General features: G+C 60.4%; 96 protein-coding genes, 3 tRNA genes, 1 other RNA gene and 2 pseudogenes (2 of these 102 running past the window's edge). 40 read left to right on the forward strand and 62 right to left on the reverse strand.

Features of this window, described 5'->3' with window-relative positions; genetic code table 11:
- From AC0Z5Z_RS20845 to AC0Z5Z_RS20870, 6 genes are all read left to right on the forward strand, one after another.
- Positions 1-296, forward strand: partial view of an OprD family porin gene (locus tag AC0Z5Z_RS20845; protein ID WP_056782911.1) — the 3' portion only. 1,141 nt of this gene lie to the left of the window's left edge; the window shows 296 of its 1,437 coding nt (coding positions 1,142-1,437); its start codon lies off the left edge, out of view; it ends in the stop codon at positions 294-296.
- Between the two features lie 77 nt (positions 297-373).
- The gene (locus tag AC0Z5Z_RS20850; protein WP_024011590.1) at positions 374-1,969 is read left to right on the forward strand and encodes an ABC transporter substrate-binding protein; all 1,596 of its coding nucleotides are present in this window, start codon (positions 374-376) and stop codon (positions 1,967-1,969) included.
- 73 nt (positions 1,970-2,042) lie between these two features.
- Positions 2,043-3,053, forward strand: a complete 1,011-nt coding sequence (locus AC0Z5Z_RS20855) for an ABC transporter permease subunit (RefSeq protein WP_016771720.1) — start codon at positions 2,043-2,045, stop codon at positions 3,051-3,053.
- Between the two features lie 11 nt (positions 3,054-3,064).
- On the forward strand, positions 3,065-3,991 hold the full coding sequence (locus AC0Z5Z_RS20860) for an ABC transporter permease subunit (protein WP_016771721.1): 927 nt from the start codon (positions 3,065-3,067) through the stop codon (positions 3,989-3,991).
- Between the two features lie 10 nt (positions 3,992-4,001).
- A complete protein-coding gene (locus tag AC0Z5Z_RS20865) occupies positions 4,002-4,970 on the forward strand; it encodes an ABC transporter ATP-binding protein (RefSeq protein WP_016771722.1) in 969 nt (322 codons plus the stop codon).
- Positions 4,970-5,950, forward strand: coding sequence for a peptide ABC transporter ATP-binding protein (locus AC0Z5Z_RS20870; RefSeq protein WP_095180366.1), 981 nt, complete (start codon positions 4,970-4,972; stop codon positions 5,948-5,950). Before AC0Z5Z_RS20865 ends, AC0Z5Z_RS20870 begins: the two co-directional genes overlap by 1 nt.
- 207 nt (positions 5,951-6,157) lie before the next feature.
- Here AC0Z5Z_RS20870 and AC0Z5Z_RS20875 read toward each other — a convergent pair whose 3' ends face one another.
- From AC0Z5Z_RS20875 to AC0Z5Z_RS20885, 3 genes are all read right to left on the reverse strand, one after another.
- The gene (locus AC0Z5Z_RS20875) at positions 6,158-6,421 is read right to left on the reverse strand and encodes a hypothetical protein (protein WP_056782908.1); all 264 of its coding nucleotides are present in this window, start codon (positions 6,419-6,421) and stop codon (positions 6,158-6,160) included.
- Between the two features lie 159 nt (positions 6,422-6,580).
- A complete protein-coding gene (locus tag AC0Z5Z_RS20880) occupies positions 6,581-7,762 on the reverse strand; it encodes an MFS transporter (RefSeq protein WP_485611582.1) in 1,182 nt (393 codons plus the stop codon).
- A gap of 822 nt (positions 7,763-8,584) precedes the next feature.
- Positions 8,585-10,168 carry a peptide chain release factor 3 gene (locus AC0Z5Z_RS20885; RefSeq protein ID WP_039759481.1) on the reverse strand — a complete coding sequence of 528 codons (1,584 nt, stop codon included), beginning with the start codon at positions 10,166-10,168 and terminating at the stop codon, positions 8,585-8,587.
- A gap of 450 nt (positions 10,169-10,618) precedes the next feature.
- Here AC0Z5Z_RS20885 and AC0Z5Z_RS20890 point away from each other — a divergent pair, with 450 nt between their 5' ends.
- The 5 genes from AC0Z5Z_RS20890 (at position 10,619) to AC0Z5Z_RS20910 (ending at position 15,861) form a co-directional block, all read left to right on the forward strand.
- Positions 10,619-11,308 (forward strand): ABC transporter permease, encoded by a 690-nt coding sequence (locus tag AC0Z5Z_RS20890; RefSeq protein ID WP_172667905.1) that lies wholly within the window; start codon positions 10,619-10,621, stop codon positions 11,306-11,308.
- A gap of 20 nt (positions 11,309-11,328) precedes the next feature.
- Entirely contained in the window at positions 11,329-12,222 is an 894-nt protein-coding gene (locus AC0Z5Z_RS20895; protein WP_150636083.1) for a glycine betaine ABC transporter substrate-binding protein, read from the forward strand.
- A gap of 13 nt (positions 12,223-12,235) precedes the next feature.
- A complete protein-coding gene (locus AC0Z5Z_RS20900; RefSeq protein ID WP_024011588.1) occupies positions 12,236-12,889 on the forward strand; it encodes an ABC transporter permease in 654 nt (217 codons plus the stop codon).
- Complete coding sequence (locus AC0Z5Z_RS20905; RefSeq protein ID WP_485611583.1) at positions 12,886-14,043, forward strand: osmoprotectant ABC transporter ATP-binding protein OsmV; 1,158 nt, start codon at positions 12,886-12,888, stop codon at positions 14,041-14,043. The genes AC0Z5Z_RS20900 and AC0Z5Z_RS20905 overlap by 4 nt, the downstream gene beginning before the upstream one ends.
- A gap of 654 nt (positions 14,044-14,697) precedes the next feature.
- Entirely contained in the window at positions 14,698-15,861 is a 1,164-nt protein-coding gene (locus tag AC0Z5Z_RS20910) for a type III PLP-dependent enzyme (protein ID WP_016771733.1), read from the forward strand.
- Positions 15,862-16,161: 300 nt separating this feature from the next.
- Here AC0Z5Z_RS20910 and AC0Z5Z_RS20915 read toward each other — a convergent pair whose 3' ends face one another.
- Both AC0Z5Z_RS20915 and AC0Z5Z_RS20920 read right to left on the reverse strand, forming a co-directional pair.
- Positions 16,162-16,917 carry a tetratricopeptide repeat protein gene (locus tag AC0Z5Z_RS20915; protein WP_485611584.1) on the reverse strand — a complete coding sequence of 252 codons (756 nt, stop codon included), beginning with the start codon at positions 16,915-16,917 and terminating at the stop codon, positions 16,162-16,164.
- On the reverse strand, positions 16,914-17,594 hold the full coding sequence (locus AC0Z5Z_RS20920) for a Fe2+-dependent dioxygenase (RefSeq protein WP_024011586.1): 681 nt from the start codon (positions 17,592-17,594) through the stop codon (positions 16,914-16,916). Before AC0Z5Z_RS20920 ends, AC0Z5Z_RS20915 begins: the two co-directional genes overlap by 4 nt.
- A 207-nt stretch (positions 17,595-17,801) precedes the next feature.
- Between AC0Z5Z_RS20920 and AC0Z5Z_RS20925 the strand changes: the two genes are divergently transcribed.
- The 3 genes from AC0Z5Z_RS20925 to AC0Z5Z_RS20935 all read left to right on the forward strand — a co-directional run bounded on the left by AC0Z5Z_RS20925 (position 17,802) and on the right by AC0Z5Z_RS20935 (position 23,482).
- A complete protein-coding gene (locus AC0Z5Z_RS20925) occupies positions 17,802-20,123 on the forward strand; it encodes a TonB-dependent receptor (protein WP_252887312.1) in 2,322 nt (773 codons plus the stop codon).
- Between the two features lie 236 nt (positions 20,124-20,359).
- Positions 20,360-22,888: a PepSY domain-containing protein gene (locus tag AC0Z5Z_RS20930; protein ID WP_485611602.1), complete on the forward strand. Its 2,529-nt coding sequence runs from the start codon at positions 20,360-20,362 to the stop codon at positions 22,886-22,888.
- Positions 22,889-23,113: 225 nt separating this feature from the next.
- On the forward strand, positions 23,114-23,482 hold the full coding sequence (locus tag AC0Z5Z_RS20935) for an endonuclease domain-containing protein (RefSeq protein ID WP_485611585.1): 369 nt from the start codon (positions 23,114-23,116) through the stop codon (positions 23,480-23,482).
- A 466-nt stretch (positions 23,483-23,948) separates the two neighbouring features.
- Here AC0Z5Z_RS20935 and AC0Z5Z_RS20940 read toward each other — a convergent pair whose 3' ends face one another.
- From AC0Z5Z_RS20940 to ptsP, 4 genes are all read right to left on the reverse strand, one after another.
- The gene (locus tag AC0Z5Z_RS20940) at positions 23,949-25,490 is read right to left on the reverse strand and encodes an alkaline phosphatase D family protein (RefSeq protein ID WP_460066395.1); all 1,542 of its coding nucleotides are present in this window, start codon (positions 25,488-25,490) and stop codon (positions 23,949-23,951) included.
- A gap of 90 nt (positions 25,491-25,580) precedes the next feature.
- Positions 25,581-27,314: a PTS fructose-like transporter subunit IIB gene (locus tag AC0Z5Z_RS20945; RefSeq protein ID WP_252883172.1), complete on the reverse strand. Its 1,734-nt coding sequence runs from the start codon at positions 27,312-27,314 to the stop codon at positions 25,581-25,583.
- 11 nt (positions 27,315-27,325) lie between these two features.
- Positions 27,326-28,267: a 1-phosphofructokinase gene (pfkB, locus tag AC0Z5Z_RS20950; RefSeq protein ID WP_485611586.1), complete on the reverse strand. Its 942-nt coding sequence runs from the start codon at positions 28,265-28,267 to the stop codon at positions 27,326-27,328.
- Positions 28,267-31,128, reverse strand: a complete 2,862-nt coding sequence (ptsP, locus tag AC0Z5Z_RS20955; RefSeq protein ID WP_150743381.1) for a phosphoenolpyruvate--protein phosphotransferase — start codon at positions 31,126-31,128, stop codon at positions 28,267-28,269. Before ptsP ends, pfkB begins: the two co-directional genes overlap by 1 nt.
- A gap of 305 nt (positions 31,129-31,433) precedes the next feature.
- Here ptsP and cra point away from each other — a divergent pair, with 305 nt between their 5' ends.
- Positions 31,434-32,429: a catabolite repressor/activator gene (gene cra, locus AC0Z5Z_RS20960; RefSeq protein ID WP_485611587.1), complete on the forward strand. Its 996-nt coding sequence runs from the start codon at positions 31,434-31,436 to the stop codon at positions 32,427-32,429.
- Positions 32,430-32,432: 3 nt separating this feature from the next.
- A complete protein-coding gene (locus tag AC0Z5Z_RS20965; protein WP_406228236.1) occupies positions 32,433-33,209 on the forward strand; it encodes a TatD family hydrolase in 777 nt (258 codons plus the stop codon).
- Between the two features lie 122 nt (positions 33,210-33,331).
- Here AC0Z5Z_RS20965 and AC0Z5Z_RS20970 read toward each other — a convergent pair whose 3' ends face one another.
- The 5 genes and pseudogenes from AC0Z5Z_RS20970 to AC0Z5Z_RS20990 form a co-directional block, all read right to left on the reverse strand.
- Positions 33,332-34,261 carry a methyl-accepting chemotaxis protein gene (locus tag AC0Z5Z_RS20970; RefSeq protein WP_371915159.1) on the reverse strand — a complete coding sequence of 310 codons (930 nt, stop codon included), beginning with the start codon at positions 34,259-34,261 and terminating at the stop codon, positions 33,332-33,334.
- Positions 34,238-35,329: pseudogene (locus AC0Z5Z_RS20975) on the reverse strand (methyl-accepting chemotaxis protein); the annotation flags it as partial. The gene AC0Z5Z_RS20970 and the pseudogene AC0Z5Z_RS20975, both read right to left, overlap by 24 nt.
- A gap of 284 nt (positions 35,330-35,613) precedes the next feature.
- Positions 35,614-36,453, reverse strand: a complete 840-nt coding sequence (gene ampE / locus AC0Z5Z_RS20980) for a regulatory signaling modulator protein AmpE (protein ID WP_485611588.1) — start codon at positions 36,451-36,453, stop codon at positions 35,614-35,616.
- Positions 36,450-37,010, reverse strand: coding sequence for a 1,6-anhydro-N-acetylmuramyl-L-alanine amidase AmpD (gene ampD, locus AC0Z5Z_RS20985; protein ID WP_122747368.1), 561 nt, complete (start codon positions 37,008-37,010; stop codon positions 36,450-36,452). The genes ampE and ampD overlap by 4 nt, the downstream gene beginning before the upstream one ends.
- Positions 37,011-37,074: 64 nt before the next feature.
- Positions 37,075-39,252 carry a DUF1631 domain-containing protein gene (locus AC0Z5Z_RS20990; RefSeq protein ID WP_485611589.1) on the reverse strand — a complete coding sequence of 726 codons (2,178 nt, stop codon included), beginning with the start codon at positions 39,250-39,252 and terminating at the stop codon, positions 37,075-37,077.
- 266 nt (positions 39,253-39,518) lie between these two features.
- On the opposite strand from AC0Z5Z_RS20990, the gene nadC reads away from it, so the two are divergent.
- The gene (nadC, locus tag AC0Z5Z_RS20995) at positions 39,519-40,367 is read left to right on the forward strand and encodes a carboxylating nicotinate-nucleotide diphosphorylase (protein ID WP_016771747.1); all 849 of its coding nucleotides are present in this window, start codon (positions 39,519-39,521) and stop codon (positions 40,365-40,367) included.
- 80 nt (positions 40,368-40,447) lie between these two features.
- Here the strand turns inward: nadC and AC0Z5Z_RS21000 are convergent, their stop codons facing one another.
- The 17 genes from AC0Z5Z_RS21000 to rlmE form a co-directional block, all read right to left on the reverse strand.
- A complete protein-coding gene (locus AC0Z5Z_RS21000) occupies positions 40,448-40,747 on the reverse strand; it encodes a DUF6388 family protein (protein ID WP_076565788.1) in 300 nt (99 codons plus the stop codon).
- A gap of 229 nt (positions 40,748-40,976) precedes the next feature.
- Positions 40,977-41,052 (reverse strand) — tRNA-Thr (locus AC0Z5Z_RS21005).
- A gap of 189 nt (positions 41,053-41,241) precedes the next feature.
- On the reverse strand, positions 41,242-43,347 hold the full coding sequence (gene pnp, locus AC0Z5Z_RS21010) for a polyribonucleotide nucleotidyltransferase (protein ID WP_024011572.1): 2,106 nt from the start codon (positions 43,345-43,347) through the stop codon (positions 41,242-41,244).
- Between the two features lie 204 nt (positions 43,348-43,551).
- Positions 43,552-43,821 (reverse strand): 30S ribosomal protein S15, encoded by a 270-nt coding sequence (gene rpsO, locus AC0Z5Z_RS21015; protein ID WP_016771751.1) that lies wholly within the window; start codon positions 43,819-43,821, stop codon positions 43,552-43,554.
- A gap of 142 nt (positions 43,822-43,963) precedes the next feature.
- Complete coding sequence (gene truB, locus AC0Z5Z_RS21020) at positions 43,964-44,881, reverse strand: tRNA pseudouridine(55) synthase TruB (RefSeq protein WP_024011571.1); 918 nt, start codon at positions 44,879-44,881, stop codon at positions 43,964-43,966.
- A gap of 4 nt (positions 44,882-44,885) precedes the next feature.
- Entirely contained in the window at positions 44,886-45,287 is a 402-nt protein-coding gene (rbfA, locus tag AC0Z5Z_RS21025; RefSeq protein ID WP_016771753.1) for a 30S ribosome-binding factor RbfA, read from the reverse strand.
- 159 nt (positions 45,288-45,446) lie between these two features.
- Positions 45,447-47,972, reverse strand: coding sequence for a translation initiation factor IF-2 (gene infB / locus AC0Z5Z_RS21030; protein WP_041477933.1), 2,526 nt, complete (start codon positions 47,970-47,972; stop codon positions 45,447-45,449).
- Positions 47,973-47,999: 27 nt separating this feature from the next.
- Positions 48,000-49,481 carry a transcription termination factor NusA gene (gene nusA, locus AC0Z5Z_RS21035; protein ID WP_024011569.1) on the reverse strand — a complete coding sequence of 494 codons (1,482 nt, stop codon included), beginning with the start codon at positions 49,479-49,481 and terminating at the stop codon, positions 48,000-48,002.
- Between the two features lie 47 nt (positions 49,482-49,528).
- Complete coding sequence (gene rimP / locus AC0Z5Z_RS21040; RefSeq protein ID WP_007973115.1) at positions 49,529-49,987, reverse strand: ribosome maturation factor RimP; 459 nt, start codon at positions 49,985-49,987, stop codon at positions 49,529-49,531.
- A gap of 139 nt (positions 49,988-50,126) precedes the next feature.
- A tRNA-Met gene (locus tag AC0Z5Z_RS21045) sits at positions 50,127-50,203 on the reverse strand.
- Positions 50,204-50,300: 97 nt separating this feature from the next.
- Positions 50,301-50,386 (reverse strand) — tRNA-Leu (locus AC0Z5Z_RS21050).
- A 22-nt stretch (positions 50,387-50,408) separates the two neighbouring features.
- A complete protein-coding gene (gene secG / locus AC0Z5Z_RS21055; protein WP_016771756.1) occupies positions 50,409-50,792 on the reverse strand; it encodes a preprotein translocase subunit SecG in 384 nt (127 codons plus the stop codon).
- Between the two features lie 4 nt (positions 50,793-50,796).
- On the reverse strand, positions 50,797-51,552 hold the full coding sequence (gene tpiA, locus AC0Z5Z_RS21060; protein ID WP_056782873.1) for a triose-phosphate isomerase: 756 nt from the start codon (positions 51,550-51,552) through the stop codon (positions 50,797-50,799).
- A gap of 65 nt (positions 51,553-51,617) precedes the next feature.
- On the reverse strand, positions 51,618-52,955 hold the full coding sequence (glmM, locus tag AC0Z5Z_RS21065) for a phosphoglucosamine mutase (RefSeq protein WP_041477931.1): 1,338 nt from the start codon (positions 52,953-52,955) through the stop codon (positions 51,618-51,620).
- Between the two features lie 16 nt (positions 52,956-52,971).
- Entirely contained in the window at positions 52,972-53,823 is an 852-nt protein-coding gene (folP, locus tag AC0Z5Z_RS21070) for a dihydropteroate synthase (protein ID WP_150743386.1), read from the reverse strand.
- An 8-nt stretch (positions 53,824-53,831) separates the two neighbouring features.
- Positions 53,832-55,739, reverse strand: a complete 1,908-nt coding sequence (ftsH, locus tag AC0Z5Z_RS21075) for an ATP-dependent zinc metalloprotease FtsH (RefSeq protein WP_016771759.1) — start codon at positions 55,737-55,739, stop codon at positions 53,832-53,834.
- A 202-nt stretch (positions 55,740-55,941) separates the two neighbouring features.
- A complete protein-coding gene (gene rlmE / locus AC0Z5Z_RS21080; protein ID WP_056782866.1) occupies positions 55,942-56,571 on the reverse strand; it encodes a 23S rRNA (uridine(2552)-2'-O)-methyltransferase RlmE in 630 nt (209 codons plus the stop codon).
- A 101-nt stretch (positions 56,572-56,672) separates the two neighbouring features.
- On the opposite strand from rlmE, the gene AC0Z5Z_RS21085 reads away from it, so the two are divergent.
- A complete protein-coding gene (locus AC0Z5Z_RS21085; RefSeq protein WP_003221534.1) occupies positions 56,673-56,981 on the forward strand; it encodes a YhbY family RNA-binding protein in 309 nt (102 codons plus the stop codon).
- A gap of 9 nt (positions 56,982-56,990) precedes the next feature.
- Here AC0Z5Z_RS21085 and AC0Z5Z_RS21090 read toward each other — a convergent pair whose 3' ends face one another.
- The 8 genes from AC0Z5Z_RS21090 to grpE form a co-directional block, all read right to left on the reverse strand.
- Positions 56,991-57,395, reverse strand: a complete 405-nt coding sequence (locus AC0Z5Z_RS21090) for an MFS transporter (RefSeq protein WP_150636055.1) — start codon at positions 57,393-57,395, stop codon at positions 56,991-56,993.
- A 28-nt stretch (positions 57,396-57,423) separates the two neighbouring features.
- Positions 57,424-57,900, reverse strand: coding sequence for a transcription elongation factor GreA (gene greA, locus AC0Z5Z_RS21095; protein WP_038861135.1), 477 nt, complete (start codon positions 57,898-57,900; stop codon positions 57,424-57,426).
- Positions 57,901-57,902: 2 nt separating this feature from the next.
- The gene (gene carB / locus AC0Z5Z_RS21100) at positions 57,903-61,124 is read right to left on the reverse strand and encodes a carbamoyl-phosphate synthase large subunit (protein ID WP_016771764.1); all 3,222 of its coding nucleotides are present in this window, start codon (positions 61,122-61,124) and stop codon (positions 57,903-57,905) included.
- A gap of 124 nt (positions 61,125-61,248) precedes the next feature.
- Positions 61,249-62,385, reverse strand: a complete 1,137-nt coding sequence (carA, locus tag AC0Z5Z_RS21105; protein WP_016771765.1) for a glutamine-hydrolyzing carbamoyl-phosphate synthase small subunit — start codon at positions 62,383-62,385, stop codon at positions 61,249-61,251.
- 258 nt (positions 62,386-62,643) lie between these two features.
- Positions 62,644-63,447: a 4-hydroxy-tetrahydrodipicolinate reductase gene (gene dapB, locus AC0Z5Z_RS21110; protein WP_041477928.1), complete on the reverse strand. Its 804-nt coding sequence runs from the start codon at positions 63,445-63,447 to the stop codon at positions 62,644-62,646.
- Between the two features lie 9 nt (positions 63,448-63,456).
- A complete protein-coding gene (gene dnaJ / locus AC0Z5Z_RS21115) occupies positions 63,457-64,581 on the reverse strand; it encodes a molecular chaperone DnaJ (protein WP_016771767.1) in 1,125 nt (374 codons plus the stop codon).
- Positions 64,582-64,878: 297 nt separating this feature from the next.
- Positions 64,879-66,795, reverse strand: a complete 1,917-nt coding sequence (gene dnaK / locus AC0Z5Z_RS21120; RefSeq protein ID WP_042608859.1) for a molecular chaperone DnaK — start codon at positions 66,793-66,795, stop codon at positions 64,879-64,881.
- 102 nt (positions 66,796-66,897) lie between these two features.
- On the reverse strand, positions 66,898-67,464 hold the full coding sequence (gene grpE / locus AC0Z5Z_RS21125; protein ID WP_039759570.1) for a nucleotide exchange factor GrpE: 567 nt from the start codon (positions 67,462-67,464) through the stop codon (positions 66,898-66,900).
- Between the two features lie 240 nt (positions 67,465-67,704).
- Between grpE and recN the strand changes: the two genes are divergently transcribed.
- Entirely contained in the window at positions 67,705-69,378 is a 1,674-nt protein-coding gene (recN, locus tag AC0Z5Z_RS21130; RefSeq protein ID WP_016771769.1) for a DNA repair protein RecN, read from the forward strand.
- 76 nt (positions 69,379-69,454) lie between these two features.
- Here the strand turns inward: recN and fur are convergent, their stop codons facing one another.
- Positions 69,455-69,859: a ferric iron uptake transcriptional regulator gene (fur, locus tag AC0Z5Z_RS21135; protein WP_016771770.1), complete on the reverse strand. Its 405-nt coding sequence runs from the start codon at positions 69,857-69,859 to the stop codon at positions 69,455-69,457.
- A gap of 97 nt (positions 69,860-69,956) precedes the next feature.
- Here fur and AC0Z5Z_RS21140 point away from each other — a divergent pair, with 97 nt between their 5' ends.
- Complete coding sequence (locus AC0Z5Z_RS21140) at positions 69,957-70,484, forward strand: outer membrane protein assembly factor BamE (RefSeq protein WP_016771771.1); 528 nt, start codon at positions 69,957-69,959, stop codon at positions 70,482-70,484.
- Between the two features lie 61 nt (positions 70,485-70,545).
- Here AC0Z5Z_RS21140 and AC0Z5Z_RS21145 read toward each other — a convergent pair whose 3' ends face one another.
- From AC0Z5Z_RS21145 to AC0Z5Z_RS21155, 3 genes are read right to left on the reverse strand one after another with little or no spacing between them, the layout of a single operon-like run.
- Positions 70,546-70,860 (reverse strand): RnfH family protein, encoded by a 315-nt coding sequence (locus AC0Z5Z_RS21145; RefSeq protein ID WP_150636053.1) that lies wholly within the window; start codon positions 70,858-70,860, stop codon positions 70,546-70,548.
- Positions 70,853-71,287, reverse strand: a complete 435-nt coding sequence (locus AC0Z5Z_RS21150) for a type II toxin-antitoxin system RatA family toxin (protein ID WP_016771773.1) — start codon at positions 71,285-71,287, stop codon at positions 70,853-70,855. Before AC0Z5Z_RS21150 ends, AC0Z5Z_RS21145 begins: the two co-directional genes overlap by 8 nt.
- Before the next feature lie 7 nt (positions 71,288-71,294).
- A complete protein-coding gene (locus AC0Z5Z_RS21155; RefSeq protein WP_016771774.1) occupies positions 71,295-72,698 on the reverse strand; it encodes a sodium-dependent transporter in 1,404 nt (467 codons plus the stop codon).
- A gap of 119 nt (positions 72,699-72,817) precedes the next feature.
- Between AC0Z5Z_RS21155 and smpB the strand changes: the two genes are divergently transcribed.
- Positions 72,818-73,300 (forward strand): SsrA-binding protein SmpB, encoded by a 483-nt coding sequence (smpB, locus tag AC0Z5Z_RS21160; RefSeq protein ID WP_007953781.1) that lies wholly within the window; start codon positions 72,818-72,820, stop codon positions 73,298-73,300.
- A 117-nt stretch (positions 73,301-73,417) separates the two neighbouring features.
- Here the strand turns inward: smpB and AC0Z5Z_RS21165 are convergent, their stop codons facing one another.
- Positions 73,418-74,185 carry an FCD domain-containing protein gene (locus tag AC0Z5Z_RS21165; RefSeq protein WP_016771775.1) on the reverse strand — a complete coding sequence of 256 codons (768 nt, stop codon included), beginning with the start codon at positions 74,183-74,185 and terminating at the stop codon, positions 73,418-73,420.
- Positions 74,186-74,448: 263 nt separating this feature from the next.
- On the opposite strand from AC0Z5Z_RS21165, the gene AC0Z5Z_RS21170 reads away from it, so the two are divergent.
- The 13 genes and pseudogenes from AC0Z5Z_RS21170 (at position 74,449) to AC0Z5Z_RS21230 (ending at position 87,716) form a co-directional block, all read left to right on the forward strand.
- A complete protein-coding gene (locus AC0Z5Z_RS21170) occupies positions 74,449-76,143 on the forward strand; it encodes a lactate permease LctP family transporter (protein ID WP_016771776.1) in 1,695 nt (564 codons plus the stop codon).
- A gap of 149 nt (positions 76,144-76,292) precedes the next feature.
- A complete protein-coding gene (locus AC0Z5Z_RS21175; protein WP_041477925.1) occupies positions 76,293-77,117 on the forward strand; it encodes a (Fe-S)-binding protein in 825 nt (274 codons plus the stop codon).
- Positions 77,114-78,571: a LutB/LldF family L-lactate oxidation iron-sulfur protein gene (locus tag AC0Z5Z_RS21180; RefSeq protein WP_041477924.1), complete on the forward strand. Its 1,458-nt coding sequence runs from the start codon at positions 77,114-77,116 to the stop codon at positions 78,569-78,571. The genes AC0Z5Z_RS21175 and AC0Z5Z_RS21180 overlap by 4 nt, the downstream gene beginning before the upstream one ends.
- Complete coding sequence (locus tag AC0Z5Z_RS21185) at positions 78,568-79,239, forward strand: LutC/YkgG family protein (RefSeq protein WP_485611590.1); 672 nt, start codon at positions 78,568-78,570, stop codon at positions 79,237-79,239. The genes AC0Z5Z_RS21180 and AC0Z5Z_RS21185 overlap by 4 nt, the downstream gene beginning before the upstream one ends.
- On the forward strand, positions 79,236-82,046 hold the full coding sequence (locus AC0Z5Z_RS21190; protein ID WP_485611591.1) for an FAD-binding and (Fe-S)-binding domain-containing protein: 2,811 nt from the start codon (positions 79,236-79,238) through the stop codon (positions 82,044-82,046). Before AC0Z5Z_RS21185 ends, AC0Z5Z_RS21190 begins: the two co-directional genes overlap by 4 nt.
- Before the next feature lie 112 nt (positions 82,047-82,158).
- Positions 82,159-82,440 (forward strand): hypothetical protein, encoded by a 282-nt coding sequence (locus AC0Z5Z_RS21195; RefSeq protein ID WP_056782851.1) that lies wholly within the window; start codon positions 82,159-82,161, stop codon positions 82,438-82,440.
- A 207-nt stretch (positions 82,441-82,647) separates the two neighbouring features.
- Positions 82,648-82,923 (forward strand): hypothetical protein, encoded by a 276-nt coding sequence (locus AC0Z5Z_RS21200; protein ID WP_016771781.1) that lies wholly within the window; start codon positions 82,648-82,650, stop codon positions 82,921-82,923.
- Between the two features lie 95 nt (positions 82,924-83,018).
- Positions 83,019-83,407: a transfer-messenger RNA gene (gene ssrA, locus AC0Z5Z_RS21205) on the forward strand.
- Positions 83,408-83,765: 358 nt separating this feature from the next.
- A complete protein-coding gene (locus AC0Z5Z_RS21210; RefSeq protein WP_156388155.1) occupies positions 83,766-83,978 on the forward strand; it encodes a hypothetical protein in 213 nt (70 codons plus the stop codon).
- Positions 83,975-84,823 carry a hypothetical protein gene (locus AC0Z5Z_RS21215; RefSeq protein ID WP_056782848.1) on the forward strand — a complete coding sequence of 283 codons (849 nt, stop codon included), beginning with the start codon at positions 83,975-83,977 and terminating at the stop codon, positions 84,821-84,823. The genes AC0Z5Z_RS21210 and AC0Z5Z_RS21215 overlap by 4 nt, the downstream gene beginning before the upstream one ends.
- Before the next feature lie 238 nt (positions 84,824-85,061).
- Positions 85,062-85,649, forward strand: a complete 588-nt coding sequence (locus AC0Z5Z_RS21220) for a GNAT family N-acetyltransferase (protein ID WP_056782846.1) — start codon at positions 85,062-85,064, stop codon at positions 85,647-85,649.
- Between the two features lie 282 nt (positions 85,650-85,931).
- Positions 85,932-86,810: pseudogene (locus AC0Z5Z_RS21225) on the forward strand (methyl-accepting chemotaxis protein); the annotation flags it as partial.
- Positions 86,811-87,011: 201 nt separating this feature from the next.
- On the forward strand, positions 87,012-87,716 hold the full coding sequence (locus AC0Z5Z_RS21230; RefSeq protein ID WP_370593651.1) for a methyl-accepting chemotaxis protein: 705 nt from the start codon (positions 87,012-87,014) through the stop codon (positions 87,714-87,716).
- Positions 87,717-88,328: 612 nt separating this feature from the next.
- Here AC0Z5Z_RS21230 and AC0Z5Z_RS21235 read toward each other — a convergent pair.
- Genes AC0Z5Z_RS21235 through AC0Z5Z_RS21245 form a run of 3 tightly spaced genes read right to left on the reverse strand, consistent with a single transcriptional unit; the run spans position 88,329 to position 93,072 of the window.
- Complete coding sequence (locus AC0Z5Z_RS21235) at positions 88,329-89,879, reverse strand: FGGY-family carbohydrate kinase (RefSeq protein ID WP_485611592.1); 1,551 nt, start codon at positions 89,877-89,879, stop codon at positions 88,329-88,331.
- Positions 89,876-91,471: a glycerol-3-phosphate dehydrogenase/oxidase gene (locus AC0Z5Z_RS21240; RefSeq protein ID WP_485611593.1), complete on the reverse strand. Its 1,596-nt coding sequence runs from the start codon at positions 91,469-91,471 to the stop codon at positions 89,876-89,878. Before AC0Z5Z_RS21240 ends, AC0Z5Z_RS21235 begins: the two co-directional genes overlap by 4 nt.
- Positions 91,468-93,072 (reverse strand): FAD-binding oxidoreductase, encoded by a 1,605-nt coding sequence (locus tag AC0Z5Z_RS21245; protein WP_485611594.1) that lies wholly within the window; start codon positions 93,070-93,072, stop codon positions 91,468-91,470. Before AC0Z5Z_RS21245 ends, AC0Z5Z_RS21240 begins: the two co-directional genes overlap by 4 nt.
- Positions 93,073-93,260: 188 nt before the next feature.
- On the opposite strand from AC0Z5Z_RS21245, the gene gliR reads away from it, so the two are divergent.
- Both gliR and AC0Z5Z_RS21255 read left to right on the forward strand, forming a co-directional pair.
- Positions 93,261-94,277 carry an AraC family transcriptional regulator GliR gene (gene gliR / locus AC0Z5Z_RS21250; protein WP_310220351.1) on the forward strand — a complete coding sequence of 339 codons (1,017 nt, stop codon included), beginning with the start codon at positions 93,261-93,263 and terminating at the stop codon, positions 94,275-94,277.
- A gap of 479 nt (positions 94,278-94,756) precedes the next feature.
- Positions 94,757-95,122 carry a DUF6124 family protein gene (locus tag AC0Z5Z_RS21255; protein ID WP_122699388.1) on the forward strand — a complete coding sequence of 122 codons (366 nt, stop codon included), beginning with the start codon at positions 94,757-94,759 and terminating at the stop codon, positions 95,120-95,122.
- A gap of 252 nt (positions 95,123-95,374) precedes the next feature.
- Here AC0Z5Z_RS21255 and AC0Z5Z_RS21260 read toward each other — a convergent pair whose 3' ends face one another.
- The 7 genes from AC0Z5Z_RS21260 to mdaB form a co-directional block, all read right to left on the reverse strand.
- On the reverse strand, positions 95,375-95,743 hold the full coding sequence (locus AC0Z5Z_RS21260; protein ID WP_016771789.1) for a glyoxalase superfamily protein: 369 nt from the start codon (positions 95,741-95,743) through the stop codon (positions 95,375-95,377).
- Between the two features lie 76 nt (positions 95,744-95,819).
- Positions 95,820-97,376: an amidohydrolase family protein gene (locus tag AC0Z5Z_RS21265; RefSeq protein ID WP_476248836.1), complete on the reverse strand. Its 1,557-nt coding sequence runs from the start codon at positions 97,374-97,376 to the stop codon at positions 95,820-95,822.
- A 1-nt stretch (position 97,377) separates the two neighbouring features.
- On the reverse strand, positions 97,378-98,238 hold the full coding sequence (locus AC0Z5Z_RS21270) for a MurR/RpiR family transcriptional regulator (RefSeq protein ID WP_024011492.1): 861 nt from the start codon (positions 98,236-98,238) through the stop codon (positions 97,378-97,380).
- 16 nt (positions 98,239-98,254) lie between these two features.
- Complete coding sequence (locus AC0Z5Z_RS21275; protein WP_485611595.1) at positions 98,255-99,604, reverse strand: GntP family permease; 1,350 nt, start codon at positions 99,602-99,604, stop codon at positions 98,255-98,257.
- Positions 99,605-99,969: 365 nt separating this feature from the next.
- Entirely contained in the window at positions 99,970-100,863 is an 894-nt protein-coding gene (locus AC0Z5Z_RS21280) for an NAD-dependent epimerase/dehydratase family protein (RefSeq protein WP_252868773.1), read from the reverse strand.
- 103 nt (positions 100,864-100,966) lie between these two features.
- Positions 100,967-101,878, reverse strand: coding sequence for a LysR family transcriptional regulator (locus AC0Z5Z_RS21285; protein ID WP_252868772.1), 912 nt, complete (start codon positions 101,876-101,878; stop codon positions 100,967-100,969).
- 109 nt (positions 101,879-101,987) lie between these two features.
- On the reverse strand, positions 101,988-102,578 hold the full coding sequence (gene mdaB / locus AC0Z5Z_RS21290) for an NADPH:quinone oxidoreductase MdaB (protein ID WP_252868771.1): 591 nt from the start codon (positions 102,576-102,578) through the stop codon (positions 101,988-101,990).
- A gap of 181 nt (positions 102,579-102,759) precedes the next feature.
- Between mdaB and AC0Z5Z_RS21295 the strand changes: the two genes are divergently transcribed.
- Complete coding sequence (locus AC0Z5Z_RS21295; RefSeq protein ID WP_485611596.1) at positions 102,760-103,074, forward strand: putative quinol monooxygenase; 315 nt, start codon at positions 102,760-102,762, stop codon at positions 103,072-103,074.
- On the opposite strand, the gene AC0Z5Z_RS21300 is transcribed toward AC0Z5Z_RS21295, so the two are convergent.
- Positions 103,064-103,828 (reverse strand): sulfite exporter TauE/SafE family protein, encoded by a 765-nt coding sequence (locus tag AC0Z5Z_RS21300; RefSeq protein ID WP_485611597.1) that lies wholly within the window; start codon positions 103,826-103,828, stop codon positions 103,064-103,066. The two genes, AC0Z5Z_RS21295 and AC0Z5Z_RS21300, sit on opposite strands and share 11 nt — an antisense overlap.
- Positions 103,829-104,044: 216 nt before the next feature.
- Between AC0Z5Z_RS21300 and AC0Z5Z_RS21305 the strand changes: the two genes are divergently transcribed.
- Both AC0Z5Z_RS21305 and AC0Z5Z_RS21310 read left to right on the forward strand, forming a co-directional pair.
- Complete coding sequence (locus tag AC0Z5Z_RS21305) at positions 104,045-104,983, forward strand: LysR substrate-binding domain-containing protein (RefSeq protein WP_485611598.1); 939 nt, start codon at positions 104,045-104,047, stop codon at positions 104,981-104,983.
- A 41-nt stretch (positions 104,984-105,024) separates the two neighbouring features.
- Complete coding sequence (locus tag AC0Z5Z_RS21310; RefSeq protein WP_016770579.1) at positions 105,025-105,375, forward strand: cupin domain-containing protein; 351 nt, start codon at positions 105,025-105,027, stop codon at positions 105,373-105,375.
- Between the two features lie 200 nt (positions 105,376-105,575).
- Here AC0Z5Z_RS21310 and mmsB read toward each other — a convergent pair whose 3' ends face one another.
- On the reverse strand, positions 105,576-106,463 hold the full coding sequence (gene mmsB, locus AC0Z5Z_RS21315) for a 3-hydroxyisobutyrate dehydrogenase (RefSeq protein WP_016770578.1): 888 nt from the start codon (positions 106,461-106,463) through the stop codon (positions 105,576-105,578).
- A 10-nt stretch (positions 106,464-106,473) separates the two neighbouring features.
- On the reverse strand, positions 106,474-108,000 hold the full coding sequence (locus tag AC0Z5Z_RS21320) for a CoA-acylating methylmalonate-semialdehyde dehydrogenase (RefSeq protein WP_024011486.1): 1,527 nt from the start codon (positions 107,998-108,000) through the stop codon (positions 106,474-106,476).
- Positions 108,001-108,149: 149 nt separating this feature from the next.
- On the opposite strand from AC0Z5Z_RS21320, the gene AC0Z5Z_RS21325 reads away from it, so the two are divergent.
- Positions 108,150-109,097 (forward strand): LysR family transcriptional regulator, encoded by a 948-nt coding sequence (locus AC0Z5Z_RS21325; protein ID WP_485611603.1) that lies wholly within the window; start codon positions 108,150-108,152, stop codon positions 109,095-109,097.
- Here AC0Z5Z_RS21325 and yfiB read toward each other — a convergent pair.
- The 5 genes from yfiB to recB form a co-directional block, all read right to left on the reverse strand.
- Entirely contained in the window at positions 109,094-109,594 is a 501-nt protein-coding gene (gene yfiB / locus AC0Z5Z_RS21330) for an outer membrane lipoprotein YfiB (protein WP_191622424.1), read from the reverse strand. The genes AC0Z5Z_RS21325 and yfiB overlap by 4 nt on opposite strands.
- Positions 109,594-110,862, reverse strand: coding sequence for a diguanylate cyclase DgcN/YfiN (dgcN, locus tag AC0Z5Z_RS21335; RefSeq protein ID WP_236169248.1), 1,269 nt, complete (start codon positions 110,860-110,862; stop codon positions 109,594-109,596). The genes yfiB and dgcN overlap by 1 nt, the downstream gene beginning before the upstream one ends.
- The gene (gene yfiR / locus AC0Z5Z_RS21340; protein ID WP_041477864.1) at positions 110,859-111,428 is read right to left on the reverse strand and encodes a regulatory sequestration protein YfiR; all 570 of its coding nucleotides are present in this window, start codon (positions 111,426-111,428) and stop codon (positions 110,859-110,861) included. The genes dgcN and yfiR overlap by 4 nt, the downstream gene beginning before the upstream one ends.
- Before the next feature lie 119 nt (positions 111,429-111,547).
- Positions 111,548-113,656, reverse strand: coding sequence for an exodeoxyribonuclease V subunit alpha (recD, locus tag AC0Z5Z_RS21345; RefSeq protein ID WP_485611599.1), 2,109 nt, complete (start codon positions 113,654-113,656; stop codon positions 111,548-111,550).
- Positions 113,653-115,343, reverse strand: the 3' portion of a protein-coding gene (gene recB, locus AC0Z5Z_RS21350; RefSeq protein WP_485611600.1) for an exodeoxyribonuclease V subunit beta. 1,996 nt of this gene lie beyond the right edge of the window; only the last 1,691 of its 3,687 coding nucleotides appear in the window; the start codon falls outside the window, past its right edge — the gene reads right to left on this strand; it ends in the stop codon at positions 113,653-113,655. Before recB ends, recD begins: the two co-directional genes overlap by 4 nt.

Here is a 115,343-nt window from a genome sequence, read left to right on the forward strand (position 1 = left end):
ACGGTGTGCCGGGCCTGAAATTCAACATCTATCAAGCTCGCGGCTGGGGAATCGATGGCACGCACTACAACGGCAACAAAGGCGTTGAAGGCAAAGGCTACGACGGCATCCAGGAACAGGATGGCGAGCACCACTATGAATACGGCATCGGTGCGACCTATGCGGTACAAAGCGGTCCTCTGAAAGCCACCACGATTCGCGGCACCTACACAGCCCACCGTGCGAGCGAGTTCCAATCGGACGGCAGCATCAACGAGTTCCGTCTCGTAACCACCATCCCGTTCAACATTCTGTAAAAACGCCAACCGACGGCTGACTCATGATGAGTCGGCCGTTCGGTTTTCTGTCTTCAACCGATTGCAGAGGGTTATCGATGAAAATGCTTCCCCTACGTGCGGCCATCGCGGCTGCGTTGCTGAGTGTCGCTGTCGGCGCCTCGGCCAAACCCTTGGTGGTCTGCACCGAAGCCAGCCCGGAAGGCTTCGATATGGTCCAGTACACAACTGCAGTCACGGCGGACGCTGTGGCCGAAACCATCTTCAATCGCCTGGCCGATTTCAAGCCCGGCACCACCGAAGTGATCCCGGCGCTCGCCGAGTCCTGGGACATCAGCGAAGATGGCCTGACCTACACCTTCCACCTGCGCAAAGGCGTCAAGTTTCACACCACCGAATATTTCAAGCCGACCCGCGACATGAATGCCGACGACGTGGTCTGGAGCTTCCAGCGTCAGCTGGACCCGAATCACCCGTGGCACAAACTGTCGAGCGTAGGCTTCCCGTACTTTGAAAGCATGGGCTTCAAGGAACTGCTCAAAAGCGTAGAAAAAGTCGACGACAACACGGTCAAGTTCACCCTGACCCGTCGCGAAGCGCCGTTCCTGGCCGACATCGCCATGGCCTTCTCGTCGATCTACCCGGCCGAGTACGCCGACCAGTTGCTCAAGGCCAACAAGACCGGCGATCTTAACAACAAGCCGATCGGCACCGGCCCGTTTATCTTCCAGCGCTACGCCAAGGATGCGCAGGTGCGCTTCAAGGCCAACCCGGATTATTTCCGTGGCAAGCCACCGGCCGACGCGTTGATCCTGGCGATCGCCACCGACAACAACGTGCGCCTGCAAAAGCTCAAGGCCAACGAGTGCCAGGTCGCGCTGTATCCGAAACCGGATGACATCCCGAGCATCAAGAAAGACAGCAAGCTGAAAGTCGACGAGCTGGACGCGATGACCGTTTCGTACATCGCCATGAACACCCAGCACAAGTACATGAGCGACGTACGCGTGCGCAAAGCCATCGACATCGCGTTCGACAAGGAAGCCTACGTCAACGCGCTGTTCGGCAAGGGCAACGCGTCGGTGGCGGTCAACCCGTACCCGCCGACCCTGCTCGGCTACAACCATGATCTGAAAAACCCGCCACGCGACCTCGACAAGGCACGCGCCCTGCTCAAGGAAGCCGGGGTTCCGGAAGGCACCACCTTCACCCTGTTCACCCGCAACGGCGGCGGTCCGACCAACCCCAACCCGATGCTCGGTGCGCAGATGATGCAGGCTGACCTGGCGAAAGTCGGGATCAAGATCGACATCCGCGTGATGGAATGGGGCGAAATGCTCAAGCGCGCCAAGGCCGGCGAGCACGACATGGTCTCGGCCGGATGGGCGGGCGACAACGGCGACCCGGATAACTTCCTGACGCCTATGCTCAGTTGCGAGGCCGCCAAGAACGGCGAAAACTACGCACGCTGGTGCAACGAGAAATTCCAGGCACTGCTGGATGAAGCGCGGGCTAAAGTAGATCCGGCCGAACGCGCCGCGCTCTACGAACAGGCTCAAGTGCTGTTTAATCAGGACCAGCCATGGATCAGCATGGCCCATACTCGGATGTTCACTGCAATGCGCAACAATGTAGAGGGCTACCACATCAGCCCTCTCACCACTAATAACTTCGCCACCACCCAGGTGAAGTAGATAAGAAACGCCCGGCGTCCCTTACCTGAGGGACACCGGACACGCCTAACCGGCTGATGAGGTACCACACAAGATGTTTAGTTTTATTGCCCGCCGACTGGGGTTGTTGATCCCCACGTTTTTCGGCATCACCTTGCTGACTTTCGCGTTGATTCGCATGATTCCGGGCGACCCCGTGGAAGTGATGATGGGCGAACGTCGGGTCGACCCCGAAATGCACGCTCAGGCAATGGAACGCCTGGGGCTGAACAAGCCGCTGTATGCCCAGTATCTGGACTACATCGGCAAACTGGCTCAGGGCGATCTCGGTGAGTCGTTGCGTACCCGTGAAAGCGTGTGGACCGAGTTCACCTCTCTTTTCCCGGCGACCCTGGAACTGTCCATGGCCGCCCTGCTGTTCGCTGGCATCCTCGGGCTTCTGGCCGGGGTGATCGCGGCACTCAAACGAGGATCGCTGTTCGACCACGGGGTGATGGGCATCTCCCTCGCGGGCTATTCGATGCCGATCTTCTGGTGGGGCCTGATCCTGATCATGTTCTTCTCGGTGAGCCTGGGCTGGACCCCGGTGTCCGGGCGCATCGACCTGCTGTATGACATCGAGCCGAAAACCGGCTTCATGCTGATCGACACGCTGCTGGCCGATGACGTCGGCGCGTTCTTCGACGCCCTGCACCACCTGATCCTGCCGGCCATCGTGCTCGGTACCATTCCGCTGGCGGTAATCGCGCGGATGACCCGTTCGTCGATGCTCGAAGTGCTGCGCGAAGACTACATCCGCACCGCCAAGGCCAAAGGCCTGTCGCCGTCGCGCGTGGTGTTCGTGCACGGTCTGCGCAATGCGCTGATTCCGGTGCTGACCGTGGTCGGCCTGCAGGTCGGCACGCTGCTGGCCGGTGCGGTCCTGACCGAAACCATCTTCTCCTGGCCCGGCATCGGTAAATGGCTGATCGAAGCCATCGGCGCCCGAGACTACCCGGTGGTGCAAAACGGCATCCTGTTAATCGCCTGCCTGGTGATTCTGGTCAACTTCGTGGTGGACATCCTCTACGGCTTTGCCAACCCACGCATCCGTCATCAGCGCTGAGGTCAATACCCATGAGCACTCCAACATCCTCAGTAGCCACCGCCACGTCCGCCGTGGATCAAAGCCTGCTGTACCCGTCGCCGTACAAAGAATTCTGGCAAGCGTTCTCGAAGAACAAGGGCGCCGTTGCCGGCCTGCTGTTCATGCTGCTGATCATCTTCTGCGCGATCTTCGCGCCGTGGGTCGCGCCGCATAACCCGAGCGAGCAATACCGTGACTTCCTGCTGACGCCGCCGGCGTGGCTCGAAGGCGGGCAGATGCAGTTCCTGCTCGGCACCGACGAACTCGGCCGTGACCTGCTGTCGCGTCTGATCCAGGGCTCGCGCCTGTCGCTGCTGATCGGCTTGTCGTCGGTGGTGATGTCGCTGATTCCGGGGATCCTGCTGGGTCTGTTTGCCGGTTTCTTCCCGAAAGTGGTCGGCCCGACCATCATGCGTCTGATGGACATCATGCTGGCCCTGCCGTCGCTGCTGCTGGCCGTGGCAATCGTCGCCATCCTCGGCCCTGGTCTGATCAACACCGTGATCGCGATTGCCGTGGTTTCCCTGCCGTCCTACGTGCGTCTGACCCGTGCCGCCGTCATGGGCGAACTGAACCGCGACTACGTCACCGCCGCGCGTCTGGCCGGTGCCGGTCTGCCGCGTCTGATGTTCATCACCGTGCTGCCCAACTGCATGGCGCCGCTGATCGTGCAGGCAACCCTGAGCTTCTCCTCGGCGATTCTCGATGCCGCCGCACTGGGCTTCCTCGGCCTCGGCGTACAACCGCCAACCCCTGAGTGGGGCACCATGCTGGCCTCGGCCCGCGACTACATCGAACGCGCCTGGTGGGTGGTGAGCCTGCCTGGTCTGACCATTTTGCTCAGCGTGCTGGCAATCAACTTGATGGGCGACGGCCTGCGCGATGCGCTGGACCCGAAACTCAAGAACGCCGCCTGAGGAGATTCAAATGTCACTGCTAGAAATCAAGAATCTCAACGTCCGCTTCGGCGACAAGACCGCGACCCCGGTGGTCGACGGCCTCGACCTGAAAGTCGACAAAGGCGAAGTGCTGGCCATCGTTGGCGAGTCGGGTTCGGGTAAATCCGTGACCATGATGGCGCTGATGGGCCTGATCGAGCACCCCGGCATCGTCACCGCCGACTCGCTCAGCTTCGACGGCAAGGACATGCTCAAGCTGAGCAATCGTCAGCGTCGGCAGATCGTCGGCAAAGACCTGTCGATGGTCTTCCAGGACCCGATGACCGCACTGAACCCGAGCTACACCGTCGGTTTCCAGATCGAAGAAGTGCTGCGCCTGCACCTGAAAATGTCCGGCAAGCAAGCGCGCAAGCGTGCCATCGAACTGCTGGAAAAGGTCGAGATCCCGGGCGCCGCCAGCCGTATGGACGCCTACCCGCATCAACTGTCTGGCGGTATGAGCCAGCGTGTCGCGATCGCCATGGCGATTGCCGGCGAGCCGAAACTGTTGATCGCCGACGAACCGACCACCGCGCTGGACGTAACGATTCAGGCGCAGATCATGGATCTGCTGCTGGCGTTGCAGAAAGAACAGAACATGGGCCTGGTGCTGATCACTCACGACCTCGCGGTCGTGGCGGAAACTGCCCAGCGCGTCTGCGTGATGTACGCCGGTCAAGCCGTGGAAGTCGGTCAGGTGCCGCAACTGTTCGACATCCCGGCGCACCCGTACAGCGAAGCGCTGCTCAAGGCGATTCCCGAGCACAGCCTCGGCGCCTCACGCCTGTCGACCCTGCCGGGCATCGTTCCGGGCCGTTACGACCGACCGCAGGGTTGCCTGCTGTCGCCGCGCTGCCCGTATGTGCAGGACAACTGCCGCACCCAGCGTCCGGGCCTTGATCCGAAAGCCAACAGCCTCGCCCGCTGCTTCTACCCGCTGAACCAGGAGGTGGCGTAATGGCCGTCGTACTTACCGCCCGCGACCTGACCCGTCACTACGAAGTCTCCCGTGGCCTGTTCAAGGGCCACGCCACCGTGCGCGCGCTCAACGGCGTGTCGTTCGAACTGGAAGCCGGCAAGACCCTCGCCGTAGTGGGTGAGTCGGGCTGCGGCAAATCCACCCTCGCCCGCGCCCTGACGCTGATCGAAGAGCCGTCGTCGGGTTCGCTGCAGATCGCCGGCCAGGAAGTCGCCGGCGCCGACAAGGCCGAGCGCAAGCAACTGCGCAAAGACGTGCAGATGGTGTTTCAGAGCCCGTATGCGTCGTTGAACCCACGGCAGAAAATCGGTGATCAATTGGCCGAGCCGTTGCTGATCAACACCAAGCTGTCGGCCAGCGAACGTCGCGAGAAAGTCCAGGCGATGATGAAGCAGGTCGGCTTGCGGCCCGAGCATTACCAGCGCTATCCGCACATGTTCTCCGGCGGTCAGCGCCAGCGTATCGCTCTGGCGCGGGCAATGATGCTGCAACCGAAAGTGCTGGTCGCGGACGAACCGACTTCGGCACTGGACGTATCGATTCAGGCCCAAGTGCTGAACCTGTTCATGGATTTGCAGCAGGAGTTCAACACCGCCTACGTGTTCATCTCGCACAACCTCGCGGTGGTGCAGCACGTGGCCGATGACGTGATGGTGATGTACCTCGGCCGCCCGGTGGAATTGGGTCCGAAGAACGACATCTACGAACGCCCGCTGCACCCGTACACCCAGGCGCTGCTGTCGGCGACCCCGACCATCCACCCGGACCCGAACAAGCCGAAAATCAAGATCGTCGGCGAACTGCCCAACCCTTTGAACCCGCCACCGGGCTGCGCTTTCCACAAGCGCTGCCCGTACGCGACCGAGCGTTGCACCACGGAAGAACCGCTGTTGCGTGAGCTGGATAATCGGCAGGTGGCCTGCCACTACGCCGAGCAGTTTCTCGACGGCGCGGCGTAGGCCCACGAAATATCTCATGTGGGAGCGAGCCTGCTCGCGAAGGCGTCATTTCGGTCAACATCATCGGTGACTGATTAACCGCTTTCGCGAGCAGGCTCGCTCCCACAGGGAATTCGTGTTGATTCAAGAGTTCACGCGATAACAAAACCCCTTCCACCTCCATTGCGCATCAGTCGAGGCAGAAGGGGTTTTTCTTTGGCCGGCGATCTATGTCTGGCTATCGCCTTCGTCACCCGGATCATCGGTGTCCGGCTCGTCGGTCGTCGAGTCATCATCTTCGGCGCTGCCACCCTGATTCATATCTCCCGGCTCCGACTCGGATTTGGCCAGCATCAGCCCGCTATGCCCGACCTGCCCATTGAACGCCTGAGATTCGTGATCCTCGCATTCGGCCCAGGCCGTTGCAGTGCCGAGGGACAGCATCACCATCACTTTCAACAACATCAAAACCCGTAGCAATCTGCTTTTCATGGCCGACTCCATCCTGTTGCGCTAAGACATGCTTGCCGGACTGGCTCCGTGTGAAATCTAGTTGCGATCCGACCGGCTCACCACTTAGGACGCGACCGCGCAGGCAGAAATGCCATCGACCGCCAGATTGCTTTCGAATAACCCCGATAACCGAATCAGCTAAGCGCCGCGCGTGGCCTGCCAGGTCAGTGGAATGGAAATCAGCACCAGCAGCGCGCTCATCAACCAGACACTGTGCCCGCCAAACTGGCCATACAGCTGACCGCTGAGCACCGGCGACAACAGCGCGCTGGCACTCCAGCTCATGAAGAACAGCCCGAAGTACTGACCGCTCTTGCCGCTCTGCGCAAAGTGCATCGCCAGCACATTCAGTGGAGGCATGAACAGCGCCTCGCCCAGCGTCCAGATCAGCGTCGACAGACAGACAAAAGCCAAGCCGGAACCGAACGGCAACATGCCCAGCCCACAGGCCAACAGGACACTGCCAACGAGCATCTGCCAACGCGAGCCCCAACGCTCGACCGCGTGCGATAGCGGGATTTGTAAAGCGATCACCAACAGCGCATTGAGCCCGAACTGCCAGCCGATCGCCTCTGTGCTCAGGTGGTAGTAATCACGCAGATAATTGCCCAGCGTGCTGTAGACCGTGTCGAACGCGATGCCGAGCACGGCCGTCGCCGCCAGCAACCAGAGGAACGGCTTGTCGCGAAGCGGCACGCTCGAGCCATCGGCGGATTCGTCTCCAACCACCAGCACCGGCCGCCGCCACGTTGTGCGCAGGAACCACAGCAACGCCAGCATCGTCATCGCTGCACTGGCAAAAAACACCCAACGAAAATCCGCTTGCGCCAACACCCCACCCGCCACCCCGGCAGCGGCCATGCCCAGATTACGCGCGACCCGACTCAGGGCCTGCGCACGCGAGCGTTGCGCGACTTCGCAATACTCCATGATCAGCCGCTGATGCAACGTCCGAATCGCCCCATCGATGACACCGCTAAGCAATAGCAAACCGGCGAGCCAAGGCACCTGCGTCACCAGCCCCAACAGCATCAACACCCACACCGAAACGAAAAACAACGCCGCCGTCAGCCGCGCCGTGCGCACGTGATCACTGAGCCAGCCACCGAGCATCGAACCGACCAACAACCCCCCGCCATAGGCCGACAGCAACCAGCCGACGGTTTCAATCGCCAGCCCCAGTTCCTGACGCAAGTACAACGCCATGAAGAGCTTGACCATGGCGCTGAGGCGGTTGATGAACAATAGAGCCGCGAGGACCCAGGCCATGGGGGTGAAATAGCCGTTGGGGCGCAGGAGTTGGGTCAGTCCTTTGAGCATGTAACGTCCGATGGGCGCGAGGGTTTGATGAACAGTAGACGGCTTGGATTGGAATGTCGTGGGGGTGAGGTCAGCGGAAGTAAAAGCAGAGCATGGCTACGACGTAGAGGGAAAACGCCTTACGGAAAAATCGCCGCGCCCGGATTCAACTTGATTTTTCACGCGGCGTTAAAGATCAAAAGCCCCTCACCCTAACCCTCTCCCGGAGGGAGAGGGGACTGACCGGGTCGCTTGGGCAAGGTACGCCGACCTGAAATACCGAGCCGAACTCGGGATTTGAACAGATCATCAATCGGCCCCCTCTCCCTCGGGAGAGGGCTGGGCGGGCGGCGTTCCGATGAGGGGCGAATCCAACACAGATCCAAAGCAGACCACACGCTTCTCACCACTCAAAACAATGAGCGCAAGCTCGAGTGCCTTTGATCTTGCTTTTGATCCACGGGCGACGTCGGAAGGCTGAGTGGAGGGATTGATCCGGGCGTGGGAGCGCAGCGACCGTTCGACGAAGTCGAACACAGCGGAAGGAGGTGCAGCGAAGCAAACCGGAGCCGCTGCGCCCGGATCGATCCCGGAGCGAAGGAACCCGAGCCTGCGAGGGCCGAACGCAGGAGCAAGCGTTTTTTGCTTACTTTTTTAGGCGCTTGTAAAAAAGTAAGTCGCCGTAAGGGCGAAACCGCCAGCCGCAGCCCCCGCAGCAACGGATATTCACCCAAAACCCCAACAGCCTGGTCGGCCCAACGGCCGCCAAGACCAAAAGCGGCAGCCCATAAAAAAGCCCCCAAGGCCTACACCTCAGGGGCTTTCAGAAAAACACCTCAAACCTTAATGATGCTCCCGCGTCGCGCGGAATTTCACATCCGGCCAGCGCTCTTCCATCAACGCCAGATTCACCCGCGTCGGCGCCAGGTAAGTCAGGTGACCACCGCCATCGAGCGCGAGATTCTCCACCGCCTTGTTGGAAAACTCCTCAAGCTTCTTCTTGTCGTCGCACTCGATCCAGCGCGCCGAATACACAGTGATCGGCTCATACGAACACTCGACCTTGTATTCCTCTTTCAAGCGGCTGGCGACCACATCGAACTGCAGCACACCGACGGCGCCAAGAATGATGTCGTTGCTGCGCTCCGGGAAGAACACCTGCGTCGCGCCCTCTTCCGCCAACTGCTGCAGGCCCTGACGCAACTGCTTGGACTTCAGCGGATCACGCAGACGCACGCGACGGAACAGTTCCGGGGCGAAGTGCGGAATACCGGTGAAACCAAGGACTTCGCCTTCGCTGAAGGTGTCGCCGATCTGGATCGTACCGTGGTTGTGCAGACCGATGATGTCGCCAGCGTAGGCTTCTTCGAGCTGTTCACGCTCGGAGGAGAAGAACGTCAGGGCGTCGCCGATGCGCACGTCCTTGCCGGTGCGCACGTGGCGCATCTTCATGCCTTTCTCGTACTTGCCGGAGCAGATACGCATGAAGGCGATGCGGTCGCGGTGTTTCGGGTCCATGTTCGCCTGGATCTTGAAGATGAAGCCCGAGAACTTCTCTTCCACCGGCTCGACGGTACGCTCATTGGCCACACGGGCCAGCGGACGCGGCGCCCAATCGACGACAGCATCGAGCACGTGGTCGACACCGAAGTTGCCCAATGCGGTACCGAAGAACACCGGGGTCAGTTGGCCGTCGAGGAATTCCTGCTGGTTGAATTCGTGACAGGCGCCCTGCACCAGTTCCAGCTGCTCGATGAAACGATCGTACTCATCGCCCAGGTGCGCGCGCGCCTCGTCGGAGTCGAGTTTTTCGATGATCTTGGTTTCGGTGCGTTCGTGACCGTGACCGGCGGTGTAGACAATGATGTAGTCGTCGGCCAGGTGATACACGCCCTTGAAATCGCGGTAGCAACCGATCGGCCAGGTGATGGGCGCAGCCTTGATCTTCAGAACGGCTTCGATCTCGTCGAGCAGTTCGATCGGGTCGCGGATGTCACGGTCGAGTTTGTTGATGAAGCTGACGATCGGCGTGTCACGCAGACGGCAGACGTCCATCAGCGCAATGGTCCGTGGCTCTACACCCTTACCGCCGTCGAGCACCATCAAGGCCGAGTCCACCGCTGTCAGGGTGCGGTAGGTGTCTTCGGAGAAGTCTTCGTGGCCCGGGGTGTCGAGCAGGTTGATCATGTGTTCGCGATAGGGGAACTGCATGACCGACGTGGTAATGGAAATACCCCGCTGCTTCTCCATCTCCATCCAGTCGGATGTCGCATGGCGATCGGATTTGCGGGATTTCACCGTACCGGCCACTGCAATCGCCTTGCCCATCAACAGGAGCTTTTCGGTGATTGTGGTTTTACCGGCATCGGGGTGGGAAATAATGGCGAAAGTGCGGCGTTTCGCGACTTCGGCGGCCTGTTGGGTCATGGGAAATCGCCTGGCGGTGATTCAAAAAAGGGCGGCGAGTATAGCTTAAAAAGTGATCGCCGAACCACCGTCCCTCGGCCGCGCAAAACCCCGTAGGAGCTGCCGAAGGCTGCGATCTTTTGATCTTGTTTTCAGCAGCAAAGTCAAAAGATCGCAGCCTTCGGCAGCTCCAACAGGGTGGCCAAATAGTGTCTAACGTGGGAACCTTTTAAAGCACGGAGACGTCCATCCCCTGTTACGAACTTTCGTCAGGGGCTGAAAAATCAGCAAGTTAGCCTGACGAGGCTGCGCTCATGGCTCGCTTTCAGACCGCTTTGCCGGCTCTGAAAAACGGCTACTTTTCGCGAACGACGCTCCCGGCAGCCAAGGCTTGGCATGCCACACGGGACTGCGCTCGCCGACTACAAAAAAAGGAGTCCGCCTGTGGCTATCCGCTATGGCAAAGGGCTGATGGGAGGTGCGGTGGTGATCGCGCTCCTGGCCCTGCTGGTCCACTGGATCGGCATCAACACGATCGAACACTACCGCGACGATTTGTTGTTTTACCTGCAAGCTCATCTGATTCTCGTCCTCGCTTCCATGCTGGCCGCCCTTGTCGTGGGCATTCCCGCCGGTATCTTCCTCAGCCGCCCGACCATGGTCGGCCGCGCCGAACGCTTCATGCAAATCTTCAATATCGGCAATACCGTGCCACCGCTGGCCGTGCTCGCGATTGCGCTGGGCATCCTCGGCATCGGCAGTGGTCCGGCAATCTTCGCGCTGTTCCTCGCCTCGCTGTTGCCGATTGTGCGCAACACCTATGAAGGCCTGAAAAATGTTCAGGGCTCGCTGAAAGAAGCCGCTGTCGGCATCGGCATGACGCCGCGCCAAGTGCTGTGGAAAGTCGAATTGCCCAACGCCGTGCCGATCATCGTCGGTGGCGTGCGTGTCGCACTGGCGATCAACGTCGGCACCGCGCCGCTGGCGTTCCTGATCGGCGCCAACAGCCTCGGCAGCCTGATCTTCCCCGGCATCGCCCTGAACAATCAGCCGCAACTGCTGCTCGGCGCCGCGTGCACCGCGCTGTTGGCGCTGTTGCTCGATGGCGTGGTCACCCTCGCCAGCCGCCTATGGCTCGAACGCGGTTTGCGCCCGTCTTAAGGCTTTGCGAAGGAATATTTATGAAACGACTTAGCTTGATCTTAGGCTGCGTCCTGCTGTTCGCAGGAGTCGCGCAAGCCGCTGAAAAACCGGTCATCCGCCTCGGCGCCCGGGTCTTCACCGAGCAGACCCTGCTCGCCGAAATCACCGCGCAATACCTGCGCAGCAAAGGCTACGACGCGCAAATCACCGGCGGTCTGGGCAGCAACCTCGCGCGCAGCGCCCACGAAAGTGGCCAATTGGACCTGCTCTGGGAATACACCGGCGTGTCGCTGGTGGCCTATAACCACGTCACTGAAAAACTCGACAGCGCGCAGTCCTACGCCCGGGTCAGAGAGCTCGACGCGAAGAAAGGCCTGATCTGGCTGACGCCGTCGAAATTCAGCAACACCTACGCCCTCGCTCTGCCGAAAAAAATCGCCGAGCAATATCCGCAGATCGGCAACATCAGCCAGCTCAACGAAGTGCTGCGCGCCGAGGCCAAGACCAACCACTTGGTGGCGCTGGACACCGAGTTCGCCAACCGCTCCGACGGTCTCGACGGCATGGTCAAGCTCTACGACATGAACCTGACCCGCAAGAACATCCGGCAGATGGACGCCGGCCTGGTCTACACCGCGCTGCGTAACGGTCAGGTGTTTGCCGGTCTGGTCTACACCACCGATGGCCGCCTCAACGCCTTCGGCCTGAAATTGCTGGAGGACGACAAGCATTACTTCCCCGACTACACCGCCGCTCCCGTGGTGCGTCAGGCCACGCTGGACGCCAACCCGAAACTGGCCGAACAACTCAAGCCGCTGGCCGAACTGTTCGACGACGAAACCATGCGCCAACTCAACGCGCGGGTCGATGTCGATCATGAAAGCCCATCGTCCGTTGCCGCCGATTTCCTGCGCCAGCATCCACTGAATTAAGAGAGGAGAAGTCATGGAATTTCTGAACGCCTTTTCCCATCTCGACTGGCAGCAGGTGATGCACCTGACCTGGCAGCACATCACTCTGGTCGGCATCGCCGTGACCCTGGCGATCGTCATCGGCGTGCCGCTGGGCATCCTGATGACACGCTTTCCCACCCTCGCCGGCCCGCTGCAAGCCAGTGCCACGGTGCTGCTGACCGTGCCGTCGATCGCCCTGTTCGGTCTGCTGCTGCCGTTCTATTCCAAGTTCGGCCAGGGCCTGGGGCCGCTGCCGGCGATCACCGCCGTGTTCCTTTATTCGCTGCTGCCGATCATGCGCAACACCTACCTCGCCCTGACCGGCGTTGAACCGGGCATCCGCGAAGCCGCGCGCGGCATCGGCATGACCTTCGGCCAGCGCCTGCGCATGGTCGAACTGCCGATTGCGGTGCCAGTGATCCTCGCTGGCGTGCGCACCGCCGTGGTGATGAACATCGGCGTGATGACCATCGCCGCGACCATCGGCGCCGGCGGCCTCGGTGTGTTGATCCTCGCCTCCATCAGCCGCAGTGACATGTCGATGCTTATCGTCGGCGCGCTGCTGGTCAGTCTTCTGGCGATTTTCGCCGATCTCGTTTTGCAGTGGCTGCAACGCTCGCTGACTCCAAAAGGACTCCTGAAATGATCGAACTTCAAAACCTCAGCAAAACTTTCCAAAGCAACGGCAAAGATGTCAAAGCCGTGGACTCGGTACGCCTGACCGTCAATGAAGGCGAGATCTGCGTGTTCCTCGGGCCATCGGGTTGCGGCAAAAGCACCACGCTGAAAATGATCAACCGCCTGATCAAACCGACCTCGGGCAAGATCCTCATCAACGGTGAAGACACCACCGATCTCGACGAGGTGACCCTGCGCCGCAACATCGGCTATGTGATCCAGCAGATCGGTCTGTTCCCGAACATGACCATTGAAGAGAACATCGTCGTGGTGCCGAAACTGCTCGGCTGGGACAAACAGAAATGCCACGACCGCGCCCGCGAACTGATGAGCATGATCAAGCTTGAGCCCAAGCAGTATCTGCATCGCTACCCGCGTGAATTGTCCGGTGGTCAGCAACAGCGTATCGGCGTGATCCGCGCCTTGGCCGCTGATGCCCCACTGCTGTTGATGGACGAGCCGTTCGGCGCGGTCGACCCGATCAACCGCGAGATGATCCAGAACGAATTCTTCGAGATGCAACGCGCGCTGAACAAGACCGTAATCATGGTCAGCCACGACATCGACGAAGCGATCAAACTGGGCGACAAGATCGCCATTTTCCGCGCCGGCAAACTGCTGCAGATCGACCACCCGGACACCCTGCTCGCGCATCCGGCGGATGATTTCGTCAGCAATTTCGTCGGTCAGGACAGCACGCTCAAACGCCTGCTGTTGGTGAAAGCCGAAGACGCGGCGGACAACGCGCCGTCGGTCAGCCCGGAAACGCCAGTGGCCGATGCGCTGGAATTGATGGACGAGCACGACCGTCGCTACGTGGTGGTCACCTGCGCCGAGAACAAGGCGCTGGGGTACGTGCGCCGTCGCGACCTGCATCGCCAGACCGGCACCTGCGCGCAATTCCTGCGCGAGTTCAACGCCACCGCAGCGTACGACGAGCACCTGCGCATCCTGTTGTCGCGCATGTACGAGTTCAACCGCGCCTGGCTGCCGGTGATGGATGCCGAGCGGGTATTCCTCGGTGAAGTGACGCAGGAGTCGATTGCGGCTTATCTGAGTTCGGGGCGTTCGCGGGGGATGAAGACCAGTATCGTCTCGCCGGCTGAGACCGTGGTCGCATAATCCGTCTGCGTGGTTGAAACCCGATCCCTGTGGGAGCGAGCCTGCTCGCGAAAGCGCAATATCAGTCGACGCTGATGGCGGCTGTGAAAATGCCTTCGCGAGCAGGCTCGCTCCCACAGGATCTACTTAATTTTGTTGATCTTCACTGGGTGACAAAGAATCTCAACAGCCTCTCCTGCAAGAGCGTCGTCAATTCAGCTTCTTCAAGGTTCAAATCCCCCTTCAAAAGACTCTCTCGCTGCCAACGTCGCCGATGTTGCCGCCATCACACTTACCAACGATCTAGCCGACAAAAGCCACGAACGTGCAGGTATTTTTAACACTCGAAAATTCGCCGGGAACATCTGCCCGTCATCTCGGTCGGGTAGAAGGAGTGATGAACGCGACGCACGTCAGAAGCGTGCAAAAACGCGACATTTTTAGTTGATCTCGCGCCCCTCACGCCCTAAAGTTCGCGCCGAACGTCCATGCTGGAAACGATCCATCCGGCTCAAGTACTGACGACGAGACAGCAAGGCCAAGGGATAACCGCACATCTCTGGGCCTTTTTGCTTTCGGCGGCAATGCCTTGGGAAGTAGGCGAACCAAAGTGGGGATACGGAGGGCGTTCATGCACCCATTGTTTTTACGAGTTTGCCCATAGGAGCACCCAGCATGTCGATCCAGGTCGAAGACTATTTCGCGCGCGCTACATTCGACAAAATGAAGGCGTTCGCCGACAAACAGGAAACCCCGTTCGTGGTGATCGACACCGCGATGATCGCCCAGGCCTACGATGACCTGCGCGCCGGTTTCGAATTCGCCAAGGTCTACTACGCGGTCAAGGCCAACCCGGCCGTCGAGATCATCGACCTGCTCAAAGACAAGGGTTCGAGCTTCGATATCGCCTCGATCTACGAGCTGGACAAAGTCATGGATCGCGGCGTCAGCCCGGACCGTATCAGCTACGGCAACACCATCAAGAAATCCAAGGACATCCGCTACTTCTACGAGAAAGGCGTGCGTCTGTTCTCCACCGACTCGGAAGCCGACCTGCGCAACATCGCCAAGGCTGCACCGGGTTCGAAAGTCTATGTGCGCATCCTCACTGAAGGCTCGACCACTGCTGACTGGCCGCTGTCGCGCAAGTTCGGCTGCCAGACCGACATGGCCATGGACTTGCTGATCCTCGCTCGCGACCTCGGTCTGGTGCCGTACGGCATCTCGTTCCACGTCGGCTCGCAACAGCGCGACATCAGCGTCTGGGACGCGGCGATCGCCAAGGTCAAAGTAATCTTCGAGCGTCTGAAAGAAGAAGACGGCATTCACCTGAAGCTGATCAACATGGGCGGCGGCTTCCCGGCCAACTACATCACCCGTACCAACAGCCTGGAAACCTACGCCGAAGAGATTATTCGCTTCCTCAAGGAAGATTTCGGTGACGACCTGCCGGAAATCATCCTCGAGCCGGGCCGTTCGCTGATTGCCAACGCCGGTATTCTGGTCAGCGAAGTGGTGTTGGTTGCGCGCAAGTCGCGCACTGCTGTCGAGCGTTGGGTTTACACGGATGTGGGCAAGTTCTCCGGGCTGATCGAAACCATGGACGAAGCGATCAAGTTCCCGATCTGGACCGAGAAGAAAGGCGAGATGGAAGAAGTCGTGATCGCCGGCCCGACCTGCGACAGCGCCGACATCATGTACGAGAACTACAAATATGGCCTGCCGCTGAACCTGGCGATTGGTGATCGTCTTTACTGGCTGTCGACCGGTGCGTACACCACCAGTTACAGCGCGGTCGAGTTCAATGGCTTCCCGCCGCTGAAGTCGTTTTACGTTTAAGAGGCAGCGGCAAGTTTCTAGCTGCTAGCTGCAAGTGAAAAGCCCATGACGTGTCATGGGCTTTTTTGTGTCTGTGCGTTCGACTTGAAGTTTTGCGGGGTACTTGAAACCGAGGCCCCTCACCCCAGCCCTCTCCCAAGGGAGAGGGAGCCAACCGAGGTGTAGCGCATCATGCACCGACCAGAAGGATCGAGTCGATTATGGATTCGGCAAAGCACTTTCAGGTCGGCGTACCTCTTAAACATCCCCCAATCAGTCCCCTCTCCCTCCGGGAGAGGGTTAGGGTGAGGGCTTGCGAATTCAGACGCGCTGCAATTCTGCATAGCGAAGCGAGAACCGAGCAGCCATCCCCTGGATTTTTGGATCTGTAGCACTTAACAGCGTTTCACTCGCCACCCGCAGGAAATTCAGATTGCCCCCGGCCAAGGCTTTCTCAAGCCAAACAACCGCTTCATCAACCCGCCCCTCAGCCGCCAACACCGCCGCATAACTGAACTGCCCACGAAAATCCCCTCCCTCAGCCGAACGCCGATACCAGTCACGCGCCGCCAGCGGATCCGCCTGACACACCTGCCCTTCCTCCAGATAGCGCCCCAGCAGGTTCATCGATTTCGCATGACCCAACTCAGCTGCACGCCGGTACAACGCCAGCGCCTGCTGATGATCAACCGTCACCCCGCGCCCGGTGGCCAGTAGATTGGCCAGGTTGTACATCGCCCAGTCCAGCCCCGCCTCGGCAGCGATCCGATAATGCTGCGCCGCGACCGAGGCATCCGCCGCACAACCCCAACCATGCTCATGACAACGCCCGAGCATGTTGCGCGCCATCAGATGCCCGCGCCCGGCGGCGATGCCGAACCAGCGCAATGCAAGCGGTTGATCCTGCGCGATGCCCTGACCGTCCAGCAGGATCTGCCCAAGCAACGCCTGCGCTTCAACCTCGCCCTCGCCCGCCGCCAGCAAAATCGCCTGCGCAGCGCGGGCCGGGCTTTCTTCAAGCATTGCCGCCAACCCGGCCGCATCGAGAACTTCCTCGCGGCGCAACTGGAAACTCATACCTCGACCCAGCGCCGCAGCAAGTTGTGATAAGTGCCAGTGAGGCGGATCAGCGAAGGGTGATCGGGAACGTCCTGGGTCAGCTGCTGAATCGCCCCGTCCATTTCGAACAGCAACGCGCGCTGGCTGTCTTCGCGCACCAGGCTTTGCGTCCAGAAAAACGAGGCATAACGCGCACCACGTGTGACCGCATTGACCTTGTGCAAACTGGTGCCCGGATACAACACCATGTCGCCGGCCGGCAGCTTCACGCGCTGGGTGCCGTAGGTGTCCTGAATCTCCAGTTCGCCGCCGTCGTAATCTTCCGGCTCGCTGAAAAACAGCGTAGCCGACAAATCGGTGCGCACCCGCTCGATGCTGCCCTTGGGCTGGCGCACGGCGTTGTCGATGTGAAAATCGAAACTGCCGCCGGCCGTGTAGCAGTTCACTAGCGGTGGGAAGACTTTGTGCGGCAGTGCGGCAGACATGAACAGCGGATTCTTCCACAGCCGCTCGAGCATCGCCGCGCCGATTTCCTTGGCCAGCGGGTGGCCTTCGGGCAGTTGCAGATTGTGCTTGGCCTTGGCCGACTGGAAGCCGGCGGTGATCTTGCCGTCGGCCCAATCCGCTTGCTCAAGGGCCTGGCGGATGCGCTGCACTTCATCTTTTGCGAACAGCCCGGGAATGTGCAGCAGCATGGCGATGTCACCTGATGGCAAGAAGGCGGCAATGGTATTGATTCTTATTGACTGTGTAAAACCCCCAAGACGGATGAACAAGCAGAAACCGTAAGGGCAAATTGTAAAGAATGTAAATTCAATGCGAATAACAATGTTTCGCAATTGATACGAATACCTGTTTACCCTATATTCCGCCGCCTCAAATCCTTGGGGAGGGGAATAAAAATGGCACGTCAACACGCACAATTACCGGTCAGTTCACCACGTCTGCTCGCCTCGGCAATCGGTGTCGCAATCACCGCCGGCTCGGCTGGGCAGATGGTCTTCGCGGCGGAAAAAACCGAGAGCAAAACTTCCGGCAACGCCATTGCCCTGGACGCCACCGCCATCACCGGCGAAGCCCAGGACTCGACGTCCTACCAGGTCGAAAAAGCCTCCTCGCCCAAGTACACCGCACCGCTGGTCGACACCCCGCGCTCGGTCACCGTCATCCCGCAGCAAGTGCTCAAGGACACCGGCGCGCTGAATATGCAGGACGCCTTGCGTACCGTGCCGGGCATTACATTCGGTGCTGGTGAAGGCGGCAACCCGCAGGGTGACCGTCCATTCATTCGCGGCTTCGATGCTCAGGGTGACACTTACCTGGACGGCGTGCGCGACACCGGTTCGCAGAGCCGCGAAATCTTCGCCGTGGAAAACATCGAAGTCAGCAAAGGCCCGAACTCGGCGATTGGCGGTCGCGGCGCCGCCGGCGGCAGCATCAACCTGGTGAGCAAGAAAGCGCACCTGGGCAACTCGTTCGACGGCGGCTTCACCTACGGCTCCGACCAGACCCAGCGCTACACCCTCGACGGCAACTATCAGTTCAGCGACAGCGCTGCCGGCCGTCTCAACCTGATGAGCCACGAGAGCAACGTCGCCGGTCGCGACAAGGTCGATTACGACCGTTGGGGCATCGCGCCGTCGCTGGCCTTCGGCCTGGGCACCGATACCCGTGTAAACCTCGACTACTACCATCTGGAAAGCAACGACACCCCGGACTCGGGCATCCCGTACACCATCCCAACCGGTGGTTCGGCCGCACGCACCAAGTCCAATCCGGACAAGCCGTACGCCGGTGGCGATCACGACAATTTCTATGGTCTGGATCGTGACTTCCGCAAGGGCCGCACCGACACCGCGACCTTTGCCATCGAGCACGACCTCAATGATGCGCTGACCATCAAGAACACCCTGCGCCACGGCAGCAGCATGCAGGATTACATCCTCACCCAGCCGGACGACAGCAAGGGCAACGTCAACAACGGCAGCGTCTGGCGTCGGGCCAACACGCGGGTGAGCAACACCGAAACCACCACCAACCAGACCGACCTGTTCGGCACCTTCTACGTGGGCGGTTTCAAGAACAGCTTCTCCACCGGTGTCGAATACACCCGTGAGCAGAGCGAGAAATCCTCGTACAACGTCAACACCGACACCACGCCGCGTACGACCAATGTGCCTTCCAGCAGCAACTGCACACCGGCGATGATTGGCGCTTCGAGCGGTTACAACTGCACCTCGCTGTCGACCCCGAACCCGAACGATCCGTGGAACGGCGCGATCTCGCGTAACTACGCCGGTACCGACACCCAGGCCGACACCTACGCGCTGTACGTGTTCGACACGCTGGAGTTGTCCGAGCAGTGGCTGGTGAACATGGGCCTGCGCTACGACCACTTCGACACCGACTACAAGACCTACAACGCCGCAGGGACCACCACATCCAAGGGTGATGACACCAGCGAATTCGTCACCGGTCAGTTCGGCGTGGTCTACAAGCCGGCGGAAAACGGCAGCATCTACGCCTCTTATGCGACCTCGGCGACACCGCCGGGCAACACCTTGGGCGAAGGTCAGGAAGGCAACCCGCTGGGCGGCACACCGGATCGCAGCGGCAACCTGCTGAGCAGCGACATGGAGCCGGAAACCACCAAGAACTACGAAATCGGCACCAAGTGGGATCTGCTCAATGATCGCCTGTCGCTGACCGCCGACATCTTCCGCACCGAGAAGGAAAACGCTCGCGTGCAAGTCGATACCAGTTCCTACGAGAACGCCGGCAAGACCCGCGTACAAGGCTTCGAACTGTCGGCCAGCGGCAAGATCACCGACAAGTGGCAGGTGTTCGCCGGTTACGCCTTCATGGACAGCGAACAGGTTGATGGTGGCCCGCTGGGTCGCGCCAACGACGGCAACGATCTGCCGAACACACCGAAAAACAGCGCCAGCCTGTGGACCACTTATCAGGTCACGCCGAAGCTGACGATCGGTGGTGGCGCGTTCTACGTCGACGACGTCTACGGCAGTGTCGCCAACACGACGATGGTCGATTCGTACGTGCGTTACGACGCGATGGCGGCCTACAAGCTGACCAAGAACGTCGACCTGCAACTCAACGTGCAGAACCTGACCGACGAAACCTATTACGACAAAGCCTTCTCGACCCACTTCGCCAACCAGGCGGCGGGACGCACGGCGCTGTTGAGCACCAATTTCCACTTCTGACCGATGTGAATACCTGCGGGAGCGAGCCTGCTCGCGAAGGCAATCTTTCAGCAACATCGATGCTGACTGACACACCGCTTTCGCGAGCAGGCTCGCTCCCACAGAGAATGTGCCGCGAGGCTCGGCCCCGTTCATTCAGTTGAACGGGGCTTTTCGTGTGTTACGCAAAACGCTTCTTGATAACCCACGGCATAATGCGCGCCGTGATGACAATTTCCGAACGGACGGCGAGTGACGTGTTGAAGAAAACCCTGTTCCAGTTGCACTGGTTTTTTGGCATCACCGCAGGGCTGGTGCTGGCTCTGATGGGCATCACCGGCGCGGCCTATTCGTTTCAGGACGAGATCCTGCGCGCGCTCAATCCGTCCGTTCTGCAGGTGGAAAAACAGGTCGCCGGCGTGCTGCCGCCAGTGGAACTGGTGGAGCGCATCGAAGCCGCGTCCGGCAAGAAAGTCGCGATGCTCTGGGTCGAGACCGACAGCGGTCACGCCGCACGCGTTTACTTCACCCCACCCAAAGGCGAACGGCGTGGCGAGATGCGCTACTTCGATCCGTACACCGCCGAGTTCAAGGGCGACGCCACCGGTCAGGATTTCTTCGGCCTGATGCTGCAACTGCACCGCTTCCTCGCCATGGGCGATACCGGGCGCAACATCACCGGCGCCTGCACCTTGATGCTGTTGTTCTTCTGTCTCTCTGGCCTGTATTTGCGTTGGCCACGCCAGTGGAACAGCTGGCGCGTGTGGTTGACCCTGGACTGGAAAAAGAAGGGCCGCGCGTTCAATTGGGACCTGCACTCGGTGGCCGGCACCTGGTGCCTTTTGGTGTATCTGCTGCTGGCGTTGACCGGCTTGTCATGGTCGTACGAGTGGTACAACAAGGGCCTGACCCGACTGCTTTCCGACGCGCCGCAAAACGAACGCGTGCGCGGCGGTCGCGGCCCGGCGCCGGAAGGCCCGGCACCGACCGCCGACTACGCAGCGATGTGGAGCAGCATCTACAGCGCTGCCGGCCCGGGTCTGGCCGCGTACAACATTCGCATGCCGGCGGTTGCCGGCCAGCCGGCGACGGTGTTCTACCTGCTCGACAGCTCACCCCATGACCGCGCGCTGAACCAGATCACCCTCGACCCGGCCACCGGCGTGGTCAAACGCGTCGACCGCTATGCCGACAAAAGCTTCAAGGCCCAACTGCTGACCAGCATTTATGCGCTGCACGTGGGCAGCTATTTCGGCCTTGTCGGGCGCATCATCGTGACGATCGCGGCGGTGTGCATGCCGCTGTTTTTCATCACTGGCTGGCTGCTGTATCTGGACCGTCGGCGCAAGAAAAAGCAGATCAAGGATGCCCGCCAGGGCCTCGCACAACCCTCCGCCGATGCTTCGGCATGGCTGATCGGTTTCGCCAGCCAGAGCGGTTTCGCCGAACAATTGGCGTGGCAGACCGCCGGACAATTGCAGGCCGCCGGGTTGCCGGTCAACGTGCAGCCGCTGGCCAATCTCAGCGAACAGGATCTGCGGGATTCGAACAACGCCTTGTTCGTGGTCAGCACCTTCGGCGACGGCGAAGCGCCGGACAGCGCCCGTGGTTTCGAACGCAAAGTGCTGGCCAAAGCCTCGACACTCGACAGCCTCAACTACGCCGTGCTCGGCCTCGGCGATCGGCAGTACGCGCACTTCTGTGGCTTCGCCAAACGCTTGCATCAATGGCTCGGCGAGCACGGCGGCAAGACGCTGTTCGCCCCGGTGGAGGTCGATAGCGGCGATCCCTACGCGCTGCGTCACTGGCAAACGCAACTCGGCCAGCTCACCGGACAGGCGCCGAGCGAAACCTGGCAAGCACCCAGCTACGACAACTGGACGCTGGTGCGGCGCGAACTGATGAACCCCGACAGCAGCGGCGCGCCGGTCTATCTGCTCGGCCTCAAAGCCCCGGACACCCGCAGCTGGCTGGCCGGTGACCTGGTCGAAGTGCTGCCACGCAATTGCCCTTGGGCGATCGAACATTTCCTCGACGGCCTCGGCATCCGTGGCGAAACACCGGTGAAGGTCAACGGCATCGACGAACCACTGGAAGTGGCCCTCGCCTCACGGCAACTGCCCGAGCACCGCGCGCATCTGGTCGGCCTGCATGCGCAGTCGCTGGTCGACGCGATGGTGCCGCTGGCCATGCGCGAATACTCCATCGCCTCGATTGCCGCTGACGGCGTGCTGGAGCTGATCGTGCGTCAGGAACAGCACAACGACGGCAGCCTCGGCATAGGCTCCGGCTGGCTCACCGAGCATGCGCCTGTGGGCGGCAGCATCAGCCTGCGCGTGCGGCGCAATAGCGGTTTCCACCTGCCGAACGAACCCGTGCCGATGATCCTGCTGGGCAACGGCACAGGCCTCGCCGGCCTGCGTAGCCTGCTCAAGGCACGCATTGCCGATGGTCAGCAACGGCAGTGGCTGCTGTTCGGCGAGCGCAACCGCGAGCACGACTTCCTCTGCCGCGCCGAGCTGGAGGAATGGCTGGTCAATGGCGATCTGGCGCGGCTGGATCTGGCGTTTTCGCGGGATCAGGCTGAGAAGGTTTATGTGCAGGATCGCTTGCGTGAGTCGGCGGATGAACTGAAGAAGTGGTTGGCTGGTGGTGCCGTCATTTATATCTGCGGCAGCCTTCAAGGGATGGCCTCAGGCGTAGACCAGGCGCTCAACGATATCCTCGGCAGCGCCGAAGTCGAACGCCTGATCGAACAGGGCCGCTACCGCCGGGATGTTTACTAACGCCTGCGAAAACCCCCTCACCCTAGCCCTCTCCCAATGGGAGAGGGGACCGACTGGGGGATGCTCGAGATCGACGCCGACCTGAGCGTTCTTCACTGAATCCATAGCCATAATTACCTCGGTCGGCTCCCTCTCCCTCTGGGAGAGCGCTGGGCGGGCGGCGTTCCGATGAGGGAAATGGGCTACTGTTAAATCTCCACTCAACTTCACAAGGACCGTGAAGCCATGCCAAGCCGCCCTACCCTCGCCCAATTCGCCCGCCACTTGCGCACCAACCAGACAGATTGCGAACACCTGCTCTGGCAGCGCCTGCGTTCCCGGCAGATAGCCAACCTGAAATTTCGCCGACAGTTTCCATGTCCGCCGTTTGTGCTGGATTTCTATTGTGTGGAGTTGAGATTGGCGATTGAGCTGGATGGTGGCCAGCATTATGAGACGGCCGGGGTGGTTCACGATCGGCGCCGGTCGAACTTCCTGTCTCAACAAGGCATCGACGTCGTGCGATTCAGCAATCTTGAGGTGCTTCAGCAGATGGATGATGTATTAGAGCAGATCATCAGAGTTGCGGCAGAGCGGAAAATGCCCTCACCCTAGCCCTCTCCCAGAGGGAGAGGGGACTGATTGGGGGATGCTCGAGATCGACGCCGACCTGAGCGTTCTTCACTGAATCCAAAGCCATAATCACCTAGGTCTTCCAGGTCGATGCATGACGCAAGACACCTCGGTCGGCCCTCTCCCTCCCAGAGGGCGAGGTGACTGATTGGGTGATGCTTGAAATCGACGCCGACCTGAGCGTTCTTCACTGAATCCAAAGCCACAATCACCTCGGTCTTCCAGGTCGATGCATGACGCAAGACACTTCGGTCGGCCCTCTCCCTCCCAGAGGGCGAGGTGACTGATTGGGTGATGCTTGAAATCGACGCCGACCTGAGCGTTCTTCACTGAATCCAAAGCCACAATCACCTCGGTCTTCCAGGTCGATGCTTAACGCGAGACACCTCGGTCGGCTCCCTCTCCCTCCGGGAGAGGGCTGGGGTGAGGGGCTTTTGATCCAGCTTGATTAAACAGGCTGCAACTTCTGCTCAAACACTGCTACACCATCGAGATCCCGCAACACCACGCTCATCTCGCCGCTCTGCCCTTCGATATTCACCTCACCAAAAAACTGAAACCCGGCAAACGGCGAGGTGTTCTGTGCGGGCGGTGCTTTCTCGAACACCACCTCTGGGCCAAACGTCTTGTCCAGTGGATTCGGCCCGAAACTGCCGGCGTTCAACGGTCCGGCAACAAATTCCCAGAACGGTTCGAAATCCTGAAACGCCGCGCGGTCCGGATGATAGTGATGCGCCGCGCAGTAGTGCACGTCCGCCGTCAGAAACACGAAATTGCGCACCTGCTGCGCGCGCAGGAATCCGAGCAGCTCGGCGATTTCCAGCTCTCGCCCCTGCGCCGGGCCGGGGTCGCCGTTGGCCACGGCTTCCCAACGCGCAACGCCCGGACTGACCTCGCCGTCCGGCACGCCAAGGCCGATGGGCATGTCGGCGGCGATGACTTTCCACTGCGCCTTCGACGCCTGCAATTCACGCTTGAGCCAGTCCAGCTGCTCGCGGCCGAGAAACGGTTTTGCCGCGCCCAGGTTGTCGTCGTTGGCTTCGCGATAGCTGCGCATATCCAGCACGAATACGTCGAGCATCGGCCCGTAACTGAGCTTGCGATAAATGCGCCCGCCGCCGTCCGCCGCTTGCAAACGCATCGGCGCATATTCCAGCCACGCCTGCCGCGCGCGGCCGACCAGCTTGTGGATATCTTTCTCCTGATAACGCTCATCCAGCTGCTTGCCCGGTGACCAGTTGTTGACCACTTCGTGATCGTCCCACTGCCAGATCTGCGGCACTTCGGCGTTGAAGCGGCGGATGTTTTCGTCCATCAGGTTGTAGCGATAGTTGCCGCGATAATCGTCGAGGGTCTGCGCGACTTTGCTTTTGGCTTCAGTGGTGACATTGCGCCAGATGCGCCCACTCTCGGTGGTCAGTTGCGCGGGCACCGGGCCGTCGGCGTAGATGGTGTCGCCGCTGTGAATAAAGAAGTCCGGCAGGCGCAGGCGCATGGCTTCGTAGATGCGCATGCCGCCGATGTCCGGGTTGATCCCGAAGCCTTGGCCTACGGTGTCACCGCTCCAGACAAAACGGATGTCGCGTTTTGTCGTTGGCACGCTGCGCAGATGGCCGAACCACGGTTCGCTGGCGACGCCGCTCTGGGCGTCTTCGAAGTGCACGCGATAGAAAATTGCCTGGTTGGCCGGCAGGCCGGTGAGTTCGACGCGGGCGGTGAAATCGCTGCGCGCATCGGCCAGTGGCGAGACGAATTTGCGCGGGTTGCCGAACAGGCTGCCGGTGTCCCACTCCACCACCATGCGCGCCGGGCGATCGCTGCGGCTCCAGATCATCGCGCGGTCGCCGAGCAGGTCGCCGGACTGCACGCCGTCGGTGAGCTGCGGACGATCCTTGACCGAGGCAATCACCGCCGGCGCCAGCCCCGGCAGCAACAGCCCGGCACCGACCGCTTGCATGACGCGACGCCGACCGAGATTGAAATCGCTCATGGTGTTCTCCCTGCAAAAGGGAAAACTTAAGCACGGGTGTATGAATCCGCTATGACAATGCAGACTCCCACAGGGATTTGGTGTTGTCGGTCAGGCCTTGGCGGGCTCCAGCGGTAGCTCGACAGCCTCAGGCCGTTTGAGCAGCGCATACACCACCGCCGTGACCAGGCTCCCCGCGACAATCGCCAGCAGATACAGCAGCGCATGGTTGATCGCATTGGGGATCGCCAGCACGAACAAGCCACCGTGCGGCGCCATCAGTTTGCAGCCGAAGTACATCGACAAGGCACCGGTCAGCGCGCCGCCAGCGATGCTCGCCGGGATCACCCGCAGCGGATCTTTCGCAGCAAACGGAATCGCCCCTTCCGAGATAAAGCACAGGCCCAGCACGAACGCTGCTTTGCCGGCCTCGCGCTCGGTCTGCGCGAACTTGCGCCGGGCAATGAACGTGGCGATACCCAGGCCAATCGGCGGCACCATGCCGGCGGCCATGGTCGCGGCCATCGGTGCGTAACTCTGCGAGGCCAGCAGCCCCACCGAAAACGCATAGGCAGCCTTGTTGATCGGCCCGCCGAGGTCGACGCACATCATGCCGCCGAGCAATACGCCGAGCAGAATCGCGTTGGTGGTGCCCATGCTGTCGAGAAACTGGGTAAGCGCGGCGAGCATGCCGGCGACCGGTTTGCCGACCACGTAAATCATCACCAGGCCGGTCACCAGACTGGCCAGCAACGGGATGATCAGAATCGGCTTCAGCGCTTCCAGGCTCTGCGGCAATTTCACATAGCGGGCGATGGCTTTGGCGGCGTAACCGGCAATGAAACCGGCAATGATCCCGCCGATGAATCCGGCGCCCAGAGTGCCTGCGAGCAAACCGCCGATCATCCCCGGCGCAAGGCCCGGGCGATCGGCGATCGAGTAGGCGATGTACCCGGCGAGTAACGGCACCATCAGCTTGAACGCGGTGTCGCCGCCGATCTGCATCAGCGCCGCCGCCAGCGTGCCTTCTTCCTTGTACGCGGTGATGCCGAACACGAACGACAATGCGATCAGCAAACCACCCGCCACCACCATTGGCAGCATGTACGACACACCCGTGAGCAGGTGCTTGTAGACGCCGGTTTTCTCGGACTTGGCCGGGGCCTTGCCGTCGCTTGCCGCACTTTCGACAGCGCCTTCGGCCAAGGCTTTTTTCAAAGTCGCTTCAGACTGCTTCAGCGCAACGCCCGTGCCGCAGCGATAGATTTTCTTGCCAGCGAAACGCTCGGTAGCGACGTCGATATCCGCCGCCAGCAGTACCACGTCAGCCTCGGCGATGGCCGTTGCGCTGAGCGGGGTTTTCGCGCCGACCGAGCCTTGGGTTTCGACCTGCAATTCATAGCCCAGACGCTTGGCGGTCTGCTGCAACGCTTCGGCGGCCATGAAGGTGTGGGCGACGCCGGTCGGGCAGGCCGTGATGGCGACGATGCGCGGCGCACGTGGCGCATCAATGGCCGGTTCGACTGCGCAGGCCACGTAGACTTCGGCTTCTTCAGCACCGCGACGCAGTACCGCTTCGACATCCTGCAGCGCCTGCGCCGGAGCGATCTGGAACACGCGCTTGCCGACGAAGCGACTCATGTCCACCGCGCCAGTGGTGACCAGCAAGACCCACTCGGCGGCTTCGATGGTCGCCGCCGACAACTCGCGTTCCGGGTGTGCCGGATCGACCACTTCAACGCTGGTGCTCCAGCCCTGACGCTGCGCCGCTGCATCGAGCAGACGCGCGCACAGCACACTGGTGACCATGCCGTTCGGGCAAGCCGTAACAATGGCTAACTTCATCACAAACCCTCTTATTGTTCTGTCAGGGGACGCACGCGTACGCCCTGTTCGAGCTGCGCCAGTTGCGCAGCGTCGTTGATGCCAAAACCGATCTGGGTCACCGCCATTGCCGCAATCGCGGTGGCGGTGCGCAGGGTTTGCTCGGGGGTGTCGGCGCTAAGCAGACCGTGGAGCATGCCGGCCAGCAAGGAGTCGCCGGCACCGACCGTGCTGGCCACGCTGACCTTCGGCGGCGAGGCATGCAGGGACGAGCCGACACTGAACCAGTTCACGCCGTCGGCGCCGTGGGAAATCACCACGTGCTCGATGCCTTGCCCGTGCAAGCGTGCAGCGGCTTGTGCTTCGGCGATCGGCGAGACCACTTCGCAGCCGAGTGCGTGGGCCAGTTCTTCGGTGTTCGGTTTGATCAACCAGGGGCTGGCCTGCAACGCCACGCGCAAGGCTTCGCCGCTGGAGTCGAGGGCGACTTTCAAGCCGAGCGCATTCAGCCTTTCAATCAGCTCGCGCAACCATTGCGCAGTGACGCCACGCGGCAGACTGCCGGCGACCACCACCGCATCGTGCCCCGGTGCGATCTGCAGCAAGCGATCAAGCAAAGCTTGCTGCGCCGTTGCATCGACCATTGGCCCCGGACCGTTGATGTCGGTAATGCGCCCGTCCTGTTCGGCGACCTTGATGTTGCTGCGCGTCTCGCCCGGCACGCGGATGAACGCGTCGATAAAACCACGCTTGGCGAACAGGGTTTCGAACGCTTGCAGATTGTCTTCGCCGAGAAAGCCGCTGACGGTGACCTGATGGCCGAGGTCCGCCAGCACCTGGGCGACGTTGACGCCTTTGCCCGCAGCGTGGGTGTGCATCTCCTCGCTGCGATTGACCTGACCAGCGTCCAGCCGTGACAGCTCGACGGTGAGGTCGAGTGCCGGGTTGAGGGTCAGGGTGAGAATCTTGGCCATTACAGGGCCTCCACTAATGCGCGCACTTCATTCGCGCTGCCCACGGCCAGGGCCTGTTGAGCGAGGGTTTGCGCCTGGGGCAGGCTGAGTTCACGGATGCGCGCCTTGACTTCGGCAATGCTGCGCCCGGACACGCTGAGCTCGTCGACACCGAGGCCAACCAGCACCGGCACCGCCAGCGGGTCCGCCGCCAGCTCGCCGCAGACACCCACCCATTTGCCATGGGCATGGGCGGCACGCACGGTGATGTCGATCAGTTGCAGGACCGCCGGGTGCAAGCCGTCCGCTTGTGCAGACAGCGTCGGATGACCACGGTCGATGGCCAGGGTGTATTGGGTCAGGTCGTTGGTGCCGACGCTGAAGAAATCCACTTCCTTGGCCAGCACTGGCGCAAGCAACGCGGCGGACGGCACCTCGATCATGATCCCCAGTTGCAGGTCGGCGACTGGAATTTCCAAACGCAAGCGTTCGGTCATGTCGCGGGCCTGGCGCCACTCTTCGACGCTGCCGACCATCGGGAACATGATCCGCAGCGGACGGTTGTCGGCCGAGCGCAGCAAGGCGCGCAGTTGCGCTTCCATGATCTGCGGCCGCTGCAGGGTCAGGCGAATGCCGCGCACGCCGAGGAACGGGTTTTCTTCCTTGGCGATCGGCCAATACGGCAGCGGTTTGTCGCCGCCGACGTCGAGCGTGCGCACCACCAGCGGCCGTCCGGCCAGACCATCGAGGACGCGACGGTATTCGGCTTCCTGGGTCGCCTCATCCGGCGCCTGTGGGTGGGCCATGAAAATCAGTTCGGTGCGCAGCAGGCCAATGCCTTCGGCGCCCTGCTCCACCGCGCTGGTCACCCCAGCGCTTTCGCCGATGTTGGCGAACACTTCGACGGCGTGGCCGTCAGTGGTGTGCGCTGGTTGATGGCGCTGTTCGGCGGCGATCTTCAGGCGTTGCTCGCGGGTGTCTCGTTCTTCGGCGGCACGCTTGAGGGTCGCGGCATCGGCGTCGACATGCAGACGGCCACGCTGGCCGTCGAGCAACAGCGGCGTGCCCGGCTCGAGCAACAGCACCGCCGCACCCGCGCCGACCAGTGCTGGAATACCGAGGGCACGGGCGACGATGGCGCTGTGCGCGGTAGCGCCGCCGCGCGCGGTGAGAATCCCCGCAACCCGCGCAGGATCCAGACGCGCGACATCGGACGGGCCGACTTCGTCCATCACCAGAATGTACGGTTGCTCAGGTTCGTTCGCGGTCTGCACGCCACACAGCTGCGCCAGCACCCGGCGACCGATGTCGCGCAGATCGGCGGCACGCTCGGCGAGCAAAGCGTCCTGCAGCGATTCCTGCTGTTTGGCCGCCGCTTCGATCACCGCCATCCACGCCGCTTCGGCGCTTTCGCCTTGCTTGAGGCGGGTGTCGACTTCGTCGGTCAGATCCGGGTCGTCGAGCATTTCCTGATGGGTGATGAAAATCTCGCGGATGGCTTTGGCCTTGCTGCGTTCGATCAAGCCTTGGATGTCGCGGCGCACGTCGCTCAGGGCTTGCTTGAGGCGCTCGCGCTCGATGGCCGCCGACTCGCCGCGCAACGGGTAATCGATGGCTTGCAGCACCTGAATGTGCGCAGGGCCGATGGCGATGCCCGGTGCGGCAGGAATCGCCTGCAACAGGCTGCCGGAGGCCGGGGCGATCAGCACTTCGGCGATGTCGGCGATCACTTCGCGCTGCTGACTCACGGCCGGCAACGGCTCGACTTCCTCACCGAGGCCTTCTTCAATCGCCGCGAGCAGGGCCGGCAAGGCATCGGCGGCGATGCTCGGTTCGGCAATCAGCTCCAGCACCTGACCGCGCCGGGCGCCGAGGCTGAGCAGTTTGCTCAGGCTCTTCACCGATACGGCGCTGTCCTGGCTGTCGACGATGCGCACGCGAATTTCGCCGTCAAAACTCTTCGCCAGTTGCGCAAGAATCTTCGCTGGTCGTGCGTGCAGACCATGGGCGTTGGCCAGGGCAATACGCGCACTCGGCCAATCGGCCGGCAGCTCACCGCCGAGCACTTCGAGGACTTTGCGGCTGCTGGTGGCGCGGCCCAGTTCGTGGCCACGACCTTCGATCAGCAACGCGCACAAACGCTCGAGCAGCGCCTGATGCGCTTCGCCCAGACTCGCCAGGCAGAAGAGACCGCTAAGCGGCTGGCCGAGATAACGCATTGGCTTGTCGGGAGTGACGAACGCCAGCCCCGGACGCTTCACGGTCTGCTCGCTGTGCAACCACCACAGGCCATCACCCAATGGCAGCGCTTCGACTTGCTGCAACACGCCGGCAAAGCCATTGCTCACACATTCGGCCTGACGCAGCAGACGTGCGCCGCGCCAGACCAGTTCTTCGAAATCGTCGGCCGACACGCCGAGGCCGATCATCTGCGCGTCCAGCGCCAGTTCCTGCGGCGCGCCTTGCAGCAGCTTCAGCAGCGCTTCGGGCGAGCTGGCGCGACGCAGGGCCTGGCCCAGATCGGTCTCGCCGAGGGCGCGGGTCAGCAGTTGCAGCAGGCGCAGGTGTTCATCGGATTTCGCCGCGATGCCGATCGCCAGATAAACGATCTGGCCATCGCCCCAATCGACGCCGTCGGGAAACTGCATCAGGCGCACGCCGGTGGCGAATACCTGATCGCGGGTTTCCGGCGTACCGTGGGGAATAGCGATGCCTTGACCGAGAAAGGTCGAGCCCTGGGCTTCCCGGGCCTGCAGGCCGGCGAGGTAGCCGTCGGCTACCAGACCATCGGCAACCAGATGACTGGCCAGCAATTGCAGGGCAGCGGGTTTATCCACGGCCGACTGGCCCATGGATATCTGCTCTATAGTGAGCTCGAGCATGCGATCTCCTTTTTGGCGCAGTTCAACGCCAGGTATTGTTTTGAATGGTTCACAGCTTAGGCGCTCTGCCGCGCTTTTCAGCGGCAGTTTTGGCGGTTTCACGGCAGTACCGGCCAAAGGCGTCTAAAACGTAGAAAATACGCTTGCTGAAACGTTTAATCTAGATTGATCGGCACGTTACTCGATAATGTCTCATCCTTGAAGTCCAACTGGTCGGATCTGCCCAGGCAATAAGTCGACTGCCCTTATCGGGTAGGATTGGCGAAAATGTCGCGGCATGCTCGAAAAAACAAGGAAATACCGGGTTGAAACTCAGTGATATCGCGCGGTTGGCCGGCGTCTCCGTCACCACCGCCAGCTACGTCATCAACGGCAAGGCCGAACAGCAACGCATCAGCAACGCGACCGTCGAGCGCGTGCGCGCGGTGGTCGATCTGCACGGCTTCACGCCCAATCCGCAAGCGGCCGGCCTGCGCAGTCGGCACACGCGCACCCTGGGCTTTATCCTGCCGGATCTGGAAAACCCCAGTTACGCGCGGATCGCCAAGTTGCTCGAACAAGGCGCGCGTGCTCGCGGCTATCAATTGCTGATCGCCAGCTCCGACGACGCGCCGGACAGCGAGCGCCAGTTGCTGCAACTGTTCCGCGCCCGCCGTTGCGATGCGCTGATCGTCGCCAGTTGCCTGCCGGCCGGTGATGACAGCTATCGCCAGTTGCAGGCCAAGGGTCTGCCGATCATCGCCATCGACCGGGTCATGGAACCGGAGCATTTCTGCTCGGTGATCAGCGACGACCGCGAGGCCAGCCTGCATCTGACCCAGAGCCTGCTCGATCCGCAGCCAAAGCAGATCGTGCTGCTCGGCGCACGGCCGGAGCTGAGCATCAGCCAGGAGCGTGCCGCCGGTTTCCGCGAGGCTCTCAAAGACTTCAAAGGTGAGGTGCTGATCGAGCACGCCGAGTCGTTCAGCCGTGAGTGCGGCAAGCAATTGATGGAAGAACTCCTGCAGCGTCTGGGGCATTTGCCTGACGCGCTGGTGACAACGTCCTACGTGCTGCTGCAAGGCGTGTTCGATGCGCTGCATGATTTCCCGCTGAAATCGCGGCCGCTGCGCCTGGGCACGTTCGGTGACACGCAGTTGCTGGATTTCCTGCCACTGCCGGTCAACGCCATGTCCCAGCAACACCAGTTGATCGCCGACCAGGCCCTGGAACTGGCCCTGGCCGCCGTCGAGCAGGACGACTACCAACCGGGCGTGCAAGCCATTGCGCGGACCTTCAAGCAGCGTATTCATCGGGACTGAAGCGTGGAGCTGATCGACAGCCACACCCACCTCGACTTCCCAGACTTCGACGCCGATCGCGCCGAGTTGCTGGCCGAAAGCCGCGCTCTCGGCGTGCGGCGCATCGTCGTGCTGGGCGTGCATCAGGGCAACTGGCAACGGGTGTGGGACCTGGTGCAGAGCGATGCCGACCTGTATGCGGCGTTTGGTCTGCATCCGGTGTTCCTCGATCAGCATCGCTCCGAGGATTTGCTCGCACTGGGTGACTGGCTGACACGCCTGCGCGGGCATCGGCAGTTGTGTGCGGTGGGCGAGATCGGTCTGGATTATTTCATCGAAGACCTCGATCGCGAGCGGCAACAGTCGTTGTTCGAAGCGCAGCTGCAACTGGCGGCGGACTTCGAGCTGCCGGCGCTGATCCACGTACGCCGCAGCCACGCGGCGGTGATCGCCACGCTCAAGCGCTTCAAGCTCAAGCGCGCCGGCATCATCCACGCCTTCGCCGGCAGTCGCGAGGAAGCGCGGGAATACCTCAAGCTCGGGTTCAAACTGGGCCTCGGCGGCGCACCGACCTGGCCGCAGGCATTGCGCATGCATCGGGTCCTGCCGGAACTGCCGCTGCAATCGGTGGTGCTGGAAACCGACTCACCGGACATGGCCCCCGCCATGTTCCCCGGCCAGCGCAACAGCCCGGCGCATCTGCCGGCGATTTGTGCGGCGTTGGCCGAGTTGATGAATATCACGCCTGAACAACTGGCCAACGCCAGCACCGCCAACTGCTGCGAAGTCTTCGGCTGGTAACACGTACCCGGGTAGGAGCTGACGAGTGCAACGAGGCTGCGATCTTTTGATCTTCAGAGGCAAAGTCAAAAGATCGCAGCCTCGTTGCACTCGTCAGCTCCTACAGAGGGATGATGTGGGATTCAGACGCGAAACGCGCTGATCAGTTGTTTGAGTTCAACCACCTGCGCCGACAGCGCGCGGCTGGCATCTTCGGTCTGGTGCGCGCCTTGCGCCGTGCGTTCGCCGGCACGGTTGATCTCGACGATATTCTGGTCGATGTCGTGGGCCACGGCGGTCTGCTGTTCGACGGCGGCGGCGATCTGCTGGTTCTGATCGACGATCATGCCCACCGCGCCAAGGATGTTTTCCAGCGCCTGCTGGACCTTCTCCGACTGGCCCACCGTGCCGTTGGCCATCTGATGGCTGACGCCCATGGCCTTCACCGCCGCGCCGACGCCGCCATGCAGTTTGGCGATCATCTGCTCGATTTCTTCGGTCGATTGTTGGGTGCGTTTGGCCAAGGTGCGTACTTCGTCGGCGACCACGGCAAAACCGCGCCCCTGCTCGCCGGCTCGCGCGGCTTCGATCGCCGCATTGAGCGCCAGCAGGTTGGTCTGTTCGGCGATGCTCTTGATCACCTCAAGCACACGGCTGATCGACTGGCTGTCGCTGGCCAGTTGATTGATCACCAGCACCGACTGATCGATTTCGCTGGCCAGCGCGGCAATGCTGCCCTGCTGCGATTCCACCAGCCCGCGTCCGCTGAGGGTTTCGTCGTTGACGCTGTGGGCGCTGCTCACCGCAGCGGCGGCACTGCGAGCGACTTCCATTGAGGTCGCCGACATCTGGTTCATCGCCGTCGCCACTTGTTCAATCTGCGAGCGCTGCCCGGCCACGGCCTGATTGCTCTGCGCCGACACGCTCTCCACCTGCCCGGCCTGGCGCTCGACCTCACCCACGGTGTGGCCCACGCGTTCGATCAAGTCGTGAATCTTCTTCACCGTACCGTTGAACACCTCGCCCAACTCGCCCAGTTCATCACGGCTGCTGGCCTTGAAGTTGACGGTCATGTCACCGGCCGCGACCTTGTCCATCATCGCGCCCAGGCTTTTCAGGGTGGTCCGGGTCGAGGCGTAGAAACCGCCATAAAGATAGAAAATCAGCACAAACACCACCGACAGCGCAGAGGCTTGCAGAATCATGTGCGTGCGGTTCTGCGCCAGACGCTGCTGCAACTGGCTGTCGAGGAATTTCAGCGTGGCCTGATTGAGCTGGTAGGTGTGTTCCATCAGCCCGGTGACCTGATCGTAGAATGCCTGCCACGGCGCATCGAGGGTATCGGCCATCACCACTTGTTCTTCGAACAGCTCGCTGGCCTGCTTGAGCGAAGCCTTGCTGGTGTCGGCCTGGGCACTGAGGGATTCGCGCGCAGCACTGCTGGAACCGAGGGCGTCTTGCAGTTTCAGGGCGTACTCGGCCTGGAGTTTTTCGATCTGCACCAGCAACTCGTCGAAACGCGTGCTCGAGGAACTGTTGAGAAAGCCCTGGCCCAACGAATACGAACCCATCGCCCGGCCTTCGCCGAGGGTTTGCGTGACGCTGGGGGTGATCAGCGTAACCAGTTCGCTGAGCTGACGAATGTCGCTCTGGTTGTCGCGGCTCAACCCGGCCTGACTGGTGATGATCTGGCTGAAAATCTGCGCACTGGCCAGCAACTTGCCGATCAACGCGCTTTTGCTTTGCAGCGAGCTCTCTGCTTGCTGGGCCTTGAACGCGGCGATCATTTCATCGCGCTTGGCCTCGAATTGCTTGATCTGCTCGGGGTCTTCGGTCATCGCCGTCAGCCCTTCGAGCCGCGCGAGCACTGCTTGCTCCAGCGTCTGGATCTGCGCCTCGACATTGCCGGCCTTGCCGGACTGGCCGAGGGTGACGTCGATCTGCACCAGATTGTTCAAGGTCTCCAGATCCCGGCGCAGGGTCAGGCTGCTGCCCAGCAGGTCGAGGCTCTGCAATTCGACGCGGGTGCCCTGAAATTCGCGATAGGAATCGCGTACCAGATAGAAATTGGTCACCAGCATCGGCAACAGGAACAGCACGCTGATCAAGCTGAACTTCATGCCGAAGCTCAGACGGTTCATCAGCGAGACGGCGGGATAGAGCAAGCTCTTCACTGGAAGTCTCCCTTGGTTTTTCTTGTTTTTATTGGCAGGCGCGGGACGAGAGCAGATAGCCACTATCGGGCGCTATCTCTGTATAGCGTAAATCGGCGGGAGGTTTTGTAACTTAAGGTTAATGGCAATGCAGTGTTCGCCAAATCAAAAGCAAAAAGATCGCAGCCTTCGGCAGCTCCTACAGGGAAATGCGTTCCAAGGTAGGAGCTGCCGAAGGCTGCGATCTTTTGATCTTTCTGTAAATCAGCGAATCAGTGAACCAGAACCGTCCACAAGGCAAACCCGGCATACCACAGCACCGCCGCACGCAGCAGCAGTTCCCACAGGCAATCGAGGGTGTTGATGCCGTCCGGGCCGACCACTGGCGGTGGAACTTCCCCGGCGGCCAGGCCGACCTTGTTGATCAACTGCGCAGCGCTGATGTTCCAGTTCAGCAGCTCATGCAGCATCACTCGGCTGACCGCAACGAAGTTGCCGACCAATGCCAGACTCGCCGCCAGCAAGCGCACCGGTACCCAATCGAAGGCATGACGCAACTGCGCAGCACGCTCGACCAGCGCCGGATTGCAGCCGTGCTCTTCGGCCAGCGCCAGCAAACGATAGGCCAATGCCGCCACGGGGCCGAGAAGGAAGTACCAGAAGATCACCGCGAAGAAACTCTGATAGGCCTGCCACAGCAGATGCCCTTGCACCCGCTCGAGCAATTGCTCGCCACTGTCGGCGCAGATGTCCAGGTCGCGCTTGGCGACGTGCGCCGCCGCTTGCAGATCCTCACGGCGCCAGGCATCGCGGAACGGGCCGAGGCCGCCGAGCAGATCGCCACGCCCGAGGCTGTAAATCACCACCAGCAAATGCACCGGCAGCGCCAGCAAACCGTAAGCCACAGGTTCCAGCACCAGCAGCAACAGCGCCAGCAACGCCACCGGAAACAGCACCAGAATCGTCAGCACCAGCCACGGTTGCCTGGCCAGCTTTTTGCTGTTTTCGAGTTTGTGCAGTTCGCGGATCCATCCGCCGTCGCGTTGAAGCCGATGGCGCAGGGCCGAAAACTTCTCGATCCACAGCGCCAGCAGTAACACCAGAAAACTCATTGTCCTTCCTCTTTTGCCAGGGCGGCGCGGTAGCGTGCCCAGTCGAATGCCGGTCCCGGATCGGTCTTGCGCCCCGGCGCGATATCGCTGTGGCCGCAGATGCGCTGATCGGTGATCGCTGGAAAGCGTTTCTGCAACTGCCGGGTCAGCGCAGTCAACGCGCGATATTGCTCGTCGGTGAACGGCAGATCATCGGTGCCTTCCAGCTCGATGCCCACGGAAAAATCGTTACAGGTTTCACGACCTTCGAACATCGAAACGCCGGCATGCCACGCCCGTTCCAGACAGGAGACAAACTGGGTGACCTTGCCGTCACGTTCGATCAGAAAATGCGCCGAGACACGCAGGTCAGCGATGCCTGCAAAGTACGGGTGTTCAGTGACATCCAGACGATTCTGGAAAAATTCCTGCACCTTGCCCGTGGCGAATTGCGCCGGCGGCAGGCTGATGTTGTGGATGACCAACAGGGACACTTCGCCCGCCGGGCGCTCATTGAAGTTGGGCGACGGGCAGATCTGCACGCCATGACACCACCCGCTCGCGGGATCCAACTGCATACCGATTCCTTCAACGCCGACCATGTGGGCGCCCAGTATGCCGCGATCCGCCCTCACCGCGCGATCACTTGCCGCGATTGAGTCGCCGCAGGTCGCCCAGCACCGATTCCAGTGCGCGGTCGAACAGCAAGGTGTCATCCAGTGCGCGCGCGACCCCACGGCTGAAAGCCAAGGCGAGGTCGGTGCGGCTGTGTTCCAGCACTTTCGTCCCGGTGCGGTCGACGAAGACATATTTGCCGGTCTCTTCGATGATCGCGGCGAGTTTGCAACGCAAGGTCTGTTCGTCGTCTGCGTCGAACACCACCCAGTGGCCCATACGCAACTGCTCGACCTGAGACAGACCGGCAGCGTCTTGCGCCAGGCGCGGCGCCGGGGTGGCTGCTGCCTGGTCGGCACTGTGCTGCAAGACCTCGGGCGTGACTTCGATCAGCGGCATGGCGCTGTGCTCGGCATCGTCGGAACGTTCCAGCACGCGTACGTGCAGAGCCTCCAGTTCGCTGAAAAATTCGCTGGTGGCAAACGGGTCGAACGCGGTACTGCTCAGGCCATCGCGCAGCGACTTGAGCAAGCCCGGCACCAGCGCCAGCAGGCGCAGGCTGGATTCGCCGTCGTCATGGCGCTGCACGCTCCAGACCAACTGCTCCATGGTCTGCACGTCGGCGTGCCATTCGGCGGACTGATCACCGTGCTTGAGGCAGGTCAGCAACAGCACTTTGCTCCAGGCCTGCTGGACGAAACTCACCACCGTCGCCGGCAGCACCTGGCCCAGCAGAGCCTGCTGCAACGCCTGTGCAACGCGATGCTGAGCCAGTTCGGCTTTTGCCCGGCCTTCCTCGGCATCACGCAAGCGTTGTTCCAGCAGTTCAGTGCGACGACGTTCTTCCTGAGTGAAGGCGAGGAAGTCGGCGAGCAGTTCGGAGAAGATCGCCGGGTCGTCGACAAACTCGCTGAGCAAGCGCTGTACCACTTGCTCGATGCGCACATAGAGGTTGTCGCGCTCAGCGCCGTCGCAATCGCTCCAGCCCATTGCGGCCTCGGCGATTTCGTTGAGCAGGCGCCGCGCCGGGTGCGTGCTGCGGCTGAAGAAACTCTTGTCCAGCACCGCAACCTTGAGCATCGGAATCTGCAATCGGCCGATCAGCGCCTTGAGCGCGTCAGGCACGTTGCGATCGTCGAGGATGCAGTCGAAAACCATGGCGATCAGGTTGATCACATCTTCGTCGGCGGTCGCGACGACGCGGGACCTGCCGCTTCTGACGCTGACCCGGGTCAGCAGTTGCTCGAGCTGATGACGCAGATCGAAATCTTCCTGAGCCTCCAGCGCCGGTACGTATTGCTGCAAGTGCGACAACAACCGCAGCAGGTCGCGGGTGTTGATCGGATGCGCCGGGGCGCCGGGCTCCAGGGTCGGTGTGACGCGGCCGCGGACCTGGGCGAGCAATTGCTGCATCGCGGCGAACACTTCCTCGATGCCTTCGTCCGCTGGCGGCTCGTCGAGATCTTCAATCAATGTGTCGCTGTCCGCAGGCTCGACCATGCGACGAGCCACGGCGGGTTTCAGATGTGGCAACACGCCGGTGGCGAGCAACAACTGATTGGCCTCGCCATACAACTGTTCGGTGTCAGCCAGCACATAGCGTTCGAACAACTTGAGCAGGATCAGCTTGACCTTGATCTCGACGCCGAGGTTACGCCCGGCCTGCAGGAAATATTCGCAGAGCATCGCCGGACTCAGCGGGTTGTGCTGATCGTCCAGACGCTTGCCGAGCATCGAGCTGAAGCGTGCGGTGAGTTGATCGAGAGCGAAGCCGTCGCGCTTGAGCACGCGACTGACCATGGTCTGCACGGCCACGGTGCGCTCCATGGCATCGGTGCGCGGCGCCGACTCTTCGACCACCGGCGTGCGTGGCAGGGTGTTGGCGGCGGGATCGTATTGGGTAAGGCCGGCGAAGGCTTCGAAAAACAGCTCGAGAAAGCCACGCTCGATGTTCTTGCGTTTGAGGCGCAGGTCGCGCATGGCTTCGAAAAAGATGTTCTGATCGACGTCGTTGCGCGCCCGGTCGGCCATTTCGAACAGCGTGTCGTCGGCGTTATCGAACAGCTCCTGCAAATCGTGGCGCAGCTGCTGCGCAGCCTTGTCGCGAACCTGCAGCAGAATCACCGGCAAGCGGGCAAGCGGCGAGTGGTCCGCCAGATCGGCAGTCGCCCGGTGCAAAGGCACCACTTTCCCGTCGTTGCGCATCCAAGCCTCCTGGAACGGTGATTCGGTTCGTCGCTTTGACACTGCCCAACTGGACTCGTTCGTCAAAGCCATGACGTCAAATACAAGGCGGATTATCTGGCAAAACAGGCCAGCGATGCTATAGGCCTCAGGGTTTCCCCTATACGCCATACACCTCGCACTCAGCGCAGGAAAATCGACCAGATGCGTCAGGCACGAACGTTCTCGCCTTGGGTTGGCTCGCGCCCTGCCCCTATAATCGAACCACTTTGTTTGTGGAGTCCGTTATGCCGAATCTACGTCTCGCCGATCTGACCGCCGAAATCGAAAACAACGTGCGCCGTGCGTTGCTCGAAGACGTCGGCAGCGGCGACATCACCGCGCAACTGATCCCGGCCGAACGCCTGGCCAAAGCCACCATCATCACCCGTGACGACGCCGTCATCTGCGGCACCGCGTGGGTCGATGCGGTGTTTCGCCAGCTCGATCCGCGCGTGGCCGTGCATTGGCAAGTGGTCGACGGCCAGCGGGTCAAAGCCAATCAGCCGCTGTTTCACCTGGAAGGCCCGGCTCGCTCACTGCTGACCGGTGAACGCAGCGCGTTGAACTTCCTGCAGTTGCTGTCCGGCGTAGCGACGCGCGCGCAGTACCTGGCGGACTTCGTCGGCGAAACGCAGGTCAAGTTGCTCGACACCCGCAAAACCCTGCCCGGCCTGCGCCTGGCGCAGAAATACGCGGTGACCTGCGGCGGCTGTCACAACCACCGGATCGGTCTCTACGATGCCTTCCTGATCAAGGAAAACCACATCGCCGCCAGTGGTGGCATCGCCGAAGCCGTGGCCGCCGCGCACAAGATCGCCCCGGGCAAACCGGTGGAAATCGAAGTGGAAAGTCTTGAGGAATTGAAGCAAGCGCTGGAAGCCGGCGCCGACATCATCATGCTCGACGAACTGAGCCTGGATGACATGCGCGAAGCCGTACGCCTGACCGCCGGCAAGGCGAAACTGGAAGCCAGCGGCGGCATCAACGAAAGCACGCTGCTGCCGATCGCCGAAACGGGCGTGGATTACATCTCGATCGGCGCGATGACCAAGGATGTCAAAGCGGTGGATCTGTCGATGCGACTAAGCCTCTAAACGCAGCGGCAAGCTACAAGCTACAAGCCAAGCGACTCTGCTTTGACTTGCAGCTTGTAGCTAGAAGCTCGCAGCTGCTCTTATACGACGAGATTATTCATCTCGCAGTACTCTTCCCACTCGACACCCAATACTTCTGCCGCTTCCTTGTGCAGCACGAGGCGCTGCGCCTCGAACTCCTCTGGCGTGCTCGTGTACTTGAGGGTCAGCTCCCACGGCTGCAAGCCCTGCGCTTCGGCTTCGTCTTCGAAGGCCCACTGGATCTGGTCTTTCTGATCATCGGGACTCAGGTCCTTGATCTCATCCTTCAGGTCCGGCACATCCAGAAGGTATTTTTCCAGCGCTTGTTCGTGGCGTTGCTCTTGGGTCAATTCAGTCATGGGGTTCTCGCTGATCTTAGGAATGGAGGATGGATCTGGATCATCAAGGATCTCTCTGACGCGGACTGGCCGGCCTTCGGAACCATTCGGGATCATCTGAAAACTGCTAAGCGATGCTCATGCAGGCACCGAATATAGGACGTTTGCATGACGAATTACACGGCTCTTTACATCTCTTGCACAAAAAGCTGACCTGCGGAACATGAATCGACGTGGCACGCTGAGGAGTTGGTGCCCGAGACAGGAATCGAACCTGCGACCTTCGCGTTACGAGTGCGCTGCTCTACCGGCTGAGCTACACGGGCGGTGGGCTAAACCTAGCACCGGTCTCGAGCTGCGGCAAATTTGTGGGTTGTCTGATGGTTTTCTTTTGAGAACCACATTTGTGGCGAGGGGATAAATCCCCTCGCCACAATTTCTTTATTTCAGATAAAAAAATGCCCCCGCCGTTTGCACGGCGGGGGCATCTTCATTGCGCTAAAGCGTTGGGGTGATTAAACGCCCGAAGCCTTGGCAGCTGCCACGTCTTTGATGGACAGCTTGATACGGCCGCGGTTGTCCACGTCCAATACCAGCACTTCCACTTCCTGGCCTTCTTTCAGGATGTCGGTCACTTTCTCAACGCGAGCGTCGCTCAGCATCGAGATGTGCACCAGACCGTCCTTGCCCGGCAGGATGTTGACGAATGCGCCGAAGTCGACGATGCGCTCAACCTTGCCGACGTAGATCTTGCCGATCTCGGCTTCTGCCGTGATGCTCAGAACGCGCTGACGAGCAGCTTCTGCGGCATCTTTGGTTTCGCCGAAGATCTTGATCGAACCGTCGTCTTCGATGTCGATCGAAGCCTTGGTTTCTTCGCAGATCGCACGGATGGTCGCGCCACCTTTACCGATAACGTCACGGATCTTGTCGGTGTCGATCTTCATCGCGATCATGGTCGGAGCGTTGGCCGACAGTTCGGTACGCGACTGGCCAATGATCTGGTTCATCTGGCCGAGGATGTTCAGGCGCGCTTCAAGGGCCTGGCCCAGAGCGATTTCCATGATCTCTTCGGTGATGCCCTTGATCTTGATGTCCATCTGCAGCGCAGTAACGCCTTTGGCGGTACCGGCTACCTTGAAGTCCATGTCGCCCAGGTGATCTTCGTCGCCGAGGATGTCGGTCAGGACGGCGAACTTCTCGCCTTCTTTAACCAGACCCATGGCGATACCGGCTACCGGTGCCTTCATCGGTACACCAGCGTCCATCAGTGCCAGGGAAGCACCGCACACGGAAGCCATCGAGCTCGAACCGTTGGATTCGGTGATTTCCGATACCACGCGGATGGTGTACGGGAACACGTCAGCGGCTGGCAGCATGGCCGAAACCGAACGACGGGCCAGACGGCCGTGACCGATTTCGCGACGACCGGCGCCACCCATGCGACCACACTCGCCTACCGAGAACGGTGGGAAGTTGTAGTGCAGCATGAACGGGTCTTTCTTTTCGCCTTCCAGGGTGTCCAGCAGTTGCGCGTCACGGGCGGTGCCCAGTGTTGCAACAACCAGTGCCTGGGTCTCGCCACGGGTGAACAGAGCCGAACCGTGAGTCTTCGGCAGAACGCCGACTTCGATGTTCAGCGGACGTACAGTCTTGGTGTCGCGACCGTCGATACGTGGCTTGCCGTTGACGATGTTTTCGCGAACGGTGCGGTATTCGATTTCGCCGAAGGCTGCTTTGACTTCAGCAGCGCTTGGCTGGCCTTCTTCACCGGACAGCTTGGCAACCACTTGGTCCTTCAGCTCACCCAGGCGAGCGTAACGGTCGGCCTTGATGGTGATGGTGTAAGCCTGGGAGATCGCTTCGCCGAACTCGGCACGGATAGCGCCCAGCAGTTCGGTGGCTTCTGGCGCAGGAGCCCAGTTCCAGGTTGGCTTGGCGGCTTCGGCAGCCAGTTCTTTAACAGCGTTGATCACAACCTGGAATTCGTCGTGAGCGAACAGTACCGCACCCAGCATCTGGTCTTCGGTCAGCTCTTTGGCTTCCGATTCAACCATCAGCACGGCGTCGGAAGTACCGGCAACGACCATGTCCAGGCTCGAAGCGGCCTGCTGCTCGTAAGTCGGGTTCAGCAGGTAGCCGGTGCTTTCGTGGAAAGCCACGCGAGCGGCGCCGATCGGGCCGTCGAATGGAATGCCGGAGATGGCCAGGGCAGCCGAGGTACCGATCATCGCAGCGATGTCCGGATCGGTCTTCTTGCTGGTGGAAACTACGGTGCAGACAACCTGCACTTCGTTCATGAAGCCTTCTGGGAACAGCGGACGGATCGGACGGTCGATCAGTCGGGAAGTCAGGGTTTCTTTCTCGGAAGGACGGCCTTCACGCTTGAAGAAACCGCCAGGGATCTTACCGGCAGCGTAAGTCTTTTCCTGGTAGTGCACGGACAGAGGGAAGAAACCCTTGCCCGGATCGGCTTGCTTTGCACCGACAACAGTCACCAACACGCTGACGTCGTCGTCAACGGTGACCAATACTGCGCCGGAGGCCTGACGGGCGATACGGCCTGTCTCGAGGGTAACGGTCGATTGACCGAACTGGAATTTTTTGATTACCGGGTTCACGGTGTCCTACCTTCTTTGTGGCTCTTGGGGGAAACGGTTTCTTGCGAATTCTTGGGCAATATCGGGAATCGGCCCGATGGCAATTGTCCGGGTGCTACAGGTAAAGCCATGCTGCAGATAAAACTTGAGGCTGGGAGCCTGCAAGACGCCAGCGGAAAACCGCTGACGCCCGACAGACCACCAACCTCATAGCGCAATCGCTGATTAGCGACGCAGACCCAGGCGAGCGATCAGCGCGGCGTACCGGCTTACGTCCTTGCCTTTCAGGTAGTCCAGCAGCTTGCGACGCTGGTTAACCATGCGGATCAGACCACGACGGGAGTGGTGATCTTTACCGTTGGCCTTGAAGTGACCTTGCAGTTTGTTGATGTTGGCGGTCAGCAGTGCAACCTGCACTTCTGGCGAACCAGTGTCACCAACAGCTTGCTGGTAGTCAGCAACGATTTGAGCTTTTTCTTGAACGTCGAGAGCCATGAGGCAATCCTTCCTTATCAGGAAACTGTTTCAGGGAAACAGCTTCAACAGGCCAGGGACAAATCCCTGTATCTATAAATGAGTAGTGACCATGCCTGTTAACAGCCACACTCGCCGGCCCGCTTGCGCAGACCGGTTCCGGTCATTCTGACCGAATCAAGCGACGCGGCGCGATGCGCCCGTCTTCGCTCACTTCACCGATACCGATGAAGCGACCATTGTGATCCTGTACTCGTACCATGCCGAACTTCGGTGCATCCGGGGCACGTACCGGCTGGCCGTTGAGCCAGTAGAACGCGCTCGCTTCCGAGAAGTGCAGCAACGGCCAATCCTGCAGGCCGCTGTCCGATGGCATCAGGAAGCGGTCGACCGCTTCATTGCCGCCTTCGGCATGTACCGCTTCCAGCTCTTCGAGGGTCACGGTCTGCGCCAGGGTGAAAGGCCCGGCCTGGGTCCGACGCAATTCTGCGACGTACGCACCACAACCGAGTTGCTCACCGATATCCTCCACCAGGGTCCGAATATAGGTGCCCTTGCTGCAGTCCACCGCAAGCCGCGCAGTATCGCCTTCGAAGGCCAGCAATTCCAAGCGCGCAATAGTAACAGAACGCGGTTCGCGCTCCACTACTTCGCCTGCACGTGCCAGTTTGTACAGCGGCTGGCCATCACGCTTGAGTGCCGAGTACATCGGCGGTATCTGACTGATTTGCCCACGAAATTTCGGCAGAACCGCTTCGACATCGGCGCGACCAACGGTCACCGGACGCTCCTGCAAAACCTCACCTTCGGCATCGGCCGTGGTGGTGGTCTTGCCCAGTTGCGCCAGAGTCTCGTAGCCCTTGTCGGAATCGAGCAGGTATTGCGAGAACTTGGTCGCCTCGCCGAAGCACAGCGGCAACACGCCGGTGGCCAACGGGTCGAGGCTGCCGGTGTGTCCGGCCTTTTCGGCATTGAGCAGCCAGCGCACTTTCTGCAAGGCAGCGTTGGAGGTGAACCCCAACGGCTTGTCGAGCAGAATGATGCCGCTGACGTTACGACGGATACGTTTGACCTGAGCCACCGAATTACTCCTTGGTGTCTTCAGGTGCTGGAGCGGCAACGTGCTGATTGTCTTCAGCGACGGCGCGCTCGATCAGCGCCGACAGGTGCGCGCCACGCACGACGGATTCGTCGTAGTGGAAGTGCAGTTGCGGCACGCTGCGCAGCTTCATTTCGCGGGCCAATTGCATGCGCAGGAAGCCTGCGGCGGCATTGAGCACCTTGATGCTTTGCGCGATGTCTTCAGCGTTGTCCTGACCCATCACGGTAATGAAAATCTTCGCGTGACCGACGTCACGGGACACTTCCACAGCAGTGATGGTGACCAGACCGACGCGCGGGTCTTTGACTTCGCGACGGATCAGTTGCGCCAGCTCGCGCTGCATCTGATCGCCGATACGTTGGGTACGGCTGTATTCTTTTGCCATGATTTGTTACCTGTTACTGCCCAGCGGTGAAACCCGCAAGGTCTGAAAGCGGCAAACGCCCGGCCTGACAAAAGCCAGACCGGGCGTTGCGTTTAGAGTCCGGACGCTGTGCCGTGCATTTGCATGCTACGACCCATCGTGGCCCTTGAAGTGCGCGAGTCAGAGGCTGCGAGCAACCTGAACCTTCTCGAAGACTTCGATCTTGTCGCCGACTTTGACGTCGTTGTAGCTCTTCACGCCGATACCGCATTCCATGCCGGCACGCACTTCGGAAGCGTCATCCTTGAAGCGGCGCAGGGATTCCAGCTCGCCTTCGAAGATAACGATGTCTTCACGCAGTACACGGATCGGACGGTTACGGTGCACGACACCTTCGATCACCATGCAACCGGCGATCGCGCCAAACTTCGGCGAACGGAACACGTCACGCACTTCGGCCACACCCAGGATGTTCTCGCGAACATCGCTGCCGAGCATGCCGGTCAGGGCTTTCTTGACGTCTTCGATGATGTCGTAGATCACGTTGTAGTAACGCATATCCAGACCTTCCTGCTCGACGATCTTGCGAGCGCCGGCATCGGCACGCACGTTGAAGCCGAACAGTACAGCGTTGGAAGCCAGTGCCAGGTTGGCGTCGGATTCGGTGATACCACCGACACCGCCACCCACGACGCGCACTTGTACTTCGTCGTTGCCCAGGCCATTCAAGGCACCGTTCAACGCTTCCAGCGAACCACGGACGTCGGATTTGAGGACGATGTTGAGCGTCTTCTTCTCGGCCTGACCCATGTTTTCGAAGATGTTTTCCAGCTTGCCGGCGTGAGCGCGAGCCAGTTTGACTTCGCGGAACTTGCCTTGACGGAACAGAGCCACTTCACGGGCTTTCTTCTCGTCGGCAACCACGCTCATCTCGTCGCCAGCGTCCGGCGTACCGTCCAGGCCGAGGATCTCGACAGGGATGGATGGACCGGCTTCCTTGATCGGCTTGCCGTTCTCGTCGAGCATGGCACGTACACGGCCGTAGTTCGAACCGACCAGGACCATGTCGCCTTGACGCAGCGTACCGTCCTGAACGAGCACGGTTGCCACCGGGCCACGACCCTTGTCGAGACGCGATTCAACCACCACACCACGGCCAGGAGCCGACGGTGTAGCTTTCAGTTCGAGAACTTCGGCCTGCAGCAGAACGGCTTCAAGCAGCTCGTCCACGCCAGTACCCATCTTCGCCGAAACCGGTACGAATGGCGTGTCGCCACCCCAGTCTTCGGAAGTCACGCCGTGAACCGACAGTTCGCTGCGGATGCGATCGAGATCAGCGCCCGGCTTGTCGATCTTGTTCACTGCAACCACCAGCGGCACGCCAGCTGCCTGCGCATGCTGAACCGCTTCGATGGTTTGCGGCATCACGCCGTCGTCCGCTGCAACCACGAGGATCACGATGTCGGTCGCCTTGGCACCACGGGCACGCATTGCGGTAAACGCAGCGTGACCCGGGGTGTCGAGGAAAGTGACCATGCCGCGATCAGTCTCAACGTGGTACGCACCGATGTGCTGGGTGATACCGCCGGCTTCGCCAGCAGCTACCTTGGCACGACGGATGTAGTCGAGCAGGGAAGTCTTACCGTGGTCAACGTGGCCCATTACGGTCACGACTGGTGCACGGGAGAACGACTCACCTTCAAACTTCAGGGACTCGGCCAGGGAATCTTCCAGAGCGGTGTCGCTGACCAGAGTCACTTTGTGGCCCAGTTCTTCGGCTACCAGTTGAGCAGTTTCCTGATCAAGCACCTGGTTGATGGTCGCTGGGGTACCCAGTTTGAACATGAACTTGATGATTTCAGCCGCTTTGACCGACATCTGATTGGCCAGATCGCCAACCGTGATGGTTTCGCCGATCTGCACATCACGCACGACAGGGCCGGTCGGGCTCTGGAAACCGTGGGCGTTGCGCTTCTTCAGCTTGGCCTTGCCGCGACCACCACGACGGAAGCCATCGCTTTCTTCGTCGGTAGTGCGTGGCGCCACACGTGGTGCCGGCGCTTTTTCTTTGACCGATGCGCGATGCGGAGCGTTTTTGCGCTCGCCATCACCGCCACCGCTGCGACGATTGTTATCGTCGGCACGTGGCTTGTCCGGACGGCGCTGTTCGTTCTGCTTGTTGCGAACGTCAGCCGATGGAGCAGGAGCAGCAGCCACCGGTGCGCTTTCGCGAACAGGTTCGGCAGCAGCCGGTGCCGCAACGGCGTCGCTGGCAGCGGTTTGCGCAGCAGCAGGCTGGCGACGCGCTTCTTCTTCGGCGCGTTGCTTGGCTTCTTCTTCAGCCTTCTGACGGGCAGCATTTTCTACTGCGCGACGCTCATCCAGTTCACGCTTGCGCTCGGCTTCGATTTCTTCCGGGCTGCGCTGTACGAAAACTTTCTTCTTGCGAACTTCAACGCTGATGCTCTTGCTACCAGCCACACGCAGGGTGCTGGTGGTTTTACGCTGCAGCGTGATCTTGCGTGGTTCTTCCACTTTCGCCTTGTGACTGCTCTTCAAGTGAGTCAGCAGGGATTGCTTCTCACTGTCAGTCACATTTTCGTCGGCGGCGGTGTGCGGCAGACCTGCCTCACGCATCTGCTGCAACAGGCGCTCTACCGGTGTTTTGACCTCATCGGCCAGTTGTTTCACCGTGACTTGCGTCATGCACTTCTCTCCTCAGGCCGCGCCTAATTACTCGAACCAGTGGGCTCGGGCGGCCATGATCAACTTGCCGGCACGATCATCGTCAATGCCGTCGATGTCGAGCAGGTCGTCAATAGACTGCTCGGCCAGGTCTTCGCGGGTAATTACGCCGCGCACCGCCAGTTCCATCGCCAAATCCTTGTCCATACCCTCAAGCGAGAGCAGGTCTTCGGCCGGATGGGCGTCTGCCAGCTTTTCCTCAGTAGCGATGGCTTTGGTCAACAAGCGATCCTTGGCGCGAGCACGAAGCTCGTTGACGATGTCCTCGTCAAAGCCGTCGATGTTGAGCATCTCCTCCACCGGTACGTAGGCAATCTCTTCCAGGCTGGTGAAGCCTTCATCTACCAGCACCTGAGCCAGTTCTTCGTCGACTTCCAGCTCGTCGATGAAGTTGCGCAGGATGTCGCCGGTTTCTGCTTGCTGCTTAGCCTGGATGTCCGATTCGGTCATCACGTTCAGGGTCCAGCCAGTCAACTGGCTCGCCAGACGCACGTTCTGACCACCGCGACCGATGGCCTGAGCCAGATTGTCTGCGCCAACGGCGATGTCCATGGCATGGGCATCTTCGTCAACGATAATTGCCGCAACCTCGGCCGGGGACATGGCGTTGATCACGAACTGGGCCGGGTTGTCGTCCCACAGCACGATATCAACACGCTCACCGCCCAACTCACCCGATACCGCCTGGACGCGCGAACCGCGCATACCGATACAGGCACCTTGCGGGTCGATGCGCTTGTCCTTGGAACGGACGGCGATCTTGGCACGCGAACCCGGATCACGGGAGGCGGCCATGACCTCGATGAGGCCTTCAGCGATTTCCGGCACTTCGATACGGAACAGCTCGATCAGCATTTCCGGCGCGGTACGCGACAGGATCAGCTGCGGGCCGCGGTTCTCGGTGCGGATTTCCTTGAGCAGCGCACGCAGACGCACGCCGACACGGAAGGTTTCGCGAGAAATGATGTCTTCGCGGGCCAGCAACGCTTCAGCGTTGTTGCCCAGATCGACGATCACGTTGTCGCGGGTAACTTTTTTCACGGTGCCAGAGATGATTTCTCCCAGGCGCTCGCGATAGGCGTCGACCACTTGAGCGCGCTCGGCTTCGCGAACTTTCTGCACGATAACCTGCTTGGCAGTCTGTGCAGCGATGCGGCCGAACTCGATGGATTCGATTTTCTCTTCGACGACGTCACCGACCTTGGCACCAGGATGCGTTTCGGCAACCTTGCTTGGCCAGGTCTCGATGGCCGGATCGTCGAGATCATTCTCTTCGACGACCGTCCAGCGACGGAAGGTTTCGTAAGAACCGGTGTGGCGGTTGATTTCCACACGCAGGTCCACTTCGTCTTCAAAACGCTTTTTGGTAGCAGTGGCCAGAGCCAGCTCCAGCGCTTCAAAAATTACGCTTGCCGGTACACCCTTTTCATTGGATACCGACTCAACAACCAGCAGTACTTCTTTGCTCATCGTACGCCTCGCCTTTCGCAAGCCATTGGATCCGCGGGATCCGCGTCTCAGTCAAAACTGGGAATAATGTTGGCCTTGTCGATCATATCGATCGGCAACAGGAACTCGTGGTCTTCTACCTGCACCACGACGTCCTGCTCTTCTACACCGCGCAGAAGGCCCTGAAAGTTGCGTCGACCTTCGAAAGGCGAGCGCAGCTTGATCTTCACTTGTTCACCGGCAAATTTGGCAAACTGCTCAAGAGTGAACAGCGGGCGCTCCATGCCAGGCGAGGAAACTTCAAGGGTGTATTCAACGGAGATCGGATCTTCAACATCCAGAACGCCGCTGATCTGACGGCTGACAATGGCGCAATCGTCCACCAGCACGCCACCCTCTTTATCGATATAAACGCGCAACATCGAGTGACGACCCTGAGCCGAAAACTCGATACCCCAGCATTCATAGCCCAGGGCCACGACCACCGGGGCCAGCAAGGCCTGCAACTCTTCTAGCTTGCTCGACACCTGAACCCCCTAGTGCATGATATGTGCATGCTTTGCAAAATAAAAAAATGGGCATAACGCCCATCCTTGAAACGCCGTCGAACAGCGGCGTTGAAAGTATCCAGCTAACAAAAAGCCCCTTAAAAGGGGCTCCTTAAACTGGTTGCGGGGGCCGGATTTGAACCGACGACCTTCGGGTTATGAGCCCGACGAGCTACCAGACTGCTCCACCCCGCGACAAAGCTGGGGCGGAAGTATACGACCGATCCCTTTTAGGGTCAATGTAACCTTCCACCTGCAAGAAAGCCCGCAACAGCGGGCTCTCCTGACTAATTGGTACCGAGAAGGGGACTCGAACCCCTACACCCTATGGGCACAACCACCTCAAGGTTGCGTGTCTACCAATTCCACCACCTCGGCAATACTACGTTTGAAACCCTTCTTACTTCTGCTCTTGAGCTGGAGGCACGTCAGTCGCTGGAGTAGCCGACTTTTGCTCTTGAAGCACCGGTACATCATCAGAAGCCGGTTGTTGCTTAGGTACTTCCAACACTGCTGGATCTGGCAGACCTGCTTGAGTCAGCTGATGAGCTTTCTCTTTAGCAAAGTAACCTAACCCCAAGCTGGTTATGAAGAAACCGGCGGCAAGTATAGCAGTAAACTTACTAAGAAAGGTAGAGGAACCTTGGCTTCCGAACACAGTATTTGAAGCACCTGCTCCGAAAGACGCGCCAGCGTCCGCACCCTTACCCTGCTGCAGCAAAACCAGAGCAACTACGCCCAATGCACCCAGCAGATGAAAAACGACTACGACTGTTTCCAGCATTTTTTCAGTTTCCCGCGGCGCGACAAATCGCACCGAACTCATCTGCATTCAGGGAAGCTCCACCAATGAGCCCCCCATCGATATCCGGCATGCCGAACAGTTCGACCGCATTGGCCGCCTTCACGCTGCCGCCGTATAGAAGCCGCACACCTCGTGCGACTTCAGAATTCTCTGCCGCCAACTGCTCGCGAATGGCCTTATGCACATCCTGAGCCTGTTGCGGCGTTGCAGTCAGCCCGGTACCAATGGCCCAGACCGGCTCGTATGCAATCACTGCCTTGGCAAAGGCACCGACACCCAGCTCCTCGATGATGCTGCCCAGCTGACGCCCGACAACTTCAAGAGTTTTTCCGGCTTCGCGCTGCTCGAGGGTTTCCCCTACACACAACACCGGAGTCAAGCCACATGCCTGTGCCGCTGCGAACTTGCGATTCAGCATCCCGTCTCGCTCGCCCATAATCTGGCGGCGTTCGGAGTGCCCGACAAGCACCAGGGAACAACCTGCATCCACCAGTTGGCTGGGAGCAATCTCACCAGTCAACGCACCTTGCATGGCTTCCACCGCAGAATTCTGCGCGCCGACCGAAATCGACTTGCCTTTCAAGCCATCAATCACTTGATTGATATACAAGCAAGGCGGGAACACCGCGACATCAACACCGCTAGGCAAGGCCAGATGACGAAGGCCGTTGATCAGCTCAGCGACGCTGGCGCGGGTACCGTGCATCTTCCAGTTACCAGCTACCATAGGGCGACGCATGCTGTACCTCGTCGGTCAAAGTGGGCGCAGATGTTACCCAACACAATCATGGCTTGCAAGCCGTATCAGGCAGAAACTTCGGTTACCAGTTTTGCCAGCTCTTCGGCATAGCCGCGAACCTGGTTTTCGTCCTCGCCTTCGACCATTACGCGCACCAGAGGCTCTGTGCCGGACTTGCGCAGAAGCACGCGACCGCGCCCCGCCATCGCCTGAGTTACACGGGCACTGGCTTCCTTGACAGCCGGATGCTCCAGCGGGCTTTCACCGCCGCCAAAGCGAACGTTGATCAGCACCTGAGGGCACTTGCGCAACGCCTGCCGGGTTTGTGCCAAGCCTTCGTTGCGGGATTTCAGAGCCATCAACACCTGCAGAGCCGCGATGATCGCGTCGCCCGTGGTGGTGTGGTTGAAGCAGACCACATGCCCGGAGTTTTCCCCACCAACGAGCCAGTTGCGCTCTTGCAGTTCGGCAATCACGTAGCGGTCACCGACATTGGCGCGAACGAACGGGATCGACAGATCCGCAAGGGCCAGTTCGAGACCAAGATTGCTCATCAACGTACCGACGACGCCACCCTGCAACTTGCCACGCTCATGCAGATCGCGGGCAATGATAAACAGCAGGTCGTCACCATCAACAATGGCGCCGGTGTGATCGACCATCAGTACCCGATCGCCATCACCGTCGAAGGCGATACCCAGGTCCGCATGCTCAGCCAGAACGGCGGCCTGCAACGGCCCCATATGCGTGGAACCGCAGTTATCGTTGATGTTCAACCCATTCGGCTGGGCAGATAGCACGACAACTTCGGCACCCAGCTCACGGAAGACGCTAGGTGCAACCTTATAAGTCGCACCATGCGCGCAGTCGATGACGATCTTCAGGCCGGCGAAATTGGAGCCAGTAGGAACGCTGCTTTTGCAGAACTCGATGTAGCGACCCGATGCGTCATTGATTCGCGACACCTTGCCGATCTTGCTCGACTCGACAACGGTCATCGGCGTGTCGAGCAATTCTTCGATCATCAACTCCAACTCATCCGGCAGCTTGGTGCCTTTACCGGAGAAGAACTTGATGCCGTTGTCATCATGCGGGTTGTGCGAGGCACTTATCACGATACCGGCTTCAGCCTGGAACGTACGCGACAGATAGGCGATGGCAGGCGTCGGCATCGGGCCGAGCAGCATCACATCGGCGCCCGCCGAGGTCAGCCCGGCCTCGAGTGCCGATTCGAACATATAACCGGAGATCCGCGTGTCCTTGCCGACCAGCACCTTGCAGGCCCCCATCTTGCGGAAAGCCATACCAGCCGCCCAGCCGAGCTTGAGCATGAAGTCAGGCGTGATCGGGTATTCACCAACACGACCGCGAATGCCGTCGGTACCAAAATATTTCTTGCTCATAAGTGCTCCATCATTCTTATTCGGCTGATTCAACGGCCGCGATCATTCGCACAACATCGACGGTTTCCGCCACATCGTGGACGCGCAATATACGTGCGCCTTTAACTGACGCCAGCGCCGCCAGCGCCAGTCCGCCGTGCAGGCGCTCGCCCACGGGACGGTTCAACGCGTGGCCAATCATACTCTTGCGCGAAACACCTACCAGCAATGGCCGTCCCAGCGCATGCAGAGCCTCCATGTGTTTGAACAAGCTTAGATTGTGCTGCAAGGTCTTGGCGAAGCCGAAGCCGGGATCAAGAATGATCCGCTCGGCGGGGATACCCGCCTGCGCGCACTGCTCCATGCGCTCGGCGAGAAACTCAGCGACCTCGCGAGTAACATCCTGATACTGCGGATTATCCTGCATATCGCCCGGTTCGCCGAGCATGTGCATGAGGCAGACCGGCAATCCGGTAGCCGCCGCCGCATCCAGCGCGCCATCGCGACGCAACGAACGCACATCGTTGATCAGGCCGGCACCGAGCCGTGCGGTTTCGCGCATGACTGCCGGGGTGGAAGTATCGACCGAGATGATGACATCCAACTCGCGATTGATCAGCTCGACAATCGGCGCGACGCGCTCAAGTTCCTCCAGAGGAGAGACCGCTCGCGCACCCGGCCGGGTCGACTCGCCGCCGACATCAATCAGCGTCGCGCCAGCCAGCACCATGGCTTCGGCATGGCGCAGCGCCGCATCGAGCTGGCTGTAGCGGCCGCCGTCGGAAAAGGAATCAGGAGTGACATTGAGAATGCCCATGACATGCGTCTGGGCCAAATCAAGAACCCGGTTGCCACAAGGCAACCGGGTCAGGGACTGTACAGAAGTCATTTCAAGCCTTAAACGTCAGCAGCCGGACCGCCAATCGGTTTTTCCGGACGCTCATCCTGCACGACAGGCGGCGGAGGCGTACCGGTGCCACCCGACCAGTCGCGAGGTTCGCGAGGTGTGCGGCCGGCCATGATGTCGTCAATCTGCTCGGCATCGATGGTTTCGTACTTCATCAGCGCATCAGCCATGGCATCCAGCTTGTCACGGTTATCCGTGAGGATCTGCTTGGCGGTGCCGTAGCACTGATCAATGATGCTGCGCACTTCGGAGTCGATCAGTTTGGCTGTCTCACCGGAGAAGCTGGCAGCCTGACCACCACCGCCACGACCGAGGAACACTTCACCCTCTTCTTCGGCATACATCAGCGGACCGAGTTTTTCCGACAACCCCCATTTCGTCACCATGTTCCGGGCAATCTGACTTGCACGCATGATGTCGTTGGAGGCCCCGGTAGTCACACCATCGAAGCCCAGGGTCATTTCTTCAGCGATACGGCCACCGTACAACGAGCAGATCTGGCTGATCAGCGCACGTTTGGACAGGCTGTAGCGATCTTCTTCCGGCAGGAACATGGTCACACCCAGCGCACGACCGCGCGGAATGATAGACACCTTGTAGACCGGATCATGCTCGGGAACAACGCGACCGACAATGGCATGGCCAGCTTCGTGGTAGGCCGTGTTCTGCTTTTCTTTCTCGGACATGACCATGGATTTGCGCTCGGCACCCATCATGATCTTGTCTTTCGCCAGTTCGAACTCTTTCATCTCGACGATACGCTTGCCGCTACGGGCAGCGAACAGCGACGCTTCGTTGACCAGGTTGGCCAGGTCAGCACCGGAGAAACCAGGAGTACCACGCGCGATCACTGCCGGAGCAACGTCGTCGCCCATTGGCACTTTGCGCATGTGCACTTTCAGAATCTGCTCGCGACCACGAATGTCTGGCAAGCCAACCACCACCTGACGGTCGAAACGGCCCGGACGCAGCAGCGCAGGGTCGAGCACGTCCGGACGGTTGGTCGCAGCAATCACGATGATGCCGTCATTCATTTCGAAGCCGTCCATCTCTACCAGCAACTGGTTGAGAGTCTGCTCACGTTCGTCGTGACCGCCACCCATGCCGGCGCCACGATGGCGACCTACGGCATCAATTTCGTCGATGAAGATGATGCAAGGGGCGTGCTTCTTGGCCTGCTCGAACATGTCGCGGACGCGGCTGGCGCCGACACCGACGAACATTTCGACAAAGTCGGAACCGGAAATGGTGAAGAACGGCACTTTCGCTTCGCCGGCAATCGCCTTGGCCAGCAAGGTTTTACCGGTACCCGGCGGGCCGACCATCAGCACGCCGCGCGGGATACGACCGCCCAGACGCTGAAATTTGCCCGGATCACGCAGGAACTCGACCAGCTCGCCGACTTCTTCCTTGGCTTCGTCGCAACCGGCAACGTCAGCCAAAGTGGTTTTCACCTGATCTTCAGAGAGCAGGCGCGCCTTGCTCTTGCCGAAGCTCATCGGCCCGCCCTTGCCACCGGCACCACCCTGCATCTGGCGCATGAAGAACATGAACACCGCGATGATCACCAGGATCGGGAAGCTGGCTACCAGAAGCTGAGTCCAGATGCTTTGCTGTTCAGGCTGCTTGCCTTCAACCACAACGTGATTGTCGACCAGATCGCCGATCAGGCCATTGTCCTGAATTGCCGGACGAATGGTCTTGAAGCTGTCGCCATCGGTGCGCTTGCCGGTAATCACATAGCCGTCAACGGCTACGCGCTCGACCTTGCCATCCTTGACCTGCTGGATGAAGTCGGAATAGTTGAGGGTCTGCGGCTCGTTAGGGCTGGAGAAGTTGTTCATCACCGTCACCAGGACTGCCGCGATGATCAACCACAGGATCAGATTCTTTGCCATATCGTTCAATTAACTACCCTCTGAAGCAAGCTCCGCTACTGGCGCGCGCTTCGCATGATATTCACCGGCCTAACTTACTACATTACCTACAACTCTGGCAGGCGCCGTCTGTAACCCTTTGTGAAACACTTTCTACACAATATTCGCTTATGCCCGCAGAGCGAAATATGAAAAACCTATCGCCCTGCCGAAAAACCTCGTTTTACGCATCACCACCGCGATAACCCCAGGCCAGCATGTACTGCTCTCGGGAGCTGCCACGGGAAGAGTCTGGCTTGATCATCTGGATCTTGTCGAATTTCTTCCGAGCATCCTTCAGATAAACGTCGAACCCTTCGCCCTGGAAAATCTTGATGACGAAGTTGCCACCGGGCTTGAGGATCCGTTCCGCCAGGTCCAGCGCCAGCTCGCACAGGAACATGGCCTTGGGCATATCCACTTCGGGCGTACCACTCATATTGGGGGCCATATCGGAAATCACAAGGTCCACCTGCGAATTACCCACAGCCTCAAGGATTTGAGCCAGCACCGAGTCCTCAGTGAAGTCACCTTGAATGAAGGTCACGTCCGGAATGCCGTCCATTTCAAGAATGTCCGAAGCGATCAGACGCCCCTGACCACCGATCAGCCGACTGGTGACTTGCGACCAGCCACCCGGCGCCGCGCCGAGGTCGACCACGCTCATGCCCGGACGGATGAGTTTGTATTTTTCCTGGATCTCCAGAAGCTTGTAACTTGCACGCGAGCGGTAGCCATCCTTCTGCGCCTGCTTCACATAAGGATCGTTGACATGTCTTTTCAGCCAACCAAGGCTTGTCTTGGAACGCGCCATTGGGCACCTCGATGATTAGGGTCGTGATTAGTTGGGCGGATCCACGAACCCTCGGGTAAAATGGCCGCCATTTTACAGAATCCAGACGAAAGGGTCAGATTATGCCGCTCACTCCAGAGCAGAAGAAACAGTACAAATCCATCGGCCACCACCTCAAACCAGTGTTGACGGTGGCGGACAACGGTTTGACTGAAGGTGTTTTAGCCGAACTTGAACGCGCCTTGGCCGATCACGAGCTGATCAAGATCAAGCTCAATATCCTTGATCGCGAGTCGCGCCTCGCGCACATCGCCGAGCTGTGCAAGGTCGGCAAAGCGGACCTGGTTCAGGTCATCGGCAAGATGGCTCTGGTCTACCGCAAGAACTTCAGCGTCAACAAGCAGCTGTCGAACGTTCATCGCTTCAAGTGATGCGCAGGGTCAAGGGTGTGCTTCGCGCACCCTGCCACCCCATCCCGGCACCGGCTGCATGACCAGCACCAGCCCGGAAAAACCCAGCACCAGATAACTGAATACCTGCCAGCGCTGCGCATCCGGCCAGCCGACACGCACGGCGACATACATCGCGCACGCGTACAACGCCATCAACAGCACCTGCCCGCGAAAATCCCGCCATAGACTGGCAAGGCCCTCGGCCTGTACCAGCACCAAAGCCTGAAAGATCACGCACAGAGCGGCGAATCCCACCACCAGCACTTCGAAAGCACTGGCCACTTCGTCGATCAACAGCGGCGCCAGACCGATCCGGCCCAGCGCCGGCTGCAAACCGACATGAATCAACCATAGCCCACCGACCCAAAGCATCTGGGTCAGTTGCCAAAGCATGGCGCCCGCATGCAGCGGGCGCCTTCTTTCAGATGTGACGAACTTCGACAATCTCGTACTCGATCACGCCGCTTGGCGTTTTGACGGCGACAACGTCACCCTCTTCCTTACCAATCAAGGCGCGGGCCAGCGGCGAACCGACGGAGATCTTGCCGAGTTTGAAGTCAGCCTCATCCTCACCCACGATGTGGTAAGTGACGCTTTCATCAGTCTCGACGTTGGCGATCTCGACGGTGGTACCGAAAATCACTTTACCGGTGTGAGGAATGGTCGTGACGTCGATGATGACCTGATTCTGAATCCGGCCCTCGATATCACGAATACGCGCTTCGACCATGCCTTGCTGTTCGCGGGCAGCATGGTATTCAGCGTTTTCCTTCAAGTCACCCAACTCGCGGGCCGTACCGATGTCCTGGCTGAGCTTCGGACGGACGACCTTGGTCAGGTGAGCATGCTCCTCTTCCAGGGCGCGAGCGCCCTGAACAGTCATTGGGTACTTGGTTATGCTCATGCCTTCAATCCTGCGTGTAGATCCTGCAAGCGGCGCACGGTCTTTTCCGGACCGAACTTCAGCGCTTCGCAGATCGCTTCGCCCGCAGCAATAGTGGTGGTGCAGTAGATCTTGTGCTGCAGGGCGTTGCGACGAATGGAGTACGAATCGGCGATCGACTGACGACCTTCGGTGGTGTTGATGATCAGCGTGACTTCGTCATTCTTGATCATGTCGACCACGTGCGGACGACCCTCGGTCACCTTGTTCACGCGGCGCACTTTCAGGCCTGCGGCTTCGATCAGCTTGGCAGTGCCGGCAGTGGCGACCACTTCGAAGCCCAAGTTGATCAGATCACGGGCCACGCCTGCAACCAGCGGCTTGTCATCATCGCGCACGCTGATGAATGCGGTACCGCCGGTCGGCAGCACTTCACTGGCGCCCATCTGCGCCTTGGCGAATGCTTCGCCGAAGGTGTCGCCGACGCCCATCACTTCACCGGTCGACTTCATCTCTGGGCCGAGGATCGGGTCAACGCCAGGGAACTTGGCGAACGGGAACACCGCCTCTTTCACGCTGTAGAAGTTCGGGATGATTTCTTTGGTGAAGCCGATTTCCTTCAGGGTCTTACCGGCCATCACGCGTGCAGCGATCATCGCCAGGGAGACACCGATGCACTTGGAAACGAACGGCACGGTACGCGAGGCGCGCGGGTTGACTTCGATGACGTAAATGTCTTCACCCTGCAACGCCAGCTGCACGTTCATCAGGCCGACAACGCCCAGCTCCAAGGCCATTTTCTTGACCTGTTCGCGCATCTCGTCCTGGATGTGCGCCGGCAGCGAGTACGGCGGCAGCGAGCACGCGGAGTCACCGGAGTGAACGCCCGCCTGTTCGATGTGCTGCATGATCGCGCCGATCACTACATCTTTGCCGTCGCAGACCGCATCCACGTCCATTTCGATGGCGCAGTTGAGGAAGTGGTCGAGCAGCACCGGGCTGTCGTTGGACACTTGCACCGCGTCACGCAGATAGCGCTTGAGTTCGTCTTCCTTGTATACGATTTCCATCGCACGGCCGCCCAACACGTAGGACGGGCGCACCACCAGCGGATAACCGATCTTCGCCGCAGCACGAACGGCTTCATCTTCGCTGCGCACAGTGGCGTTTGGCGGCTGACGCAGGTTCAGGCGCTCGACCATTTGCTGGAAGCGCTCGCGGTCTTCGGCGCGGTCGATAGCGTCAGGACTGGTGCCGATGATCGGCACGCCAGCGGCTTCCAGCGCGCGAGCCAGTTTCAGCGGGGTCTGGCCGCCGTACTGGACGATCACGCCTTTCGGCTTCTCGACGCGGCAGATTTCCAGTACGTCTTCCAGGGTTACCGGCTCGAAGTACAGACGGTCGGAAGTGTCGTAGTCGGTGGAAACGGTTTCCGGGTTGCAGTTGACCATGATGGTTTCGTAGCCGTCTTCGCGCAGGGCGAGAGCAGCGTGAACGCAGCAGTAGTCGAACTCGATGCCCTGGCCGATACGGTTCGGACCGCCACCCAGAATCATGATCTTGTCGCGACCCGACGGTGCTGCCTCGCACTCTTCCTCGTAGGTCGAGTACAGGTAAGCGGTGTCGGTAGCGAACTCGGCGGCGCAGGTGTCAACGCGCTTGTAGACCGGGAACACTTCCAGCTTCTGACGGTGCGTACGCAGGTTTTTCTCGGTGACACCCAGCAGCTTGGCCAGACGCTGATCAGAGAAGCCTTTGCGCTTGAGCTTGAACATCAGGTCGCGGTCGATCGAGGACAGACCGAGGGTCTTGACCTTCTCTTCGTCCTTGATCAGGTCTTCGATCTGCACCAGGAACCACGGGTCGATCATGTTCATGCCGAAGATATCTTCGACCGAGAGACCGGCGCGGAAGGCGTCAGCCACGTACCAGATACGCTCAGCGCCCGGCACGGTCAGTTCGCGCTTGAGCACGCTCATGCTGTCCGGGTTGCTCAGATCGAGCTTCTCGTCCAGACCGCAAACGCCGACTTCCAGACCGCGCAGGGCTTTCTGCAGGGATTCCTGGAAGGTCCGGCCGATGGCCATGACTTCACCGACCGACTTCATTTGCGTGGTCAGGCGTGCGTCAGCCTTGGCGAATTTCTCGAAGGCGAAGCGTGGCAGCTTGGTGACGACGTAGTCGATCGACGGTTCGAAGGACGCCGGGGTCTTGCCGCCGGTGATGTCGTTCGACAGCTCATCAAGGGTGTAACCCACAGCCAGTTTGGCCGCGACCTTGGCGATCGGGAAACCGGTGGCTTTCGAAGCCAGTGCCGAGGAACGCGATACACGCGGGTTCATTTCGATCACGACCATACGGCCAGTGTTCGGGCAGATACCGAATTGAACGTTGGAACCACCGGTCTCGACGCCGATCTCGCGCAGTACCGCCAGCGAGGCGTTACGCAGGATCTGGTATTCCTTGTCGGTCAGCGTCTGGGCTGGAGCTACGGTGATCGAGTCGCCGGTGTGCACGCCCATCGGGTCGAAGTTTTCGATCGAGCAGACGATGATGCAGTTGTCCTTTTTGTCGCGGACAACTTCCATTTCATATTCTTTCCAGCCGATCAGCGATTCGTCGATCAGCAGCTCTTTGGTCGGCGACAGGTCCAGACCACGGGCGCAGATTTCTTCGAACTCTTCACGGTTGTAAGCGATACCGCCACCGGTGCCGCCCATGGTGAAGGACGGACGGATGATGCACGGGAAACCGAGGGTTTCGAGAACCGCGTTGGCTTCTTCCATGCTGTGGGCGATGCCGGAACGCGGGCACGCCAGGCCGATGGATTTCATCGCCTTGTCGAAACGCGAACGGTCTTCAGCCTTGTCGATGGTGTCGGCGTTGGCACCGATCATCTCTACGCCGAACTTCTCGAGAACGCCTTCGCGCTCCAGGTCCAGAGCGCAGTTCAGGGCGGTCTGGCCGCCCATGGTTGGCAGCACGGCGTCCGGACGCTCTTTTTCGATGATCTTGGCCACGGTCTGCCACTTGATCGGTTCGATGTAGGTGGCGTCGGCCATGTCCGGGTCGGTCATGATGGTGGCCGGGTTGGAGTTCACCAGGATGACGCGGTAACCCTCTTCGCGCAGGGCCTTGCAGGCCTGGGCGCCGGAGTAGTCGAATTCGCAGGCCTGGCCGATCACGATCGGGCCAGCGCCGAGAATCAGGATGCTTTTAATGTCTGTACGTTTTGGCATGGTTTGTCACTCAAATCCGCAGGTCAGTCGGCAAGCCGTCTTGATCGATTTCTGAAGTCCCGAAGGGGCCGCCGGAACCGGGGCCGCCCTCGAGGGCTTCTCTCTACAGTCTCAAGGCGAACGCTTAGCGTCGCTTGGCCATCTCGTTGATGAAGCGGTCGAACAGTGGCGCGACATCGTTCGGGCCCGGGCTCGCTTCAGGGTGACCCTGGAAGCTGAACGCGCTCTTGTCGGTGCGCTCGATGCCTTGCAGGGTGCCGTCGAACAGCGATTTGTGGATCGCGCGCACGTTGGCTGGCAGGGTGGCTTCGTCTACCGCAAAACCGTGGTTCTGGCTGGTGATCATCACCACACCTGTATCCAGATCCTGCACCGGGTGGTTGGCACCGTGGTGGCCGTGGCCCATTTTCAGGGTCTTGGCGCCGGAGGCCAGAGCCAGCAGTTGGTGGCCGAGGCAGATGCCGAATACCGGCGTCTCGGTTTCCAGCACTTCCTTGATCGCCTGGATCGCGTAGTCGCATGGCTCCGGGTCACCAGGGCCGTTGGACAGGAACACGCCGTCCGGCTTCAGCGCCAGCACATCGGCGGCTGGAGTCTGCGCAGGCACTACGGTGACGCGGCAGCCGCGCTCGACCAGCATGCGCAGGATGTTGACCTTGACGCCGTAGTCGTAGGCGACCACGTGATATGGCAACTCGGAGGCTTCGATGGTCGCGTGGCTGTCGGTTTTCAGATCCCAGACAGTCGAGCGCCATTCGTATTGGGTCTTGGTGCTGACGACTTTCGCCAGATCCATGCCCTTCAGGCCCGGGAAGCCTTGCGCAGCGGCGATGGCCGCTTCTTCGGAGATGTTGTCGCCGGCCATGATGCAGCCGTTCTGAGCGCCTTTTTCACGCAGGATGCGGGTCAGGCGACGGGTGTCGATACCGGCGATTGCCACCACGTTGTTGGCTTTCAGGTAATCGGACAGGGACATCGTATTACGCCAGTTGCTCGCTACCAGCGGCAGGTCACGGATGACCAGGCCAGCGGACCAGACGCGGTCGGACTCGGCGTCTTCCGGCGTGGTGCCGGTGTTGCCGATGTGCGGGTAAGTCAGGGTAACGATCTGCTGGGCGTAGGAAGGATCGGTAAGGATTTCCTGATAGCCGGTCATTGCGGTGTTGAACACCACCTCACCAACGGTCTGACCGTCGGCTCCAATGGCTTCGCCGCGAAAAATGCTGCCATCAGCAAGGGCGAGTATGGCTGGCTTAGTCAAGAAGACCTCCCGTAAATAACGCATGAAAGGGCAATCGCAGGTTGTAAAAAAGCGGAGTGACGTATGGACACGTCACCCCGCTTCTTCACTGAAATTATTCTGCGCGCTTTTAGTGGACACACTAAAGCTGTAGCTTACAGAAAAGGGCGTTTTTGGTCCACCGCTAAAGAGCCTTAAAGGCCGGAGAATGCGACAGGTCGTCGCCAAGCGGTAAAAACCGGCGCAAAACGGGACGTTTGCGCCGGGTTCAGCAACGACTCAACGCAGGTCGAGCACGTCTTGCATGTCGTACAGGCCCGGCTCGCGACCATCCAGCCACAGCGCCGCACGCACCGCGCCCTTGGCGAAGGTCATGCGGCTCGATGCCTTGTGGGTAATCTCGACGCGCTCGCCATCGGCAGCGAACAGCACGGTGTGATCACCGACGATATCGCCAGCGCGCACGGTGGCGAAACCAATGGTTTCACGCTCCCGCGCACCAGTCTGGCCCTCGCGACCGTAGACCGCGACCTTCTTCAGATCACGCCCCAAGGCATCGGCAATCACTTCACCCATGCGCACCGCGGTACCGGAGGGAGCATCGACCTTGTGGCGGTGATGGGCCTCCATGATCTCGATATCGACATCGTCGCCCAGCACGCGCGCAGCGGTGTCGAGCAACTTCAGGCACAGGTTGACGCCGACGCTGAAGTTGGCGGCGAAGACGATCGGAATGTCCTTGCCCGCATCGGCCAGCAATTGCTTCTCTTCAACACTGAAACCGGTGGTGCCGATGATCATCGCTTTGCCGTGCTTGCGGCAGAACGCGAGATTCTTCAGGGTCACGGTCGGGTGAGTGAAGTCGATCAACACATCGAACTCTTCAACCACACGATCCAGATCACCGGACAGCGGCACGCCTATACGGCCCAGCGCTGCCAGCTCACCGGCATCCGCGCCGACCAGCGTGCTGTCGGGACGATCGACCGCCGCCGTCAGACCGGCGCCCGGCGTCTGCTGCACCGCTTCAATCAGGGTCTTGCCCATGCGCCCGGCGGCGCCCATCACTGCAATACGTCGCATGCCGACTCCTTACAAATCGCCGAAGAAACGCTTCACACCGTCGAACCAACCGGTGGTTTTCGGCGAGTGGCTGTTGTCGTCGGCCAGGGAGCTGCGGAATTCTTCCAGCAGTTCACGCTGACGACGGTTGAGGTTGACCGGCGTTTCCACAGCGACACGGCACATCAGGTCGCCGGCACCGCCGCCACGCACTGGCGCAACGCCCTTGCCGCGTACGCGGAATTGCTTGCCGGTCTGCGTGCCTTCAGGGATTTTCAGTTTGACGCGACCGTCGAGGGTCGGAATCTCCAACTCGCCGCCCAGTGCAGCGTCGACGAAGCTGATCGGCACTTCGCAGAACAGATGCTTGCCGTCACGCTGGAAGATGTCGTGTTCGCGCACATTGATCACAACGTACAGGTCGCCAGTCGGCCCGCCCTGGGTACCCGCCTCGCCTTCGCCGGACAGACGAATGCGGTCGCCAGTATCAACACCGGCAGGCACTTTGACCGACAGGGTTTTGTACTCTTCGACACGACCGTCGCCGTGGCAGGAGTCGCACGGATCGGAAATGATCTTGCCCTGGCCATGGCAGCGCGGGCAGGTCTGCTGCACCGAGAAAAAGCCCTGCTGCATGCGCACCTGACCGATGCCGCCGCAGGTCGGGCACGTCGTCGGCGACGAGCCTTTCTTGGCGCCGGAACCATCGCACGGTTTGCAGTTGACCAGTGTCGGAACGCGGATATTCACCGACGTACCGCGCACCGCTTCTTCCAGATTCAGTTCCAGGGTGTAGCGCAGATCGCTGCCACGCTGAGCGCCGCCACGGGCACCGCCGCGACCGCCACCGAAGAAATCACTGAAGACATCGCCGAAGATGTCCGAGAAGTTCTGGCCACCGAAACCGGCACCGCCGCCACCCATGCTCGGATCGACGCCGGCATGACCATACTGGTCGTATGCGGCGCGCTTGCTGGCGTCGGACAACACTTCATAGGCCTCGTTGGCCTCTTTGAATGCTTCTTCCGAAGCTTTGTCGCCGGGATTACGGTCGGGGTGGTGCTTCATGGCCAGGCGGCGATAGGCCTTCTTCAGGTCCGCTTCGCTCGTGCCCCGCTCGACACCCAATACTTCGTAATAGTCACGCTTTGCCATAAGTTCTTTGCACTCTTAAGGACGTTCGGCAAACCCCTCCTGAGCCTCGCCAAACTCGTTGAGCCCCCATTAAGGCCCGGACCCAACTCACGTCAATTCAACGATCCTGGTCTTGATTGATGCGGTATCTGCGGCGCGAAAAGCAGGAGCATTCCCGGCCATACCGCCAACATCCGAACGGTGTCGCATGCTGTAAAAATTCGCGTATTCCAGATACGCCAACGCGGGAGGCAAGCTCCCGCGCGGCGACATCCTACCAGTCACCGCCGCAAGGCAGTCAACCGGGCGACCAACAACTTACTTGTGGTCTTTGACTTCTTCGAACTCGGCGTCGACAACGTCGTCAGCCTTCTCAGCCGATTCGCCTTGCGGGGCCGCGCCATCAGCTGGCTGAGCCTGTTCGGCGTACATCTTCTGAGCAACCGGAGCGGAGACTTTCGACAGCTCTTCAACCTTGGCTTCGATGGCAGCCTTGTCGTCGCCTTTGACGGCGGCTTCCAGCGCAACCACTGCAGCTTCGATTGCAGTCTTCTCTTCAGCGGTGACCTTGTCGCCCGCGTCAGCGATCATCTTGCGAGTCGAGTGCACCAGTGCGTCACCCTGGTTACGGGCAGCGGCCAGCTCTTCGAACTTGCGGTCTTCCTCGGCATTCGCCTCGGCGTCACGCACCATGCGCTCGATTTCTTCGTCGGACAGACCGGAGTTGGCCTTGATCACGATCGACTGGGTCTTGCCGGTAGCCTTGTCTTTCGCGCCGACGTGCAGGATGCCGTTGGCGTCGATGTCGAAGGTCACTTCGATCTGCGGCACGCCACGTGGAGCTGGTGGAATGTCGGCCAGGTCGAACTTGCCCAGCGATTTGTTCTGTGCAGCTTGCTTGCGCTCGCCCTGCAGAACGTGAATGGTCACAGCACCCTGGTTGTCGTCGGCAGTCGAGAACACTTGCGATTTCTTGGTAGGAATCGTGGTGTTTTTCTCGATCAGCGCGGTCATCACGCCACCCATGGTTTCGATACCCAGGGTCAGCGGGCTGACGTCGAGCAGCAGCACGTCTTTCACGTCACCGGCCAGAACAGCGCCCTGAATCGCAGCACCCATGGCAACAGCTTCGTCCGGGTTGACGTCTTTACGCGCTTCTTTACCGAAGAAATCGGTCACCAGCTTCTGCACCAGCGGCATACGAGTCTGACCACCGACCAGAATCACGTCGTTGATCGCGCTGACGTCGATACCGGCGTCTTTCATGGCAATGCGGCAAGGTTCGATGGTGCGCTGAACCAGGTCTTCAACCAGTGCTTCGAGCTTGGCACGGGAGATTTTCACGTTCAGGTGCTTAGGACCGGTCGCGTCTGCAGTGATGTACGGCAGGTTGACGTCGGTCGACTGAGCGGACGACAGCTCGATCTTGGCTTTCTCAGCGGCTTCTTTCAGACGCTGCATCGCCAGCGGGTCACCTTTGAGGTTCATGCCGCTTTCTTTCTTGAATTCGTCAACGAGGTAGTCGATCAGACGAATGTCGAAGTCTTCACCGCCGAGGAAAGTGTCACCGTTGGTGGCCAACACTTCGAACTGGTGCTCACCGTCAACTTCAGCGATTTCGATCACGGAAACGTCGAAGGTACCGCCACCCAGGTCATAAACGATCACGGTGTGATCGCCCTTGGCCTTGTCCATACCGTAAGCCAGAGCGGCTGCGGTTGGCTCGTTGATGATACGTTTTACGTCCAGACCAGCGATGCGACCGGCGTCTTTGGTAGCCTGACGCTGGCTGTCGTTGAAGTAGGCCGGAACGGTGATCACCGCTTCGGTCACTGCCTCGCCGAGGTAGTCTTCGGCGGTCTTCTTCATCTTCTTCAGAATTTCAGCCGAGATCTGTGGCGGTGCCATTTTCTGGCCGTTCACTTCTACCCAGGCGTCATTGTTGTCAGCCTTGACGATCTTGTAAGGGACCATCTGGATGTCTTTCTGCACAACTTCTTCGTCGAAACGACGACCGATCAAACGCTTTACTGCGTACAGGGTGTTGTGCGGGTTGGTTACAGCCTGACGCTTGGCCGACTGACCTACCAGAATTTCGCCATCGTTGGCGTAAGCGATGATCGACGGCGTGGTACGCGCGCCTTCAGCGTTTTCAATAACTTTGGCTTTGCCGTTTTCCAGCACGGAGACGCAGGAGTTAGTAGTCCCCAGGTCGATACCGATAATTTTGCCCATGTTCACTCTCCCGAAACTTTGGATTTTGTTGCCGCAGCAGTGGTGGCTGACTGCGGTAGCACTTAAACGCTTGACTTCTAAATGGGGGCCTTGCGGCTAATTTCAAGCCTGCTCGTCAATCGAAGGCGAAACCGGTGCCGGCGCTTTGCTGACCACGACCATCGCCGGGCGCAGCAGGCGACCATTGAGCTGGTAGCCCTTCTGGAAAACCTTCAACACGCTATTCGGCTCGACGTCGGCACTTTCCTGCATGGCCATCGCCTGATGGTGAACGGCGTTGAACGGTTCGCCATGCGGATCGATCGCTTCAAGCTGGTAGCGCTTGAGGGTGTCGTGGAACATTTTCAGGGTCAGCTCGATGCCTTCGCGCATCGGACGGATGCTTTCATCGTCCGGGCTCGACAGCTCGAGGCCGCGCTCCAGGCTGTCGACGATCGGCAGCAGGTCGCTGGCAAATTTCTCAAGGGCAAACTTGTGCGCCTTCTCGACGTCCTGCTCGGCACGGCGGCGAACGTTCTGCAGATCGGCAGCAACACGCAGAGACTGATCCTGCGCGGCGGCCAATTGCTCTTCGAGCACTTGCACACGGGTCGCCAGGTCGTCACCCGAACCTTCGGGCGCCTGATTGGCATCTGGGTTTTGCGTATCTACCGTCTGTTCGTCAGCCATAGAATTCTCCTTTCAATTTCGTCCGCGAGCCTGACTCGCGCTTCTGCCCCGATATATGGGGCCGCAAAATCAGGCTTCAAGGGCTGAAAACAATTGTCCCTACAAAAAAGTGCTGAATACTCATTCTTGAATGCGCTAAGAAAACTCTCTGATCAAGCAAATCGAGCTAAGTGCGGGCATTGTCAGGCCTGAACAAAACACTGTATAAATAACCAGACCTCAAGCCTGGGAGCTGCCTTTATGCTGGTGCACCTGTCCGTACACAACTACGCCATCGTTGAACATCTCGATCTCGAACTTGATCGCGGGATGAGCGTGATCACAGGGGAAACCGGCGCCGGCAAGTCGATCATGCTCGATGCCCTGGGCCTCACCCTGGGTGATCGCGCCGACAGCGGCGTGGTTCGCCCGGGCGCTGATAAAGCCGACATTCTCGCCACCTTCGATCTCGCTGATATCCCTGAAGCCAGCGCCTGGCTGGCCGAGCGCGATCTGGAAAACGACGGGCCTTGCATCCTGCGCCGGGTCATCACCTCGGAAGGTCGTTCGCGCGGTTATATCAACGGCACGCCCTGCCCGCTTGGCGACCTCAAAGCCCTCGGCGAGCTGCTGATCGATATCCACAGCCAGCACGAACATCAGTCGCTGCTGAAGACCGACACCCATCGCCGCCTGCTTGACGAGTACGCCGGTGCCACCGACCTGGCGCGTCAGGTGCAGCTTGCCGCGCAACGCTGGCGTCAGACCCGCCAGGAACTGGAGCGGCTGTCCAACTCCGGCGACGAACAACGCGCACGTCATCAGTTGCTCAGCTATCAGCTTGAGGAATTGGAGAACCTCGGCCTCGGCGAAAATGAACTGGAGCAACTGGAGCAGGAACACAAGAACCTGACCAACGCCGAAACCTTGCTGGGCATTTGCCGGCAAGTGGTCGAGCAGTGCAGTGAAAGTGATTCAGGGAATGTCCTGAATGCACTGACCGCCAGCCTCAATCGTCTGTCCAGTGTGAACAGCTCGGTGGGGGCGCTGGGTGAAGCCAGCAGCCTGCTGACCAGCGCACAGATTCAGGTAGAAGAAGCGGTCGGCGAGCTCAACCGCTTCCTCGACAACTTTGATGCCGACCCGGCTCGCCTGCAATACCTGGAAGAGCGCCTCGACGCGATCTACACCCTGGCGCGCAAACACCGGATTCAACCGACCGAAGTCGGCGAGATGCAGCAAAAGCTGCTCGATGAAATCGAAACCCTCAACGCCAACGATGAATCCATCGAACGCCTGGGTGAAGAACTGGCGTCCTACGCCCGCCACTACCAAGAGAAAGCCCGCGAGCTGAGCGACCTTCGTCATCAAGCTGCCGGTAGCCTCGCCAGTGCAGTGGAGCAGGAAATCCAGCGCCTGGGCATGCCCGGCGGCCGCTTTACCATCGAACTGAAAGCCAACAGCAGCGACGAGTTGCTGCCGAACGGGCTGGAACAGGTCGAACTGCTGGTCAGCGCCAACCCCGGCCAACCGCTCAAGGCACTGGCAAAAGTCGCCTCCGGTGGTGAGCTGTCGCGGATCAGTCTGGCGATTCAGGTCATTACCGCCCAGACCTCCCGCGTGCCGACGCTGGTGTTCGACGAAGTGGACGTAGGTATTGGCGGTCCGACTGCCGAGATTGTCGGCCAGTTACTGCGCCGTCTGGGTGATCGCGGCCAGGTCCTGACCGTGACGCACTTGCCGCAAGTGGCGGCGCAAGGGCATCAGCATCTGTTCGTGCACAAGGTCCGCGACGAGAAGGCGACTCACACCGCTGTCGCGAAGCTGACAAAGAACGAGCGTATCGAAGAAGTCGCGCGCATGCTCGGCGGTATCGATCTGACCAAGGAATCCCTGGCTCACGCGAAAAAAATGGTGGTGACCGCCAAGGCATAACAAATAGTAGAAAGCACGAAGGCGACCCTTGGGTCGCCTTCGTTCGTTTCGCGAATGTGAAATTCGCGCGACATGCTTACTTTTTCTTGCGTACGTACAGCACCAGGTTGTGATCAACCATCTCGAAGCCATGCTTCTCGACGATCGATTTCTGAAGTTTTTCGATTTCTTCGTCGAAGAATTCGATCACTTCACCCGATTCCACGTTGACCATATGGTCGTGGTGGCCACCGTCAGCCAGTTCGAAGACCGCGTGGCCGCCGTCGAAGTTGTGGCGGACCACGAGGCCGGCCGCTTCGAACTGGGTCAGTACACGGTAAACCGTGGCCAGACCAACGTCCTCACCAGCTTCCATCAACGCCTTGTAGACGTCCTCGGCACTCATGTGGCGCTGCTCGGTAGAGTCGAGCATTTGCAGGATCTTGACCCGTGGCAGGGTCACTTTGAGGCCGGCTTTGCGTAGTTCGCTATTTTCAACCATGGTCAGCTTTCTCGCGATGCTGCTTCGCAGCTTCTCTTAATGCGGGTATGATCGGCGTTTACGTTGTCCCAGCCAAGATAGTGGAAGTCGCCCACCGATGCAAAACACCAAGCTCTTGCTAACCAGTTTCACCTTTGTGGGACTGCTCGCACTCGCCGGTTGTTCATTCCCCGGGGTTTACAAAATCGACATCCAGCAGGGCAATGTCGTCACGCAGGACATGATAGACCAGTTACGCCCGGGAATGACCCGGCCGCAAGTACGGTTTATCATGGGCAACCCTCTGCTTGCCGACACGTTCCATGCCGATCGCTGGGATTATCTGTACAGCCTGCAACCGGGTGGCGGTGAACGCCAGCAGGAACGAATCAGCGTTATCTTCAACTCCAACGACCAGCTTGTCAGCCTGTCCGGTGACTTCATGCCCGGCGTGAGCCGTGATGAAGCCATTCTCGGCAAGGACAGCGGTACTACCGTGACCGCGCCTGCTGAAAACGCCGACAAGCCAGAAGCTGAAAAACCAGCCAAACCAGGCTCTTTGCTGGATCAGATCCAGAAGGACGTCGATGGCGTGGAAACCGTACCGGTTCCGACACCAGAGCCGCTGGACACCTCGCCGCAGTAATAGGCGAGGCAATAAAAAACCCGGACATTCCGGGTTTTTTATTGCCTGCCGTTTGGCCTGATCAAGAATTGCGTGCTTTGGCCTCGGCAGCCTTGGCCGCACGCAAACGTCGAACCTCTTTGGGATCAGCCAGCAGCGGTCGATATATTTCGATCCGGTCGCCCGCCTGAACAGGGCGAGAATCCGCGTCAGCCACGACCTTGCCAAAAATCCCCAGCGGGCACTGCGCCAGATTCAGCTCAGGAAACTCGGCCGCGATGCCCGATGCGTGCACCGCAGCCCGAATGCTAACGCCTTCAGCCACGCTGATCGCACGCATAACCTGCCGATCAACCGCTGCGTACACGACTTCTATCTCGATCACCGGCTCAACCATGCATCTGCTTGGCGCGCTGGCAGAAAGCATCCACCAACTGATTGGCCGCCTGATTGAACAATGGCCCCAGAGTTGCGCGCACCAGCGGCCCGGCATAATCGAACGACAGATCCAGACTGATCTTGCAGGCCTTTTCGTTCAGCGCCTTGAATACCCAGATGCCGTGCAACTGAGTGAACGGGCCTTCTTCAAGATTCATCTCGATCGACTGCCCCGGCACCAGCGTATTGCGCGTGACGAAATGCTGACTGAGGCCGCCCTTGGCAACGCCGACACTGGCGCGCATGTGTTCCGGGGAGCTTTCCAGCACTTCAGCCTCCGAGCACCACGGCAGAAACTCCGGGTAACGCGCGACGTCGTTGACCAGGTCGTAGAGAAACTGCGCCGGGTACGGCAGGAGCGCGGATCGTTGGATATGTGTCGTCATGTAAGCGTTACTTCCAGAGCTGAGCGGCAAAGACTACAAGAATGCCGATAGGCGCCACGTAGCGCATCAAGAACAGGGACAGGGCAAATAGAACCGGGTTACGGATGGACAATTCATCCCGCACCGCTTCACGCCCCATCACCCATCCCGCGAACAGCACGAAACACAAGCCACCGAGGGGCAACATGATCCGCGAGGTGAAGAAATCGATCACGCCGAAGAAGTCGAGACCGCTCTGCGCACCCCATTGATAGAGGCTGAACGCCCCGCCTTCGTTCACGAAAAACTTGGCTTCCTTCCAGATATTGAAAGAAAACACCGTACCCAGACCAACAAACCAGCAGGTGAACGCCAGCCAGAACGTCACCCAGATGCGGCTGATTTTAGTGCGCTCTACCAGGTAAGCCACCATTGGCTCAAGCAGCGAAATCGCCGAACTCCACGCTGCCACCGCGACCAGCACGAAGAACACCACGCCCATCAACTGGCCGAAAAATACATTACCAAAAGCAAATGGCAGGCTGACGAACATCAGTCCCGGACCTTCGCTTGGGTTCAGGCCAGCAGCGAACACAATCGGAAACAGCGCCAGACCAGCGACCAGCGATACGAAAGTATCCAGCAGCGCAACGCCGACCACCGTGCCCGACAGCGAGGTGTTCTTCGGCATGTAGGCGCCGTAGATCATGATCGAACCGACGCCGACGCTCAGCGAGAAGAACGCGTGCCCCATCGCTGGCAGCAGACCGTCGAGGACTTTTTCCGGGTGGAAGTCGAACATGAAATGCACGCCTTCCATGAAATGCCCGGTGGTCATGCTGTAGCCCAGCAGCACCAGAATCATCACGAACAGCAGCGGCATCATGATTCGCAGGCTGCGTTCAAGCCCGGCGACTACGCCTTTTGCGATCACGAAGGCCGACAGCAGCATGAAAATCGTGTGCCAAAGTGTCAGGCGCCATGGATTGGAGATGACATTGCCGAAATAGGCGCCGACCTGATCAGCCGTCGCGCCCTGGAAATCGCCACGGCCCATGTCGACGATGTAGTCCAGCGACCAGCCGCCGACCACACTGTAGAAAGACAGGATCAGCAGGGCCGTGATCATCCCGGCGAACGCGCCCCACGACCATTTGGCCGAGTGCCCCGCCTCCAGTGCCAGCACCTTCAGGGCATTCGCCGGACTCTGCCGGGCGCGCCGGCCGATCAAGGTTTCCGCGAGCATGACCGGGACACCGATGAGCGCAATACACGCCAGGAACATCAGCACAAAGGCACCGCCGCCGTAGACCCCGACCATGTAGGGGAACTTCCAGATACTACCCAGTCCCACGGCCGAACCGGTCGCGGCGAGTATGAATACCCAGCGGCTAGCCCAACTGCCGTGGACAGAAACCTTGTCTGTCGACATCGTTTATCACGCCCAAGCGTTAGAAAAAGAGGCCGCATTGTCCGGGATTCACTCAACCTGCTCAAGCACGCAGCAACACCGTAGCCGACAGCCGAACAACTCCATATAATGCCGCCCCTATGGCTAAACAGAAGAAACACCCAACAGGGACCATCGCGCAGAATAAAAAGGCGCGACACGATTACTTCATCGAGCACAAGTTCGAGGCTGGTCTGGTCCTGGCCGGCTGGGAAGTAAAAAGTCTGCGGGCGAGCAAGTTGCAGCTGGTCGACAGCTATGTGCTGCTCAAGGACGGCGAAGCATGGTTGCTCGGCAGCCACATCACGCCGTTGATGACCGCAAGCACTCACGTCATCGCCGACCCGGTGCGCACACGCAAACTGCTGCTCAACCGCCGCGAGCTGGACAAGCTCGCCGCCGCCGTGCAGCAAAAGGGTTACGCCTGCGTCTGCCTGTCCTGGTACTGGAGCAAGCACATGGTCAAGTGCGAGATCGCTCTGGGCAAGGGCAAGAAGGAATACGACAAGCGTGACACCGAGCGCGAGCGCGATGCCGGTCGTGAATTGCAGCGTGCGGTGCGCAACAAGGGCAAGGAAGACTGATCTTCCTCCTTTAGCGCCAATTCGCGAGCAGGCTCGCTCCCACCTTGGAATGCATTTCAAAGGTGGGAGCGAGCCTGCTCGCGAAAGCTATTTCAGCATCAACACAAACACACCTGATCACATCCCCTTGCGCCGCTCCGCCCGAGCCATGCGCTGCACCTCTTGACGCACCTCTTCCAGCACCTCCTGCACATACAGAATATGTCGGCTGGACACTTCTCGCGCCTGCTCCGCACGCCCTTCGATAATCGCCAGATACAATTCCCGATGCTGCGAGATCAGCATGTCGCGGGTTTCCGTGCGCTGTTTGTACATGCCCCCGATGTTGGTCACGACGTTGCGCTTGAGCAGATCGAACAGTCCGCGAATCGTATGCAGCAACACCGCGTTGTGGCTGGCTTCGGCAATCGCCAGATGAAATTTTGCATCTGCCGCGCCTTCTTCCGCCCGGCTGACTTCTTCATGGCGCGAGTAGCAATCCTGCAGCTCTTCGAACGCAGCGGTCAGGCGCTCACGATCGACATCGGTGGCGCGCAAAGCGGCGTAGTAGGCACACGATGCCTCCAGGGTGTGCCGGAATTCGAGCAAATCACGTTGCGCTTCGGGATTGCTTTCAAGCAATTGCAGCAGCGGATCGCTGAACGTCGACCCCAGGCCCTCCACCACATAATTGCCGCCGCCCTGGCGACTGACCAGCAAGCCTTTGGCCGCCAGCTTCTGAATTGCCTCGCGCAACGACGGGCGTGATACGCCAAATTGTTCGGCCAGCGTGCGCTCGGCCGGCAGACGTTCGCCCGACTTCAGCGTGCCCTCAAGGATCATCCCCTCGAGGCGCTCGACAATATCGTCAGACAAACGGCGCTGACGTATCTGATCAAAGCCCATAACTCATTTCTCCACGATCCCGACCGCTCGCCGGGGTGTCTATTCTGGCCTATCCGCGCGCCGCCGACACCTGCCAGACGCCACTTCGCCAAACCGGATCAGCTGCCCTCTGCACCGCATCTTCGACGAAAGTTTCAGAGCGGCAAATTGACACACCGCTACCAAGGCTTTTACCCTAGCCGACAGCTCTTGTAAATTGGTCTTACCAATTATCCAAGATTGCTCACAGTGCCTGACCAACAACAATTAGGGGCCACCCCACCATGCAAACCTGGCAACAGCTCTACAGTCCGCTCGGAAGTCTTGGCGTCTCCGCTCTCGCGGCCGTCATTCCCATCGTGTTCTTCTTTCTCGCCCTGGCGGTGTTCCGTCTCAAAGGCCATGTGGCCGGCAGCATCACCCTCGCGCTTTCGATTGCCGTGGCCATTTTCGCCTTCCAGATGCCAGTGGACATGGCGTTCGCCGCCGCTGGTTATGGTTTCGCTTATGGTCTGTGGCCGATTGCCTGGATCATTGTCGCGGCAGTGTTCCTCTACAAGCTGACGGTGAAGAGCGGTCAGTTCGAGGTCATCCGCAGCTCGGTTCTGTCGATTACCGATGACCAGCGCTTGCAGGTGTTGCTGATCGGTTTCTGCTTCGGCGCATTTCTGGAAGGTGCCGCCGGATTCGGCGCGCCGGTCGCGATTACTGCCGCACTCCTTGTAGGACTGGGCTTCAACCCGCTGTACGCCGCCGGCCTGTGCCTGATCGCCAACACTGCGCCGGTAGCGTTCGGCGCGCTGGGGATTCCGATCATCGTGGCGGGCCAGGTCACTGGCATCGACGCCTTCAAGATCGGCGCCATGACCGGTCGCCAGCTGCCACTGCTGTCGCTGTTCGTGCCGTTCTGGCTGGTATTCATGATGGACGGCCTGCGCGGTGTGCGCGAAACCTGGCCGGCCGCGCTGGTGGCAGGTTTGAGTTTCGCCATCACCCAATACTTCACTTCCAACTTCATCGGCCCGGAACTGCCGGACATCACTTCGGCGCTAGCCAGCCTGATTTCCCTGACCCTGTTCCTCAAGGTCTGGCAACCACGTCGCGCCGCCGGCCAGCACATCGTTGGCGCCGTATCCGCTTCGGTGGTCAGCGCCAGCGTCGGCGGTTTCGGCCAGAAGCGCACCACCGTGGCGTCGCCCTACAGCCTCGGGGAAATTTTCAAGGCGTGGTCGCCGTTCCTGATCCTCACTGTGCTGGTGACCATCTGGACGCTGAAGCCTTTTAAAGCGATGTTCGCCGCCGGTGGTTCGATGTACAGCTGGGTGTTCAACTTCGCGATTCCGCACCTTGATCAACTGGTGATCAAGACTGCGCCAATCGTGGCCAACCCGACCGCGATTCCAGCGGTGTTCAAGCTCGATCCGATTTCCGCGACCGGGACGGCGATTTTCTTCTCCGCGCTGATTTCGATGCTGGTGCTGAAGATCAATTTCAAAACTGGTCTGACCACTTTGAAAGAGACCTTCTATGAGCTGCGCTGGCCGATCCTGTCGATCGGCATGGTGCTGGCGTTCGCCTTTGTCACCAACTACTCCGGCATGTCCTCGACCATGGCCCTGGTGCTGGCGGGTACTGGCGCCGCGTTCCCGTTCTTCTCGCCGTTCCTCGGCTGGCTAGGCGTATTCCTCACCGGTTCGGATACGTCGTCGAACGCGCTGTTCAGTTCGTTGCAAGCGACCACCGCCCACCAGATCGGCGTCAACGACACCTTGCTGGTGGCGGCCAATACCAGCGGCGGCGTGACCGGCAAGATGATCTCGCCGCAATCGATCGCCGTGGCCTGCGCCGCGACCGGTCTGGTCGGCAAGGAATCGGATCTGTTCCGCTTCACCCTCAAGCACAGCCTATTCTTTGCAACGATTGTCGGTTTGATCACCTTGGCTCAGGCCTACTGGTTCACCGGCATGCTGGTGCACTAAACCTACAAGAAAGACGGAAATAACCGACGCCGGCCCGTGATCCGGCGTCAGCAATTCACCACCGGGTCTGTAAGGCTGCTGAAAGCAATGCGCTTTATATTCGGCAGCCGCAGCAGACGGATAACCGGGCCTACCCGGAGACACGCCTGATGAGCGAGCTTTTTTACAACGCTGTGCCGAACGCGACCCGCGTGGCACCGCCACTGCCCGAACCTCGGCAATACCCCAGCGAGAAACCGTCGCGGGTCTACCTGTTCGGCACGTGTGTGGTCGACCTGTTCTACCCCGAAGCCGGGATGGACGCGATCCATCTGCTGGAGCGCGAAGGGATCCGGGTCGAGTATCCGCAAGGCCAGAGTTGCTGCGGCCAACCGGCCTACACCTCGGGTTACACCGAGCAGGCGCGGACGGTAGCGCGCTCGCAACTGGCGCTGTTTGCCGGGGATTATCCGGTGGTAGTGCCCTCGGGTTCCTGCGCCGGCATGCTTCGCGAGCATTACGCCGACTTGTTCAAGGACGAGCCGGAAACGTTGAAACAGGTGCAGGCCCTTGCGGCTCGCACTTATGAACTGGCCGAGTTTCTGCTGTTCGTCTGCAAGGTGCAGCTCAAGGACAGCGGCGAACCGGTGAAAGTCGCGCTGCACACCTCGTGTTCGGCACGCCGCGAAATGAACACCCACCTGCACGGCCGCGAGTTGTTGGCGCAGTTGAGCAATGTGGAGCGGGTCAATCACGACCACGAAAGCGAATGCTGTGGCTTCGGTGGGACATTCAGCGTCCGTATGCCAGACATTTCCGGCGCGATGGTGGCTGACAAGACCCGTGCGTTGAAAGAATCCGGCGCCCACAAGGTACTGAGTGCCGACTGCGGCTGTTTGATGAACATCAACGGCGCGCTGGAGAAACAGCAGGAAGCGTTACGCGGGCAACATCTGGCGAGCTTCCTCTGGCAGCGAACCGGAGGTGCACAATGAGCACCTCAACGATTATTCCTACGGTCGCCGTAGAAGAAGATTTCCGCACCCGGGCACACAATGCCTTGGGTGATCAGCAGCTGCGGAACAACTTCCGCACTGCTATGGATTCACTGATGACCAAACGGGCAGCGGCTTTCAGCGATGCCCACGAAAGAGAACACTTGCGCGCACTGGGCAATTCGATCAAGGCCCGCGCGCTGTCCAAGTTGCCCGACCTGCTCGAGCAACTGGAACAGAACCTGACCCGCAACGGTGTGACAGTGCACTGGGCGGAAACGGTGGACGAGGCCAATGGCATCGTCTTATCGATCATCCGCGCTCACGAGGCGCGGCAAGTGATCAAGGGCAAATCGATGGTCAGCGAAGAGATGGAGATGAACCATTTCCTCGAGGCTCGGGACATTGAATGTCTGGAGTCCGACATGGGGGAGTACATCGTCCAGCTCGACCACGAGAAGCCTTCACACATCATTATGCCGGCGATCCACAAGAATGCCGGTCAGGTCGCGTCCTTGTTCCACGACAAACTTGGCGTGGAATACACCAAGGACGTTGACCAACTCATTCAGATCGGTCGCAGGGTCCTGCGGCAGAAATTCTTCGAAGCCGACATCGGCGTCTCCGGCGTCAACTTCGCCGTCGCCGAAACCGGCACCCTGCTGCTGGTGGAAAACGAAGGCAACGGGCGCATGACCACCACCGTGCCGCCGGTGCACATCGCCGTTACCGGTATCGAAAAAGTCGTGGAAAACCTGCGCGACGTGGTGCCGCTGCTGTCACTGCTGACGCGCTCGGCGCTGGGCATTCCGATCACCACTTACGTCAACATGATCTCCGGCCCGCGCAAGGAACACGAACTCGATGGCCCGCAGGAAGTGCATCTGGTCCTGCTCGACAACGGTCGCAGCCAGGCCTTCGCCGACAGTGAATTGCGCCAGACCCTGAACTGCATCCGCTGCGGCGCCTGCATGAATCATTGCCCGGTTTACACCCGCGTCGGCGGCCACACTTATGGCGAGGTCTACCCGGGGCCGATTGGCAAAATCATCACCCCGCACATGGTCGGCCTGGCCAAGGTCCCGGACCACCCGAGCGCGTCCTCACTGTGCGGCGCCTGCGGTGAAGTCTGCCCGGTGAAGATTCCGATCCCCGCCATCCTGCGCCGTCTGCGCGAGGAAAACGTCAAAGCCCCGGACGCACCGAATCAGGTGATGCGCGGCCAAGGCAGCAAGTATTCGCGCAAGGAACGTTTCATCTGGAACGCCTGGGCCAGACTCAACAGCTCACCGACGCTGTACCGCTTGTTCGCTTTTTTCGCCACGCGCCTGCGTGCCCTCACACCGAGCAATGTCGGCCCATGGACGCAAAACCACAGCGCGCCAAAACCGGCCGCGCGTTCGTTGCATGATATGGCCCGCGAGCATCTGGCCAAACAGGGAGAGCGTCGATGAGCGCCAAGCAAAATATCCTCGGCAAACTGCGGAAAAGTCTGACCGGCACCACGCCAATTGCCGACAACTTCGATGTCGATCTGGTCACCCAGCCCTACACCTACAGCGCCGAGCAACGCATCCCGCAACTGCGCAAACTGATGGAAGCGGTGCACACCGAAATCCACCTGACCTCGGGCGCCGAGTGGCCGGCATTACTGGCGCAACTGCTGCGCGACCGCCAATTGCCGAGCCTGCTGATCGCACCGACCACACCGCACGGGCAACGCATCACACAGCACTGGGCGAATAATCCCGACCTGCCAGAACTGAAGTCCTACGACCGGCCAATGGAAGCGTGGAAAGCCGAACTGTTCAACGACACCCCGGCCAGCCTCACCGGCACCCTCGGTGCGATCGCCGCGACCGGCAGCCTGATTATCTGGCCAACCCGTGAAGAACCGCGCTTGATGAGTCTGGTGCCGCCGGTGCATTTCGCCCTGCTCAAGGCCAGCGAAATCCGCGACAACTTCTATCAGGTGCAAGAGGAATTCGAATGGGCGCAAGGCATGCCGACCAACGCGCTGCTGGTCTCCGGCCCGTCGAAAACCGCCGATATTGAACAGGTGCTGGCGTATGGCGCGCATGGCCCGAAAGATCTGGTCGTGCTGATTCTGGAGGATCAATGAGTCTTCCTGCTGCTTTCCTGCGAGATGCCGAGCGACTGATTCCAGCAGACCGGCGCTTCGACGATCCGCTGTCGACTCTGGCCTTCGGCACCGACGCCAGTTTCTATCGACTGATTCCGAAACTGGTGATCCGCGTCGAGTCTGAAGACGAAGTCGTGGCGCTGCTGCAACTGACCCAGCGCGACAAGGTGCCGGTGACCTTCCGCGCTGCCGGCACCAGCCTGTCCGGGCAGGCGATCAGCGACTCCGTGCTGATCGTGCTTGGGGATAACTGGAACGCCCGTGAGATCCGCGGCCAGGGCGCGCAAATCCGCCTGCAACCGGGAGTGATCGGCGCGCAGGCCAACGCCTGGTTGGCACCGTTCGGACGCAAGATCGGCCCGGATCCGGCGTCGATCAATGCCTGCAAGATCGGCGGCATCGTCGCTAACAACGCCAGCGGCATGTGCTGCGGCACTGCGCAGAATACCTATCACACATTGGCCGGAATTCGGCTGGTGCTGGCCGACGGCACGCGCCTCGATACCGAAGACCCTGCCAGCGTCGCGGCATTTCGCTCCAGCCACGGCGACCTGCTCGAACGCTTGGCGACATTAGGCCGCGAGACCCGCGCCAACGCCGAACTGGCCGCAAGAATCCGCCACAAATACCGTCTGAAAAATACCACCGGCCTGTCGCTCAACGCCCTGGTCGATTTTGACGAGCCTGTGGATATCCTGAGCCACCTGCTGGTCGGCTCCGAGGGCACCCTCGGCTTTATCAGTGCGGTGACTTACGACACCGTCATCGATCACCCGAACAAGGCCTCGGCGCTGATCGTGTTCCCCGATGTCGAGACTTGCTGCAACGCGGTCACCGTGCTGAAAAGCCAACCGGTATCAGCGGTGGAGTTACTTGATCGACGCAGTCTGCGCTCGGTGCAGGACAAAAAAGGCATGCCCGCTTTCGTACAGCTGCTGTCGGAAAATGCCTGCGCGCTGCTCATCGAATCTCGGGCGGCTTCGTCAACATTGCTGCAGGAACATCTGGCGCAAATCATGGCGTCCCTGCGCGATTTCCCCGTAGAGAAGCAGGTCGACTTCACCGAAGACCCGGTGGAAAACGCCCGCCTCTGGGCCATCCGCAAAGACACCTTCCCCGCCGTCGGCGCCGTGCGCAAAACCGGCACCACAGTAATCATCGAAGACGTGACCTTCCCGGTCGAACAACTGGCCATCGGCGTCAATCGCCTGATCGAGCTGTTCGACAAACATGCCTACGACGAAGCGATCCTTTTCGGACACGCACTGGAAGGCAATCTGCACTTCGTCTTCACCCAAGGTTTCAACAGCCCGGAAGAAATCGCACGCTACCAAGCGTTCATGGACGACGTCGCGCAACTGGTCGCCGTGGAATTCGGCGGCTCGCTGAAGGCCGAACACGGCACCGGGCGCAACATGGCACCGTTCGTGGAACTGGAATGGGGCAGCGACGCCTATCAACTGATGTGGCAGCTCAAACGCCTGCTCGACCCCAACGGCATTCTCAATCCGGACGTGGTGCTCAGCGAAGATCCGCAGATCCACCTCAAGCACCTGAAACCACTGCCGGCGGCGGACGAGATTGTGGACAAGTGCATCGAGTGCGGTTTCTGCGAACCGGTCTGCCCCTCGAAAGGCCTGACCCTTAGCCCGCGCCAGCGCATCGTCATCTGGCGCGATATCCAGGCGAAAAAGCGCGCCGGCGTCGACACCACCGACCTGGAAAAAGCCTACGACTACCAAGGCATCGACACCTGCGCCGCCACCGGCCTGTGCGCGCAACGCTGCCCTGTAGGCATCAACACCGGCGAGCTGGTGAAAAAGCTCCGTGGCCGACACGCCACGCATCATAAAACCGCTGACTGGATCGAAGGAAATTTCGCCAAGACCCTACAAGGCGCGCGCTTCACCCTGCACGTCGCCAACGGTGCGCGGATGATGCTCGGCGCACCGCGTCTGGCGAAGTTGTCGGCGACGCTGACGCGCTTGTCCAAAGGCCAGGTGCCGTTGTGGACCAACGCCATGCCACAGCCGGAAAAAGCCATTCGCTTCAGCCCGAGCGTGGCCGACGAGCGCCCGCGCGTGGTTTATCTGGCGGCGTGCGTCTCGCGGGTCATGGGCCCGGCGGCGGGTGACAGAGAGCAGATGTCGCTGTACGACAAAACCCGTGGCCTGCTGGAAAAGGCCGGTTACCAGGTAGTCTTTCCCGACAATCAGGACAACCTCTGCTGCGGCCAGCCATTCGCCTCCAAAGGCTACGCCGAACAGGCCGAGCACAAACGTCAGGAGCTGATCAGCGCACTGCTCCACGCCAGTCGCGGCGGCCTCGATCCAATCTATTGCGACACCAGCCCGTGTACGTTGCGACTGGTTCAGGACATCGGCGAAACACGACTGGATCTGTACGATCCGGTGCGCTTCATCCGTACGCATCTGCTGGATCGTCTGGACTTCACACCCCAGGAAGCGCCGATTGCCGTGCACGTGACCTGCAGCACTCAACACTTGGGCGAAAGCCAGGCGCTGATCGATCTGGCGCGCAAATGCAGCAACACCGTGGTGATTCCTGAAGGCATACATTGCTGCGGATTTGCCGGCGACAAAGGCTTCACCACACCGGAGCTGAACAGCCATTCGCTGCGTTCGCTCAAGGACGCCGTACAGTACTGCAGCGAGGGCATTTCCACCAGCCGCACGTGTGAAATCGGCCTGACCCAGCACGGTGGCATCGACTACCACGGGCTGGTTTATCTGGTGGATCGGGTGACACGGGCGAAAGCCTGCTGAGGAAAAAATCAGAACCCTTGAGCGAGGCGGTAGTCCACTGCACATGCCCCGGATCATTCGGGGCCTGTTCAACGGTCAGCGAAGTCTGAACCCTCAGTTCAAGGAGATACACATGAACCGCTCTGTAATGTTAGGTCTGTTTGTCACTGCCTCGATGATGGCGTCCACTTCGTTCGCCGCTGAAAAACCTGCCGATTTGTGCGATGCCAATCTGCAGAGAATCGATAGCGCAAAATCCCAATACCAGACGTCGACAGACCTGAATGCGCGCGTATCGGCCAGTGTCAACAAAGCCCGCAAACTCAAGGACCAAGGCAGGATTGATGACTGTGTCGCTGAGACCCAGCAAACCCTGCTGGACATTCAAAACGCTACCGGTGACACCAAAAAATGATTTATGCGCCGACCTTTTACAGGTCGGCTGCATCGGCACCTGGCCAGACCGATCTGGCCTTTTGACATTCGTTGCAAATAAAACCGAATTCCTGCGCAGCGAAGCGGTCAACCAGACAGGTCCTATACTGACCTCGCTTGTCTTGACCTCGGCATCGCGGCCAAACCGTCCGGCAGCACCGAGCCCCCATCGTTCAAGGAGATACCCATGAAGCATTCTGCAATTGCTGGATTGTTTATCACTGGTGCACTTCTGGCCTCGCCGGTGTTCGCGGCGGACAAAGACCTCTGCGCCGGGAATCTTCAAAGCATCAAAGATTTCGTCACCAGCCAGCCGTCCCTTCCTGAAAGCTCCATGAATAACATCAAGGAAGCACAGGAAAAAGCCACTGCGGCCCAGGCGTCCGGCAACGACAAGGAATGCATCGAGGTTACCAACGGCATCATCAGCAAGATGCAGATCCGTAACCCGACGCGTAACTGATGTCCCGCAGGCCAACCTTCGGGTTGGCCTGCCAAGCGTTTTGACGTACACTGTGCACGCTTGTTGCCCGAACAGATTCACCGGGCAATGAGTTCGGGGCCGTTTAGGATTCGACGCCGGTTGCGAAACTCTAGGTGCATGCCGACTTGGTAACAGAAGTCGTAAATCCACTGTTGCAACTACTTATAGTTGCCAATGACGACCAATACGGTGTTGCTCTCGCTGCTTAATTGCAGCTGACAATGCTCCTGGTACCTTCGGGTCCAGCAATCATCAGGGGATGTCTGTAAACCCGAAATGATTGTCATATAGAACAGAATCGCCGTGCAGTACGTTGTGGACGAAGCGGCTAAAACTTACACAACTCGCCCAAAGCACCCTGCCCGTCGGGTCGCTGAGGGTTAACTTAATAGACACGGCTACGCATGTAGTACCGACAGCGGAGTACTGGCGGACGGGGGTTCAAATCCCCCCGGCTCCACCAAATAATCATCTAAAGACGTCCACGGACGTCTTTTTTTGTGCCTGAAATCCAGTAAATACGGGGGTTTCAGGGCCATTGAGCTCCACAGCGCTTCAGGCAGATCCATTTTGAACTGTATTCCAAGGCGTATTCCAAGCCCGTGACTGGTAAATTTTGGAATACACAAACAGCGTTGGAGTACCCATGGGAGCCCGAGCTACACGCCTTTCAGACCTAAAAATCAAAGCCGCCAAGCCCAAGGACAAAGACCCACCAACTCTCAACGACAAAGCCCGCCCAGTGCGGGCTTTGTCGCATCTGGGGTTAGTCGAATGGCCGCCCATTTCCTTCACATTCTCAAGCCTGCCGGTGGCTGTGAATGTTCGACGTTGTACAAAAGGACGCTGGGGCGGCACCGATTCGGCTCACTCTCCAATTAAACGAAACCAATTTGGCTGTAAGACGATTGCGCTTGTGTGATAGCAAAACCACAGCCATCCCCTTACCATTCCGCGGCTGGCTGGACGCCTCGCAGAGAAAACCGGTTCGCATGTGGAAACTCAACCTGCACAAGGAAGGCAATAAACCATGAGCTTCATCGAAACAATCCAATCCAAGGAAGTCGATATCTACATATCGGCGTTCTTCACCATCCTCGGCCTGATTCTGGGAGCCATTCTGGATCGGGTACTGAAAGGCGATTCTCCACAATCCACCAATCAGCCGGGCCATTCGGTAAACCTGACCTTCAACACGGTGGTCAATCCACCGCTGGGCGTGAACGCCGCCAGCACAAGCCAGGATATGACTCCAGTCATCTTCATGATGATGGTGATTGCCGGGCTGATTTATGTGTTTTTCCGGGCCGAGATACTCAACCTGCTTTCCTGGATCACGCTATTCACCATTTCACTATGGGCTGGCGGCACCTTGCATAGCCTTTACCGAGGCTTCTTCGCGGGCATTAAGTGGATCGTTGCGCTGTTGTTTTGCTTGGCATTTTGCGTGGCCGCGACGTATGTCACCGACGAAGCTTTTATGCCCACCCTAGCGCCGCAAAACTTTCAGTACAGCCAGCAGATCATCAATGAGCAGGGCCTGACGGGAATAAAAAAATATTTCGTCTTGCTGGACATGCACTGGTTCTTGCTACACCTGATAGGCGTACTGCTGTTTATCTATACCAGCCTTCGGATGATGCTTTTTTCAACCTACTTCATCGTTGCGGGTGCACATGCCAATAACAACGGTACTCACGAACCTTGGCTTTCCAGAAAAACCCGCAAGTACGCCAATCTGCGCAAAAACATCATCTTCATGCCTATCCTGCTGGTTCTCGCGTACCTGCTTACCTCGGGTCTTGCTTTCGACTGGTTCATCCACACGATGCCAAATCAGGTCAATGCGTTGATGAACACGGTGCTGTATGGGCGCTGATATTTTCATCGTGCGCTGGAGATCGACTGTCGGGACATCAACCCGGTCGGCAGAAGCGAGATGAACTTTTCTTCACTACGTCCACCCGACCGATCCCATAAAATCCCCCTGCTCATTCAAGAAACTACGGTTCGCCCGCGCTCCTAGCGGGCTTTTTTTCGCCTCGGCTTCTCCATATCTTGCCGCTCCCCACCATATGCGCGACTCTGCCAGCAGATCCCTCGCCAAGGAGCGCTCGATGCCGCTGTTATCCCTGCCCTGCCCGCGCCTGACCCTTGCCATCCTCTCCCCCGATCAAGCCGAGCTCGAAAGCGCGTTCTACCAGCGCAACCTCCGCCACCTGGCGCCGTGGTCGCCCATCCGCACCACCGACTACTTCTCCACCGCCAACATCCGCCGTCGTCTCGAGATCCAGGCCAGCGCCTTCGAAGCCGGGTTAGCCATGCATTTCGCGCTGCTGTCGCCGGATGGTAAGCAGATGATTGGTGCGTGCAATTTCAGCGGGATTATTCGCGGGGCGTTTCAGGCGTGTTATTTGGGTTATCACATCGATGAGGCGCATCAGGGGCTGGGTTTGATGCAGGAGGGGCTGGAGGCGGGGATTGGTTATATGTTCGATGTGCAGAATCTGCATCGGATCATGGCCAATTACATTCCGGGCAATGAGCGCAGTGCGCGGTTGCTTGAGCGCTTGGGTTTTGAGCGCGAGGGCTATGCGAAGGCGTATCTGAACATCGCCGGACGTTGGCAGGATCATGTGCTGACGGCGCTGGTCAATCCGGGGTTCGAGGCGCCGGATCAGCGCTGGTCGCGGCGCCTGGGTTGAGTTGCGCGAAACCTGTCAGACAAAAATCCTTTCAGCTCTCGGGTTTGCGGCCGATACAGACCTGCTAACACCCCTGCTGGCTCAAAAGAACAACAATCTTCCAGCTTAACTGACGACCAAGAAACCCAACGTTTCTGGAGGATTTGCATGAATAGCTGGTTCGGTAACATCAGCGTGAACATGAAACTCGGCCTGGGCTTCGGCCTGGTGCTGGCCCTGACCTGCGTTCTGGCGCTGACCGGCTGGACCAGCCTCGGCGGCCTGATCGACCGCAGCAACTGGATGAGCGACATCACCCAGCTCAACGCTGGCCTGACCAAACTGCGCGTGGTGCGCCTGCAATACATGCTGACCAACGGCGACGAAACCGCCGCGCAGAATGTGCAGACCACCCTGGAAAGTTTCGCCGCTCAGCAGCAGGCGCTGATCAGCAAATTCAAGAGTCCGGAGAACGTCAAGCTGCTCAAGCAGCAGGCCGCGACCATCGCTGAATACCAGACCTCGCTGAACAAAATGCGCAACGCCTATCGCACCGGCAACAGTGCGCGCGACACCATGAGCGTCAACGCCCAGAACGCCTACAACCTGATCGAATCGATCAGCCAGCGTGTGCAGCAGTTGGAGTTGAGCGACCAGCGTTTCGAGCAGTTCCAGGCGGTTACTGCCGCGAAGGAAGCCTTCATCCTCGCGCGCTATGAAGTGCGTGGTTACACCGCGACCAGCAACGCCGAGACCGAGCAGAAAGCCGTCGGCCAGATCGACGCGGCCATCGCCAGCCTCAAACCGCTGAACGCGCAATTTGCCGCGTCTCAGCAGGATGCCCTGCGCCAACTGGAAACCGCGCTGACCAGCTATCGCAGTGCGTTGATGGCGTACAAGAACGCCAACACCGAGGCGGTGCAGGCGCGTAAGGAAATGACCGATCAGGGCACCACCATCGTCGCCCTGAGCGAACAGCTGTACCAGATTCAGCTTGATCGCCGTGACGCCGAAAGTGCCCAGGCGCGCACCTTCCAGTTGATCAGTACGTTGCTGGCGCTGCTGGTTGGCGTGATTGCGGCGGTAATCATCACCCGTCAGATTACCCGCCCGTTGCAGGAAACCTTGGCCGTGGTCGAGCGTATTGCCAGCGGCGACCTGACCCAGAATGTCACCGTTACCCGTCGCGACGAACTCGGCGTGTTGCAGCAAGGCATCGCGCGGATGGGCGTGACCCTGCGTGATTTGATCAGCGGCATCCGCGACGGCGTTACCCAGATTGCCAGCGCCGCTGAAGAGTTGTCGGCCGTGACCGAGCAGACCAGCGCCGGTGTGAACAGCCAGAAAGTCGAGACCGATCAGGTCGCCACTGCCATGCACGAAATGACTGCCACTGTGCAGGAAGTTGCGCGCAATGCTGAGGAAGCGTCGCAAGCTGCCGCTGCGGCGGATGGCGAAGCCCGTGAAGGCGACAAGGTGGTGAATGAGGCCATCGCGCAGATCGAACGTCTGGCCAGCGAAGTGGTGCGTTCGACCGAAGCGATGAGCGTGCTGCAACAGGAAAGCGACAAGATCGGCAGCGTCATGGACGTGATCAAGGCTGTCGCCGAACAGACTAACCTGCTCGCACTCAACGCCGCGATCGAAGCAGCGCGTGCCGGTGAAGCCGGGCGTGGGTTTGCCGTGGTGGCCGATGAGGTGCGCGGTCTGGCTCAGCGTACGCAGAAGTCGACTGAGGAAATCGAAGGTCTGGTCGCCGGTCTGCAGAACGGCACCCAGCAGGTTTCGGCAGTGATGAACAACAGCCGCGCGCTGACCGACAGCAGCGTCGCCCTGACGCGCAAGGCCGGCGCCTCGCTGGAAAACATCACCCGTACAGTGTCGAACATCCAGTCGATGAACCAGCAGATCGCCGCCGCTGCCGAACAGCAAAGCGCCGTGGCCGAAGAGATCAGCCGCAGCATCATCAACGTGCGCGACGTGTCCGAGCAGACCGCAGCGGCGAGTGATGAGACGGCAGCGTCGAGTGTTGAACTGGCGCGGTTGGGTGGTCAGTTGCAGCAGATGGTCAGCCACTTCCGCGTATGACGTTGGTTTTGCGCTGAGGCTGAAACCGAATCGCGGGCAAGCCCGCTCCCACATTGGATTTGTGTGGCTCGCAGGATTTTGAGCTCACCGAAAATCCCTGTGGGAGCGGGCTTGCCCGCGATGGCGATGGGTCAGTCAAACCAACGTCGCCTGACACTGCGCCTTCGCGAGCAGGCTCGCTCCCACATTGGATTTGTGTGGGTCGCTGGATTTTGAGCACACAGCAAAATTCCTGTGGGAGCGGGCTTGCCCGCGATGGAGGTGGGTCAGTCAAATCAACATTGCTTGACGCTGCGCCTTCGCGAGCAGGCTCGCTCCCACATTGGATTTGTGTGGGTCGCTGGATTTTGAGCACACCGCAATACCCCTGTGGGAGCGGGCTTGCCCGGGATGGCGGTGGGTCAATCAAATCAACATTGCTTGACGCTGCGCCTTCGCGAGCAAGCTCGCTCCCACATTTGGATTTGTGTGACTCACCGGATTTTGAGCGCACAGCAAAATCCCTGTGGGAGCGAGCCTGCTCGCGAAAGCGGTGGGTCAGGCGAATCAACAGTGCCTGACACTCCGCCTTCGCGAGCAGGCTCGCTCCCACAGGGGTCTATGGTGTCAGGACTATTCGGGATAACTGGTGATTTTGCGGATGCTTTGGTACAGCGGTTTGAGCTGCCGGTACATGCGCAGGTAAACGTCTTTGTACAGTTGCTGGTAAATCTCCTGCGCCTCGGGTTGTGGGTTAAAGACCGCTCCAACCCGAGTCATCGCCGCAATGGCCGATGGGAAATCCCTGTGCAGTCCCAACCCCACCGCGCAGCATATCGCCGCCCCCAACCCGGAGGCTTCATACACATGCGGGCGCTCTGCCGGCAGGCCGAAGATGTTGGCGGTCAGTTGCATGGCGGCGTCGCTTTGTGAGCCGCCGCCGGCGACGCGCAGGCGTTTGATCGAGACTTTTGAGCGCCGCTCGATGCTCTCCATGCCCTGGCGCAACGCGTAGGCCAGGCCTTCGAGAATCGCGCGGTAGATGTGCGCGCGGGTGTGTACGTCGCCGAAGCCGATCATCGCGCCTTTGGCTTCCACGCCCGGTTCGCGGATGCCCGGTGACCAGTACGGTTGCAGCATGAGGCCCATCGAGCCCGGCGGCACCGCGTCGACCAGTGCGTCGAACAGTTGCTCCGGTTCGATGCCTTGCGCTTTCGCCTGCTGCATTTCGCGCAGGCCGAATTCGTTCTTGAACCAGCTGACCATCCAGTAGCCGCGATAGATCATCACTTCGCAGTTGTACTGATCGGGCACGGCCGAGGGGTACGGCGGGATCAGCGGGACGATTTCCAGGTAGCGCGAGCGGGTGCTGGTGATGGTCGCGGTGGTGCCGTAAGACAGGCACACGGTGCGCGCATCGACCACGCCGGAGCCGATCACTTCGCAGGCCTTGTCCGCGCCAGCGGCAATCAGCGGTAGCCCTTCGGGAATGCCGGTGTGCCGGGCAGCTTCGGCGCTGATGTAGCCGAGGGTTTCGCCGGGTTTGTGCAGGGTTGGCAACTGCTCGGGGCGCACCGCCAGTGCCTGCCATTTCCAGTCGCGCGGCGCCGCCCACTTCAGCCGTTTGAAGTCGAAGGGCAGATAGCCGACGCAACAGCCGATGGAGTCGACGAAGCGCCCGCACAAGCGATGGGTGAGGAAGCCTGAAAGCAGTAAATACTTGTCGGTCGCCGCCCACACCTCGGGCTGATGCCGGGCGATCCAGTTGGCCTCGGCCTGGGCGCGGAAATAATCCACCGTCGCTTGGGCGCCGACCAGTTTGAACAGCCAGCCCCACGGCCCTTTGATGCCACCCTCGACCTCAGCCTGACGTTGATCGAGCCAGACAATTGCCGGGCGCAGCGGTTTGCCCTCGGCGTCGACATTGATCACGGTGCCGCGCTGGGTGGTCAGGGACACGCCGGCAATCTGCGCACGGTCGATGCCGGTCTGCTGCCAGAGTTGCTGGCAGGCCTCGCCGAGTTTCGCCCAGTAATATTCCGGATCCTGCTCGGCCCAACCGGGTTGCGTCGAGTAGTACGCCTGCAAGTCGACTTTGCCTTTGCCGAGCAGATTGCCCTGCAGATCGAAGAGCAACGCACGCACGCTCTGGGTGCCGTTGTCGATCGCTAACAGGTATTTCATGGTGTGATCTCCGGCAAGCCGTGATCGCGCAGCCAAAGCAAACGATAGCGCTGGATTTCCGTTTGCCAGCGCTCATCATCCCAGGCCAATCGTGGCTGGCACAGCGTGCGGATCGCCGGGAAAAAATCCTCGCCACCGCGCGGCAGCAATAGGCCCAAACGGGTGCGACGCAGCAGCAAATCATCCAGGTGCACAACCATTTCCGCCTCGCAGGCAAACGCCAGCTCTGCCCACAAAGTATCGGTGGCGCCAACCGTTTCCAGAGCGAGTTCGCCGAGCAATTGCGCCAGCCTCGACAGGTCTCGACCGTGACGTCCGGCCAGGCGTCGCCATTGATTGCCGCTCAGTCCCGCGATTGTCAGCGGCGGCACAGCGGCGAACACCGGCGCGCCGTCATCGACAAAAGAGCGCCCGAGCATCCCCGCACAAGCCTTGAGCACTTCGATCGCTTGCGGGCGAAATGTGGTCAGTTTGCCGCCGGCCAAAGTCACGCAACCGGGCTCTTGCCACAACACATGTTCGCGGGTTTCGTTCGACGGTTTGCCCTGCTGCGCACCCGTCGCGCTGCCGACCACCGGACGCACGCCTGACCAGGTCGAGAGCACGTCGTCGACACCAATTTCGGCGCCGGGAAATTGCTGCTGGCACGCGGCGAGCAGGTAGTCGAGTTCTTCGCTGGAAATGTGCGCGCTCTGGTCGAGATCGTCGCGGTGATCGAGGTCCGTGGTGCCGACCACCGTCGCGCCTTCCCAAGGAAAGACAAACACTGGGCGCCGATCGCGCTGATGCAGAAAAGTGAACGCCTGCGCCACTGGCAGACGCCAGCCCGGCAGTAATAGATGACTGCCGCGCAACGGGCGCAATTGCTTCGCGGACTCAACGGGACGCAAGCGCTCAGCCCAAGCGCCCGTAGCCACGGCCAGCACGCCAGAGCGCAATTGCAGCGTCGCCCCGCCCTCGCCATCTTCGATCTGAACCCCGCACACCCGCCCGCCTTCACGCAGCAGTTGCGTGACCCGCACAGCATTGATTATCACCGCGCCATCGGCCCGAGCCTCGCGCAGTACGCGCATCACCAGCCGCGCATCATCGGTCAGTGCATCGACAAAACAGCTGCCGCCGAGCAGGCCGTTTTCCTTAACCCCCGGGGCGAGAAAACGCAGTTGCTCGGCGTCATGAAAAGCATGGTTGCGCCGCCCCGCCAGCGCGTCGTACACCGAGAGCAAGCCGCCCATGACGCGCGGCCCGGGAAAGCCGCCGCGATAGTGCGGCATCATGAAACTCATCGGCTCGACCAGTCCCGGCGCTTCGTCGAGCAGGCGCTGGCGCTCGCGCACCGAATCGCGGGTCAGGCGCCACTGGCCCTTGGCGATGTAACGCAAACCGCCGTGGACCATTTTCGATGATCGGCTGGAGGTGCCCCAGGCAAAATCGCGCTGTTCCAGCAGCAAACAGCGCCAGCCTCGGCGTGCGGCTTCGCGGACGATTCCGGCGCCGCTGATGCCGCCGCCGATGACGATCAGGTCCCAGGTTTGATCCGCCAGCGTCGGTAGCATCTGCTCGCGCCACTGCGCGTTCCAGTTCGCCATCATGGCCGCGACTCTGGCAATAACGTGCCGGGATTGAGGCGCCTTTCCGGGTCGAAATGTTCGCTCAACGCCTGCAACGTCTGCAGCGCCAGCGGGCCTTTTTCGCGCAGCAGATACGGCGCGTGATCCTTGCCGACACCGTGCTGATGACTGATCGTGCCGTGGTTGTCGACGATGGTTTGGCTGGCCGCGTGTTTGAGCATCCGCCAGCGCGCCAGCGTCGCGGCATAGTCGGCGGCCGGGCGAAACACGTAAGTGGTGTAAATGCTCGAGCCTTCGCCGTAGACGTGCGAGAGATGAGTGAACACATGCACGCGCTCGCCCTCGGCGGCCAAGGCGTCGCGCAGGCTGTTTTCGATGAGGCTGAGCAAGTGGTCGACGTTGCTCCAGTCGGTGGCCGTTTCGAGGGTGTCGACCACGTAGCCGGCGTTCCACAGGTTCTCGCGCAGGTAGGGAAAACGGAAGCGGTTCTGCGCCCACTTCTTGCCCAGCAGGGTGCCGGTGAACACGCCGCCGAAGGCTTTCAGATGTTGGCGCGCGTGTTTCAGTGACAGTGCGTTTTGCTGGCGATTGCCGGTCACGCCGAAGGTCAGCAGGCATTTGCCGTCGCCGGCGCCGCGCAGCTTGAGGTACTTCACCAGCCAGGCGATCTGCTGCGGATGGCCGGCCAGCGCCAGTTGCGTTTCGGTTTCCACCGCGTTGGACAGACGCAGCATCGACAGCGGTACGCGCGCCTGCGCCAATTGGCGGATCGCTTGCAGCGCTTGCGGCCAGTCGGGCAGGAACACACCGTAGAAACGCTCGTCCGCCGGCAACGCGCTGACTCGCACTTTGACCTCGGAAATGATCCCAAAACGGCCTTCGCAACCGAGCACCACTTCACGCAGATCCGGGCCGGCGGCCGACGCCGGGAATGTCGGAATCTGCAAAGGCCCGGCGAACGTTTCCAGGGTGCCGCCAGCGAACAATTGCTCGATCCGCCCGTAGCGCAACGACTGCTGGCCGCTGGAACGACTGGCCACCCAACCGCCCAGGGTCGACAGCTCCCATGACTGCGGAAAATGCCCCAGCGTGTAGCCGCGCGCACGCAATTGGCTTTCCACTTGCGGCCCGCTGGCGCCGGGGCCGAACGTCGCCAGCAGGCTGTGTTCGTCGAGGTCGGTCAGACGATTCATCCGCGCCAGCGACACCGTCAGCACCGGGCGCGCGGAGTTTGGCGGATTGATGTGTCCGGCCACCGACGTGCCGCCGCCATAGGGAATCAGACAGAGGTCCTGATCATGGGCGAGGGCCAGCAATTGGCGGATCTGCTCGGCGGTTTCGGGAAACGCCACGGCATCGGGATAAGTACCCAGCGCGCCTTCGCGTAATGCCAACCAATCCGGCAGGCTCTGGCCGCGAGCGTGCAGCAGGCGATCGTGAGTATCGACGCTGTACAAGCGATGCGGCACCAGACGCGAGGTCGGCACTTGCGTCAACGCCGCTTCCAATGTCGCATCGGGCAATGCGCGGCCAGCGCCCAAGCGTTCGTGGAGAAATGTCGCGCCCTGGGCCGGCAGTTCGACCACCGTGCCTGCCTCTCCCCAGCCGTTCCAGCGTCGCATGCGTGTGTCCTTTTTCTGCCGTTGGATCAAGCTTGCATACTAGTCAGCGCTGGAGATCTGTCACGGTCGCATCCGGCCAGATCATGTAGCGAATGGCGCCAAACGTCCGGGCATTTACTTTCGCCGGGCAATCCACTTACCTTGCGGCATTCATTCGCTCACGCGCCGTCGATCAAAGGACCGCGACCATGCCATCGCTCGGCTTCACTTCCGTTCCGCCGCTGCTCAAATACCTGCGTCATGCCGAACAGTTGGGCATGGCCATCGAGCCTGCATTGGCGGCGGCCGGGTTGCAGGCGCAGCAGTTGAGCGACAACACCTTGCGCCTGCCGGGTGAGGTTCACGAGCGCTTGCTGGATTATTTCTGCGAGCACTCCGGCGATGGGTTGTTCGGGCTGCATGCGGCGAATTTCGTCCTGCCCAATTCGTGGAGCGTGCTCGGTTACATCACCATGAATTGCGCGACGCTGGGCGATGCGATGAGCCGGATCATGCCGTTCGAAAAACTCGTCGGCGACATGGGCGTCAGCCGCGCCGAGGTGCAGGGCGAGCACGTGCATCTGATCTGGGCCTGCCGTTACCAGCGGCCACGGATTCGTCGGCATCTGGTGGAAAATGTGCTCGGTTCGTGGCTGCACTATGCGCGCTGGATCGCCGACACGCAGCTGTCGCCGGCCTGCGTATGGCTGGAGCATGGGCGGCCGGATGCGGTGACGCTGGCCGAGTACGAGGCGTTTTTTGGTTGCCCGGTGCTATTCGATCAGGCGTATTCGGCGCTGGTGGTGCCGCTGGCGTATTTGCAATTGCCGCTGCGTCAGGCCGATGCGCAATTGCTGCGAACCCTGGAAGAACACGCGATGGGTTTGCTGGCGACGCTGGAAGATGCGTCGCTGGCGCAGCAGGTGAAAAACATCCTGCGCGGTTTGCTCAAGGAGGGCTTGCCGCGCAAGGAGCAAGTGGCGGAGCAGCTCAGCGTCTCGGTGCGCACGTTGCAGCGGCAATTGCAGCAGGCCGGGACGTCGTATCAGCAGATTCTCGATGAGCTGCGTCAGGAACTGGCCGAGCATTATTTGCTCAACAGCACGTTGCCGATTCAGGACATTGCGCAGTATCTGGGCTTCACCGAGCCGCGCTCGTTTCATCGCACGTTCAAGAGCTGGCGCGGGATGCCGCCGGGGGAGTTTCGGCTGCGGAATCGGCGGTGATGCTGATGGCCTCTTCGCGAGCAGGCTCGCTCCCACAGTAGTTCTCAGTTGCCTGCATTTCCGAGTTCACCGCAGCCCCCTTGTGGGAGCGAGCCTGCTCGCGAAGGCGTCATTTGCCACACCGATTAAACGCGTCTTGGCACAACTGTTTAAAGCCGCCAGACATTCAGCGAAACCACCCACAATTCCTTGCGCCGCTGCCTACGCCTGCGCCAGAATCCGCCGGCTTGTGCGCCTTGGGGCCTGCCGGTAACTTGATTCGGTCACCGATTTCTCAGTGACCGAGCTTAGCGGCTCGGACAGCATTCCGGTTGTACAAGTCCAATCCAGTCAGGCTCCCGCCTGCACTCGATGGTGGCTGTGCGCATGGCATCTTCGGATGCACCGGGTTGAATGCTTACCGGTCCGCTAACTTGCGCACAGCTGCCTCCCTTTGCTTAGCGGCGAAACGGATGCAGCTTCATAAGAGGCAAGCATTCATGTTCAAAGTAACCCCAAACCCGCCCCCCACCGACCCGGCATCCCCCTACGAATCCGCCGACTCGAAGAAATTCCACGAAGCCGCCGACCGCGCCCTCGACCATTACCTCGGCCCATCCAGCGCCGAATTCATGGCCCCGCCCTACAAATCCAACACGCTGTACATGGCCAATCCCGAGGCCGACAACGAATCGCTGTTGGCCGACGCCTGCGAAACCCTGGGGTCGGCGACGGTGATGCTCAACGATCAGGCGGGGCTGGTGAACGGCTCGCAGCGCAAGACGTTGCAGGGCATTGCGCAGATTGTGATGGTCGCGGAGATGGCGGTGAATCGGGTGCTGGATCGGTTGGTGCCGACTGATTGAGGGTTTTTGGGGGATTTGGTGTGGGCTGATTTTGGTGGGGTGTCAGGGATTGCCCTCACCCCAGCCCTCTCCCAGAGGGAGAGGGGGCCGACCGTGCGATGCTCACGAAATACGCCGACCTGAAATGATCGCTGTGAATCCATATTCGACACGGTCGTTCAGGTAGACGTTTGAAGCACGGTCAACTCGGTCGGTCCCCTCTCCCTCCGGGAGAGGGCTAGGGTGAGGGGCTTTTGATCTCAGGCATGCAGATCAAAGACTGATCGCATTGGTAAACACCAACCGATTGCCAAACGGATCGGCGATCGTCATGTCCTGACTCCCCCACGGCATCGCCTGAATCTGCGGATGGGAAAACTTATAGTCCTTGGCCATCAGTTGCTGCTGAAACGCCTCCAGCTCATCGGTCTCGATACGCAGCGCCGAACCCGGGCAGGCATCGCCGTGATGCTCGGACAGATGCAGCACACACTCACCGCGCGACACCTGCAGATACAGCGGAAAATTCGCTTCGAAGCGGTGCTGCCAGTCGATCTTGAAACCGAGAAAATCGACGTAGAACTCGACAGCCTTGGCCTCATCGAAGATCCGCAGGATCGGGGTGGTTTTGCCGAAGCTCATGGGGTGCTCCCTGACTGAATGGCCCCACAATGTAGACGGGGAGGATGTCAGCAAATCGGCTTGTGGATGGCTTTCTTTAATTGCACAGTGCCACTATGAGACATGGATCAAAAGATCGCAGCCTTCGATCTCCTGTAAGAGCTGCCGAAGGCTGCGATCTTTTGGCGCCATCATCATCAAAAAATCCTTCGCGCAAATTACCTTCGCGAGCCAGAAACCGCCCTGCCCTGCTGCCATTCGCCTGTCCGTTGCGATAACTCAACACGCCGTTGACCCACACCCCGTCAATCCCCTGCGCCGCCCGCTGCGGATCGTTGAAATCGGCCACGTCACGCACGGTCGCCGGATCGAACAACACCAGATCCGCCCAATGCCCTTCACGAATCTCGCCCCTTTCCTGCAAGCCAAAACGCGCCGCCGACAGGCCGGTCATCTTGTGCACGGCGGTGTGCAGTGGAAACAACCCGACGTCGCGACTGAAATGGCCAAGGACCCGTGGGAAAGCGCCCCACAGGCGCGGATGCGGGAACGGGTCTTCGGGCAGTCCGTCAGAGCCGACCATCGAAAGCGGATGAGCGAGGATTCTTCTGACATCGGCCTCGTCCATGCCGTAGTACACCGCGCCCGCCGGTTGCAGACGTTTCGCGGTTTCTTCCAGCGACAGTTTCCATTCGCCAGCGATGTCGATCAGGTCGCGCCCGCTGACTTCCGGATGCGGTGTTGACCAGGTAATGGTGATGCGGTGCGCGTCGGTGACTTGCTTCAAATCCAGGGTCGAGGAACTCGCCGCGTACGGGTAGCAATCGCAGCCGACCGGGTGGTTTTTCGCTGCCTCTTCCAGCGCTGCGAGCAATTGCGGACTGCGCCCCCAGTTACCGACGCCGGCGCATTTGAGGTGGGAAATGATCACCGGTGACTGCGCGTGGCGGCCGATCTGAAACGCTTCGTCCATCGCCTCCAAAACCGGGGCGAATTCGCTGCGCAAATGGGTGGTGTACACCGCGCCGAACGCCGTCAGTTCTTCGGTCAGTTGCATGACTTCATCGGTCGAGGCGTTGAAGGCGCTGGCGTAGGCCAGGCCGGTGGATAAACCCAACGCGCCGGCCTCCAGGCTGTCGCGCAACTGCTCGCGCATGGCGGCGATTTCGCCGGGTGTCGCGGTGCGCAACAAATCGTCGAGGTGATTGCTGCGCAGCGCGGTGTGGCCGACTAGCGCGGCGACGTTCAACGTGGTGTTGGCCGCTTCGACGGCGGCGCGGTAGTCGCTGAAACGCGGGTAGACGAACGCCGCTGCGCTGCCGAGCAGGTTCATCGGATCGGGTGGATTGCCCTTCAAGGTGACCGGCGAAGCACTGATGCCGCAATTGCCGACAATCACCGTGGTCACGCCTTGGCTAAGCTTGGGCAGCATCTCGGGTTGGCGAATGACCACGGTGTCGTCGTGGGTGTGCACGTCGATGAAACCCGGCGCCAGCACCCGGCCGGCGGCGTCGATTTCTTCGCTGGCGCGGGCGTCAGGCAGATCGCCAATGCGCTCGATGCGGCCATTGAGAATCGCCACGTCGGCCTTATAGCCGGGCGTGTTGCTGCCGTCGATAACCAGCGCGTTGCGGATCAGGGTGTCGTACTGCATGTCAGTCTCCCAGCGGCAGGTGATCGTCGCCGCCACGGTATTCGTCGAGGGCGAGTTTGATTCGCCGCAGACGTTCTTGATTGTCTTCAGGGCTGGCCAGCGCCAGTTCGGTGGCGAGCACGTCGATGGCCAGCAGCATGCCGTAGCGCGCCGCCGTCGGTTTGTAGATGAACGAGGTTTCCGCGCCTTGCAGCGGCAGGACGACGTCGGCCAGTTCCGCCAGTGGTGAATCGCCGCGAGTGATGGCGAGGATGCGCGCGCCGTAGTTGCGCGCCAGCTCCACGGTTTCCAAAAGCTCCGGGGTGATGCCGGTCAGCGAGCAGGCGATCAGCACTTGCTCGGCGTTCAAACTGGCGGCGGTGACGCGCATCATCACCGCGTCATGACACACCGCAATCGGGTAACCGAGGCGCACCAGACGCACCTGCAATTCATCGCTGCACAGGGTCGAGCAACCGCCCATGCCGAACGCGTGAATCATCCGCGCCTGGCTGAGCAATTTCACTGCGTCGGCGAAGCGCGATTCATCGAAACCGGCCAGATGCTGGCGCAGCGTGGTTTCGATGTCGCCGACAATCTGCCCGTAGAACGCCGACTGCTCGGGCGTGCCTGCCGGGTCGAGAAAACGGCTGCCAACGCCGCTGGCCTGGGCCAGTTGCAGGCGCAGATCGCGCAGGTCTCGGCAGCCGACCGTGCGGGCAAAGCGCGACAGCGTGGCGGTGCTGACCTCGGCGCGTTGTGCGAGGTCTTCGAGGCTGGCGCTGGCGGCAAACCCGACATCGTCGAGCATCAACCGCGCAATGCGCCCCTCGCCGGCACTGAAGGAATCCTGGCGGGCGCGGATCTGGTAGAGGATGTCCATGGGCGGCGGGCTCCGGTTACAGCAGGTAGGAAAGGCCGACGGTCAGCGCGAAAGCGACCAGCGAAATCAGCGTCTCGAGCACGGTCCAGGTCTTGAACGTCTGCGCGACTGTCATGTTGAAGTATTCCTTGATCAACCAGAAGCCGCCGTCGTTGACGTGGGAAAAGATAACCGAGCCGGCGCCGGTCGCCAGCACCAAAAGCTCAGGGTGTGGATAACCCAGACCGATGGCCACCGGCGCGACAACGCCTGATGCGGTGGTCATCGCCACGGTGGCCGAGCCAGTGGCAACGCGCATCAGCGCAGCGAACAACCAGCCCATGATCAGCGGCGACAGATGAAATTCGTGAGCGAGGCTGACGATCTGATCGGTAACGCCGGCATCCACCAGAATCCGGTTCAAGCCGCCACCCGCGCCGACCAGCAAGGTGATGCTGGCGGTGGGCGCGAGGCATTCGTTGGTGAATTTGAGGATCGATTCGCGGTTGAAACCTTGGGCAATCCCTAGCGTCCAGAAGCTCAGCAAAGTCGCCAGCAACAGCGCGATCACCGAATTGCCGATGAACAGCAGGAACTGGTTGAAAGCGCTGCCAGGGGTGGAAATCAGATTGGCCCAGCCGCCGATCAGCATCAGCACCACCGGCAGCAGAATGGTTGCCATGGTGATGCCGAAACCCGGCAATCTGTCGCGCGGCTCGCGCTCGAGAAATTGCTTTTCCAACGGATTGTCCGCCGGCAATTGAATGCGCGGCACGATGAATTTCGCGTACAGCGGGCCGGCGATGATCGCGGTCGGAATGCCGATCGCGATCGCGTACAACAAGGTCTGCCCGACCGACGCCTGATAGGCCTGCACCGCGAGCATCGCCGCCGGGTGCGGCGGCACCAGCGCATGCACCACCGAGAGGCCGGCGACCATCGGCAGACCGACCATCAGAATCGACACGCCAACGCGGCGGGCGACGGTGAAGGCGATTGGCACCAGCAGGACGAAACCGACTTCGAAGAACAGCGGCAGACCGACCAGAAACGCGATGCAGACCATCGCCCAGTGCGCGTTCCTCTCACCGAATCTGTCGATCAGCGTGCGCGCCATCTGCTCGGCGCCGCCGGACTCGGCCATCATCTTGCCGAGCATCGTCCCCAATGCCACCACCAGCGCAATATGCCCCAACGTCTTGCCGACACCCGCCTCATACGCACCGACCACAGCCGACGGCGGCATCCCGGCCACCAGCGCCAGGCCCAGGGAAATCAGGGTGATGACAATGAACGGATTGAGCCGGTAACGGGCGATCAACACGATCAGCGCGATGATGGCCACAGCGGCGTAAACCAGCAGCCAATAGCCGAAGGAAGGCGTCATGCGGTACTCCTCGAAAGGGTCACGTTCGAATGGGTTGTGAAACTCATAAATCATTTCGAGATAGAGATTTCAAACCGCATGAAAGTAATTTTCGTGGAGAGACAAGAGGTGTCGTTGGTGGATATGTGTTGTCGTGATTAATGAAAATCGGAGTGTGGGATTTTCATGGCTTCCTGGCCACCACAAAGTCCCTGTGGGAGCTGGCTTGCCAGCGATGACGGCGCCACGTTCAACATGGGTGGCGACTGATCCACCGCTATCGCTGGCAAGCCAGCTCCCACAGGAATTACATTTTTCCAGGCAGAACGCGGTCACCTGTGGGAGCGAGCCTGCTCGCGAATGGCTTCACTCGGTGCGCGCTGGACTCACACCATTTCGTTACGAATCCATTCAACCACCGACGTGCGCTTCGGCGTCCAGCCCAGCAGTTCCCGGGCGTGTTTGCCGCGTACGCGGCTGTTGGAACCGAGGCCGTAGTTGGCCATTTCGTAGCCCCATTCGGCTTCGGCGTCAGGCAATGGCCAGTCTTGCGGTTTGCCCAGATCGAGGGCTTCGGCCATGGCGGTGGTCATGTCGATGAACGAGGCTTCACCGCTCTCGACAAAGTAGAAAGTGCCCGGCACATTCCTGGTCAGCGCCAGCAGATACAAGGCGACGACGTCTTCGATGTGCACGTTGGACCAGATGTTCTGCCCTGTCCCGACGTGGCGAACGACGCCGCTTTTGCGCGCCTGCTTGAGCAGTCGCGGCAATTGCACGCTGTCGCGGTTGACGCCCAGGCTGTGGCCGTAGATGAGGGTGTTGCAGATCACCGCCGAGTTCACGCCATCCTGCGCCGCCGCGAGCACCAGATTGTCGATGGCTACGCGATCGGCCTTGTCGACAGTCGGCTCCGGTAGGTTGTCCTCGTAGTAAATGTCGTCGCTGGATTTGCCGCCGGAAGCATCGCCGACAATGCTCGAACCGCTGGTGTGCAGAAAGACCTTGTTCGAGCCGCGCAAAGCGTCGAGTAACGCTTCCACCGCACCGCGATGGTCGCTGCTGGCAGCGTTGATGACGGCATCGGCAGCACGGGCCTGTTGCGCCAGCAATTGGCTGTCATCGAGGGTGCCGATTACCGCGTTCATGCCCATCGCTTTCAGCTCATCAGCCTGCTCGGCGCTGCGCACCAGGCCGGTGACGTTGTGCCCGGCCTCCACCAGGCCGGTGGCGATGGAACCGCCGATAAAACCGGCCGCGCCGGTGACGAATACGTTCATGGAGAAACTCCCTGCGTGAATAAGTGATGCAGCGAGTATCGGCCGATGAAACCCGGCGAAAAACCCGCCCTCGGCCAATTCACTCTTGCGCAGGGATCACGAATCAGCCCTTGAATTCGGCGCTGGCGTAGGCGGCGAGTTTGCCCTGGATAAAGTCGAGGAAGCACTGGATGCGCAACGCCAGTTGTGAGTTGCGGTAGTACACGGCGTTGATCGGCTGGCGGTAGCCGCTGTTGAATTCACCGAGCAGGACTTTCAGGCGTCCGGCGCGGATGTCGTCGATGGTCATGAAATGCGACAGACAGGCAATGCCCTGCCCTTCCAGTGCCAAATGGCGCACGGTCTCGCCGCTGGAAGCGCTGATCGCCGGGCTGATCGGCCAACGGTCGCCATGCACATAGCGCAGCGGCCACTGGTTGAGGCCTTCGTTCTGGGTGAAGCCGAGCAACGTGTGTTCGCTCAAATCCGCCACTTGTCGTGGCGCGCCGTGCTTTTTCAAATAGGCGGGGCTGGCAACAATCATCAACGGACTGCAACCGAGCGAACGCGCATGCAGCGTCGAATCGGCGAGGGTGCCGATGCGGATGGCGACGTCGGTGCTTTGTTCCAGCAGGTCAATGATCAGGTCATTGCTGTTGAGTTCGAGCAGGATGTCCGGGTACAGCTGCCGGAATTCGTCGATGTAGGGAACGATGGCGTGGAGCATGAACGGCGAGGCAGCGTTGATGCGCAGGCGCCCGGATGGGGTCTGCTGGCGCGAGGACAGGCGTTCTTCGAGTTGATCCATCTGGTCGAGAATCAACTTGGCCTGTTCGAAGAAATACTTGCCCTCCTCGGTCAGGTCCATGCGTCGCGTGGTGCGGTTGATCAGCGTGGTGTCGAGCTTGGCTTCGAGCTTCGACAGCGTACGACTGACGGCCGACGGCGTCTGGCCGACCTGCTCGGCGGCGGCGGAAATCGAACCGCACTCGATCACGCAGACGAAAATCTGCAACTCATCGGATCTGGCTTTCACGGGTTCCCTCTTTGAAATCGCCAAGATCGCAGCCAATCGCCATGCCCTCTGTAGGAGCTGCCGAAGGCTGCGATCTTTTGCTGTTACCCGGATAGTAGCCCGAAACCCATCAAGCCTTGAGGTCAAACACCTCAGTCAGATGCTGCTCATAGCGCACCACATCATTGTCGATATTCGGACGCTTCATTACGTCGACGCAGAGGAAGGTCGGCAGCGCGGTCATGCCCAGAAACTCGTTGGCCTTGTGGAACGGGAAGTACACCGCGTCCACGCCTTTGGCTTCGAAGAAATCCGTCGGGTCATCGAAGGCTTGCTGCGGCGCGTTCCAGGTCAGCGACAGCATGTATTGCTTGTCCTGAATCAGACCGCCACTGCCGTACTTCTGCGAGGCATCGGAACGGGTGCGGCCGTCGCTGGCGTAGAGGCTGCCGTGACCTTCGGTGAAGACTTCGTCGAGGTACTTTTTCACCGTCCACGGCGCGCCCATCCACCAGCCCGGCATCTGATAAATGATCACGTCGGCCCAGAGGAATTTCGCCACTTCTTCGGCAACGTCATAGCCCTCGTCGATAAACGTGGTCTTGACGTCGACACCGCCGCGATCCAGCACGCTCAGCGCGGTTTCGTGCAAGGTGGCGTTGTAGCGGCCATCGGAGTGGGCGAATTTTTTACCGCCATTGAGCAACAGCACTTTCTTCATCGGAAAACCTCGGCGCAGCCTTTGAGGCTGGATTGAATCAAGAATTGGAATGGCGGCAGATTAACCATCGATCTCGCGCGAAAACAGCCACATCGACGCAAAATACATTTGATCAAAACGCACGAATCGATCGCCAATTGTTGCCGTAGCATCGCCGCTTTCTGCTTTTGAGGAAGTTGTGATGAGTGAACGCCAGGGTTTCATCCTGCACGCCAAGACCCGCCCGGAAAAAGCCGCCGAATTCGAAGCGCTGTTCCGCGCTTACGTCGAGCCGAGCCGCGCCGAACCGGGCTGCATCGAGTACCACATGCTGCGCGACAAGGAAGATCCGACGCTGTTTATCTTCTACGAGATCTGGGCCAGCCAGGCGCATCTGGATGAGCACTCGGCATTGCCACACATGAAAGCGTTTTTCGCCAAACGCATGGAGTATCTGCAGCGTGATTTCGATATCCGCGCGATCGACATGCTCAGCGAATCGTCGGCTAGCCGCTGATCAGCAAATGGGCGCCGAGCGCGCCCAGTCCGATAAAGAACACCCGCTTGAACAGCACCGCACTGATGCGCTGACGCAGCCACTGACCGAGCCACATGCCAAGCATGGCCGGGATCAGCGCCAGCAGCGAGGCGCTCAATTCGCCACCGCCGAGTGCGTCGTGCCAGAGCAGCCCAGCGGCCAGCGCCAGAGTCGAGACGGTGAAGGACAGGCCGAGCGCCTGCACCAGCTCATCGCGGCTCAGCCCCAGCGCTTGCAGGTACGGCACCGCCGGAATCACGAAGACGCCGGTGGCGCAGGTGATGACGCCGGTGATCAGGCCACACAGCGGGCCGAGCCACGATTCATGCGCGGATTTGACGTGTAGCGTGGGCAAGAACAATCCGCTCAATGCATACAGCAACAGCGCCGCGCCAAGTCCGCGCACTACCCAATGGCCGCTGGACATGCCGAGCCAGAGGGTGCCGATGCCGGTGCCGAGGAAGATCATCAGCAGCATGGGCCAGAGGCGTTTGATCAAGCTTTTCAGGTGACCACCGAAGGCCAGTTGCCAGAAATTGGTGAGGGTCGCCGGAATGATCAACAGCGCGGCTGCCTGCGCCGGCGCCATAGCCAGACCGAGCAGGCCCATCGCGACAGTGGGCAGGCCGAGGCCGATCACGCCTTTGACCGTGCCGGCGAGGAGGAAGGTGGCGATGACCAGTAGAGAAAGGGTCAGGCCGAGGGTTTGGTAGAAGTCGGTCAGTGTGTGCATTGGGGTAATGTGCACTGATCCGGGCTGGGGGAAAATCTGCCATATACTTAGGCAGCCTCTTCCTTTGCAAGAGGCTGACATCGGCTTTGAGGCATCTGACCTCTTCGCGAGCAGGCTCGCTCCCACACGGGATCTGCGCTGTACATAAGTCCCTGTGGGAGCGAGCCTGCTCGCGAAAGGGCCAGCCCAGCCACCGCGAAACCACAGGCAAACCCCATGCACTTCGACCTCACCGACCTGCGCCTCTACCTGCATATTCTCGACACTGGCAACATCACCGCCGGCGCCGCCCGCAGCCACTTGTCCCTAGCCGCCGCCAGCGCCCGAATCCGCGCGATGGAAGCCTCGCTGGGCGCCGAATTCCTCGAACGTGGTCGGCGTGGCGTCACCCCGACCCCGGCCGGTAAAGCCCTCGCCCGCCATGCGCGCATTCTTTTGCAACAGGCCGAACGCATGCAGCAGGATCTGGCCGATTACGCGCAAGGCGTCAAAGGCCAGGTGCGGCTGTTATGCAACACCACGGCGATTACCGAGTACCTTCCGGAAGTGCTCGCGGATTTCCTGCGCAGCCATCCCAATCTCGACATCGATCTACAGGAACTGCCCAGTGCGCGAATTACTCATGCCTTGCGTGAAGGCGCAGCGGATCTGGGGATTGTGTCCGACGCGGTCGACACCAACGGCCTGCAGACCCAGGCGTTTCGTGATGATCCGCTGGTGCTGATTCTGCCGCTTGATCACCCGTTGTCTGACGTTGCCGAGGTCAGTTTCAGCGACGCGTTGCAGCACGATTTTGTCGGATTGAGCGCCGACAGCGCATTGGCGATTTATCTGGAAGAACAGGCGCTGCACAGCGGCGCGCGGATGCAGGTGCGCATTCGCGCCGATGGCTTTGATGGCGCGATGCGTATGGTCGCAAGAGGGGCGGGACTGGCCATCGTGCCCTTGGCCGCTGTCGAACGTACGGCGCTCAAACGGTTCCAGTGCGTGCCCCTGAATGAGCCGTGGGCGCGCCGCGCGTTATTGCTCTGCGCGAAAGACTTCGCCGCGCTGCCGGGTTATGCCCAAGCGCTGTTACAAGCACTTATTGCTGCGCGCGCTTCTGAGCACTCCGATGTCGACCCCAGACAACTGAGCGGCGACCGGGCGCTATAGGGTGCGACTTCAATTCTCAAGTCCACCTGCCCGGAGTCCCCATGACCGCGACCGCCCCTATCACCGTTCTGCGCGACACCCACCCGCTGCCAGTGCTCGACGCCTGCAAATGGGAAAAACTCGAAGGCGACCCGCACACCGTCAACCTCAATGCCTACACCAGCGAAGACGGCAGCAAGATCATGGGCACCTGGATCTGCACACCGGGCAAGTGGCGCGTCGATTATGTGAAATGGGAGTACTGCCATTTCCAGGAAGGCTACTGCGTGATCACCCCGGACGGCATGGCGCCGATTCATCTGCGTGCTGGCGATATCTTCGTGGTTGAGCCGGGTATGAAAGGCACGTGGGAAGTGGTCGAGACCGTGCGCAAATACTTCGTCTTCGCCTGATGCAAAAAAGCCGGGAAATCACCCGACGTGATTTCCCGGCAAATATCCCGGCGTTGCTAAAACCTGTGGCGAGGGGATTTATCCCCGCTCGACTGCGCAGCAGTCGCAAACCCTGAGCACTCGGTTTACCTGACACACTCCAGGGGGCTGCTGCGCAACCCAACGGGGATAAATCCCCTCGCCACAAAGGGCTGATCGCGTTACTGCGGCTTGCGATAGCTGTTGATGATCGCCGAGAAGTCTTTCCCACCGTCACCGCGCTGGCTCATCGCCTGATACAACTGCTGCGCCACCGCGCCGAGCACTACCGGTTGATGCGCCTGCCGCGCCGCTTCAGTCGCCAGCCCAAGATCCTTCAGCATGAGTTCCGCGCCGAAACCACCGGTATAACCGCGCGAGGCCGGCGCCGTTTCGACGATGCCCGGCCACGGGTTGTACATCTCCGAACTCCAGCAACGGCCGGTCGAGCTGTTGATGATTCCGGCCAGCACACCGGTGTCGATCCCCAGCGCATCGCCCAACGCCATCGCTTCACTGACGCCGACCATCGAGATTGCCAGCAGCAGGTTGTTGCAGATCTTGGCGATCTGGCCGGTGCCGACTTCACCGCAATGCACAATGTTGCGGCCCATCTGCGCCAGCACCGGTTGCAGGGTGGCGAACAATTCCGGGGTAGCGCCGACCATGAAGGTCAGCGTTCCGGCCGTCGCACCGCCAGTACCGCCGGAGACCGGCGCATCGGCCATGGCCACGCCGTGTTTGGCGGCGGCCGCCGCTACGTCGCGGGCGGTCTGCGGATCGATGGTGCTGCAATCCACCGCCGGCACGCCTTGGCGAATGCCGGCGAGCACGCCCTCTTCACCCAGCCAGACACTGCGCACATGCACCGCGGCCGGGAGCATGGTGATCACCAGTTCGGCATCTTCCGCCGCCTCGCGGGCCGAAGCGCGGATGGTGCCGCCCAGTTGCTCGAGTTCCGCCAGCACGGTTTTGTTCAGGTCGACCAGGTTCAACGAGTGGCCGGCCTTGATCAGGTTGCGCGCCATCGGCGCGCCCATGTTGCCCAGCCCGATAAATGCGATTTTCATGATCGAATCCTCAGCGCAGGTTGATGGTGGTGTTCACGCCGTCGTTGACGCTGTCGTCGTCGAACCAGCGCGCCGTGACCGTTTTGGTCTGCGTGTAGAACTGCACCACTTGCTTGCCGTACGGGCCGAGGTCGCCGAGTTTCGAACCGCGCGAACCGGTGAAGCTGAAGAACGGTACCGGCACCGGAATCGGAATGTTGATGCCGACCTGACCGACGTCGATTTCCGTCTGGAATTTACGCGCCGCCGCACCGCTCTGGGTGAACAGGCCAGTGCCGTTGCCGAAAGGATTGGCGTTGACCAGCGCAATCGCCTGGTCGAGGGTGTCGACTTCCAGCACCACCAGCACCGGGCCGAAGATTTCCTGGGTGTAAATCTGCATGTCGGTGGTCACACCGGAGAACAGGGTCGGGCCGACAAAATTGCCTTGTTCATAACCCGGCACGCTGATGTCACGACCATCGAGTTCAAGCTTGGCGCCTTCCTTGATGCCGCTTTCGATCAGTTCGAGGATCCGCGCCTTGGCTTTTTTCGAAATCACCGGGCCGACATCGGTACCCGGCTCGCTGCCGGCGTTGACCTTGAGTTTCTGCGCCAGCGCTTTCAGGTCTGGCAGCCACTGTTTTGCGGCACCGACCAGCACCACCACCGACGTGGCCATGCAACGTTGCCCGGCGGCACCGAAACCGGCGCCGACCAAGGCATTCAGCGCTTGCTCGCGATTGGCGTCCGGCAGTACCACGGCGTGGTTTTTTGCGCCCATCATCGACTGCACGCGCTTGCCGTGTTTGCCGGCCAGGTCATAAACGTGTGTGCCGACAGCAGTCGAACCGACGAACGACACGGCTTTGATGTCCTTGTGCGTGCACAGACCATCGACCACATCCTTGCCGCCGTGAACCACGTTGAGCACGCCAGCAGGGACGCCCGCTTCGATCGCCAGCTCCACCAGCAACATGGTCGACAGCGGATCCTGTTCCGAAGGCTTGAGCACGAAGGTGTTGCCGCAGGCGATCGCCATCGGGAACATCCACAGCGGAATCATCGCCGGGAAGTTGAACGGCGTGATGCCGGCGCACACACCGATCGGCTGGCGCAGGGTGTAAGTGTCGACGCCGCCAGCGACGTTCTCGGCGAACTCGCCCATTTGCAGAGTGCCGATCGAGCACGCGTGCTCGACCACTTCCAGGCCACGGAAAATATCGCCTTCGGCATCAGCAATGGTCTTGCCCTGCTCGGCGCTGAGGACCACGGCGATGCGCTTGGAGTGCTCGCGGATTAGCGCTTGCAGCTTGAGCATGATGCGCATCCGCGCGCCGATCGGGGTCAGTTTCCAGGTCTGGAAGGCACGCTGGGCGGCGCTGACAGCGGCATCGACCTCAGCGGCGGTGGCGAACGGAACCTTGGCCAGCACTTGCTGGGTGGCCGGGTTGACGATGTCGTGCCACTCGGTGGTCTGCGACTCGACCCACTCGCCGTCGATCAGCAGTTTGACCTTTTGCAGCGTGGTGTCGTTGGGCGTAAGCGATGCGTTCATGCTGGTCTCCAGAACTTGTTTTTATCGTAGGAGCCAAGGCGAAAGGTTCGCCTTGAGATGAGGCGTGTGTCGCGAATTGGTTGTCGGACTGTTTTTGGAGTATAGATGTGCAAACTTCTAATAAGAACGCACATATAAGCCCGTCCATCATGCAAAAAAACATCACCTCGCTAGGCTCGCTGAACTGGGACGACCTGAAGTTTTTCCTTGAAGTCGCCCGCACCCGCAAGGCCAGTACCGCCGCCAAACGCCTGGCCGTCGACTACACCACGGTGTCGCGACGGATCAGTTCGCTGGAAGCGGCGCTCGGCACATTACTGTTCGAGAAATCCCGCACCAGCGGTTTCGTACTGACCACTGAAGGCCAGCGCTTGCTCGGTTATGCCGAGTCGATCGAAAGCACATTGCACATGGCTTGCGAGCAGGTTTCGGGCTCGGGCGTGGCCCTGTCCGGCCATGTGCGCATGGGCTGCACCGAAGGCTTCGGCAGTTTTTTCATCACCCCGCAACTGAGCCATTTCGTCGACGCCTACCCGGCGATCTCGGTGGACATCCTGCCGCTGCCGCACTTCATCAGCCTGTCCAAGCGCGAGGCCGACATCGTCATCGCCCTCGAGCGGCCGGAGCACGGGCCGTACGTCTGCTGCAAACTTTGCGACTACCGCTTGCAGCTGTACGCAACCCAGGACTATCTGGACAAACACCCACCCATCCGCCACCCGGCCGACTTGAGCAAGCATCAATTCATCAGTTATGTGGATGATCTGGCGTTCAGCTCGGAGTTGCTCTACCTGGCCAACGTGCTACCCGGCGCCAGCGCAAACCTGCGCAGCACCAGCGTGATCGCGCAATACGTCGGCGCGCAGCAGGGGCGCTCGCTGGCGATCCTGCCGTGCTTTCTCGCCGCACAAGACCCGCGATTGCTGCCGGTGCTGCCGGAGGAAATCGACATCACCCGGCAGTTCTGGATGTACTGCCGGGAGGATCTGCGCAAGTTGAAGCGGATTACGTTGTTGTGGGATTACATCCGCGAAGTGACTGAACACAATCAGGAGTTGTTGATGGGTGAAACGCGGGAGATGCGCTTTGCCGATTAGTCGGCGCTGACCACGATCGACACCCGGCGATTTTCCGTGCGCCCCGCTGCGGTGTCGTTGGAAGCCACCGGTTCGCTGCTGCCCAGGCCTTGCAGCTGGATGTTCTCCTGCTTCATGCCGACCGTGCCGAGGACGTTGGCGACGCTCTTGGCCCGGCGCAGCGACAGTTGCTGATTGTAGGTTTCCTTGCCGGACGCATCGGTGTGGCCATCTACCCGAACGCGCTCGATCCCCACGCCGAGCAACGCCTTGCCGATGCGTTCGACGATTTCCGTGCTGGCTGCGTTCAGGCTTTCGACGTCACTGCCAAACAGCACTTTGCCCGACAGGCCGAACTCCCAGCCGTCATCGGTCAACTCGAAACCCTGCTGTTTGAGCACGGCGACCTGCGCCGGTGTCAGGCCCTTTTGCGGGGCGGTCTGGCAACCGCTCAGGGTCAGCGCGGCGATCATCAGCAATGCGGAAAAAAGTCGAACGGGAAGAGTGAACACGGACATCAGCTCCTGGTGTGAACGGAATCGACCGGGCGCTCCGACCCGGCGGTGAATTGCGCGCCGCGCGACAGGCGCTTGGCCTGGTACATTGCCGCGTCGGCTGCGTTGAGCAAGGCACCCGGCGTGGCGCCATGATCGGGGTAAACGGCGATGCCGATACTGAGCGAGGTCACCACACTGCTGTCGCCGGGCAGGGTGATCGGCATGTCCATGCTGGCGAGAATCTTGTCAGCGATGTGCTCAGCGTCTTCGACCGTGTGCAGTGGCGCAAGCAGCACGGCGAACTCGTCGCCACCCAGCCGCGCGACCAGATCATCCTCGCGCAATTGCGCTCGCACGCGATTGGCGATGGCCACCAGCACTGCGTCGCCCGAGGCGTGGCCGAAGTTATCGTTGATGCCTTTGAAGCGGTCGCTGTCGAGAAACAGCACGGCGACCCGCTCATCGTGTTTTTTGCCGTTGCGCAAGGCGCGGATCAAGCGGCCTTCAAAAAACGCACGGTTGGGCAAACCGGTGAGGCTGTCGTGGGTCGCTTGGTGAGCGAGAGTTTCGTTTTCGTTTTGCAGATGGGTTTGCCACGACTCGAGTTCGCCGAGCAAGGCATTGAAGTCGTTGCCCAGATTATCCAGTTCAGCGATTTGCGCCGGCGGCACGCGCCGATCCAGCGCTCGCTCACTGCGCGCGGCGTGGGCGACGGAGGCGAGGCTGTGCAATGGGCCAATGATTGCGCGCAGCTGCCGCCGCGCCAGATAGAGCGCGACCCAGGCGCTGATCGCGGTGCAGAGCACAATCCCGGCCAGGCCGCTGAGCAGGAAGCGCATCAGGCTGCCGCCGTGGCCGATGAGCAGGACGCGACCAATTTCACGGTCCTGATGCTCGATCGGCAGGCTGACCGGTTTTTCCAGAAGAGCGCGGGTGATCTGCATTTCCAGCTCGGAGAACAAGCCGGTCTCGACGCGCTGCCATTGCGCGATCAATTGGCCTTGCGCGTCGAGCACTCGGGCATCTGCCACTTCCTCGGTGGCGGCGATGATCGCCAGCGCCTCGGTTGCCGCCGCTTTGTCATTGAACACGACGGCTGCCTCGACGGTGTAGCTGATCGAACGGGCGATCAAGTGCAGGTTGTGGTCGGCATAGACCCGCAGCGCGAGCACGCCCAGCAAGGTCAGCGAAACACTGGCCATCGCCACCGCCACCAGCGCGACAATCAAATGCCCACGGCCAATGACCGAACCAAGGGTGGGGCGAGCCTTCCAACTGAACAGCTTCATGGCGCCGCCGCTTTGCGACGGGACAACTGCAACACGCTGGGGTGAATGCGCACACCACTGCGAGCCACGGAGTCGAGATTGACCTCGAACGACACTTGTTCATCGCCAACGCGCAGGCAGAACAGACTGCCGACGGTGCATTGATCGTCTGCTTCGCTGATGCTCAGCACTGGATGCCCGATCAACGATGCGAACAGGCGACTGCGTTCGTCGGCGGTGAGCTTGCCGATGTACACCGCATCGCATTCGCTGACGATGGCCGGGTTGTCTGCCAGCAGGCGCCGCACAGCCACCGGCCGCCCCGTGGCTTGGGTGGTGCCTTTGACCAGGTCATCGGTGTATTCGGTGGGGCCGACGATGCACAGGCGCAATTGCGCCGGTTCCACCGGCCAGCGTGCATAGCTGAGGATGCCAAGCACCACTTGCGTGACCGCTTTGGCCCGTTGCTCGGCCGGCCCGGTTTGCGCTTGGGCGATGGCGCTGCCCGTGAACAACCAGAGCAAAACGATCAGCAATGCGTGCTGGCAGGCCACCACACGCTGTGTCGCCCAGACGGCCACCTTCATGGAGGGATTCTCTTGGAGCGTAACGAAATGATGCCGCAACGATAGCACAGCGCCAGAACACCAGCGAGGCGCCTGCCTCTGACCGGTTGGTCAGTATTCGTTGTCGGTCATTCAGCACTTCATCCCTGAGACTCGGTGCCCTCCTCCAGTTCCAGCATCAGCCCGCTCAGACGCTTGACCTTGCGCAGCACCGCCTCTTCAAACACGCCGGCACGCGGCTCGATCAGGGTGAACCAGTGCCGGGCGCGAGTAATCCCGGTGTAGATCAACTCTTTGGTCAGTACCGGATTCAGCGCATCCGGCAGGATCAGCGCCGTGTGGGCGAACTCCGAACCCTGGGACTTGTGCACCGTCATGGCGTACACGGTTTCGACATCATTGAGTCGACTCGGCAACACGAAGCGCACGCCGCCCTGACCATCGTTACGCGGAAAGGCCACGCGCAGAACCGTTTTGCCGATTTCTGCGCCTTCACGCTCGGGCAGTTTCAGGGCGATACCGATGTCGCCGTTCATCAGGCCCAGACCATAGTCGTTGCGTGTCATCAGCACCGGCCGACCTTCATACCACTGCTGGTCGCTCTCGATCAGACGCGCCTTGAGCAATGCAGCGGTAATGCGCTGATTCAGACCTTCAACGCCCCATGGCCCTTTGCGCACCGCGCACAGCAACTGGAATGTGTCGAACGCCTGCAAGACTTCACGCGCCCAATAGGTCCAGTCCGCATGCTCAAGGGGCCGCGTCGACGGTGGACGCTGATCGCGCAGTACGCTCAAGTAATGGCGATAACCTTGCGGGCCGTTGCCGTGACCTTCAAGCAGCAGGCGTTCGAGCTTGTGATCGTGCTCGCCTTTGAGCGGCAGCGAATACACGTCGTCGTAGCCGCCAGCGGCGAGCAACTGTCGCGCCTCGTCGGCCAATTGCTGATTGACCCGGCGCGCAAGCTGACCGATACCGCTGCCCTCGCCGAAGCGGCGCGAGTGACGCAGCATCACCACTTGTTGCGCCAGCGGATGGGTGCCGTCGCGATCTTCATGCAAACCGCTGCCCTGCAACGACTCGCCACTGACAGACTCCAGCCATTGTCGCGTTTGCGGGCTGTACCAACCGCCCTCGGCGTCACGGCACAGATCGCCCAGTACCGCACCGGCCTCGACCGAGGCCAACTGATCCTTGTCGCCCAGCAGCACCAGCCGAGCATGGGCCGGCATGGCGTCGAGCAAGTTGGCCATCATTTCCAGGTCGATCATCGAAGCTTCGTCGACCACCAGCACATCCAGCGGCAGGCGGTTGCCGGCATGGTGACGGAAATGCCGGGTGCCCGGTCGACTGCCGAGCAGACGGTGCACGGTGGTCACATCGCTGGGGATCGCCGCGCGCACCGCTTCGGCGACTTGCAGTGATTGCACTTGCTGACTGATCGACTCGGTCAAACGCGCAGCGGCCTTGCCGGTCGGTGCCGCCAGACGAATGCGCAGCGGATGGCCAGCCTCGACGGCCGGTGCCTGCAGCAACGCGAGCAAGCGCACCACCGTGGTGGTTTTCCCGGTGCCCGGGCCGCCAGTGATGATGCTGAAGGCGCTGCGCGTAGCGATGGCGCAGGCGAGTTTTTGCCAATCGATGACAGCTGCGGATTCCGCGCCGCCGAACAATTCGTTCAGACGCTGCGGCAGATCATCCGGCGTCGGCTCCTGCTGCATCAAGCGTTGCCGCAACGCTGCATCGATGCGGCGTTCGTAGGTCCAGTAGCGGCGCAGGTACAGGCGTTTCGAGGACAGCACCAGCGGACGTGTCTGCGCTGTTTCACTCGGGTCAGCGGCCAGGGCCACCAATGGACTGCTTGCCAGCACTTTGCACCAATGAGCTCCATCGAGCGTTTCGAGCAATTGCGAGGGCAGCAGCAACACACCGCCCTGCACATCGCCTTCGGGCGGCAATGACAGTGCAAAATCCGGCGCCTTGAGGGTTTCAAACAGGTCCAGACACACATGACCATGGCCGAGTTGGTGACTGGTCAACGCCGCCGCGAGCATCACCAGCGGATCGGTCTCGGGCTCGAGTTCATGAAGGAACGCGACAAAGGCGCGGTCCAGCGCGCGCAGCCAGCCGCGCTCGACCCAACGGCTCAGCAACAACAGCAAATCATCGGCGCGGGTCAGCGGCGAGAGTTTCGACAGGCTGTCCGCTTCCAGCGGCGTCGGCAGCAGATCGGCGAATGTGCGGCTCATAACAGGACTCCCTGTTCCCAGGCGGGTTCGGTCTTGGGTTCGGGTTTGCCCTGGAACATCCGGTCGAGGCGTTCGATCAATTCCCGTGGTGGACGCACGAAGTACACGCCACGACTTTCCGCACGCGTACCGCGCAGAAACAGATACAGCGCCCCGCCGACATGGCGGTCGTAATCGTAATCCGCCAGCCGCGCCTTCAACTGGCGATGCAGTGCCAGCAGATACAGCACGTATTGCAGGTCGTAACGGTTGTCGAGGATCGACTGCTCCATCGCCTGCACGGTGTAGGCCTGATCATCCACGCCGAGCCAGTTGGATTTGTAATCGGCGACGTAATAACGGCCAGCGTGCTCGAAGGTCAGGTCGATAAAGCCCTTGAACATGCCGTTGAGTTGCACCGGTTCTGCCGCAACACGAGCGACGCCATTGTGGGTGTGCTGGCGCACCTGTTCGTCGAGTTTGAGCACGTCGACTTTGTGGCTGGCAAACCAGAACTCCATCTCGACGCGGTATTGCTTCAACTGCTCAAGAACCACCGGCGGTTGCCCGCCAGCGATCGGCAACGGTAACTTGATCAAATGCTGCAGCCAGTCAGTCAGCGTGGTGATCCAGCCTTGCCAGCCGCGCAGGTTGCAGCGCCGGGCAACTGCATCTTCCAGCGCTTCGCGGGTAACCGAAAAACCTTCAGCGCCCGCCCATTCGAGCAAGCCATGCAAAAACGTGCCGGGATTCGGTCCGCGAGGAAAACGGTGGATATCGGCGCCACCGCTGCTGATTTCATGTGGCGCGTCGGGATCGAGGCGCTCGTCGTCGAAGAGCTTTTGCGCCTGCGGACTGTCCGGTGCTTCATCGCTGCCGACGCTCAATATGTCGCTGATGCGCAAAGCGCTATAGGAAGCGATCCACCAGTTTTCACTGGCTTTGCGCTTGGGCCGTAGCGTCGCTCGTAGCACTGCTTCATTGCGCGGCGGTTGGTAATGCTCGTCAGTGGGCTGAGGCATTTCGCCGATGCCGATGGCCGGGCAGTCTTGCTGCAGATCCCGCAGCCAGCGATTCAGTTCGCTGGACTCGCCCAAAGCGGCACCGCCACCGAGCAAATAACCCAACGCCGACAGGTGCAGCACCGAGCTGTTGTTATTGCCGCGCTTGAGATCAGTGACGCCCAGCCAACAGGCATGCTGCGCGCGGGTTAACGCGACATACAGAAGACGCAGATCTTCGGCCAGACGCTCATCGTCAGCCAGCGCGATCAACTCGGGGGTCGGCTTGAGGCTGATCTGCGCCTTGCCCGCAACGTCGTGGTAATGCAGCGGCAAACGGCTGCCATCCACCGGTTTCGCCGAGCAAATGAATGGCAGGAACACCAGCGGATATTCCAGACCCTTGGATTTGTGGATGGTCACCACTTTAACCAGTTGCTCGTCGCTTTCCAGACGCAGAATCTGCTCTTCACCGGCCTGACCGGACAGTGCCAGCAGCTCGGCCAGATGGCGGATCAGCGCTTGCTCGCCGTCCAGTTCAGCAGCGGCTTGCTGCATCAGCTCCGACAGGTGCAAAAGGTTGGTCAGCACGCGTTCGCCGTCACTGCGCTGCATCAGGGTTTGCGGCAGGTGGAAGTCGTGAAGCAGGCGGCGCAACATCGGCAACACGCCCTGTTTGCGCCAGAGCTCTCGATAGCCGCGGAACT

The sequence above is a fragment of the Pseudomonas sp. 1L-E-NC-VB-C3 genome, from assembly GCF_057291535.1.

Excerpts from the sequence above, each read along its gene's own strand:
- AC0Z5Z_RS20850 (WP_024011590.1), top strand. The coding sequence starts at position 374 with ATGAAAATGCTTCCCCTACGTGCGGCCATCGCGGCTGCGTTGCTGAGT.
- AC0Z5Z_RS20855 (WP_016771720.1), top strand. The coding sequence starts at position 2,043 with ATGTTTAGTTTTATTGCCCGCCGACTGGGGTTGTTGATCCCCACGTTT.
- AC0Z5Z_RS20860 (WP_016771721.1), top strand. The coding sequence starts at position 3,065 with ATGAGCACTCCAACATCCTCAGTAGCCACCGCCACGTCCGCCGTGGAT.
- AC0Z5Z_RS20865 (WP_016771722.1), top strand. The coding sequence starts at position 4,002 with ATGTCACTGCTAGAAATCAAGAATCTCAACGTCCGCTTCGGCGACAAG.
- AC0Z5Z_RS20870 (WP_095180366.1), top strand. The coding sequence starts at position 4,970 with ATGGCCGTCGTACTTACCGCCCGCGACCTGACCCGTCACTACGAAGTC.
- AC0Z5Z_RS20875 (WP_056782908.1), bottom strand. The coding sequence starts at position 6,421 with ATGAAAAGCAGATTGCTACGGGTTTTGATGTTGTTGAAAGTGATGGTG.
- AC0Z5Z_RS20880 (WP_485611582.1), bottom strand. The coding sequence starts at position 7,762 with ATGCTCAAAGGACTGACCCAACTCCTGCGCCCCAACGGCTATTTCACC.
- AC0Z5Z_RS20885 (WP_039759481.1), bottom strand. The coding sequence starts at position 10,168 with ATGACCCAACAGGCCGCCGAAGTCGCGAAACGCCGCACTTTCGCCATT.
- AC0Z5Z_RS20890 (WP_172667905.1), top strand. The coding sequence starts at position 10,619 with ATGGGAGGTGCGGTGGTGATCGCGCTCCTGGCCCTGCTGGTCCACTGG.
- AC0Z5Z_RS20895 (WP_150636083.1), top strand. The coding sequence starts at position 11,329 with ATGAAACGACTTAGCTTGATCTTAGGCTGCGTCCTGCTGTTCGCAGGA.
- AC0Z5Z_RS20900 (WP_024011588.1), top strand. The coding sequence starts at position 12,236 with ATGGAATTTCTGAACGCCTTTTCCCATCTCGACTGGCAGCAGGTGATG.
- AC0Z5Z_RS20905 (WP_485611583.1), top strand. The coding sequence starts at position 12,886 with ATGATCGAACTTCAAAACCTCAGCAAAACTTTCCAAAGCAACGGCAAA.
- AC0Z5Z_RS20910 (WP_016771733.1), top strand. The coding sequence starts at position 14,698 with ATGTCGATCCAGGTCGAAGACTATTTCGCGCGCGCTACATTCGACAAA.
- AC0Z5Z_RS20915 (WP_485611584.1), bottom strand. The coding sequence starts at position 16,917 with ATGAGTTTCCAGTTGCGCCGCGAGGAAGTTCTCGATGCGGCCGGGTTG.
- AC0Z5Z_RS20920 (WP_024011586.1), bottom strand. The coding sequence starts at position 17,594 with ATGCTGCTGCACATTCCCGGGCTGTTCGCAAAAGATGAAGTGCAGCGC.
- AC0Z5Z_RS20925 (WP_252887312.1), top strand. The coding sequence starts at position 17,802 with ATGGCACGTCAACACGCACAATTACCGGTCAGTTCACCACGTCTGCTC.
- AC0Z5Z_RS20935 (WP_485611585.1), top strand. The coding sequence starts at position 23,114 with ATGCCAAGCCGCCCTACCCTCGCCCAATTCGCCCGCCACTTGCGCACC.
- AC0Z5Z_RS20940 (WP_460066395.1), bottom strand. The coding sequence starts at position 25,490 with ATGAGCGATTTCAATCTCGGTCGGCGTCGCGTCATGCAAGCGGTCGGT.
- AC0Z5Z_RS20945 (WP_252883172.1), bottom strand. The coding sequence starts at position 27,314 with ATGAAGTTAGCCATTGTTACGGCTTGCCCGAACGGCATGGTCACCAGT.
- pfkB (WP_485611586.1), bottom strand. The coding sequence starts at position 28,267 with ATGGCCAAGATTCTCACCCTGACCCTCAACCCGGCACTCGACCTCACC.
- ptsP (WP_150743381.1), bottom strand. The coding sequence starts at position 31,128 with ATGCTCGAGCTCACTATAGAGCAGATATCCATGGGCCAGTCGGCCGTG.
- AC0Z5Z_RS20970 (WP_371915159.1), bottom strand. The coding sequence starts at position 34,261 with ATGACCGTCAACTTCAAGGCCAGCAGCCGTGATGAACTGGGCGAGTTG.
- ampE (WP_485611588.1), bottom strand. The coding sequence starts at position 36,453 with ATGAGTTTTCTGGTGTTACTGCTGGCGCTGTGGATCGAGAAGTTTTCG.
- ampD (WP_122747368.1), bottom strand. The coding sequence starts at position 37,010 with ATGCAGTTGGATCCCGCGAGCGGGTGGTGTCATGGCGTGCAGATCTGC.
- AC0Z5Z_RS20990 (WP_485611589.1), bottom strand. The coding sequence starts at position 39,252 with ATGCGCAACGACGGGAAAGTGGTGCCTTTGCACCGGGCGACTGCCGAT.
- nadC (WP_016771747.1), top strand. The coding sequence starts at position 39,519 with ATGCCGAATCTACGTCTCGCCGATCTGACCGCCGAAATCGAAAACAAC.
- AC0Z5Z_RS21000 (WP_076565788.1), bottom strand. The coding sequence starts at position 40,747 with ATGACTGAATTGACCCAAGAGCAACGCCACGAACAAGCGCTGGAAAAA.
- rpsO (WP_016771751.1), bottom strand. The coding sequence starts at position 43,821 with ATGGCTCTCGACGTTCAAGAAAAAGCTCAAATCGTTGCTGACTACCAG.
- rbfA (WP_016771753.1), bottom strand. The coding sequence starts at position 45,287 with ATGGCAAAAGAATACAGCCGTACCCAACGTATCGGCGATCAGATGCAG.
- infB (WP_041477933.1), bottom strand. The coding sequence starts at position 47,972 with ATGACGCAAGTCACGGTGAAACAACTGGCCGATGAGGTCAAAACACCG.
- nusA (WP_024011569.1), bottom strand. The coding sequence starts at position 49,481 with ATGAGCAAAGAAGTACTGCTGGTTGTTGAGTCGGTATCCAATGAAAAG.
- secG (WP_016771756.1), bottom strand. The coding sequence starts at position 50,792 with ATGCTGGAAACAGTCGTAGTCGTTTTTCATCTGCTGGGTGCATTGGGC.
- tpiA (WP_056782873.1), bottom strand. The coding sequence starts at position 51,552 with ATGCGTCGCCCTATGGTAGCTGGTAACTGGAAGATGCACGGTACCCGC.
- glmM (WP_041477931.1), bottom strand. The coding sequence starts at position 52,955 with ATGAGCAAGAAATATTTTGGTACCGACGGCATTCGCGGTCGTGTTGGT.
- folP (WP_150743386.1), bottom strand. The coding sequence starts at position 53,823 with ATGACTTCTGTACAGTCCCTGACCCGGTTGCCTTGTGGCAACCGGGTT.
- ftsH (WP_016771759.1), bottom strand. The coding sequence starts at position 55,739 with ATGGCAAAGAATCTGATCCTGTGGTTGATCATCGCGGCAGTCCTGGTG.
- rlmE (WP_056782866.1), bottom strand. The coding sequence starts at position 56,571 with ATGGCGCGTTCCAAGACAAGCCTTGGTTGGCTGAAAAGACATGTCAAC.
- AC0Z5Z_RS21085 (WP_003221534.1), top strand. The coding sequence starts at position 56,673 with ATGCCGCTCACTCCAGAGCAGAAGAAACAGTACAAATCCATCGGCCAC.
- AC0Z5Z_RS21090 (WP_150636055.1), bottom strand. The coding sequence starts at position 57,395 with ATGCTTTGGCAACTGACCCAGATGCTTTGGGTCGGTGGGCTATGGTTG.
- carB (WP_016771764.1), bottom strand. The coding sequence starts at position 61,124 with ATGCCAAAACGTACAGACATTAAAAGCATCCTGATTCTCGGCGCTGGC.
- dapB (WP_041477928.1), bottom strand. The coding sequence starts at position 63,447 with ATGCGACGTATTGCAGTGATGGGCGCCGCCGGGCGCATGGGCAAGACC.
- dnaJ (WP_016771767.1), bottom strand. The coding sequence starts at position 64,581 with ATGGCAAAGCGTGACTATTACGAAGTATTGGGTGTCGAGCGGGGCACG.
- dnaK (WP_042608859.1), bottom strand. The coding sequence starts at position 66,795 with ATGGGCAAAATTATCGGTATCGACCTGGGGACTACTAACTCCTGCGTC.
- grpE (WP_039759570.1), bottom strand. The coding sequence starts at position 67,464 with ATGGCTGACGAACAGACGGTAGATACGCAAAACCCAGATGCCAATCAG.
- recN (WP_016771769.1), top strand. The coding sequence starts at position 67,705 with ATGCTGGTGCACCTGTCCGTACACAACTACGCCATCGTTGAACATCTC.
- fur (WP_016771770.1), bottom strand. The coding sequence starts at position 69,859 with ATGGTTGAAAATAGCGAACTACGCAAAGCCGGCCTCAAAGTGACCCTG.
- AC0Z5Z_RS21140 (WP_016771771.1), top strand. The coding sequence starts at position 69,957 with ATGCAAAACACCAAGCTCTTGCTAACCAGTTTCACCTTTGTGGGACTG.
- AC0Z5Z_RS21145 (WP_150636053.1), bottom strand. The coding sequence starts at position 70,860 with ATGGTTGAGCCGGTGATCGAGATAGAAGTCGTGTACGCAGCGGTTGAT.
- AC0Z5Z_RS21150 (WP_016771773.1), bottom strand. The coding sequence starts at position 71,287 with ATGACGACACATATCCAACGATCCGCGCTCCTGCCGTACCCGGCGCAG.
- AC0Z5Z_RS21155 (WP_016771774.1), bottom strand. The coding sequence starts at position 72,698 with ATGTCGACAGACAAGGTTTCTGTCCACGGCAGTTGGGCTAGCCGCTGG.
- smpB (WP_007953781.1), top strand. The coding sequence starts at position 72,818 with ATGGCTAAACAGAAGAAACACCCAACAGGGACCATCGCGCAGAATAAA.
- AC0Z5Z_RS21165 (WP_016771775.1), bottom strand. The coding sequence starts at position 74,185 with ATGGGCTTTGATCAGATACGTCAGCGCCGTTTGTCTGACGATATTGTC.
- AC0Z5Z_RS21170 (WP_016771776.1), top strand. The coding sequence starts at position 74,449 with ATGCAAACCTGGCAACAGCTCTACAGTCCGCTCGGAAGTCTTGGCGTC.
- AC0Z5Z_RS21175 (WP_041477925.1), top strand. The coding sequence starts at position 76,293 with ATGAGCGAGCTTTTTTACAACGCTGTGCCGAACGCGACCCGCGTGGCA.
- AC0Z5Z_RS21180 (WP_041477924.1), top strand. The coding sequence starts at position 77,114 with ATGAGCACCTCAACGATTATTCCTACGGTCGCCGTAGAAGAAGATTTC.
- AC0Z5Z_RS21185 (WP_485611590.1), top strand. The coding sequence starts at position 78,568 with ATGAGCGCCAAGCAAAATATCCTCGGCAAACTGCGGAAAAGTCTGACC.
- AC0Z5Z_RS21190 (WP_485611591.1), top strand. The coding sequence starts at position 79,236 with ATGAGTCTTCCTGCTGCTTTCCTGCGAGATGCCGAGCGACTGATTCCA.
- AC0Z5Z_RS21195 (WP_056782851.1), top strand. The coding sequence starts at position 82,159 with ATGAACCGCTCTGTAATGTTAGGTCTGTTTGTCACTGCCTCGATGATG.
- AC0Z5Z_RS21200 (WP_016771781.1), top strand. The coding sequence starts at position 82,648 with ATGAAGCATTCTGCAATTGCTGGATTGTTTATCACTGGTGCACTTCTG.
- AC0Z5Z_RS21210 (WP_156388155.1), top strand. The coding sequence starts at position 83,766 with ATGTTCGACGTTGTACAAAAGGACGCTGGGGCGGCACCGATTCGGCTC.
- AC0Z5Z_RS21215 (WP_056782848.1), top strand. The coding sequence starts at position 83,975 with ATGAGCTTCATCGAAACAATCCAATCCAAGGAAGTCGATATCTACATA.
- AC0Z5Z_RS21220 (WP_056782846.1), top strand. The coding sequence starts at position 85,062 with ATGCCGCTGTTATCCCTGCCCTGCCCGCGCCTGACCCTTGCCATCCTC.
- AC0Z5Z_RS21230 (WP_370593651.1), top strand. The coding sequence starts at position 87,012 with ATGACTGCCACTGTGCAGGAAGTTGCGCGCAATGCTGAGGAAGCGTCG.
- AC0Z5Z_RS21235 (WP_485611592.1), bottom strand. The coding sequence starts at position 89,879 with ATGAAATACCTGTTAGCGATCGACAACGGCACCCAGAGCGTGCGTGCG.
- AC0Z5Z_RS21240 (WP_485611593.1), bottom strand. The coding sequence starts at position 91,471 with ATGATGGCGAACTGGAACGCGCAGTGGCGCGAGCAGATGCTACCGACG.
- AC0Z5Z_RS21245 (WP_485611594.1), bottom strand. The coding sequence starts at position 93,072 with ATGCGACGCTGGAACGGCTGGGGAGAGGCAGGCACGGTGGTCGAACTG.
- gliR (WP_310220351.1), top strand. The coding sequence starts at position 93,261 with ATGCCATCGCTCGGCTTCACTTCCGTTCCGCCGCTGCTCAAATACCTG.
- AC0Z5Z_RS21255 (WP_122699388.1), top strand. The coding sequence starts at position 94,757 with ATGTTCAAAGTAACCCCAAACCCGCCCCCCACCGACCCGGCATCCCCC.
- AC0Z5Z_RS21260 (WP_016771789.1), bottom strand. The coding sequence starts at position 95,743 with ATGAGCTTCGGCAAAACCACCCCGATCCTGCGGATCTTCGATGAGGCC.
- AC0Z5Z_RS21265 (WP_476248836.1), bottom strand. The coding sequence starts at position 97,376 with ATGCAGTACGACACCCTGATCCGCAACGCGCTGGTTATCGACGGCAGC.
- AC0Z5Z_RS21270 (WP_024011492.1), bottom strand. The coding sequence starts at position 98,238 with ATGGACATCCTCTACCAGATCCGCGCCCGCCAGGATTCCTTCAGTGCC.
- AC0Z5Z_RS21275 (WP_485611595.1), bottom strand. The coding sequence starts at position 99,604 with ATGACGCCTTCCTTCGGCTATTGGCTGCTGGTTTACGCCGCTGTGGCC.
- AC0Z5Z_RS21280 (WP_252868773.1), bottom strand. The coding sequence starts at position 100,863 with ATGAACGTATTCGTCACCGGCGCGGCCGGTTTTATCGGCGGTTCCATC.
- mdaB (WP_252868771.1), bottom strand. The coding sequence starts at position 102,578 with ATGAAGAAAGTGCTGTTGCTCAATGGCGGTAAAAAATTCGCCCACTCC.
- AC0Z5Z_RS21295 (WP_485611596.1), top strand. The coding sequence starts at position 102,760 with ATGAGTGAACGCCAGGGTTTCATCCTGCACGCCAAGACCCGCCCGGAA.
- AC0Z5Z_RS21300 (WP_485611597.1), bottom strand. The coding sequence starts at position 103,828 with ATGCACACACTGACCGACTTCTACCAAACCCTCGGCCTGACCCTTTCT.
- AC0Z5Z_RS21305 (WP_485611598.1), top strand. The coding sequence starts at position 104,045 with ATGCACTTCGACCTCACCGACCTGCGCCTCTACCTGCATATTCTCGAC.
- AC0Z5Z_RS21310 (WP_016770579.1), top strand. The coding sequence starts at position 105,025 with ATGACCGCGACCGCCCCTATCACCGTTCTGCGCGACACCCACCCGCTG.
- mmsB (WP_016770578.1), bottom strand. The coding sequence starts at position 106,463 with ATGAAAATCGCATTTATCGGGCTGGGCAACATGGGCGCGCCGATGGCG.
- AC0Z5Z_RS21320 (WP_024011486.1), bottom strand. The coding sequence starts at position 108,000 with ATGAACGCATCGCTTACGCCCAACGACACCACGCTGCAAAAGGTCAAA.
- AC0Z5Z_RS21325 (WP_485611603.1), top strand. The coding sequence starts at position 108,150 with ATGCAAAAAAACATCACCTCGCTAGGCTCGCTGAACTGGGACGACCTG.
- yfiB (WP_191622424.1), bottom strand. The coding sequence starts at position 109,594 with ATGTCCGTGTTCACTCTTCCCGTTCGACTTTTTTCCGCATTGCTGATG.
- dgcN (WP_236169248.1), bottom strand. The coding sequence starts at position 110,862 with ATGAAGCTGTTCAGTTGGAAGGCTCGCCCCACCCTTGGTTCGGTCATT.
- yfiR (WP_041477864.1), bottom strand. The coding sequence starts at position 111,428 with ATGAAGGTGGCCGTCTGGGCGACACAGCGTGTGGTGGCCTGCCAGCAC.
- recD (WP_485611599.1), bottom strand. The coding sequence starts at position 113,656 with ATGAGCCGCACATTCGCCGATCTGCTGCCGACGCCGCTGGAAGCGGAC.